The sequence below is a fragment of the Pleurocapsa sp. PCC 7327 genome (assembly GCF_000317025.1).
Lineage (GTDB): Bacteria > Cyanobacteriota > Cyanobacteriia > Cyanobacteriales > Microcystaceae > Hydrococcus.
Map to the genome: position 1 here is coordinate 1,024,215 of NC_019689.1, position 115,343 is coordinate 1,139,557.

General features: G+C 44.9%; 108 protein-coding genes and 5 pseudogenes (1 of these 113 only partly in view). 54 read left to right on the forward strand and 59 right to left on the reverse strand.

Annotation, left to right across the window (positions count from 1 at the left end; translation table 11 throughout):
- Positions 1-1,990: the 5' portion of a translocation/assembly module TamB gene (locus tag PLE7327_RS04565; RefSeq protein ID WP_015142691.1), read on the reverse strand. It extends 2,858 nt beyond the left edge of the window; only the first 1,990 of its 4,848 coding nucleotides appear in the window; it begins with the start codon at positions 1,988-1,990; the stop codon falls past the left edge of the window.
- A gap of 223 nt (positions 1,991-2,213) precedes the next feature.
- Positions 2,214-2,366, reverse strand: coding sequence for a hypothetical protein (locus PLE7327_RS24725; RefSeq protein ID WP_015142692.1), 153 nt, complete (start codon positions 2,364-2,366; stop codon positions 2,214-2,216).
- 379 nt (positions 2,367-2,745) lie between these two features.
- Here PLE7327_RS24725 and PLE7327_RS04570 point away from each other — a divergent pair, with 379 nt between their 5' ends.
- The gene (locus tag PLE7327_RS04570) at positions 2,746-3,948 is read left to right on the forward strand and encodes an HhoA/HhoB/HtrA family serine endopeptidase (RefSeq protein ID WP_015142693.1); all 1,203 of its coding nucleotides are present in this window, start codon (positions 2,746-2,748) and stop codon (positions 3,946-3,948) included.
- Positions 3,949-4,284: 336 nt separating this feature from the next.
- Here the strand turns inward: PLE7327_RS04570 and PLE7327_RS04575 are convergent, their stop codons facing one another.
- From PLE7327_RS04575 to PLE7327_RS24730, 6 genes are all read right to left on the reverse strand, one after another.
- Positions 4,285-4,584: a DUF5132 domain-containing protein gene (locus PLE7327_RS04575; RefSeq protein WP_015142694.1), complete on the reverse strand. Its 300-nt coding sequence runs from the start codon at positions 4,582-4,584 to the stop codon at positions 4,285-4,287.
- A 342-nt stretch (positions 4,585-4,926) separates the two neighbouring features.
- Complete coding sequence (locus tag PLE7327_RS04580) at positions 4,927-5,892, reverse strand: hypothetical protein (protein WP_015142695.1); 966 nt, start codon at positions 5,890-5,892, stop codon at positions 4,927-4,929.
- A gap of 436 nt (positions 5,893-6,328) precedes the next feature.
- Positions 6,329-6,721 carry a DUF4265 domain-containing protein gene (locus PLE7327_RS26355; protein ID WP_015142696.1) on the reverse strand — a complete coding sequence of 131 codons (393 nt, stop codon included), beginning with the start codon at positions 6,719-6,721 and terminating at the stop codon, positions 6,329-6,331.
- 150 nt (positions 6,722-6,871) lie between these two features.
- Positions 6,872-7,834 (reverse strand): fatty acid desaturase, encoded by a 963-nt coding sequence (locus PLE7327_RS04590; RefSeq protein ID WP_015142697.1) that lies wholly within the window; start codon positions 7,832-7,834, stop codon positions 6,872-6,874.
- A 135-nt stretch (positions 7,835-7,969) separates the two neighbouring features.
- Complete coding sequence (locus PLE7327_RS04595; RefSeq protein ID WP_015142698.1) at positions 7,970-8,545, reverse strand: hypothetical protein; 576 nt, start codon at positions 8,543-8,545, stop codon at positions 7,970-7,972.
- Positions 8,546-8,548: 3 nt separating this feature from the next.
- Complete coding sequence (locus PLE7327_RS24730; RefSeq protein ID WP_186005367.1) at positions 8,549-8,719, reverse strand: hypothetical protein; 171 nt, start codon at positions 8,717-8,719, stop codon at positions 8,549-8,551.
- Between the two features lie 427 nt (positions 8,720-9,146).
- On the opposite strand from PLE7327_RS24730, the gene PLE7327_RS04600 reads away from it, so the two are divergent.
- From PLE7327_RS04600 to PLE7327_RS04610, 3 genes are all read left to right on the forward strand, one after another.
- Positions 9,147-10,343 (forward strand): DNA double-strand break repair nuclease NurA, encoded by a 1,197-nt coding sequence (locus tag PLE7327_RS04600; RefSeq protein ID WP_015142699.1) that lies wholly within the window; start codon positions 9,147-9,149, stop codon positions 10,341-10,343.
- 107 nt (positions 10,344-10,450) lie between these two features.
- Positions 10,451-11,896, forward strand: a complete 1,446-nt coding sequence (gene gatA / locus PLE7327_RS04605; protein ID WP_015142700.1) for an Asp-tRNA(Asn)/Glu-tRNA(Gln) amidotransferase subunit GatA — start codon at positions 10,451-10,453, stop codon at positions 11,894-11,896.
- Between the two features lie 391 nt (positions 11,897-12,287).
- Positions 12,288-13,190, forward strand: coding sequence for an alpha/beta hydrolase (locus PLE7327_RS04610; protein WP_015142701.1), 903 nt, complete (start codon positions 12,288-12,290; stop codon positions 13,188-13,190).
- A gap of 202 nt (positions 13,191-13,392) precedes the next feature.
- Here the strand turns inward: PLE7327_RS04610 and PLE7327_RS04615 are convergent, their stop codons facing one another.
- The gene (locus tag PLE7327_RS04615) at positions 13,393-13,584 is read right to left on the reverse strand and encodes a hypothetical protein (protein ID WP_015142702.1); all 192 of its coding nucleotides are present in this window, start codon (positions 13,582-13,584) and stop codon (positions 13,393-13,395) included.
- A gap of 122 nt (positions 13,585-13,706) precedes the next feature.
- Here PLE7327_RS04615 and PLE7327_RS04620 point away from each other — a divergent pair, with 122 nt between their 5' ends.
- From PLE7327_RS04620 to PLE7327_RS04640, 5 genes are all read left to right on the forward strand, one after another.
- Complete coding sequence (locus PLE7327_RS04620; RefSeq protein WP_041391852.1) at positions 13,707-17,435, forward strand: HEAT repeat domain-containing protein; 3,729 nt, start codon at positions 13,707-13,709, stop codon at positions 17,433-17,435.
- Positions 17,436-17,465: 30 nt separating this feature from the next.
- Positions 17,466-18,068, forward strand: coding sequence for a DUF1517 domain-containing protein (locus PLE7327_RS04625; protein ID WP_015142704.1), 603 nt, complete (start codon positions 17,466-17,468; stop codon positions 18,066-18,068).
- 148 nt (positions 18,069-18,216) lie between these two features.
- Positions 18,217-19,065 carry a hypothetical protein gene (locus PLE7327_RS04630; protein ID WP_015142705.1) on the forward strand — a complete coding sequence of 283 codons (849 nt, stop codon included), beginning with the start codon at positions 18,217-18,219 and terminating at the stop codon, positions 19,063-19,065.
- Between the two features lie 575 nt (positions 19,066-19,640).
- The gene (locus tag PLE7327_RS22550) at positions 19,641-22,538 is read left to right on the forward strand and encodes a GAF domain-containing protein (RefSeq protein WP_015142706.1); all 2,898 of its coding nucleotides are present in this window, start codon (positions 19,641-19,643) and stop codon (positions 22,536-22,538) included.
- 12 nt (positions 22,539-22,550) lie between these two features.
- Positions 22,551-23,570 (forward strand): response regulator, encoded by a 1,020-nt coding sequence (locus tag PLE7327_RS04640; RefSeq protein ID WP_015142707.1) that lies wholly within the window; start codon positions 22,551-22,553, stop codon positions 23,568-23,570.
- Between the two features lie 162 nt (positions 23,571-23,732).
- Here PLE7327_RS04640 and PLE7327_RS04645 read toward each other — a convergent pair whose 3' ends face one another.
- The 3 genes and pseudogenes from PLE7327_RS04645 to PLE7327_RS04650 all read right to left on the reverse strand — a co-directional run bounded on the left by PLE7327_RS04645 (position 23,733) and on the right by PLE7327_RS04650 (position 26,649).
- The gene (locus PLE7327_RS04645; RefSeq protein ID WP_186005387.1) at positions 23,733-25,340 is read right to left on the reverse strand and encodes an NAD(P)H-quinone oxidoreductase subunit 4; all 1,608 of its coding nucleotides are present in this window, start codon (positions 25,338-25,340) and stop codon (positions 23,733-23,735) included.
- Between the two features lie 392 nt (positions 25,341-25,732).
- Positions 25,733-25,843: pseudogene (locus tag PLE7327_RS26360) on the reverse strand (AAA family ATPase); the annotation flags it as partial.
- A 29-nt stretch (positions 25,844-25,872) separates the two neighbouring features.
- A complete protein-coding gene (locus tag PLE7327_RS04650) occupies positions 25,873-26,649 on the reverse strand; it encodes a GDSL-type esterase/lipase family protein (protein WP_015142709.1) in 777 nt (258 codons plus the stop codon).
- 80 nt (positions 26,650-26,729) lie between these two features.
- On the opposite strand from PLE7327_RS04650, the gene PLE7327_RS04655 reads away from it, so the two are divergent.
- On the forward strand, positions 26,730-28,034 hold the full coding sequence (locus PLE7327_RS04655; RefSeq protein ID WP_015142710.1) for a cytosine deaminase: 1,305 nt from the start codon (positions 26,730-26,732) through the stop codon (positions 28,032-28,034).
- Here PLE7327_RS04655 and PLE7327_RS04660 read toward each other — a convergent pair.
- Together PLE7327_RS04660 and PLE7327_RS04665 are read right to left on the reverse strand one after the other, a co-directional pair.
- Positions 28,017-28,388, reverse strand: a complete 372-nt coding sequence (locus PLE7327_RS04660) for a phage holin family protein (RefSeq protein WP_015142711.1) — start codon at positions 28,386-28,388, stop codon at positions 28,017-28,019. The genes PLE7327_RS04655 and PLE7327_RS04660 overlap by 18 nt on opposite strands.
- Before the next feature lie 250 nt (positions 28,389-28,638).
- The gene (locus PLE7327_RS04665) at positions 28,639-29,178 is read right to left on the reverse strand and encodes a pentapeptide repeat-containing protein (protein WP_015142712.1); all 540 of its coding nucleotides are present in this window, start codon (positions 29,176-29,178) and stop codon (positions 28,639-28,641) included.
- A gap of 433 nt (positions 29,179-29,611) precedes the next feature.
- On the opposite strand from PLE7327_RS04665, the pseudogene ggt reads away from it, so the two are divergent.
- Positions 29,612-31,319: pseudogene (ggt, locus tag PLE7327_RS26365) on the forward strand (gamma-glutamyltransferase).
- A gap of 90 nt (positions 31,320-31,409) precedes the next feature.
- Here the strand turns inward: ggt and PLE7327_RS04675 are convergent.
- Positions 31,410-31,766 carry a type II toxin-antitoxin system PemK/MazF family toxin gene (locus PLE7327_RS04675; RefSeq protein ID WP_015142713.1) on the reverse strand — a complete coding sequence of 119 codons (357 nt, stop codon included), beginning with the start codon at positions 31,764-31,766 and terminating at the stop codon, positions 31,410-31,412.
- The gene (locus PLE7327_RS04680; protein WP_015142714.1) at positions 31,760-31,990 is read right to left on the reverse strand and encodes a DUF2281 domain-containing protein; all 231 of its coding nucleotides are present in this window, start codon (positions 31,988-31,990) and stop codon (positions 31,760-31,762) included. The genes PLE7327_RS04675 and PLE7327_RS04680 overlap by 7 nt, the downstream gene beginning before the upstream one ends.
- Before the next feature lie 226 nt (positions 31,991-32,216).
- Between PLE7327_RS04680 and PLE7327_RS04685 the strand changes: the two genes are divergently transcribed.
- The 5 genes from PLE7327_RS04685 (at position 32,217) to PLE7327_RS04705 (ending at position 37,848) form a co-directional block, all read left to right on the forward strand.
- Entirely contained in the window at positions 32,217-33,563 is a 1,347-nt protein-coding gene (locus PLE7327_RS04685; protein WP_015142715.1) for an FAD-binding oxidoreductase, read from the forward strand.
- Between the two features lie 49 nt (positions 33,564-33,612).
- Positions 33,613-34,320: a TVP38/TMEM64 family protein gene (locus tag PLE7327_RS04690; RefSeq protein WP_015142716.1), complete on the forward strand. Its 708-nt coding sequence runs from the start codon at positions 33,613-33,615 to the stop codon at positions 34,318-34,320.
- 41 nt (positions 34,321-34,361) lie between these two features.
- Entirely contained in the window at positions 34,362-36,323 is a 1,962-nt protein-coding gene (locus PLE7327_RS04695; protein WP_015142717.1) for a glycosyltransferase family 39 protein, read from the forward strand.
- Positions 36,324-36,358: 35 nt separating this feature from the next.
- Positions 36,359-37,171, forward strand: a complete 813-nt coding sequence (locus PLE7327_RS04700) for a creatininase family protein (RefSeq protein WP_015142718.1) — start codon at positions 36,359-36,361, stop codon at positions 37,169-37,171.
- 227 nt (positions 37,172-37,398) lie between these two features.
- Positions 37,399-37,848, forward strand: a complete 450-nt coding sequence (locus tag PLE7327_RS04705; RefSeq protein WP_254658164.1) for an HD domain-containing protein — start codon at positions 37,399-37,401, stop codon at positions 37,846-37,848.
- A 53-nt stretch (positions 37,849-37,901) separates the two neighbouring features.
- Here the strand turns inward: PLE7327_RS04705 and PLE7327_RS04710 are convergent, their stop codons facing one another.
- The 3 genes from PLE7327_RS04710 to PLE7327_RS04720 all read right to left on the reverse strand — a co-directional run bounded on the left by PLE7327_RS04710 (position 37,902) and on the right by PLE7327_RS04720 (position 39,601).
- Positions 37,902-38,420 (reverse strand): hypothetical protein, encoded by a 519-nt coding sequence (locus PLE7327_RS04710; protein WP_015142719.1) that lies wholly within the window; start codon positions 38,418-38,420, stop codon positions 37,902-37,904.
- Positions 38,421-38,535: 115 nt separating this feature from the next.
- Positions 38,536-39,285 carry an ABC transporter ATP-binding protein gene (locus PLE7327_RS04715; protein WP_015142720.1) on the reverse strand — a complete coding sequence of 250 codons (750 nt, stop codon included), beginning with the start codon at positions 39,283-39,285 and terminating at the stop codon, positions 38,536-38,538.
- A 91-nt stretch (positions 39,286-39,376) separates the two neighbouring features.
- Positions 39,377-39,601, reverse strand: a complete 225-nt coding sequence (locus PLE7327_RS04720; protein ID WP_015142721.1) for a ferredoxin family protein — start codon at positions 39,599-39,601, stop codon at positions 39,377-39,379.
- A 232-nt stretch (positions 39,602-39,833) separates the two neighbouring features.
- Between PLE7327_RS04720 and PLE7327_RS04725 the strand changes: the two genes are divergently transcribed.
- From PLE7327_RS04725 to PLE7327_RS04740, 4 genes are read left to right on the forward strand one after another with little or no spacing between them, the layout of a single operon-like run.
- Positions 39,834-40,403 (forward strand): DUF3611 family protein, encoded by a 570-nt coding sequence (locus PLE7327_RS04725; RefSeq protein ID WP_041392797.1) that lies wholly within the window; start codon positions 39,834-39,836, stop codon positions 40,401-40,403.
- Between the two features lie 32 nt (positions 40,404-40,435).
- Positions 40,436-40,759 (forward strand): DUF565 domain-containing protein, encoded by a 324-nt coding sequence (locus PLE7327_RS04730; RefSeq protein WP_015142723.1) that lies wholly within the window; start codon positions 40,436-40,438, stop codon positions 40,757-40,759.
- A 3-nt stretch (positions 40,760-40,762) separates the two neighbouring features.
- Positions 40,763-41,842 (forward strand): kinase, encoded by a 1,080-nt coding sequence (locus tag PLE7327_RS04735; protein WP_015142724.1) that lies wholly within the window; start codon positions 40,763-40,765, stop codon positions 41,840-41,842.
- Positions 41,839-42,303 (forward strand): hypothetical protein, encoded by a 465-nt coding sequence (locus PLE7327_RS04740; protein WP_015142725.1) that lies wholly within the window; start codon positions 41,839-41,841, stop codon positions 42,301-42,303. Before PLE7327_RS04735 ends, PLE7327_RS04740 begins: the two co-directional genes overlap by 4 nt.
- 54 nt (positions 42,304-42,357) lie before the next feature.
- On the opposite strand, the pseudogene PLE7327_RS26370 reads toward PLE7327_RS04740, so the two are convergent.
- Both PLE7327_RS26370 and PLE7327_RS04750 read right to left on the reverse strand, forming a co-directional pair.
- A pseudogene (locus tag PLE7327_RS26370) lies at positions 42,358-42,734 on the reverse strand (GxxExxY protein).
- Between the two features lie 55 nt (positions 42,735-42,789).
- On the reverse strand, positions 42,790-45,012 hold the full coding sequence (locus PLE7327_RS04750; RefSeq protein ID WP_015142726.1) for an FdhF/YdeP family oxidoreductase: 2,223 nt from the start codon (positions 45,010-45,012) through the stop codon (positions 42,790-42,792).
- Between the two features lie 319 nt (positions 45,013-45,331).
- Between PLE7327_RS04750 and PLE7327_RS04755 the strand changes: the two genes are divergently transcribed.
- Positions 45,332-45,889, forward strand: a complete 558-nt coding sequence (locus PLE7327_RS04755; protein WP_015142727.1) for a Rieske 2Fe-2S domain-containing protein — start codon at positions 45,332-45,334, stop codon at positions 45,887-45,889.
- Between the two features lie 66 nt (positions 45,890-45,955).
- On the opposite strand, the gene PLE7327_RS04760 is transcribed toward PLE7327_RS04755, so the two are convergent.
- Positions 45,956-46,561, reverse strand: a complete 606-nt coding sequence (locus PLE7327_RS04760) for a Uma2 family endonuclease (RefSeq protein ID WP_015142728.1) — start codon at positions 46,559-46,561, stop codon at positions 45,956-45,958.
- Positions 46,562-46,725: 164 nt separating this feature from the next.
- On the opposite strand from PLE7327_RS04760, the pseudogene PLE7327_RS25625 reads away from it, so the two are divergent.
- Together PLE7327_RS25625 and PLE7327_RS04770 are read left to right on the forward strand one after the other, a co-directional pair.
- A pseudogene (locus tag PLE7327_RS25625) lies at positions 46,726-47,063 on the forward strand (cytochrome P450); the annotation flags it as partial.
- A 266-nt stretch (positions 47,064-47,329) separates the two neighbouring features.
- A complete protein-coding gene (locus tag PLE7327_RS04770; protein WP_015142729.1) occupies positions 47,330-48,007 on the forward strand; it encodes an acetoacetate decarboxylase family protein in 678 nt (225 codons plus the stop codon).
- Between the two features lie 27 nt (positions 48,008-48,034).
- Here PLE7327_RS04770 and murG read toward each other — a convergent pair whose 3' ends face one another.
- Complete coding sequence (murG, locus tag PLE7327_RS04775) at positions 48,035-49,090, reverse strand: undecaprenyldiphospho-muramoylpentapeptide beta-N-acetylglucosaminyltransferase (RefSeq protein ID WP_015142730.1); 1,056 nt, start codon at positions 49,088-49,090, stop codon at positions 48,035-48,037.
- A gap of 85 nt (positions 49,091-49,175) precedes the next feature.
- On the opposite strand from murG, the gene PLE7327_RS04780 reads away from it, so the two are divergent.
- The gene (locus PLE7327_RS04780; RefSeq protein ID WP_015142731.1) at positions 49,176-49,982 is read left to right on the forward strand and encodes a hypothetical protein; all 807 of its coding nucleotides are present in this window, start codon (positions 49,176-49,178) and stop codon (positions 49,980-49,982) included.
- A 362-nt stretch (positions 49,983-50,344) separates the two neighbouring features.
- On the opposite strand, the gene PLE7327_RS04785 is transcribed toward PLE7327_RS04780, so the two are convergent.
- A complete protein-coding gene (locus tag PLE7327_RS04785; RefSeq protein ID WP_015142733.1) occupies positions 50,345-51,010 on the reverse strand; it encodes an EcsC family protein in 666 nt (221 codons plus the stop codon).
- Between the two features lie 377 nt (positions 51,011-51,387).
- On the opposite strand from PLE7327_RS04785, the gene PLE7327_RS04790 reads away from it, so the two are divergent.
- From PLE7327_RS04790 to metK, 3 genes are all read left to right on the forward strand, one after another.
- Positions 51,388-51,906: a DUF5132 domain-containing protein gene (locus tag PLE7327_RS04790; RefSeq protein ID WP_015142734.1), complete on the forward strand. Its 519-nt coding sequence runs from the start codon at positions 51,388-51,390 to the stop codon at positions 51,904-51,906.
- A gap of 100 nt (positions 51,907-52,006) precedes the next feature.
- Complete coding sequence (locus tag PLE7327_RS26225; protein WP_015142735.1) at positions 52,007-55,018, forward strand: HAD-IC family P-type ATPase; 3,012 nt, start codon at positions 52,007-52,009, stop codon at positions 55,016-55,018.
- Between the two features lie 34 nt (positions 55,019-55,052).
- Positions 55,053-56,237, forward strand: a complete 1,185-nt coding sequence (gene metK / locus PLE7327_RS04800) for a methionine adenosyltransferase (protein WP_015142736.1) — start codon at positions 55,053-55,055, stop codon at positions 56,235-56,237.
- Here metK and clpX read toward each other — a convergent pair.
- The 3 genes from clpX to tig all read right to left on the reverse strand — a co-directional run bounded on the left by clpX (position 56,234) and on the right by tig (position 59,974).
- Positions 56,234-57,571 (reverse strand): ATP-dependent protease ATP-binding subunit ClpX, encoded by a 1,338-nt coding sequence (gene clpX, locus PLE7327_RS04805; RefSeq protein WP_041391859.1) that lies wholly within the window; start codon positions 57,569-57,571, stop codon positions 56,234-56,236. The genes metK and clpX overlap by 4 nt on opposite strands.
- 2 nt (positions 57,572-57,573) lie before the next feature.
- On the reverse strand, positions 57,574-58,275 hold the full coding sequence (gene clpP, locus PLE7327_RS04810) for an ATP-dependent Clp endopeptidase proteolytic subunit ClpP (protein WP_041392799.1): 702 nt from the start codon (positions 58,273-58,275) through the stop codon (positions 57,574-57,576).
- Between the two features lie 313 nt (positions 58,276-58,588).
- Complete coding sequence (gene tig / locus PLE7327_RS04815) at positions 58,589-59,974, reverse strand: trigger factor (RefSeq protein ID WP_015142739.1); 1,386 nt, start codon at positions 59,972-59,974, stop codon at positions 58,589-58,591.
- Between the two features lie 443 nt (positions 59,975-60,417).
- Here tig and PLE7327_RS04820 point away from each other — a divergent pair, with 443 nt between their 5' ends.
- The 4 genes from PLE7327_RS04820 to PLE7327_RS04835 all read left to right on the forward strand — a co-directional run bounded on the left by PLE7327_RS04820 (position 60,418) and on the right by PLE7327_RS04835 (position 65,192).
- Complete coding sequence (locus PLE7327_RS04820; protein WP_041392801.1) at positions 60,418-61,461, forward strand: aspartate-semialdehyde dehydrogenase; 1,044 nt, start codon at positions 60,418-60,420, stop codon at positions 61,459-61,461.
- A 48-nt stretch (positions 61,462-61,509) separates the two neighbouring features.
- Positions 61,510-62,400, forward strand: a complete 891-nt coding sequence (dapA, locus tag PLE7327_RS04825) for a 4-hydroxy-tetrahydrodipicolinate synthase (RefSeq protein WP_015142741.1) — start codon at positions 61,510-61,512, stop codon at positions 62,398-62,400.
- A gap of 221 nt (positions 62,401-62,621) precedes the next feature.
- Entirely contained in the window at positions 62,622-64,409 is a 1,788-nt protein-coding gene (locus PLE7327_RS04830) for a ribonuclease J (protein ID WP_015142742.1), read from the forward strand.
- Positions 64,410-64,430: 21 nt separating this feature from the next.
- Positions 64,431-65,192 (forward strand): hypothetical protein, encoded by a 762-nt coding sequence (locus tag PLE7327_RS04835; RefSeq protein WP_015142743.1) that lies wholly within the window; start codon positions 64,431-64,433, stop codon positions 65,190-65,192.
- Between the two features lie 131 nt (positions 65,193-65,323).
- On the opposite strand, the gene PLE7327_RS04840 is transcribed toward PLE7327_RS04835, so the two are convergent.
- Positions 65,324-67,069 (reverse strand): caspase family protein, encoded by a 1,746-nt coding sequence (locus PLE7327_RS04840; RefSeq protein WP_015142744.1) that lies wholly within the window; start codon positions 67,067-67,069, stop codon positions 65,324-65,326.
- Positions 67,070-67,135: 66 nt separating this feature from the next.
- Here PLE7327_RS04840 and rpmF point away from each other — a divergent pair, with 66 nt between their 5' ends.
- The 3 genes from rpmF (at position 67,136) to rplI (ending at position 68,646) form a co-directional block, all read left to right on the forward strand.
- Positions 67,136-67,312, forward strand: a complete 177-nt coding sequence (gene rpmF / locus PLE7327_RS04845; protein WP_015142745.1) for a 50S ribosomal protein L32 — start codon at positions 67,136-67,138, stop codon at positions 67,310-67,312.
- A gap of 119 nt (positions 67,313-67,431) precedes the next feature.
- Positions 67,432-68,034, forward strand: coding sequence for a sulfite oxidase-like oxidoreductase (locus tag PLE7327_RS04850; RefSeq protein WP_015142746.1), 603 nt, complete (start codon positions 67,432-67,434; stop codon positions 68,032-68,034).
- 153 nt (positions 68,035-68,187) lie between these two features.
- Entirely contained in the window at positions 68,188-68,646 is a 459-nt protein-coding gene (gene rplI / locus PLE7327_RS04855; protein WP_015142747.1) for a 50S ribosomal protein L9, read from the forward strand.
- Positions 68,647-68,700: 54 nt separating this feature from the next.
- On the opposite strand, the gene PLE7327_RS04860 is transcribed toward rplI, so the two are convergent.
- The 3 genes from PLE7327_RS04860 to PLE7327_RS04870 form a co-directional block, all read right to left on the reverse strand.
- The gene (locus tag PLE7327_RS04860) at positions 68,701-69,561 is read right to left on the reverse strand and encodes a phosphoadenylyl-sulfate reductase (protein WP_015142748.1); all 861 of its coding nucleotides are present in this window, start codon (positions 69,559-69,561) and stop codon (positions 68,701-68,703) included.
- A 130-nt stretch (positions 69,562-69,691) separates the two neighbouring features.
- The gene (locus PLE7327_RS04865) at positions 69,692-71,380 is read right to left on the reverse strand and encodes an alpha/beta hydrolase (protein ID WP_015142749.1); all 1,689 of its coding nucleotides are present in this window, start codon (positions 71,378-71,380) and stop codon (positions 69,692-69,694) included.
- Positions 71,381-71,527: 147 nt separating this feature from the next.
- The gene (locus tag PLE7327_RS04870) at positions 71,528-72,010 is read right to left on the reverse strand and encodes a hypothetical protein (RefSeq protein WP_015142750.1); all 483 of its coding nucleotides are present in this window, start codon (positions 72,008-72,010) and stop codon (positions 71,528-71,530) included.
- A 185-nt stretch (positions 72,011-72,195) separates the two neighbouring features.
- Between PLE7327_RS04870 and hemF the strand changes: the two genes are divergently transcribed.
- Positions 72,196-73,230 (forward strand): oxygen-dependent coproporphyrinogen oxidase, encoded by a 1,035-nt coding sequence (hemF, locus tag PLE7327_RS04875; RefSeq protein ID WP_015142751.1) that lies wholly within the window; start codon positions 72,196-72,198, stop codon positions 73,228-73,230.
- Positions 73,231-73,442: 212 nt separating this feature from the next.
- Here hemF and PLE7327_RS04880 read toward each other — a convergent pair whose 3' ends face one another.
- The 7 genes from PLE7327_RS04880 to PLE7327_RS04910 all read right to left on the reverse strand — a co-directional run bounded on the left by PLE7327_RS04880 (position 73,443) and on the right by PLE7327_RS04910 (position 79,465).
- Positions 73,443-74,114 (reverse strand): MFS transporter, encoded by a 672-nt coding sequence (locus tag PLE7327_RS04880; RefSeq protein WP_015142752.1) that lies wholly within the window; start codon positions 74,112-74,114, stop codon positions 73,443-73,445.
- Between the two features lie 90 nt (positions 74,115-74,204).
- Positions 74,205-74,408, reverse strand: a complete 204-nt coding sequence (locus PLE7327_RS04885) for an SET domain-containing protein (protein WP_015142753.1) — start codon at positions 74,406-74,408, stop codon at positions 74,205-74,207.
- A gap of 191 nt (positions 74,409-74,599) precedes the next feature.
- Positions 74,600-75,214 carry an SET domain-containing protein gene (locus PLE7327_RS04890; protein WP_015142754.1) on the reverse strand — a complete coding sequence of 205 codons (615 nt, stop codon included), beginning with the start codon at positions 75,212-75,214 and terminating at the stop codon, positions 74,600-74,602.
- 30 nt (positions 75,215-75,244) lie between these two features.
- Positions 75,245-75,871, reverse strand: a complete 627-nt coding sequence (locus PLE7327_RS04895) for an SET domain-containing protein (protein ID WP_015142755.1) — start codon at positions 75,869-75,871, stop codon at positions 75,245-75,247.
- A gap of 40 nt (positions 75,872-75,911) precedes the next feature.
- Positions 75,912-76,565, reverse strand: a complete 654-nt coding sequence (locus PLE7327_RS04900; RefSeq protein ID WP_015142756.1) for an SET domain-containing protein — start codon at positions 76,563-76,565, stop codon at positions 75,912-75,914.
- Between the two features lie 476 nt (positions 76,566-77,041).
- The gene (locus tag PLE7327_RS04905; RefSeq protein WP_015142757.1) at positions 77,042-78,430 is read right to left on the reverse strand and encodes a UDP-glucose/GDP-mannose dehydrogenase family protein; all 1,389 of its coding nucleotides are present in this window, start codon (positions 78,428-78,430) and stop codon (positions 77,042-77,044) included.
- A gap of 108 nt (positions 78,431-78,538) precedes the next feature.
- Positions 78,539-79,465 (reverse strand): UDP-glucuronic acid decarboxylase family protein, encoded by a 927-nt coding sequence (locus PLE7327_RS04910; protein WP_015142758.1) that lies wholly within the window; start codon positions 79,463-79,465, stop codon positions 78,539-78,541.
- A 257-nt stretch (positions 79,466-79,722) separates the two neighbouring features.
- Between PLE7327_RS04910 and rnhA the strand changes: the two genes are divergently transcribed.
- Positions 79,723-80,214: a ribonuclease HI gene (gene rnhA / locus PLE7327_RS04915; RefSeq protein ID WP_015142759.1), complete on the forward strand. Its 492-nt coding sequence runs from the start codon at positions 79,723-79,725 to the stop codon at positions 80,212-80,214.
- A 28-nt stretch (positions 80,215-80,242) separates the two neighbouring features.
- Positions 80,243-80,683 carry a secondary thiamine-phosphate synthase enzyme YjbQ gene (locus tag PLE7327_RS04920; protein ID WP_041392804.1) on the forward strand — a complete coding sequence of 147 codons (441 nt, stop codon included), beginning with the start codon at positions 80,243-80,245 and terminating at the stop codon, positions 80,681-80,683.
- 12 nt (positions 80,684-80,695) lie between these two features.
- On the opposite strand, the gene PLE7327_RS04925 is transcribed toward PLE7327_RS04920, so the two are convergent.
- Positions 80,696-81,766, reverse strand: coding sequence for an aromatic ring-hydroxylating dioxygenase subunit alpha (locus PLE7327_RS04925; RefSeq protein ID WP_015142761.1), 1,071 nt, complete (start codon positions 81,764-81,766; stop codon positions 80,696-80,698).
- Positions 81,767-81,848: 82 nt separating this feature from the next.
- Here PLE7327_RS04925 and PLE7327_RS04930 point away from each other — a divergent pair, with 82 nt between their 5' ends.
- Together PLE7327_RS04930 and PLE7327_RS04935 are read left to right on the forward strand one after the other, a co-directional pair.
- Complete coding sequence (locus tag PLE7327_RS04930) at positions 81,849-82,307, forward strand: hypothetical protein (RefSeq protein ID WP_015142762.1); 459 nt, start codon at positions 81,849-81,851, stop codon at positions 82,305-82,307.
- A gap of 426 nt (positions 82,308-82,733) precedes the next feature.
- Positions 82,734-84,248, forward strand: coding sequence for a DEAD/DEAH box helicase (locus PLE7327_RS04935; protein ID WP_015142763.1), 1,515 nt, complete (start codon positions 82,734-82,736; stop codon positions 84,246-84,248).
- 68 nt (positions 84,249-84,316) lie between these two features.
- Here PLE7327_RS04935 and PLE7327_RS24735 read toward each other — a convergent pair whose 3' ends face one another.
- The 3 genes from PLE7327_RS24735 to PLE7327_RS04945 form a co-directional block, all read right to left on the reverse strand.
- Positions 84,317-84,454: a hypothetical protein gene (locus tag PLE7327_RS24735; protein WP_015142764.1), complete on the reverse strand. Its 138-nt coding sequence runs from the start codon at positions 84,452-84,454 to the stop codon at positions 84,317-84,319.
- Between the two features lie 204 nt (positions 84,455-84,658).
- Positions 84,659-85,684: an ABC transporter permease gene (locus PLE7327_RS04940; protein WP_015142765.1), complete on the reverse strand. Its 1,026-nt coding sequence runs from the start codon at positions 85,682-85,684 to the stop codon at positions 84,659-84,661.
- 79 nt (positions 85,685-85,763) lie between these two features.
- Positions 85,764-86,045, reverse strand: a complete 282-nt coding sequence (locus PLE7327_RS04945; RefSeq protein ID WP_015142766.1) for a hypothetical protein — start codon at positions 86,043-86,045, stop codon at positions 85,764-85,766.
- Positions 86,046-86,276: 231 nt separating this feature from the next.
- Between PLE7327_RS04945 and purC the strand changes: the two genes are divergently transcribed.
- The 5 genes from purC (at position 86,277) to PLE7327_RS04970 (ending at position 92,314) form a co-directional block, all read left to right on the forward strand.
- Positions 86,277-87,014 carry a phosphoribosylaminoimidazolesuccinocarboxamide synthase gene (gene purC, locus PLE7327_RS04950; protein WP_015142767.1) on the forward strand — a complete coding sequence of 246 codons (738 nt, stop codon included), beginning with the start codon at positions 86,277-86,279 and terminating at the stop codon, positions 87,012-87,014.
- 146 nt (positions 87,015-87,160) lie between these two features.
- Positions 87,161-89,533 carry a BamA/TamA family outer membrane protein gene (locus PLE7327_RS04955; protein ID WP_015142768.1) on the forward strand — a complete coding sequence of 791 codons (2,373 nt, stop codon included), beginning with the start codon at positions 87,161-87,163 and terminating at the stop codon, positions 89,531-89,533.
- A gap of 98 nt (positions 89,534-89,631) precedes the next feature.
- Positions 89,632-90,465, forward strand: a complete 834-nt coding sequence (lpxC, locus tag PLE7327_RS04960; protein WP_015142769.1) for a UDP-3-O-acyl-N-acetylglucosamine deacetylase — start codon at positions 89,632-89,634, stop codon at positions 90,463-90,465.
- An 80-nt stretch (positions 90,466-90,545) separates the two neighbouring features.
- Positions 90,546-91,040 carry a 3-hydroxyacyl-ACP dehydratase FabZ gene (fabZ, locus tag PLE7327_RS04965; protein ID WP_015142770.1) on the forward strand — a complete coding sequence of 165 codons (495 nt, stop codon included), beginning with the start codon at positions 90,546-90,548 and terminating at the stop codon, positions 91,038-91,040.
- Positions 91,041-91,618: 578 nt separating this feature from the next.
- Complete coding sequence (locus PLE7327_RS04970) at positions 91,619-92,314, forward strand: HAD family hydrolase (protein ID WP_015142771.1); 696 nt, start codon at positions 91,619-91,621, stop codon at positions 92,312-92,314.
- 4 nt (positions 92,315-92,318) lie between these two features.
- Here PLE7327_RS04970 and PLE7327_RS04975 read toward each other — a convergent pair whose 3' ends face one another.
- On the reverse strand, positions 92,319-92,945 hold the full coding sequence (locus PLE7327_RS04975) for a CPP1-like family protein (protein WP_015142772.1): 627 nt from the start codon (positions 92,943-92,945) through the stop codon (positions 92,319-92,321).
- Between the two features lie 354 nt (positions 92,946-93,299).
- On the opposite strand from PLE7327_RS04975, the gene PLE7327_RS04980 reads away from it, so the two are divergent.
- Positions 93,300-94,004, forward strand: a complete 705-nt coding sequence (locus PLE7327_RS04980) for a response regulator transcription factor (RefSeq protein WP_015142773.1) — start codon at positions 93,300-93,302, stop codon at positions 94,002-94,004.
- Between the two features lie 26 nt (positions 94,005-94,030).
- On the opposite strand, the gene PLE7327_RS04985 is transcribed toward PLE7327_RS04980, so the two are convergent.
- Both PLE7327_RS04985 and psbH read right to left on the reverse strand, forming a co-directional pair.
- Positions 94,031-94,303, reverse strand: coding sequence for a TatA/E family twin arginine-targeting protein translocase (locus PLE7327_RS04985; protein WP_015142774.1), 273 nt, complete (start codon positions 94,301-94,303; stop codon positions 94,031-94,033).
- A 125-nt stretch (positions 94,304-94,428) separates the two neighbouring features.
- A complete protein-coding gene (gene psbH, locus PLE7327_RS04990) occupies positions 94,429-94,632 on the reverse strand; it encodes a photosystem II reaction center phosphoprotein PsbH (protein WP_015142775.1) in 204 nt (67 codons plus the stop codon).
- Between the two features lie 83 nt (positions 94,633-94,715).
- Here psbH and psbN point away from each other — a divergent pair, with 83 nt between their 5' ends.
- The 5 genes from psbN (at position 94,716) to PLE7327_RS05015 (ending at position 99,188) form a co-directional block, all read left to right on the forward strand.
- On the forward strand, positions 94,716-94,847 hold the full coding sequence (psbN, locus tag PLE7327_RS04995) for a photosystem II reaction center protein PsbN (protein ID WP_071880636.1): 132 nt from the start codon (positions 94,716-94,718) through the stop codon (positions 94,845-94,847).
- 129 nt (positions 94,848-94,976) lie between these two features.
- Entirely contained in the window at positions 94,977-96,491 is a 1,515-nt protein-coding gene (locus PLE7327_RS05000) for an AAA family ATPase (protein ID WP_015142777.1), read from the forward strand.
- A 30-nt stretch (positions 96,492-96,521) separates the two neighbouring features.
- Positions 96,522-96,995, forward strand: a complete 474-nt coding sequence (locus PLE7327_RS05005; RefSeq protein ID WP_015142778.1) for an SH3 domain-containing protein — start codon at positions 96,522-96,524, stop codon at positions 96,993-96,995.
- 56 nt (positions 96,996-97,051) lie between these two features.
- On the forward strand, positions 97,052-97,858 hold the full coding sequence (locus tag PLE7327_RS05010) for an RNA-guided endonuclease TnpB family protein (RefSeq protein ID WP_217523331.1): 807 nt from the start codon (positions 97,052-97,054) through the stop codon (positions 97,856-97,858).
- Positions 97,859-97,907: 49 nt separating this feature from the next.
- Positions 97,908-99,188, forward strand: a complete 1,281-nt coding sequence (locus PLE7327_RS05015) for a glycosyltransferase family 2 protein (protein ID WP_015142780.1) — start codon at positions 97,908-97,910, stop codon at positions 99,186-99,188.
- Between the two features lie 306 nt (positions 99,189-99,494).
- On the opposite strand, the gene PLE7327_RS05020 is transcribed toward PLE7327_RS05015, so the two are convergent.
- The gene (locus PLE7327_RS05020) at positions 99,495-100,292 is read right to left on the reverse strand and encodes a WecB/TagA/CpsF family glycosyltransferase (RefSeq protein ID WP_015142781.1); all 798 of its coding nucleotides are present in this window, start codon (positions 100,290-100,292) and stop codon (positions 99,495-99,497) included.
- 526 nt (positions 100,293-100,818) lie between these two features.
- Here PLE7327_RS05020 and psb35 point away from each other — a divergent pair.
- Positions 100,819-101,028 (forward strand): photosystem II assembly protein Psb35, encoded by a 210-nt coding sequence (gene psb35, locus PLE7327_RS05025; RefSeq protein ID WP_015142782.1) that lies wholly within the window; start codon positions 100,819-100,821, stop codon positions 101,026-101,028.
- A gap of 94 nt (positions 101,029-101,122) precedes the next feature.
- On the opposite strand, the gene PLE7327_RS05030 is transcribed toward psb35, so the two are convergent.
- Positions 101,123-101,710, reverse strand: coding sequence for a phycobiliprotein lyase (locus tag PLE7327_RS05030; protein WP_015142783.1), 588 nt, complete (start codon positions 101,708-101,710; stop codon positions 101,123-101,125).
- A gap of 32 nt (positions 101,711-101,742) precedes the next feature.
- Between PLE7327_RS05030 and PLE7327_RS05035 the strand changes: the two are divergent.
- A pseudogene (locus PLE7327_RS05035) lies at positions 101,743-101,880 on the forward strand (sulfurtransferase); the annotation flags it as partial.
- 113 nt (positions 101,881-101,993) lie between these two features.
- Here PLE7327_RS05035 and psaK read toward each other — a convergent pair.
- From psaK to PLE7327_RS05085, 10 genes are all read right to left on the reverse strand, one after another.
- Positions 101,994-102,263 carry a photosystem I reaction center subunit PsaK gene (psaK, locus tag PLE7327_RS05040; protein ID WP_015142784.1) on the reverse strand — a complete coding sequence of 90 codons (270 nt, stop codon included), beginning with the start codon at positions 102,261-102,263 and terminating at the stop codon, positions 101,994-101,996.
- A gap of 184 nt (positions 102,264-102,447) precedes the next feature.
- Positions 102,448-106,134: a chromosome segregation protein SMC gene (gene smc, locus PLE7327_RS05045; protein ID WP_015142785.1), complete on the reverse strand. Its 3,687-nt coding sequence runs from the start codon at positions 106,132-106,134 to the stop codon at positions 102,448-102,450.
- A gap of 325 nt (positions 106,135-106,459) precedes the next feature.
- On the reverse strand, positions 106,460-108,112 hold the full coding sequence (groL, locus tag PLE7327_RS05050; RefSeq protein WP_015142786.1) for a chaperonin GroEL: 1,653 nt from the start codon (positions 108,110-108,112) through the stop codon (positions 106,460-106,462).
- A 147-nt stretch (positions 108,113-108,259) separates the two neighbouring features.
- The gene (gene fabG, locus PLE7327_RS05055; protein WP_015142787.1) at positions 108,260-109,054 is read right to left on the reverse strand and encodes a 3-oxoacyl-[acyl-carrier-protein] reductase; all 795 of its coding nucleotides are present in this window, start codon (positions 109,052-109,054) and stop codon (positions 108,260-108,262) included.
- Positions 109,055-109,080: 26 nt separating this feature from the next.
- Positions 109,081-109,953, reverse strand: coding sequence for a thermonuclease family protein (locus tag PLE7327_RS05060; RefSeq protein ID WP_015142788.1), 873 nt, complete (start codon positions 109,951-109,953; stop codon positions 109,081-109,083).
- A 39-nt stretch (positions 109,954-109,992) separates the two neighbouring features.
- Entirely contained in the window at positions 109,993-110,295 is a 303-nt protein-coding gene (locus PLE7327_RS05065; protein ID WP_015142789.1) for a hypothetical protein, read from the reverse strand.
- A 3-nt stretch (positions 110,296-110,298) separates the two neighbouring features.
- Positions 110,299-110,733 carry a hypothetical protein gene (locus PLE7327_RS05070; RefSeq protein ID WP_015142790.1) on the reverse strand — a complete coding sequence of 145 codons (435 nt, stop codon included), beginning with the start codon at positions 110,731-110,733 and terminating at the stop codon, positions 110,299-110,301.
- 56 nt (positions 110,734-110,789) lie between these two features.
- Positions 110,790-111,170: a hypothetical protein gene (locus PLE7327_RS05075; RefSeq protein ID WP_015142791.1), complete on the reverse strand. Its 381-nt coding sequence runs from the start codon at positions 111,168-111,170 to the stop codon at positions 110,790-110,792.
- Positions 111,171-111,195: 25 nt separating this feature from the next.
- Positions 111,196-111,513 (reverse strand): hypothetical protein, encoded by a 318-nt coding sequence (locus PLE7327_RS05080; protein ID WP_015142792.1) that lies wholly within the window; start codon positions 111,511-111,513, stop codon positions 111,196-111,198.
- A gap of 157 nt (positions 111,514-111,670) precedes the next feature.
- The gene (locus PLE7327_RS05085) at positions 111,671-112,006 is read right to left on the reverse strand and encodes a hypothetical protein (protein ID WP_015142793.1); all 336 of its coding nucleotides are present in this window, start codon (positions 112,004-112,006) and stop codon (positions 111,671-111,673) included.
- Positions 112,007-112,349: 343 nt separating this feature from the next.
- Here PLE7327_RS05085 and PLE7327_RS05090 point away from each other — a divergent pair, with 343 nt between their 5' ends.
- On the forward strand, positions 112,350-112,673 hold the full coding sequence (locus tag PLE7327_RS05090) for a phasin family protein (protein ID WP_015142794.1): 324 nt from the start codon (positions 112,350-112,352) through the stop codon (positions 112,671-112,673).
- A gap of 22 nt (positions 112,674-112,695) precedes the next feature.
- Positions 112,696-113,229, forward strand: a complete 534-nt coding sequence (locus PLE7327_RS05095; RefSeq protein ID WP_015142795.1) for an FKBP-type peptidyl-prolyl cis-trans isomerase — start codon at positions 112,696-112,698, stop codon at positions 113,227-113,229.
- Between the two features lie 57 nt (positions 113,230-113,286).
- On the opposite strand, the gene PLE7327_RS05100 is transcribed toward PLE7327_RS05095, so the two are convergent.
- Together PLE7327_RS05100 and ruvB are read right to left on the reverse strand one after the other, a co-directional pair.
- Positions 113,287-114,009: a DUF4079 family protein gene (locus tag PLE7327_RS05100; protein ID WP_015142796.1), complete on the reverse strand. Its 723-nt coding sequence runs from the start codon at positions 114,007-114,009 to the stop codon at positions 113,287-113,289.
- Positions 114,010-114,095: 86 nt separating this feature from the next.
- Positions 114,096-115,232 carry a Holliday junction branch migration DNA helicase RuvB gene (gene ruvB, locus PLE7327_RS05105; RefSeq protein ID WP_015142797.1) on the reverse strand — a complete coding sequence of 379 codons (1,137 nt, stop codon included), beginning with the start codon at positions 115,230-115,232 and terminating at the stop codon, positions 114,096-114,098.
- Between the last annotated feature and the right edge of the window lie 111 nt (positions 115,233-115,343).

A 115,343-nucleotide genomic window follows, 5' to 3' on the forward strand; every position in this document is an offset into this window, starting at 1 on the left:
CTGTATTTCCAGGAAGGTTCAATCCAAGGTCTGGCAGGTTGTAATCTTCTGCTCGTACCTTAAGATTGAATCCTACGATTTGAGGGACTTCAGCTTCCTCCAACCGAACGGCGACCGTTCCATTGGCATTAAATCCTGGCGCAGTTGCGTTTTGAACAATAATCCGCTGACCGTTCCACCTAACTTGTGCCGTTATGGGTCGCTCGATTATAGCTAATCCTTGGGAAAAGCCCACCCGTCCTTGCGCTCGAATGTCTGAGGGAGCGAATGAAGTTCCTTCTAAACGCAGATTAGCGCTAAATCGCCCCCGCAAATCCTGAGAAAACTGGTTGAGTGCTACGCCAGAAGCATTGACGACGGCTTGAAACTGACCCTCGACAATTTGACCGTTACCTGTCACTCTACCGCCTGCCACTTGGAAAATCGCATCCCGGATCAGAGTAGTTCCCTCATTAGTAATAACAACTTGCGCCGTGCCGGGATAGGTGGCTTCGGGCGCTCGCAATTGGGCTAGAGTTTGTATGTTGCCAGGAGTTCCCGCAACCTGTGCCGTTCCCGATACATTGCCGATAGTAAACGGGGGTGAGGTGCCATACGCCCGCGCGATCGCGTTTCCTGGAACATTCCTCGCTTGAAAATTCAAAACGAGTTCATTTTGACCTTCTAGGTTAAGCCGACCGCTGCCAGTTACCTGACCTCCTACGGTAGGAGTCCCTTGAATGCTAACAAAGATAAGCTGCTCCGGCACCAGGCGAAAGCGAGTGCGAATGTTACTAAATTCAACGCGATCGACGGTCGCGGTTTGGATCGTGCTAACGGTTCCGGTTAAAATCGGTCGTGCGATCCGCGAAGCGCTTCCGGAGGAAATCGCGCCTTGCAAACGAAGATCGGCTCTAACCGTTCCAGCCATAGGAAATGGCAGATCGACATCCAAAGTATCCAAAACGTTTTTGACGCTAACGGCTTGTACGTTACCTGAGAGGTTATAACCCTTGAGGGGATTGATGACCCCCTCAACTCGAACCGGAATTCTGCCATAGCGCGTAGAAACATTTTCTAGGACTATATTCTGACCTGCTTGGAATAGCAGTCTCCCTTGAGTATTGCTGAATGCTTGGGGAAGATTTTCAATTTGGACAGTGACGTTATTCAAGCTTACCCGACCCAGAATTATGGGGTCTTCTGGGTCGGGTTGTAATTGTACGATTAAGTTAGCGTCGGCACGACCCCCAAACGGGTCAACGGGCAAATCGACTAATCGCCTGACATCGCTTGCGAGAACATTTTGCCCTTGGATGGCGAGGTCGGTTTGTTCGATATCGGGGCGCGTTTCTCCAGTGATGGCGACTTTGCCTCCTCTGGTGGGTTGACCGCTAACTTCAAACTGAATGCGATTGCCTTGTTCGAGCAATCGAGCAATTCCATTGACTTGCGCGATCGCAACCGAACCTTGTGGTCTACCGGGTTCGGGAGTTGGTACTAACACTAGGTCGGCATTTTGAACCTGAATCGTCTGCAAGTCAATCTCAATGAGATCTTCCTCCCCTTCTTGGGTCTGAATTTCCGTCTCAACCCAGCGACCGTCTTTTGCCTGTTCGAGGTAAATTTCAGGCTCGATTAGCGTGACATTAAGCGGCAAGGTTCGGTTTAGAACGACCTGCCAGAGGTCAAACCTGACTTCTACTGCCTTGGTTACTAAGCGATCCGGATCGGTAGGAGTGGCAGGGATAGATGCACAGTTAAATCGCAGACTATTTAAAGAAACATGCTCAATTTCCCCGATTTCTACGGGTCTTCCGAGCAATTGCTTGAGATCTCTTTCTACTAGCGGTGCTAGTCTTTCGTGGATAAATATCCATGCCCACCAAGCGCCTCCCGCGATCGCCACTAGCAAAATTCCCCCGATCGCAAGACTGGTACGGCTTAAGAGAAGAAGCCACAAACGCCGATTAGAATTGGGTTCGGGTTGGTTATTAGAGGAGTGAGTCATCTCTCATCATCGATACCATTATTTTGGTATCCCCTTCGTTGCGCGATCGCTCTAGAGCGGCAAAATCAACCGATGTATCTCGAAAAGTTTGAGTTATAAAGACTTAAATAATTTTATCTATCTTAGACAATATTTAGGTTGGCTTGCAGCAGACAGAGATACTAATATCCGATTTAATTTAAGATTGGCTTTTTTTATGCATAAATTCTTGAAAATTTAGGCATCAAAATACTAAAACTTTGGTAATCTCTAAGACGATACTGTAGCGATCGTCTTCTTCATCTTCTCTTTCTGGAAATTCGCAGCCAGCTCCAATTGTTAGAGCTGCTGTAGATGCAGCCAGACAGATTAAGATTTTTACCAATTTTCGTTTCATAATTCTTATTTTTCATCCTTTAATCTCGATAGGTCGATCGGCTAGAAACACCAGTCAGCTCGCTATCATCAATCATTTTTTCTTCGCTCCCTCTATTTCTAGCGACTAACTTATATCATAAACTTCGATCTAGCCTCTATCTAAAGAATGGATTGAAAGTTTCTCAAAAGTAGAAAAAAGAAAATTCTTATGGGTAAAAATATCTTGTTTTTGAGCGATCGCCTATTTTTATGAAGATCTTTGTCGCATTTATTTTTATTAACTCTGGATGCATCGCAAGATTAAAAAAGATTTCTCAAGAGAGATAAAAAATTGGCTAAATAGTTATAATTATTTAAAGAAGAAGAAATTAATATATATTGGCGTTAACAAAAAGATTATGAACAAACCAATAACTTACCTGCTGCTACCTTTGCTTAGCATCGCAGTAGGAAGTTTGAGCGGTTGCACGATAGATTGGGGAAGAGAAAATCGTCCGGCGATCGCTCCCTCTCCAACAGTCGAGCAGCCAGAAAATCAAAGCGATCGATCCCTAACACCAACGGCTGACGATACCAACTTTGTGGTTGCAGTTGTCGAAAAAGTACAACCTGCGGTGGTTCAAATTAATACTTCCCGAACTGTCAGAACTCAAGTCCCGTCGCTGCCGGAAGAATTTAACGATCCCTTCTTCAGGCGATTTTTTGGAGACAGATTCCCCACGCAGACTCAAGAGAGAGTAGTGCGCGGTATTGGGTCTGGCTTTATCATTAATTCCCAGGGTCAGATTCTCACGAATGCTCATGTTGTTAGCGATGCCGATACAGTAACGGTAACGTTTTCCGACGGTCGCACGGTTGATGGCAAAGTGCTGGGAAAAGACCCCGTAACCGATATTGCCGTCGTGCAAATTCCTGGTGATAATCTGCCAGTAGTGGAATTAGCTAATTCCGATTCTGTACGACCGGGACAGTGGGCGATCGCGATCGGCAATCCTTTGGGTTTGCAAGAAACCGTCACAGTCGGCGTTGTCAGTGCAACAGAACGCTCTGCTAGCGCTCTAGGGATTTCCGACGGACGGATTGGCTTTATTCAAACCGATGCTGCTATTAATCCTGGAAACTCCGGCGGACCATTGCTCAATGCTCGCGGACAAGTCATTGGCATCAACACGGCGATTGTTGGCGGCGCACAAGGGATCGGCTTCGCTATTCCAATCAACACCGCTCAAAGAATAGCCCAAGAGATAATCTCGACGGGGAAAGCGGAACATCCTTATTTAGGAATAGAGATGTTACCCATAACACCCGAACTAAAACAACAAATCAACAGCGCGCCCAACAGCGATATCCGTATCGAGGCGGATAGAGGTCTTCTGATTGCCCGCGTCGTTCCTAATTCTCCAGCCGCTAGAGCTGGACTACGAGCAGGAGATGTCATCCAATCGGTCGGCAATCGTCCCGTGGCTAATGCTGACGAGCTTATACGGACTCTCGAGCAGAATGGCGTAGGTAACAACTTGCCAATTGAAGTATTGCGCAACGGGCAGACCGTGCAAGTAACAGTACGACCCGAACCGCTGCCACCGCTAGCCAAACCCTAGTTGACTGACAAAACTCAAATCGCCCTCACCCCAACCCCTCTCCCAGAGCGGGAGAGGGGCTTTCCACTTAAGACTTTGGACTAAAGTCCCTTCACCCCTTGTGGGAGAAGGGATTTAGGGATGAGGGGACAAAGATTTGTCAGTCAACCAGAGCCAAACCTCAATCCGCCAATCCATAGATGAATTTGATTAGTTACTCTAGGGAGAAACGACAGACGCAAATATTGCACCTTAAGCACTAAAACGCCCAGAAATCAATTTCTGGGTTAATAGCCAAAGTCCACCTAAGTGGACTTTAGCTATAAGCCAGGAACTTCAGTTCCTAGCGGACTGGAATTAACCAGCTTCCGAATGAGCTTTGACTGTTATCGTCTTTTGCTCGGCTGCTTCAGCAAGTTCGGCTTGACTTTCGGCAACGATGTCTTCAAAAGCTTCTCGTACTTCTGAGAAAACACCTTTGCTTTTTTCATAGGCAACAATTCCCCCTTTGATCGCTGTTTTAGCGATCGGTTTGCCTACCTTTGTCCAAGCAGGCCCGGCAATTGGGGCAAGAAGTAATACACCAGCACCAATAACGAGACCGGGAAGACCGAAGTCTTCTACGAGATCGCCGACATCGAGTTTCAAAAAAGCCATAATACACCTCCAATTGATTTCTTAGTGACGGTTAAACGCTGCGCGGAGACCATTCACTCCCGCGATCGCGCTCGATCTATCATTGTCGATCGAAGTTGCTGTCATTGGGTTGAGTCTTACGGTAGTGGCGATCGCTAATCCAGAAAGGTTGTGAACCGCGACAATTCCCGCATTTGGGTAGACGATTGGTTTGGCATAATGGGCAATGGCGATCGCCTCGACAAAACCCCGCCATCAACACCGTCGTAAGGATACGGACACGTCTGCATCAGCTAAGGCAGCGGAGTCGTTGAGTTCGTTGCTATTAAACCATCTCACCCCCTTTTTTATTTTCAAAACGATTTAAATAAACACTAAAGCTGGTTTGAGAGGCATATTTGCCATCGATTGCAGCATTAGCGCCAGCGCACTAAACTTAAACTGCGACCAAGGACTTGTCGTTTCTAACGTTGCTGCCTTGGGGGGTTCTGAGATTGATGCTGTTGATGCGATTGCTTCAGTTGCTTCTGGGGTCGGGATCGACTCAGGAGACTCATCAATCTTGCTATGCTCGAAGGAGCGATCGTCTGACTTTTCTTCTACCGACGCCGTAGGATTTTGCCGGCGAGCAAACCGAATCTGAGACAGGAATGCGGATGCATCGAAGGAGGTATCGGCACGGTAGTCGATGACTACCGTGGCAGTAGCGGGATTAACGCGCAGGCTTTTAATTCTCTTGTCTGCTGCGGCTATGCGATCGAGTTGAGCAACGTAGTTGCGATCCCAAGCGATGCGAGGAATGTGCAAGCGAATGCGTCCGGGAATCTGATGGATGATTTTGTAGGCGCTAGAGGACTTTTCCCGATCTTTGGCAGGCAATTGGAGATCGAAGCCTTCGATCGCCTCGCGAGTCAAGTTTGTGGCGATTAAATAGGTAGCAATTGCTTGCCAGCCATACATTCCCAATCTCCTCGTCGTCATCAGTCCGACGACAGGAGGAACGAGCGATCGCAATCCCGTAAAAGCTTGCGATAAAGCTTCATCGGGAAAGTTCTCTGACCCTGTTTGCGCTTGAGAAACACGAAAGGGTTGAAGGACTTCCTTGAGTTGTGATAATGATTGTTTGTTCGGTTCAAATGTAACGCTCAAACTTCCTATTTGTTCGTTCGCACTGACAGATCGAACTCCGTTTTGCTGTCGTAGATGTTGCGCTACATTATTTAATTCTGCTTTAGCCTTTGCGTCTACAGCACGGAGGCGGACACGGTTGGCAACAGCGTGCAGAACTTCAAACCCACCTTTTGAGCGGGATGTTTCTACATCTTCCATTGACTAATACCTCGGTGATGTACTGGGTTAACGTTTTATTAAACTTTACTTAACTCTAATTTGATCTTAGATGGTTTTGCTAGTAATTTGGTTGCTATTTACACAAAACTCAATCAAATTTTCTGGTTTCACTGTTCTCGATATCTAAGCACCTGTCAGCCATTCGAGAAGTTTTTGCATTAATTTGTCTTGTGATTCTGGACTAGCAGCCAAAAATAGCAATTTTCAGTTGAGTAAAGCATAGGTTCTGCCCCCATTATCCCTGTTAGATTCCCTTTCCGCCTTCCTTGGAAAGGAGGAAACCAAGCGTTGCTTCGCTGTTCATCTCACGGGGGACTTTAAAGGGTTTTCTCCCCAGAATGGGGGGCTAGGGAGGTGAAAACCTCTATAAATACGATCGCACTTTCGTATCAATGCTTTGTTAGAACTAGAAGTCCTATTCTACTACAGCTAATGGTATTTGTGCATCTTTGATGTAGTTCAGAACGGTTTGCGGATCGACATAAGATGGTATGTGAACAATCCAAAAAGATGCCATTGAGATTAAAGACAAACAACCTAGTTCTATTAGTTTCTTGCAGAATTGCTTCGCTAGTTCTCCTTGATAAAGGTTAGTATAACAAGTAGAGGACGCTATAGACATTAATCGAAGTACTTTATATCCCGATCTCTTAACTATTCGAGTGATGTAAAGTTCTCCGTTTTCGTTTGGTAGGGCTTCTACAATATCGTGCAAAGCAATTTCAAAAGGAGCGGGACAAGAGTTTAATAAATCCCCAAAAATGTCTACTATCTCGTATAAATTCTCGCCGCTCGAAATACCACTCAATTCTAGTTCGCAATCCTCATCTCTATTATTAACAAAAAGTGGAATTTTTACTTATAATACCATTTTTCAAAAAAAACCTTTTGACGAGTCACGGCTAAATTCAATCAAGCGGACAAAGATTTCTACTCGCAATCATACCGCCAGCGCAGCTTAAGGCGAGTAGCGATGGTAACGAACGGGAGCGAAAACCGATCTTGCCCATTGCCACCACCACTGGAAATAGGAGTAGGGGCTATCGTTGGTAAAATATTCTGGAGCAATTTGCTTAATCTTGGGAAGATGTACCCACGGCACCTCGGGAAAGGTATGGTGCTCGTCGTGGTATCCCGTGTTGAAAAATAGGATATTGCTCCAATGATAAGTGGAATAGGTCTTGCCTTGGTGGTAAATGTTGTGTTCGCTAATTGATTGTCCGCTAAATGTTATTCCCCAATACCCAACCATAATGGATACAGTCCAAAAGAAATACAGCGAAGCTTTCCACCCAATCAGCCCCCACGCTAAGGCATAGAGAATGAGAGTAGTTGCGATTAATAATACAGCGACAGATTTTGACTTCTTCGCTCCCTTGATTTGGCGATCGCTATCGGATGAAACCATGCTAGAAACGATGAGGTCGGTGAAAACTGAACCGCCGGGAAAGAGATGCAAGAAGGCTTCGACTGCTCGCCAAGAAACCCGATCGCTCAAGAAGTCAGCCCGTTTTTTATCCCACCACTCGTAATCTTTGATATAATCATTTAAATGCTTATGATGAGAAAAATTGTGCCTGGAAACGTATTTCAGTGAATAGCCGAAGGAAAGCGTTCCCAGTTCGATTAAGAGCAAAGTAATAACGGAACCAACCCTGCCTTTGAGGATGAGATTGTGGGCAGCTTCATGAATGAAGGTCGTCAGCGAATGTAGGATAAACTGCCCGACAAAAAAAGAGACAAAACCTACCATCCACCAAGATAAGTCGCTGACCAGCCACGCGACAAACCATTGAAGGGCGACGAGAATTGCGATCGCAGCGATCGACCAAGGATAGTTACCAAAATACTGTTTTATTTGAGGATGTTCTTCCAGAATTTTTTTGCGTCTTTCAACGTGCCAGCGAGCATCGGCGGTCATAACCCTTCTTTAATCGGTTTAATAGTAGACCATTGAATTTTATGGTCAAAAACAGTATCCATAGTACCATTAACAATAACTTTCGATAGACTTAATCGCCTAATGCGTCGCGATCGCATTTGATAGATTTAGCGCTCAACCGCAATTCAAGATCGCATGGCAATGCGATCCGAGCATATACTCTCTTTTTTCCCCGATAAGATGCTCTATTTCAATCTTAATTTTTTCTTTAATTTCTAAGCTTTTTAGCTCTTCACTGCCTAGTTCTTCATTCGCCATCTTAACTAAGAGATTCTCTATATCTTGCTCGTTAGCACAACAAGCCAGCATTTTATCAATTCGTTCTTTTTTATCAGCAAGATAGCTATCGATATTGTCATTAATCGTTTTGGCAATTTTTTCTAATTTTCTTTCATCAATTAAGGCAGAATTGTCAAATTCTACATCGAGAAAATAGTCTATTTCATTGAGCCAGAAATCTAGCCGCGTCTCTTTGTTAGCCTGAAGCAATAAACAATCGATAGTTGTGAAAACATCTTCTTCTTTCAAAAAGTTGGATAACAGAGACTGACAATAAGTCTTAGCATCCCTGGGAATTCCATTTTTGGAATCCTGCTTATCATTTTGAGGACAATCTGGCATGATTTCGCAAGTTTTTCGCAATTGAGCGAACCCTTCCTTAATGATTTTTCTTACTTCTACTCCGGTCATTGGCTAACCTTGCGCTCTCAAAATTCGTTTGAGTTGAGGTACATTTAAACCGTCAATCACTCTCATTCTTAACAGAGAATAAGCTGTTGTGCGTCCGGTTTTCTCTAAACTTTCTAAGGTGTTAGCAATTTTCCAAAGAAATGCTTCAATTTGGCGATCGCTGGGTCGATCCAATCGTTTTTTGGAACTAATTTTTGCTTGGTTAGAAGATAAATTTTTATAGTACTGAATCTACAAAAAACGCCAACCAAGCCAGCGCATTAGAGCCGAAGGATTGCTGATATAAATATCGGGATGAATATATTAATCTAGGATAGATCGGTACATCTGCAAACTTTATACTAGGGTTTTCAACATCTAGAACTTTTAATTTTTCAAGCCCGATTTTTTCATTTAATATCGCCCAGTCTTTAAGGATTTAGCAGTTTTTGGGTTAGGGGCTTATTTTGGCGGCTGGATCTCCTCGCCGTCAGAAATCAAATAGTCTATTCAAAACCAGCGCTAAACTGGGTTAAGAGTCGCGGATTGACTCTTTTTTTGCTGGCAACCGCTTGAGATTGTGTTAAGGTTATAGACTGAGCCTGTTATAGCAGTGCATCAAATGCTCGATCTCGCCAAACTTGCCGGACAAATTCCTGGAATTAGCCAACACTTTAAAAAAGAAGTCGCTGCAAGTCGCCAACGATTGGAACGCGCCCAGGCATTATTACTAGAAACGCAGACAAAACAAGAGGAATTAATCGAACTGCACCAAAAATGGCGCGATCGCTTGATTTTCTCCGTCGCCATCCCCGTCGAACCTTTTGACACTCGCATTACCATTACCCCTCCCCCCGACCGTTACAGCGTCTTTGCTACCGATGGTTCGCAAATAGCCCCCTCTCATCACGAAATCGCCTATTGCTATTTAATCAATGTCGGTCGGGTCATGCTGCACTACGGGCAAAACTTGCATCCGCTAATCGATAGCATCCCCGAAGTGTACTACAAACCAGAAGACCTTTACGTCTCCAAACAATGGGGAATTCGTACCGAGGAATGGATGGGATATCGGCGTGCGGTTTTAGAGACGCAAATGCTAGCAGAAATTGCTTGTCGCTGGGTAAAACCGCCGGGGGCGCATTCCGATCCCAACCTCGCTTTAGTTGACGGGTCTTTGATTTACTGGTTCTTAGACGGGCTGCCCTTGGAGGCGCGCGATCGCATTTTATTACCTATCCTGGAAGCATGGGAACAGTTGCGAGAAACGAAAATTCCCTTAATGGGCTATCTGAGTGCCTCTCGCAGTACCGAAGCCGTTAACTTTCTGCGCCTGCAAGCTTGTCCTCACGAGAGTCCTAACTGCCTCGCCAACTGTACCGATCTCGAAGAAGATCGCACGCCTTGTCAAATCATCGATCCCCTGCGGGATGCGACCCTGTGGGCATATATACTAGAACCCGGACAGCGAGGTCCCCTGTGGCGCAGTTCCTTGAGAATTCTGGATTTGTATGGCGACTCGCTGAAGGTGTATTTTTGCTATGTCAATGTCGGAACGGAAATTGCTCGCATTGAAGTTCCTGCCTGGGTTGCAGAAGACTCGGAACTGTTCGAGCGATCGCTGGGGATTATGCTAGCGCAGGTGAGCAAGGGATATGGCTATCCGATTTCCCTAGCAGAGGCACACAATCAGGCAGTGGTTAGAGGCGGCGATCGCGCCCGTTTTTTTGCTTTACTCGAACAACAGATGATTCGGGCGGGAATGAAGAATGTAGGAGTCTCTTATAAGGAAACTCGCAAGCGAGGCAGTATTGCGTGACATCCTTGATTAAGTTAAATTTTCTCGAAAACCTGCCGCTGTTTGCTACAGTGACATAGGCGTAGTCTTTTTCTACGATTTCCTATTGACGTTTCAACGATACGCTCATGGCATCCATCCGCGAATTACATCAACAATTAGTCAAAAAAGAACGCTCGGCAACAGAAATTACAACTGAAGTCCTAGAACGCATTGAAGTACTAGAACCCAAATTACACAGTTTTTTGAGAGTTACAGCCGAGCAAGCCCTAGAAACCGCCAAGAAAGTGGATGCTAAAATTGCGGCAGGAGAAGAAATCGGAATGCTCGAAGGAATTCCTGTCGGCATCAAAGACAACATATGTACCCAAGGAATTCCCACAACTTGCGCCTCGCGGATCTTAGAGAATTTTATTCCTCCCTATGAGTCTACTGTCACTCAAAAATTAAAAGATGCCGGGGCAGTTATGGTGGGAAAAACCAATCTCGATGAATTTGCTATGGGAGGTTCCACCGAAAACTCCGCCTATTATAGAACAGCCAACCCGTGGGATCTAGAGCGGGTTCCAGGGGGATCTTCCGGCGGTTCTGCCGCAGCCGTAGCCGCCGAAGAATGCGTCGTAGCCTTGGGTTCGGATACCGGAGGATCGATTCGTCAACCCGCTTCTCTGTGCGGGGTCGTAGGATTGAAACCCACTTACGGATTGGTTTCGCGCTTTGGGTTAGTTGCTTTTGCGTCTTCGTTGGATCAAATCGGTCCTTTTGCTAGAACCGTAGAAGATGCCGCAATTTTACTCGGCGCGATCGCGGGGTACGATCCCAAAGATTCTACTAGCCTCAAGGTAGAAATCCCTAACTATACTCAATTCCTCAAACCAGACTTGTCTGGCTTAAAAATCGGGGTGATTCAAGAAACTTTTGGAGAAGGATTGGATCCGACTGTTGCAGAGACGGTCAACAACGCAATAGAACAACTCAAAACACTAGGAGCGGAGATTGTTGAGGTTTCCTGTCCTCGATTCCGCTACGGCGTTTCTGCTTACTATATCATTGCTCCCTCAGAAGCTTCGGCAAATCTAGCGCGTTACGATGCGGTCAGATATGGCATTCGAGAAAATAGCGATACGCTGCTATCAATGTATACGAAAACCCGCGCTATTGGTTTTGGGAAAGAAGTTAAGCGACGGATTATGTTGGGAACTTATGCACTCTCTGCGGGATACTACGATGCCTATTATCTGAAAGCGCAAAAAGTTCGCACTCTGATTAAACAAGACTTTGAGACGGCTTTTGAACGAGTAGACGTGTTAATTTGCCCCACCTCGCCAACGACTGCTTTCAAAGCTGGAGAAAAAACAGAAGATCCCCTGAGCATGTATTTATTGGACTTGATGACCATTCCGGTGAATTTGGCAGGTTTGCCGGGAATAAGCGTGCCTTGTGGATTCGACGCACAGGGATTGCCGATTGGCATGCAGTTAATCGCTAATGTTCTGCGAGAAGATTTGCTCTTTCAAGTTGCCTATGCTTACGAGCAATCCACCGATTGGCACACCAGAAAAACACCACTTTAACGGTTATTAGCGATCGATTGTGGATAAAAAGATTGGGGATTAGCTATCATCATTCATGTGATGATGTGATGAAAGGATTTTAGATTTTGGCTGCCGTTCCGCTGAAAGTGCGAGGTACTCCGCCGTGAGACGGCGCACTTCGTCAATTCCAGCGGCGCGCGGCGACTGCCCCAGACGCAGATTTTGGATGAATTGTCTCTCTTGTTCTCCAGTCCCCGTCTCCCAGTCCCCCCGTTTTTTTACTGCGATCGCCTAACTTTGCCAAAAACACTACATTTTGTCGTTAAGATTACGTAAAGATAGGATCGGAAAAATGGAGGAACTCAAAGCTCGAAGCTTCTGACTCCTGAAAAGAGTAGACTGTTTTTAACCAATTTAGACGAAAGTGATTATGCAGTCGTGGCAAATTGTTCACTCTCCTTGGATGCAACTGTTATTAGGCGTTGTCAGTGTAGGTGCGATCGTCTACTTTCTCTTTTGCATTGCTTTGACGCTGTGGCAAAATCGACTCATTTTTTTCCCCTCAGCCATTATCAAAAACTCTCCTGGCGACTTTGGTTTAGCCTTTGAAGAGGTGTGGATGCCCGTGTTGACTTGGAAGGGAAAGGTAGAACGCCTTCATGGATGGTGGATACCTTCTCTCAACCCTAAAGCAGATGTTCTTCTGTATTTACATGGAAATGGAGGCAATATTAGCGCTAATCTCGGACATGCCCGACGCTTTCACCAATTAGGATTTTCCGTACTGCTGATTGACTATCGAGGATACGGTCGCAGCAAAGGTAAATTTCCTACAGAAGCAGAAGTGTATCGAGACGCTCAAGCGGCTTGGGATTATCTGGTACGGCAGCGGCAAATTAACCCTCGCGACATCTTTATCTACGGACATTCGTTAGGAGGAGCGATCGCGATCGATTTAGCCGTGCGACGACCTCAAGCAGCTGGTTTAATTGTAGAGAATACCTTTACTTCCATGGGCGAACAGCTTGCCCGTCAAGGAGTTTTTAAACTTTTTCCTGTCAAATGGCTCCTGAGTCAACGCTTTGACTCCCTGAGCAAACTAAAATTATTGCGGGTGCCGTTACTGCTGATTCACGGCGCGAGGGATCGCACCGTTCCTGCTCAAATGGGTCAAAACTTATATGAGGCTGCTAGCGTTCCCAAACAGCTTTTACTCGTTCCCCATGCGGGACACAATAATGTTGCTGCCGTCAGCGAAGAAGAATATCTTCGCGCCGTAAGCGAGTTTTATCAAGGAGTGCGTCGCACTCAGCTTCAGCTAGCCAAAGGCTGATTCTAATTCTACATCTAATATCTCCTCTTTGCTTAGTTCTCTTGAGAGGACTTTAGCTATTAGTCAGGAACTTCAGTTCCTGGCTAACTTTGGGGTGAGATAACATGATGACATGAAAAAGAAATCGCCCGACAAATGATAGCAGGGACACATATATTACGACATAAATAATGATATATCTATATACCTATAGATAGAGCTTTTACAAGTCGTCGGGCATGACCCATTTAGGAGGCTCCGTTAGTTTTTTCAAACGAGCCGCTTCTGCCATTTCCAGCATTTTGTCCAAAGAAGTCTCGTTAATAAACTTAGAGGCTTCTGCTGCGTATTCCTTGTTAGGACACCGGTCGCCCAAAATACATCCATTAATGCAATCCTTGGCACAATCAACCATTATTTCACCTTCGAGACCTACGATACAATTCCATTGTATTTGGGTACATTAAGATTGCAGGTCTTCTCGAATGCAGAGAAAACTGCCATGGCACTTATGCAATCGGTTTGAGAAAAGCTTACATGAAGTCTGAAAAGTGCTTATCAACAAAGGCAAAAGAATCTTTTTCTCGGAAAAAATCCGCAATCGACTGGCATAAAGTTTGCCGTGTTATGCTCGATCGCTCTCTCCCAACCAATCCTCTAACAACCCAACCCGACGGTTTAGAGCGCGCAGAAGAAGATAACCTTAACATATCACTGGAATTGGTCGAGCAGCGTCAACACCACGGTAGCCAAATTTTATCAGACCCAGAAGAACTCTCTTATCCTTCCCAGGAAGAACAAATCGCGAGAACTTTTCCACAAGAACAGTTTTTAACTCGGATTCTGCAACAGAGAAAAAGCCCTAGCCAAGGTTGCCGGATCGCAATCGTCGGCGAGTCCGGCACGGGAAAAACTTTCTTCCTGCAAAAAATCGCCAGTTGGGTATTGGAGAAAACAGAAGATGTTCCCATTTGGATTACTTCATCGCAGCTTGGGACGAATCTTTTCGATCAATATTTGCGACAAAAATGGCTGCCTCAAGCCGCCAATAGTCCGGATCTGCCACCGATAGAATGGCAAGAAGCCTTTGAGGAATTACTCGATAGCGGTCGGGTGTGGCTGTTAATTGATGGCGTAGACGAACGATTGCTTAGACTATTGACAGTCGCTCAACAAATTCGCAGCTGGACGGATAAGGTACGGATCGTTTTAACCTGCCGTACCCATATTTGGGAAGACAATAAAAATTTACTCTCTGCATTCGATACCTATCAAACCCTAGAGCTAACCTATCCAGAACAGGTGAGAGAATTTATTGTCAAATGGTTTAATCCCGACCATTTGGCTAACGATAAAAAAGTACAAGGCGAAGACTTAGGAGAAAAATTATTTCAAGTCCTGAATCGACCCGAAAAAGTACAGATTCGCCAAATCATTAAGAATCCTTTGCGTTTGGCTTTGTTGTGTCGCCTATGGCAGAGGCAACCGCAAGACTTGCCCGATACGCGATCGCAACTGTACCAGAAACTCATTCCAGAATTTTATCAGTGGAAAGCCGAAGCGACTCCAACTAATGCAGCTCAGCAGCAAGAGTTAAATGCCGCCTTGGGCAAGCTAGCCCTGCTGTCGATGCAACAAGCCAAATCCTTTCCTTACAACATTTCTCACCGCCTCGTTGCCGAAACTCTCGGAGAAGATACGCCATTGTTGCGGCTGGCAATTCGATTGGGGTGGCTGCAATCGGTAGGAGTTTTCACAGAAAATCCACAGGAGAAATACTATGCATTTTTCGATCCGACTTTTCAAGAATATTTTGCCGCCCGCACAATAGAAGATTGGCACTTCTTTTTAAAAGACAAACTAGAAAAAGAAAACCCCCTAGATTCTCCCCACGATGGCTATCGCATCTTCGATCCCCATTGGAAACCAACGATTTTATTGTGGCTGGGACGCGAAGATATCGCGAAACAGGCTAAAGAAGACTTTATTAAAGCCTTAATCGAGTTTGACGACGGCTGCGGTTGTGAAAACTTTTATGGCAAACGAGCCTATTTTCTAGCGACAGCAGGATTGTCAGAGTTTGGCAAATGCAGCCAAGCCGATAAAATTGTCGCGCAGCTCGTCGAGTGGGGATTTGCAGAACTCGATCGCCAGTCTCGGTTGCCAAGGGCACTAAATCATCCCTTCGCTGCCGCAGCTAGAGCCGCGCTAGCCGCAACCGACCCCAGAAAAGCGATCGCGCTGCTGGTAAAATTAATTGAAACGACAGACAACGAGCAAGTTCAAAACCTTGCCTTCAAAAGTTTAGAACAAATAGGCAAGGACAATGTAGAGGCGATCGCGGCGCTCCAACAAATTCTCGATACGACGAAATTAGTATTCATCCGCTGGCAAGCCGCAGAATGTTTGGGGAAAATAGAACCTGGCAATCAAAAAGCGATCGCAACTTTAGCCCAATTGCTCGACCCCAATACTCCCGAAGAGATTCAGCAAATTGCCTTCGATCGCTTAGAAAAAATTGGCGCAGGCAACCAAAAAGCGATCGCAACTTTAATTAACTTGCTCCGCACTGCCACCCCCAGCGCGACTCAACGGAGGGCATTTGAGTGTCTGGCTATCATCGGTCGCGGCAATCAAACGGCGATCGCGACGTTAGTCCAACTCATTCGCACCAACGAGGATGAAGGAGTACGCCGTCAGGCAGCAGAAACCCTAGAAAAAATCGATCCGGGCAACCCAACTGCGATCGCCGTTCTCGTTCAACTGTTGCAGTCGGCGCAACAAAGAGAGGTTCGCCAACAAGCCGTCTACAGCTTGGGAGAAATCGATCCGGGCAATCTTGAGGCAATTGCTGCCCTGGTACAACTGCTCGAAACCTCGGACGATGTTTACATGCGTTGGCTCGCCGTCAGCAGTCTCGGCAAAATCGCCATCGGCAATCAAGAGGCAATCGACGCGCTCGTCAAAATTATCAAATCGCCACAACAAGGCTTGTTGCATAAAGAAGCCATCGATAGTCTAGAAAAAATTCACCCCAACCATCCAGTAGCCTTCGCGGCTTTAGTGAGATTGATGCAGTATGCGGATGACGAATCCATCCGTCGAGAAGCCGCAGAAAGCTTGGGTAAAATCGATCCAGCTAATGCCGAAGCGATCGCCGCTCTGCAAGAGCTGCTCCGCACTAGCTACGACGAATTCACTTGCCGACAAGCCGCCTATAGCTTAGGAAAAATCGATCCGGGCAATCTTGAGGCAACTAAAGCGCTAGTTAAATTAATTCAATTGAGTCGAGATAAAGATGTCCGCAGTCTCGCCGCAGAAAGCCTAGGCGAAATTGGCAGCCACAATCCCGCCGCGATCGCAACGTTAATCCGCTTGATTCAGTCGGCGCGAGATAAAGATACCCTCAGACAAGCGGCTAAGAGTTTGGCAAAAGTGGGCGCGGGCAATCGAGAGGCGATTTCCGTTTTGCTGGGATTGCTTCAATCTAGCGATGACGAAACCATCCGCGCACATATCGCAGATAGCCTAATTCATCTGCTCCAAGACAGACAGATGATGCTCGTCGTCTCGACCCTCAGAGATGGCTTCCTCTACAAGAGTGCAACGCCCGATCTGCCTTCCTACAAAGTCATGTGGCATTGCGCCCAGCGATTGCCCTACCCTGAGTTCCATCAAGCCTGGTATTTTCGCCCCCTACCCGTCCAACCAGAAATTGACGAAGCACCAGAAACTCTAGCGCTAGACTTTGCAGGAGAGATTGCCTCAAGCGACAGGATGCCTCAAGCAGACAGCGCCAACGCGATCGACTTATTCTCTCGCTTGCAGCAAGCGATTGCTGATGACACCAACTTGGGTAAGCCCATTCATCTCGTTGGCATCGACAGCAGCCAATTTATCGATCCAGACAATCCGCTCGTGGATATCTACGATCGCATGCTGGCACAAAACTGTCCTAAGTTTGAGTATGGCGTACCGGACACGATGGCAAAACTGAGGCTTTACTGGAACATGCTCAGGCGCAATTATCCGGACAAGACATTTGTGCTGGTTTTTGACGAAAATCGAACTGAGTCGGAAAGGCAAGGATTTTCTCCGCTCTTTTTAGAGATGCTCAGCAAATTTGAAGGATCGATTTGCGTCGTCACCGACCAATCGGTTGCTAAGCTCCAACAATTCTCTCCCAACGATCCTCAGTTAGTTCGCGCGATCGCCGATTGGATAGCAGCACAAAGCCAAGACAGATGTGCTAATGAGATATCGTAGAAATAGTTGTCAATTTCGATCTGAAAATCAATGAGTGCTTGGCGCGATCGCCTCAATAAACTATCGGGGAAAACTCGCTATGTCGTCTGTCGAATCTTCATCCATCTAGCAGGCGACGAAGTCGCTCCTTTGCTGGGAGTTCTCAATAGCAAAGCAAGGGACGCGATCGAATCGGAGGGAGATTTAGAGGTTTTGGGAGAAGGACTGGTAGATATTTGTCAAACCCTTCTCCAAATGAATCTCTACTGGCGATCGGCTGCTAACGAAGGCGATGTCTTCTGGGACGAAGGAGAAGCTGGCGATTACGTCACCGAGTTATTTACCGATTCTGCTCAGCGGTATCTAAGCGAAACAGATTTCGAGGTAGCGTCGGAGGATGACGAACTCTTGTCCTTACCCGCCACTCGCAATTTAGTTGTTATGCTAACGATAGCCGCTGAAGGCGAAGTTCCCGCACTAGAGACTAACTTAGCAGACCGAGAGGCACTCGAAGAGGGTCTAAAAGCATTAATCGACCTTCACTATCAAAACAAATTGCGCGCCATCCAAGTTCATTTCTCTCCAGCACAGTTAGGAGACGAACTCACTGACGAGCAACTGTTGCTCAATTTTCCCGAACTCGTTCCTCTGTAACGGCGATTCGGTAGGGGCGGGTTTAGTTGTAAAAATAACCGCTTGTTACATAGCCACAACCCAAATCCGCCCCTACAGTTATTAATGACCAGTAAAAATCCTTGAATCTAACCCTGAAAAATTAGACCTTCAAAACAACCATTTATTTATGTCGCGTAAATTAGTAGCAATTCTTCTCTCTTTGACTTTGTGTTGGACGACTGTGGCGTGTGATTCGCCTACATCAACGCCAACTCAGTCAGCTCCAAACAATGTTAGTACCTCGGTTTCCAATCAAGTTGGTAGCGGAAAATATCCCGTTCAGCAAGCCACTTACGACGATGCGACTGGGGAATATACTTTGATGTTGCTCGGTGCCACTCCTCCCGTTTTTCGCACCAGCGACCTGCAAATGGCGCGTCTGAGTGATGAAGAGATCGCCAAGGGAGAAAAGACTTATGCCGAGATTAATGGCGATCGCGCAGTAATGCACCTGAGTGAAGATTTCAAAATCGAGTACGTTCACAACGTCACGCAAACTCAAACTAACCCGCAAACGGGTCAGCCAGAAACCGTTGTCATCCGTCGGGAATCGAACTTCTGGGCACCTTTTGCTGGCGCTCTAGCCGGTCAGGCTTTGGGCAGCTTATTGTTTACGCCTCAATACTACGTCCCCCCAGTCTATCAACCCGGCGTAGTTATTACGGGCTACGGCGGCTATGGTAGCAGCTACGATCGCGCCGTTCAGAGCTACCAAGCCAGATACAACGAGCCGCCAGCTGCCGTCAGAAATCGCCAAACGCTGCGAACAACTGGCAACCTAAGACGACCTTCTTCAAACAGAGCCACCACTCGCAGGCAGTCGCCTAACGTTGGTAGAGCAAGCGGTTCGGGTTACGGTTCGAGCGAGCTGCGTCCTTCCAATCGCTCTGGTTCGACTAGAAAGCGTAGCGGGAGTTTCGGTAGCAGTGCCGGAAGTCGCAGTAAAAGTTTTGGCACCAGCAGAAGACGGCGTTAATTCAACCATACTCTACTCTTTACTTTTTTAATTTGTAGGGGCGTTTTGCAAAATGCCCCTACGGTTATTTTTATCTATTTAAATTACATCTAGACAAAAGTCAAAAGCAATATAAAATTAAAATTTATCTTTTTTGTTATTGATATTTTATAATCACAATAGTTTGATTGAAGAGAGTTTTGAAAGTAGTTTAAACTAGATACTGCTCGATTAATTAACCATTCATATCTTGTTTTTTTGAAAACTTATTGATTTAAATCTGTCAACTATCTTTGGATTGATTCTTTTTTGTTTTAAGATAGATTTATGGTCTAAAAACGCGATCGCGTTTAATGAGTCGGTCGCTTGCCAAGATTGTTCTCAGCGATTTCCAGCCACTTATCTGACTGTCATTGGTTACGCTTGAATTATTGGGATCTTCAAATGCATTTTATAAAAATTTACAAAAAATCCAGTTAAAGTTAAACTAAAAAAACCTTTATCAAACAATTTTGTTTGTCGATCGCAACGCTCGCAAATGCTTCAAACAAACTTAAATAAGTCGAGCGATATCTATTTTTAGTGAGGGCTTGGTCGTGACCGGATCTTCCTCGTCTCAGCAGACAGATAAAACTATCGAAACTACCGAGATTCGTAGCCATTCTCCTGCGACAGCAGAACCAGAATCGAACGAGCAAGTCGATCGCAAAGAAGCAGCAGGCGACGAACGACAGCCAAAAGCAGAAAACCAAGTACCATCTTGCTCTAAACGGCGGGGATTGAGCTTGAGAATCAAAGCAACGACCACCGCGATCGCGATTAGCGTCCTGCCAGTGCTCGCCCTTGGGGGAATGACTTACTACGTAAGCGAGCGATCGAGCGAGCAGCAGGCGAACCAAGCCAAGCAATCGGGCAATCCAAGCGCAGCGGACATTATCTACCTGACCTTTCTCCTTAAAAGACAACTCCAGATGGGGATAGCGATTGGCACCGGGGCAGTTGCTTTACTGGCACTGGCGATCGCTCTGTGGCTGACCAATCGTTCTCTTCGTCCCGTGCTGGGTGCCGCCAAAACCGCAGCAGAGACGGCAAAATTATTGCGACGAGAGGCAGGAGAAACCGGAAGCGACTTAGAATTTAGCGGCGCAGATGAATTAATTGCTCTCAAAACCGATCTGAACTTACTAGCCGTCCAAATCCCAGATCTGTTAAAACAACAAAACGCTGAGGGCGATCGCACCCAACTGCTAACCGACATTGCCTTGCGGGTGCGCGAAGCGCAAGATTTGGACGAGCTGCTGACCATTGCAGTTAGAGAAGTGAGACAGGTATTAAAAAGCGATCGCGTCTTGTTCTTTCGCCTCGAACCGGATGGGAATGGCACGATTATTGCTGAATCAGTAATGCCTGGTTTCCCAAAAGCCAGAGGGGCAAAAATTTTCGACCCCTGTTTTAAAGAACGCCATATCGAGATGTACCGAAACGGTTGCGTTAGAGCTTTCGACAACATCTACAAAGCCAATTTAGGCGAGTGTTATATTCAGTTACTCGAACAATTTGCCGTCAAAGCCAGCTTGATAGCCCCCGTTCTTAAAGACGGTCAGCTTCTGGGGCTGCTGATTGCCCATCAATGCTCGGCTCCTCGCGCTTGGCAGCAGTCGGAAATTAACTTTTTCTCGCGCTTGGCAACGCAAATTGGATTTGCCCTCGATCGCCGCCTCCCTGCCGAGCAAAAAGCCGAAGCCGAAGCCGAAGAACGCTTTATGGAAATTACGCTTCGCATCCGCCAATCTCTCAAATCAGCAGATATTTTAACAACAACCGCACAGGAAATTCGCAAGGCACTACGAGCCGATCGCGTGTTGGTCTATCGCTTCGAGCCTAACTGGAGCGGAACCGTCGTCGCCGAATCGGTGCTTTCCGGTTTGCCCAAGGCATTGGGAGCAAATATTATCGACCCGTGCTTCAAAGATCGTCACGTCGAGCAGTATCGTAACGGTCGGGTTCGGGCGACTGATAATATCTACACCGCTAATCTCTCGGACTGCCATATCGAATTATTGGGGCGCTTTGGGGTTAGGGCGAACTTGGTGGCTCCCATCCTGCAAGGAAAGGAGCTAATCGGTTTGCTAATCGCCCATCAGTGTTTCGCGCCTCGAACTTGGAAGCGATCGGAAATTCAATTATTTACTAAACTAGCAACTCAAGTGGGATTTGCCCTCGACCAGGCGGCTGTTCTAGAAGAGATCGAACAAGCTCGTCAGGAGTTGGAGGGAGCGCTCCGACCTCGCGATCGCGCCATCGCCGCCGCTAGTTTTGGGCTTTGCATTGCCGATGCGACTCAACCGGACTACCCGATCGTCTATTGCAATCCCGCCTTTGAAAAAATGACGGGCTATTCTCACTCAGAAGCGATCGGGCGCAACTACCGATTTTTGCAGGGTGCCGATACAGAACCCGATGCTGTCGCGCAAATTCGCCGAGCACTGCACGAGCAGCGCGAATGTCATGTGGTTTTGAAGAATTATCGCAAAGATGGTTCTCCCTTTTGGAACGAGCTGACGATTTCTCCAGTGCAAAACGAGCAGGGAGAAGTCACTCATTTTATCGGCTTGCAAACCGATATCACCAGTCGGCGGCAGATTGCTTCGCAGGTACGAGCCGCCGCTCAAGCCGTAACGCAAACCACCCAAGACAACGAAACTACCATCAACACCCTCTCCTTAGAAGCAGCGCTTCAGGTAGAGAAGATAGCAGAGGCTTTCAATGCGATTCAGGCGATGGCGAGTTCTGTTCGAGAAGTTGCCTTCAAGGCGCGTCAAGCTAAACGGAAAATGGAAGATGCCGATCGCGCCGTTAGGGCTGAGGATGAGGCAATGCGACAGACTGAAGTTGGCATGACGGGAATCCGAGAAACGTTGTTGAAGATGGTTAGGAAGACCGAGTATCTGGACGAAGTGTCGCGCAAGATTACCCAAACGATGCTGTCCCTCAACGATTTTGTCTCTCAAATCAATGTCTTGGCAATGAACGTAGCAGTAGAAGTCGGACGCGCGGGAGACGATCGAGAAAGCCAAGAGCTGATGGCGGTAGCAGAAGCCGTGCGTTCCCTCACCGAACAGTCAGCAACGGCAACTTCAGAAATCGAAGACCTAATGACAGAAATTAAAACTGCTATTAACGAAATCTTTGCGGTTATGAAGCAAGAAGCCAAGCAATTGAACGACGAAACCAAATGGGTAGCCCAATCCCGACAGAAACTCACTCAACTGGTAGCAATAAACGCCCAGACGAGCGGTTTAGTGGAAGAGATCGCGCAAGCTGCCGCCGCCCATGCCGAAAACTTCACCTCCGTCAGCCAACTCGTCAGGGAAGCGGCGACGATTGCAGATCGGACTTCCGAGCAATCGGCGACCGTCGCTAACTCCTTTGCCTATCTGTTGAAAGTCGCTCGCGAAATGGGAACAACTGCCGCGCAATTGGATATCGAATAACGGTAAATTTAGATGGGAATGGTTGGGGAAGAAAGCAACGACAACGCATCGACTGTGCCTAAAACTTCAGAACTCAACGGTCAGCCGAAGGGTAGAGATGTTACAGATAATCTTTCTCAGGCTGCTGTGTCGAGTCGGCTTACGCTGACGACGAGAAAGCAATTTGTTTGTATGGCAGATTCGGTTATCTTGATCCTGCCCTTTGAAAATATTGCCGAGATCGCCATGCTGCAAGAAAATCGGATCCGCCGGATTGAAAAACAGCGCTGGTTAAAATGGCGAGAGAAGGCGATTCCCCTCTATCAACTCTCCGAACTGCTGGCTCGTGCTTATTTGTCTACCAGCACAAGTCCTGCCGCTAAGCGCCGACTTTCTTCAATCCTGGTATACGGTTGGGGCGATCGCACCCTGGCTGTGGAGTTGAAAATCGAACGGTTAATTGCAAAGCTAGAATTGACTATTCAGCCCTTTGAAACTGCGATCGCGCGTCCTCACTATCTTTATGGCTGCACGATCTCGAAAGCCGGCAAACCAATTCCCGTCATCGATGGCGCGGCTTTTCTCAATTCGGTTTTGGATGATGACGCTTTGGCCACGGCGGCTGCAACGCCTGCTCAAAGGACGATCTCCGAGAAAACGGCTCGCCCTCCTACCCTATTAGTCGTTGACGATTCCATAACGGTGAGGCTGGCGTTATATCTGACCCTCCAACAAGCCGGATACAAAGTTTTACAAGCTAGAGACGGCTGGCACGCGATCGAGCAATTGCAGCGACATACGAACATTCAATCGATCGTTTGCGATCTAGAAATGCCAAATATGAGCGGCTTTGAGTTTCTCATGTACTGTCGTCAATCGTCCGATTTGGCAAAAATTCCGGTGGTTATCCTCTCAATCCGCAACGACGAACAACATCAGAAAAGGGCTGCGTCCTTGGGGGCTAAAGCTTACTTGCTCAAAAAGCCCGATCTAGAAAAAGAACTTTTAGCGACTCTGCAAGCACTTGCAATGGCAAATCCAAGCGAAAGCTGACGCGTTAGAATTGCCCATCTCTTCCAAGAGTCCTCCACTCGCCAAGAAATTAATCTCTTGGAACCAATATAAAAAGTCCTCTTCAGAGGACTTTAGGTATGAGCTTAGAAATTAATTTCTAAGCAGAGTTTGCCGCAACATTAACTTTTACAAGCGAGCTATTCAACGCTGAATCGGAATTTCAGGAGATTTCAACCCGAACGAACTATTAGGATTGACAGCAGTTTGTTGTACCAGCGATGGAACTGACTGTCTCATTAAAGCGGTCAATTGGTTGGTCGTCGAATCGTAGATCTGAGTGACGATCTTTGGATAGAGACCGATGCCGATGACTGGCACCATCAGACAAGCGATGATAAACACCTCGCGAGGTTCGGCATCGATGAGGGCTTGATGCGAGACGAGTTCCTTATTTTCTGGTCCATAGAGCATTTCCCGCAGCATTGAGAGCAGGTAAATTGGTGTCAAAATCACTCCAACTGCCATTAATAAAACGATAATCGTCCTAAAAACGGGATTATAAGCATCACTGGTTGCAAAACCAATAAATACCATCAATTCCGCCACAAAACCGCTCATTCCTGGTAAAGCGAGCGATGCCAGAGAACAAGTCGTCCACATGGCGAAAACCTTCTTCATCTTTTGCCCTACGCCTCCCATTTCGTCCAGCATTAAGGTATGGGTGCGATCGTAGGTACAGCCGACCATGAAGAATAAACTCGCTCCGATCAATCCGTGGGAGATCATTTGCAGCATGGCACCGCTAACCCCGATCTCGGTAAAGGAAGCGATCCCGATTAAGACAAATCCCATATGGGAGATCGATGAGTAGGCGATTTTCCGCTTCAGGTTGCGCTGAGCAAAAGAGGTTAAAGCGGCATAGATGATATTGACTACGCCCAAAATTACCAAGACGGGCGCAAAAATTGCATGGGCATCGGGCAGCATTCCCGCATTCATCCGCAGTAGCGCGTATCCGCCCATTTTCAGGAGAATTCCTGCCAGTAACATGTGAGCGGGTGCCGTGGCTTCTCCGTGGGCATCTGGCAGCCAAGTATGGAGGGGAAAGATGGGAAGTTTGACTCCGTAGGCGATTAATAAGCCACCATAGAGCAATAATTGTAGATTGAGCGGGAAATCTTTGGCTGCGATCGCGCTCATGTCAAGGGTGACAGGATTGCCATAAAATGCCATCGTCAATCCCGCCACTAAAATAAAGAGCGAACCGCCTGCTGTGTAAAGAATAAACTTGGTTGCCGCATACTGACGGCGCTTTCCGCCCCAAATTGCCAGAATTAGGTAAACCGGGACTAACTCCAATTCCCAAACTAGGAAAAAGAGCAACATATCCTGAACGGCAAAGACGGCAATTTGTCCCCCATACATCGCCAGCATCAGGAAATAAAATAGCTTTGGCTTAAAGGTAACCGGCCAAGCTGCCATGATTGCCAGCGTCGTGACAAAGCCAGTCAGCAGGATTAGAGGCATGGACAAACCATCTGCCCCTAACGACCATTTCAAATCGATTTGGGGAACCCAAGCATAACTCTCAACTAATTGCAGTCCGGGAACGCTGAGATCGTAGCCCGTATAGAAGGCATAGACAATCAGGGCAAAGTCAATTAGCCCCACACTCAGGGCATACCACCGAACTGTTTTAGCAGTCTTTTCCTGTTCTGGCTTGTCTCCCTCATCGGGAAACAAGGGGATGAACAAGGCGGCGACAATTGGAAACAAAATAATGGTTGTTAACCAGGGAAAATTGGCAATATTCATTGCAATTTACTAAATATTAATCAATAGCTCGGTTTTCGGGACTTGACGATGGGAATAATTACTTGAATTATTTGCCTTCGCCATCATCCGCTAACCGCGATCGCGTGCGGGACTTGAAGCCAAGTCTCCGCTACCCCAAAAACAATTTAGCAGCATTTATTCGCTGACGCTGTTTTGACAATAATAAATTTACTATTGGCAGTGCGATCGCTCTCTCTAGTCTGAATTCTTCTACTATCTGGTAGAGTGCGATCTCTTTTTAGATGTACTGAACAACCACTATTTAGGTAGTGCGAGCATCTCGATCGCGGCAGGATACTCGCACTACAATTTATCGCTATCGCTAATTAGCTGGATTTGATATTAGGGTATGTCATCAAGCATAATTGGGTAAATCTTGACTTTAAACCCGGATTAGCCTGAATAAATCTCTGCATATCATCGCCATAGCCCGCTACAATTACTACTAAGCGATCGCGCTCGTCTTCCACTCTTTTACTTTCTCAATAAGGAAATGCTCGCGTCTCTACTCAGAATAAATATACTTTTCAATCAGTTTTTTCCAAAGTAAATATCCTTCTCCATTCAAGTGAACGCCGTCTAAAGTATATCGAGGCGACAATTGTTTTTTTTCGTCAAGGAAATGACTATATAAATCTACATACTGATAGGAAAATTTCTTGGCTAATATTTTCAGGCGATCGTTGAAAGCCTCAATTTCCTTATTGTCCAGTTTGATTTTATACCGATCTGGATTGACGGGTAATATACTTTGCACGAAAACTTGAGTTGTAGGCGTATTCTTTTTGATAGCATTTAAAATGATTCTATAATTATTAACTACCATAGGAATGGTTTTGCTTTCATTCCAAAAATCGTTGACTCCAATCATTAAAAATATTTTCTGAGGTTTTGTTTCTAATATTTCATTAATTCGCTCAATAATCCCATCTGTGGTTTCTCCATTAATGCCACGATTTTTGATATTGACATTCTTGAAAAGCTCTTGCCATTCTCCTTGGTCGGTTAAACTATCTCCCAATAAAAGAATTTCGCCTTCACTGTCGGGGAGAATTTTAAAAATACTGTGTCTCATTTGATAGTAGGTAGAACGATAAGTGTTTTGACGAGGATGTTCTTTAGCTCGATTGGAATTTTTTTGAGAAGGAGTTTCAAGAAATGGAAGCTTTCTTACTAGATAAGAAATTCCACCCCTTCTAATTGTAAAAGTAATGTCTAAAGCAATAAAAAGAATATTTAGTCCTATAGAAATCCAAAGTAAAGTCTTATTTTTTGGTAGCATTAGCAAGTTATAGTCATCAGAAAATTTTCATTTATACTATCAGAGGAGATTTCTGTAAATTAATCAGTTAGTTTTGCCTGATGATTCCAAGTAGCGATCGCTATTGGCTCAAAAATGCCCACGTACCCGTTGCCTTAATTGAAAATAGCAACTTTTCCGCGCAGACGAGAGAAGGTCTGTGCTTAGTCGATCTAGAAATTGCCGAAGGGAAAATCTCACAAATTATCCCAGCTTCTGGTAACAATCCCGAAGTAGCTTTTGTAGACTTACGCAAGGGGATTGTTTTCCCTGGTTTTGTCGATATGCATACCCATCTAGATAAAGGTCATATTTGGGAACGTTCTCCCAATTTAGACGGCACCTTTGATAATGCCTTAGCGACTGCCATTGCCGATTCGCAACAATATTGGAGAGAAGAAGATGTCTATCGCCGCATGGAATTTGGGATTAAATGCAGTTATGCTCGCGGTACGACGGCAATCCGAACTCATATCGATTCTTTTGGCGAACAAGCAGATATTAGTTTTGGAGTCTTTAAAAGTTTACAAAAAGAATGGGCAGATCGGGTAATTTTACAAGCAGTTTCTCTCGTTTCTCTCGACTATTATCAAACGCCCGAAGGGGTTGCTTTAGCAGATAAAGTTGCTGAAGTTGGTGGAATTTTGGGAGGCGTTGCTTATATGAATCCCGACTTAGATAGCCAACTCGATGCTGTTTTTTCTCTTGCCAAGGAAAGAGGTTTAAATCTCGATTTTCATGCGGATGAAAATGGCGATATCGATTCAATTTGCCTGCAAAAGATAGGGGCGGCTGCTTTGCGAAATGAGTTTGCCGGACAAATTATTTGCGGTCATTGTTGTAGTTTAGCCGTTCAGCCACAAGAAGTTGTCGCTCAAACAATTTCTGCAATCAAAGCGGCAAATGTTGGCGTTGTTAGCTTACCGATGTGTAATTTATATCTTCAAGATCGCCAAGCCTTACGCACTCCTTTTTGGCGAGGCGTTACTGATGTTCATGAATTGAAACAACAGGGAATTCCGGTTGCTTTTGCTAGCGATAATTGTCGCGATCCATTCTATGGATTTGGCGACCATGATGGATTAGAAGTCTTTACTCAAGCTGTTAGAATTGCCCATCTCGATACGCCCTATGGCGATTATTGGTGTTGCAGCGTCACTAAAACGCCAGCAGATTTAATGGGACTCCCAAATTTGGGAAGAATTGGCATAGGATTGCCAGCCGATTTAATCTTATTTAAAGCCAGATATTTTAGCGAATTGTTATCGCGTTCCCAAAGCGATCGCATTGTTTTGCGTCGGGGAAAGTCAATTGATACAACTTTGCCCGACTATGCAGAATTAGACGATTTAGTTTTTAACGCCTAATCCTGCTATAGCGAGTACCTGATAACTTAAAGAATTCACCAAACCCAGTAAAAAAGCTCCCAGCAAAGCACTCCAAAATCCATAACGCAATCTAAAACCGCTAACGAGAGCTGCTGCCAAACCGAAAACGATCGCATTAATGACGAATAAAAACAGCCCCAAAGTGATAACAATAAAGGGAAAGCCCAATACGATCAGAATGGGATGAACGATTGCGTTCAAAATCCCGAAAACAGCAGCCGCAATAAGAGCTTTGCCAAAGCTATCGATCTCCACTCCGATGGGTAACTTAGAAACGATCAATAAACTAATGGCAGTAACGAGCCAAGCAATCAGAATGCTAGGAAGATTCATTAGATATTACTCCCGAATCAGACTACATTACCTATTAAACCGGAATTAACATGAAATCTCCCTTTCGTACAAGATAATCTTTATTTTTTCTTCTGAAATTGTTATCCCCCAGACCGAACAAATCCAGGGAATAGAAATAGCAAATTGCGATCGCACCTGAATTTTATCCCGGTGCGATAAAGGTTAGCAACAAATAGCTTGGTAGGGGCAAGGCGGCAGCCTGCCTCTAGCGTAGCTATAAGCGCGAAAGTTAGCGGCGGTTACCCGACCAAGTGATCCAATGAGGAGACATCCCCGTCAAATGGCACTCTTCTGATTCGCAATCGATTGCCCAAAGCTCTGCTCCAACGGTATCGGCAACGCTCAGATCGGTTCCTGCCAGTTTAGCATTGCTCAAATTAGCACCGCTTAAATCAGCGCCATTGACATTAACATCCGTCAAGTTAGCACCGCTTAAATTTGCGTTGTGCAGGTTAGCACATCGCAAATCGGCTCCACAGAGATTTGCTCCCCTCAGATCTGCGCCAGACAAATCTGCACCGATGAGATTAACCTCGATTAAGTTAGCACCAACCAAGTTAGCACCGCTCAAGTCAGCATCAGTCAGGTTGGCTTGATTCAAACAAGCCCCGCTCAGATCGGCTAAACTTAAGTCGGCATGGCTAAGATCGGCTCTCATGAAATTGATCCGAGATAGATTGGCACCTTTTAAGCTGGCTTGATGCAAGCTAATCTCAACAAAATCTAGTTCATTGGCTTCATATCGGATGAGTAATTCGTGAGTATTCATATTCTGTCCTCCTTACGAAGGCATTGAGTCAACTGAAGGTTGAAGGATGCATTTTTTCTCTAGCAACCTCTAGCTCAAATCTCCATCAAACGAGGCTGCGAGAGTGTTATCCCTAATGAGCAAACTATTCGCTAAAACGAGACTATGGCATTAATCTAGGTAGATTACGGTAGGTTTTGCGAAAGTTTTATTGATTTCTAATTGAGTTCTTGCGAGAGAATTTTAGATTAGAATTGCGGTTCGCCCTTAAGTTGTGCGTGCATAGGATATAGCACCCCCTTCGGAAATCGGGCGTTATCGATACTTTAATCGTACTGCAAAATTCTGAAAATTTTGTAACAAAGTATTGATTTTCCTAGCACTATATTTACAAACATCTTTTTAATAGCGAATTAACAGGTAATTTACTTAAAAACCCGCGATCGCAGCTAAAATGAAAACTCTCAATCCCCCGTCGCTCAAACATTCAAGTAAAAGATTTTTGGCGCTGATAATCTCTTTAAAAATCGTAACAGGCAATGCCGTCGCTCAAGACTTTCCCATCCATAGTTCTGACGATATTTTTCATCCCGTAATTGCTAAAAATGGGATGGTTGCTACTCAGGAAGACTTAGCAACTCAAGCGGGATTAGAGGTATTAAAAGAAGGAGGAAATGCCGTCGATGCTGCGGTAACAATTGGCTTTACCCTAGCCGTTACTCTACCCCATGCGGGTAATTTAGGAGGCGGTGGTTTTATGTTAGTTCATATGCGTAAAGACAACAAAACAATTGCGATCGACTATCGAGAAAAAGCGCCTTTAGCAGCGACGCGAGATATGTTTCTCGATGAAAATGGAGAAGTCAATAACCAAAAAACGAGATTTAGTCATTTAGCCGTTGGCGTTCCCGGTACGGTTGCGGGTTTAATTTTGGCACTAGAAAAGTATGGAACAATTTCCTTAGAAAGAACCTTACAACCAGCGATCGAACTAGCAGAAAATGGCTTTCCCGTTGATGAAGATTTGCGGGTTTCTCTAAGGTTTGCCAAGAAACAAATGCAAGCCTCACCTGCTAGCAGAGAAATTTTCTACAAACAAGATGGTAGTTTATATGAAGTCGGAGACATTCTCGTCCAAAAAGATTTAGCAGAGAGTTTAAAACAAATTGCCGAAAAAGGTAAAGATGCTTTTTATCGAGGGGAAATTGCCGATTGCATTGTGGATGAAATGGAAGCCAATAATGGCTTAATTACCAAAGAAGATTTAGCCAAATATAAACCAGTCATTCGTCAACCCATTCGAGGTAATTATCGCGGCTATCAAATCTATTCCATGCCGCCTCCGAGTTCTGGCGGCGTTCATCTTGTCGAGATGCTCAATATCTTACGAAAGATTTCCGCTTCGTTCTCTCGGTCATAATACCGCTCAAACGATTCATTTAATGACAGAGACGATGAAATTAGCCTATGCGGATCGCTTTAAATATATGGGCGATACAGATTTTGTTGAAGTCCCTATCAAGCGTTTAATTTCTAAAGATTATGCCGATGAATTACGCGATAAAATTAACCGCGATCGCGCTACGCCAAGCCGAGAAATTTTACCGGGAAACGGCAATTTTATAGAAGAAAGTACCGAGACTACCCATTATTCTGTCGTCGATAAAGATGGCAATGCCGTTTCTAATACTTATACTTTAAACTTTAGCTTTGGGACGGGGATAACTGTGCCGGGAACGGGAATTTTATTAAACAATCAAATGGATGATTTTACTGCTAAACCAGGCGTTGCCAATGCGTTTAGATTAATTGGTGGAGAAGCAAACGCGATCGCACCCGAAAAAAGAATGCTCAGTTCCATGACACCAACCATTGTCATGAAAGATGGAAAACCCTTTTTAGTCACGGGAAGTCCCGGCGGCAGTCGAATTATTACGACGGTTTTACAAATTATTATCAACGCGATCGACCATCGGATGAATATTGCTGAAGCAACCAATGCCGTTCGAGTCCATCATCAGTGGTTTCCCGACGAATTACAAGTGGAACGAGATTTAAATGGCGATACGATTCGATTGTTAACGCAGAAGGGGCATAATGTGGTTTTAGGGCGTGCGGCAGGCAGTACTCAAAGCATCATGTCTGTCGATGGCATCTTGTAGGGTGCTTCAGATCCCCGCAAACCAGGGGCTTTGACTTTAGGTTATTAAAGTTTCGCGATCGGGGATTTCCCACTTACCAGTCCACACTCATTAATCACCTTGAAATAAACCCATGATGATACTTAATGCTTTCCCTAACTTTGTCGTATAAACCTCATCCAGATGACCAATAACTTTGAGAATTCTGGATTTATCAACAACTCGAATTTGTTCGCACAGAATTACCGAGTCTTGGCTTAATCCTCCAACACCAGCAGGAACAAAGACGTGGGAAGGCAAGAGGGTATGTCGAATTTTAGAGGTAAAAGGTGCAATAATTGTGTGAGGGCTAACAGCATTGGCGCGATCGATTTGAACGACTACTGCAGGTCGTATTCCCGCTTGTTCGGTACCTTTGACTGGGTTGAGATCGCACAAAACTACATCTCCCCGCGAAATAGTTACCACTGAATCTCTCCACGAGCTAGGCGTTCTTCATAGTCTTCTAAGTTAGATAAGTAGTCAGAGAAGTCTGACTCAGCCATTTCTAGAGACTCAGCAAACTGCATCCACAATTGCCATTTTTCACTATTCTGTTTCATTAGTAAGAAATCTATAAAATCATTGACCTCACTAACAAGAGATTCTGGTAGCTGGTTAATCTTGGTTATCGTTTCTTCGCGTTTAGACATTAGTTTTGCCCTTTTTTAATTTAATTGATTATCTGAAGCGATCGCTTTCTAAAAGCCTAGATTAAATTTAGAAAGATCGAGTCTATACCACTTCTGTGCCTTTCCCGTGCCGCTTAGCGCTTGAGCCATCCTTCTGGGGTCATAATAATTGCATCTATCCCTTGTTAGATTCTAAATAATTTATAAACTAATGAAATAACTCTGCACCTCTGCGCGAGAAAAAATTATGACCTCGACGACAACGATTTGGGATACCATAGCCGCCGAACTCAACGGCATAGAAATTATTACCGACCCCACTCAACTGACGAAACTCTCCCTCGACTACTACCACTTCAGCCCCATTTTAGAAGCACAACTCAAAGATAAGCGAGGCAATCTCGTTGTCCGTCCTGCCACGGAAGCAGACGTCATGCAAGTGGCGAAAACTTGTGTCAAACATAAAGTCCCTCTCACCGTCAGAGGTGCGGGAACGGGAAATTATGGACAATGCATACCCCTCGAAGGCGGCGTAATTCTTGACACGACCAAAATGAATCAAATTCGCTGGATTAAACCGGGACTCGCTTGCGTCGAACCTGGGGTGAAAATGGCAGCTTTTGACAAACAAGCAAGAGAAATCGGCTGGGAATTGCGGATGGCACCGTCTACCTACCGTACAGCCACCATTGGCGGGTTTATCGGCGGCGGTAGCGTCGGGATGGGTTCGATTACCTACGGACAATTGCGCGATCGCGGCAATCTTCGCGCCCTTCGCGTCGTCACTCTCGAAGACGAACCCCGCGCGATCGAATTGCGAGGCGATGAGGTTCAGAAGGTCAACCACGCCTACGGGACTAATGGCATTATGACAGAATTAGAAATTCCCCTGGCCCCTGCCTATCCCTGGGCAGAAATTATCGTCGCCTTCGATGAGTTTATGACGGCAGCGCGATTCGGACAAGTCCTTAGCGATAGCGATGGCATCGTCAAAAAAATGGTCAGCATTCATGCATGGCCCATTCCTTCATACTTTGCCGCCCTGCAAAGCTATCTTCCCCAAGGCAAGCACTGTGCCCTTTTGATGGTATCGGAAACCGATCTAGAACCTTTCCAAGAATTAGTCCGCGAGTACGGCGGCGAGATAACTTACAACAAAACCGCCCAAGAAGCCAGTAAAGGAACCAGCATACTCGAATTTACTTGGAATCATACCACGCTTCACGCCCGCAGCGTCGATCCTACCCTCACCTATTTACAAACCTTTTACTTTACGCTCGATCGCGTCGAACACATGTATCATCACTTCGGCGATGAACTGGCGATTCATTTAGAATTCCTTCGCGTAGGCGGAAAAGCCATTCCAGGAGGGTTACAACTGGTTCGCTTCACTACTGAAGAACGCCTCAACGAAATTATCCGCTATCACGAGGAACAAGGAGCAGGCATTGCCAATCCTCACACCTACATCCTCGAAGACGGCGGCAGAAAAACCATCGATCCCGAACAATTAGCCTTCAAAAAACTAGTCGATCCCTACGGATTGATGAATCCAGGTAAAATGCGAGCATGGTCGCAAACGACTAATGACTAATGACCAATCACTAATGACTAGCGAGCAGGACGCTCGCACCACATAACTAATGACGAAAAGCAGCATTATTATCCTTACCGTTATTTGTATCCTAGTGACAGGGATAGGAATTTATTGGCTGGGAGGAATTGACCAAGAACAATTGCAAGCATGGCTTAAAAAAATGGGGATCTGGGCACCCATTGTCTATGTCCTTCTCTATACGCTGGGAACGCTTTTTATCCTGCCATCTACTCCACTCAATCTCAGTGGCGGCGCGCTTTTCGGCGTTTGGTGGGGAACGCTATGGACGACAGTTGCGGCAATCATTGCCGCAGTGGTTTCTTTTGCCTTTACGCGAACGGTAGGGCGAGAATACATTGCCCAGAAACTAGCGGGACGATGGGAAGCGATCGATGCAGAAATGCGTCAAGGCGGATTGTTTTATATGTTTGCCGTTCGCCTGTTGCCGCTGATTCCCTATGGAATTGTTAATTTTGCTGCCGGGTTGACCTCCATTCGCTTTCGGGACTACTTAATCGGGACAATGCTAGGAACAGTTCCCGGCATTTTACCCTTCGTCATGATGGGATCTGGTTTGCAGGAACTGACTAGCGGCAACGTCTTTCCTCTCATGTGCGCTTTGGCATTAACGGGAATGTTAGTGGGAGTGGCGACTTGGTATCGTCGCCGCCGTCAGTCGCCTCAGAAAGCTTTAGAAGAAGTAGAGAAAAAGCGTTTGTTAGAGGGCGATCGCGATATTGAAAAGTATGATTAAGACATCGAGTTAACAATCGAAATCACCAAAATGTAATTGGTATGTTTGCCGTTTTGCCTATCATTGCATTAATAGTTTTCTGGCTCATTTTTTGGAATCGCGATCCCGATTGGCGCAGTGCCCTCTTATCAGCAGCAGTTGTCTGGGGAATCTTAATAACAGCTTTTACTGAAATTTTGAGTTTAGTTAAGTTTCTAACATTTGGCACTGTATTAGCCGCTTGGGGATTAACCATTGTTATTTCAGGTTTTATCTATTATCGACTCATCAGAGAAGGAAAACGAGAGTTTAAGGGGCTGAAAATTTTTCAACTCACTCCAGTTCCTGCCATTTTGCTAGGCAGCATTGTTTTTATCGTAGCTGTAGTTGGGTTAATTTCTATCGTTTCGCCGCCTAATAATTGGGATTCCATGACCTATCATATGCCCAGGGTAGTTCATTGGATACAAAATCACAGCGTTGCTCACTACCCAACTTACGATTCCGCTCAATTAGTTCATCCACCCTTTGCAGAATTTGCCATCATGCATTTGCAGATTCTCAGTGATGGAGATAGATTGGCTAACCTAGTCCAATGGTTGGCTATGGCAGGCAGTATTATCGGAGTATCTTTAATTGCAAAACAGTTGGATGCGGATAGATACGGTCAAATTTTGGCAGCAGTTTTTTGTACTACAATTCCGATGGGAATTCTTCAAGCTTCTAGTACGCAAAATGATTATGTAGTGGCTTTTTGGTTAGTTTGTTTAGCTCATTATGTTCTCTCGACCTTACCTTATAAAAAGCCTCCTACTTTCTTAGTTTTTGCGATCGGAGCTTGCTTGGGGTTAGCTATTTTAACTAAGAGTTCGGGTTATATCTTTGCCTTTCCTTTTATGGTTTGGCTTTTTTGTTGGTATGTCAACCGCTTGCGTTGGAGATTGTGGCAACCTTTTTGCATCGTAACTGGTACTTTTCTTCTACTAAATCTCGGTCACTATTTACGCAATGTAGATTTATATGGAAGCCCGATCGCAACGGTAGATTATACAGATGACTACAAAATCGAAGTTTATAGTTTGCAAACTTGGATTTCCAATATTATTAGAAATCTTTCCCTTCATGTCGATATTGTCAGGTATCTACATCTTCAGAGTTTTATTACACCAATTACAGGAAAAGTTGAAAAGATAATCAGTATTATTCATGGCTTTTTGGGAGTCGATATAAACGATCCCAGAACAACTTTTCCAGCAAATTCCTACCGCGTTCCTGGCTTGTCTTTTGATGAGAATGTAGCTGGTAATCCCCTTCACTTTTTTCTTTTATTAACTTCTCTTATCGGGTTTTGGTTGAAAGGAGAGCTAAGAAAAAACAAAAAAGTTATTAGCTATTTATTAACCCTAATAGGCGGTTTTTTACTGCTGTGTTTTATGCTAAAGATCCAGCCTTATCACAGCCGCCATCATCTAACCCTTTTTGTTTTATTTTCGGCGTTTGTCGGTCTAGTCTTTTCTAAGATAGCCAATCGCTATATTGTCACAGCTTTAGCTGTTATTTTAATCGTTACTTCCCTTCCTTTTGTGTTTGAAAACAAATTTCGTCCCATTGCAGCAGAAAAAAATATTTTCAATACTCCTAGAAGCGAACTTTATTTTACCAATCGACCTTACATAGCGGCTTCGTATTTAGGAGCGATCGATTTTCTGAAAACTACAAATTGTACTAACATCGGTTTTTCTTTAGGAGGAGAAGCAATCCCGTCTCATTTAGATTGGGAATATCCTTTTTGGGCGCTTTTACAAGAAAATAAAGAACAAAACCTTCGTTTTCAACACATTTTGCATCCCGACAATACCTCTAGCAGATTTCTGCAAGAATCTCCTTATAAAGACTTCACTGCCTGTGCCATTATTGCAACTAGAAGCAGTAAGCAAGAACCTGTTAAACAAGTAGTTGTGAATGGAACTGCTTATATAACTAAATGGTCGAGCGAACCCACTAGCATATTAATGAAACAATAATTAATATCAATAGTAATCCAAAATCCAAAATAAAAATGATGCATGGTTTTATTCCGCAAAAACGTTATTTTCCCTATCTCACTTGGACTGAAATTCAGTTAATGTCAGATAAAGAAAATGTTGTCATGATTCAACCTGTCGGCGCGATCGAACAACACGGACCTCATTTACCAATTGTTGTGGATTCAGCAATTGGAATGGGAGTTTTAGGAAAAGCTTTAGAAAAGCTAGAAGATTGTATTCCTGCCTATAGTTTGCCTTGTCTTTATTACGGAAAATCTAACGAACATTGGCATTTTCCCGGAACGATTACGCTTAGCGCTCAAACCTTATTATTAGTCTTAATAGAAATAGCCGATAGCCTCTATAGGTCAGGATTTCGCAAACTGGTATTGATGAATTCCCACGGCGGACAACCGCAGGTCATGGAAATAGCTGCTAGGGATATTCATCAAAAATATGGGGATTTTTTGGTATTTCCTTTATTTACTTGGCGAGTTCCGAATATTGCCCATGAATTATTGACAGAAAAAGAACTCGAATATGGCATTCACGCTGGCGATGCAGAAACCAGTATCCTGCTCTCTCTTTTGCCAGAACAAGTAAAAATGGAAAAGGCAATAACAGAATATCCCCGCGATTTACCGGAAGATAGTTTATTAAGTATGGAAGGACAACTTCCTTTTGCTTGGTTGACGAGTGAATTGACTCAAAGTGGAGTTATGGGAGATGCTACGGCGGCAACAAAAGAAAAAGGCGATCGCTTGCTAGAATCTGTTGCCGATGGTTGGGTACGAGTCATAAAAGATATCTACAAATTTCGTCAGCCAAACGCTAATAAAATATGACATCGCATTCAGAATTACCGACAAAATTAACAGGGCTATTTCATTCTCGAAAGCCAGAGAATAAATTCTCTGTCTAATATCTTAAGTCCTCCTATAAGACAGACTTAAATTTTGAGCCAAGAAAATCATTTCTTGGTTAACTGCAATCAGAATGAAATAACCCTGCAAAACTAACCAGTCGTTTTGAAGAAGCTTTAATTTACGCCACGCAACCCCACGCTGGTCAAATCAGAAAAGCAAGCGGCGTACCCTATATCAGTCATCTTTTAAGCGTCGCTGCTTTGGTATTAGAAGATGGCGGCAATAAAGACGAAGCGATCGCAGCCCTTCTACACGATGCCATAGAAAACCAAGGCAGCGATAAGATCCGTCAAGAAATTTATCAAAAATTTGGCGAAAGTGTTGCCAGTATTGTCGAGGCAGGTACCGAATCGGATACGATTCCCAAACCGCCTTGGAAAGAACGAAAATTAGCTGCGTTCGCGCGGTTGCGAGATGCTTCGCCTCAAGTGCGTCGAGTTGTTTTAGCAGATAAACTGCACAATGCGCGATCGATTTTAGTCGATTGGCATCGCCATGGAGAAGAGATTTGGAATCGATTTCAAGGAGGTAAAGAGGGAACGCTTTGGTTTTATCGGGCTATAATTGAAAGCGAGCGATCGCTACAGAGGATTTAACGTTCTCACCGAAGAACTCGATCGCATCGTCAAGCAACTTGAAATCCTCTAATTTATCCGGGCAAGTTCTCCAGCAGTTTACCCAAACTCGCACGACTCAGCGTCAATTTGACTTCTATTTGCTGTCGGGAATCTCGCAGCAAAAGCACGCAATTATCGCCCACTGACGTGCCTGCAATCAGCGGATCTTTTAACTCAATCGTCTGATAAATAATATCAGGCTTGCCGACGCGAATGACCAATTGGGGTTGCGATAGGGGGTAGATATAAAGCTTCTGGCGTGCCGTGTCGAGTTCTAGCTTTTTAGCCGTGATATTGCGCGTTCCCTCAGAGCCAGGTTTGTACCAGTATAAAGTTATGCCGCGAATTTCGGGGAGTTGCAAGGCAAATTTTTCGTCAAATCGCTGTGAATCCCAGTCGATCTCATCGGGATTGCCGCTTTCGGGGATTAATCGCTGCTGCCAAGCAACTTCTTTGGCATTAAGAGCTGCCCACCATTGTTTGATGGCGGTGAAGTTATTGGCATTATCGGGTTGGCTACTATCTTGTTGCCAGACAATCTTAGTTGGCATAACCAATAAGGGGCATTGCAAACTTTTCTCTTTCTAGCATAGACAGAATTTGACCGCTTTTGAGATTTTTCGAGCTGCGATCGGACAATTGCTACGAGCGTGTCATAGGATAAAATTAGCTTTGCGATCGCGAGTCGTTGGTCTTAGCATAATAAGCTGCGCCGAGGTACAGTTCGCCAACTTTTGGATCGTTTAGTAAATCTGCGCCTGAACCTTCAAAGCGATCGCGTCCGCTTTCTAGGACGTATCCTCTATCTGCCATCAGCAGGGCTTTCTTGGCATTTTGTTCGACCAAAACAATGGCTTTTCCTGCCCGATCGATCGCCTTAATTTGCTCGAAAACGCTATTGACTAACATCGGCGACAAGGCAGCAGAAGGTTCGTCTAATACTAACAAATCTGGATCGAGCATTAATGCTCGTCCCATCGCTAGCATTTGGCGTTCGCCTCCAGATAGAGTTCCCGCACGCTGGTTTCGCCGTTCTGCTAGCTTGGGAAACATCGTATAGATCGTATCTTTTTGCGATCGCAACGATCCCTTACTAATATAAGCTCCCATCTCTAAATTTTCTTCTACCGATAGAGTGGGAAAGACATTGGCAATTTGCGGGACATAACACATCCCCCGACGGACAATTTGGTCGGATCTCAGACCGACAATATTTTCGCCTTTAAAAATAATTTTGCCTTGATTGGGAGTTAGTAGCCCGAAAATGGTTTTTGCTAAAGTAGATTTACCCGCACCGTTCGGACCGATTACCGCTACTAATTCTCCAGGTGCAATGCGAAAATTAATTCCTTGCAGGATGTTTAAATCTTGAACGTACCCTGCATAAACATTTTCAACTTCTAATAAATTAGTCATTGGTTGTTGGTTATTAGTTCTTGGTTATCGATCGTCGGTTATTGGTGATTCAACTCTTACCCAACAACGAACAACGGATAACAACTCTCTATTATGGTGTTTTTTGTAAATCGGGTCGTTCTTCTGGAACGATTGCACCCTCAACCGGACAGACTTGCAAGCAAATGCCGCAATCGATGCAAGTGGCAAAGTCAATCCAGTACCAATCGGTCCCTTTAGCATTTTTACCGGGTCCGGGATGAATACAAGCAACGGGACAAGCATCTACGCAGTCGGCAACGCCTTCGCAGATTTCCGTGACGATAGTGTGTGGCACAGTGTTTCCTCTCCTCAAGCTTCGCGATGACTCACTTGTTTATAGCCTAGCAAGATTGACGGACTTTAACAGATTTAGCACGAGCAACATAGGATGAAATTAGAACGATCTTTAAGCAATACTTCAGATTGGTTGCCATGTTATGGCAAGTCAACCTCAAAGATACGACAATAAAGAAAGAATAGCCAATATCGGCTCGATAGATTCGTTGCTTTTCCAATGCGAAATTCCTATGAGAAAAGACTCTGAAATTACTGCTATCCCCCCAGAAGCACAGCGAGTTTCATCAAATTTAAGATGGTCAGGCTGGATTTGCTTTTGGGTTCAGATCGTTTTAGGGGTTATATCCACACTCGCCTTGCTTTTAGCAGTTCCTTCTTTGTTGGGCAATGACGAAAGAAGTCAAGGAACGGGAGTTGGCGTTTTTTTTGCTATCTGCGGATTAATTACCTTGGGAGTATGCATTTACTATTCTTTCCGCTACACGAACATCGCCAAATTGCTCAACAATCCCAATCCAGCAATACGTCCCAAAAAAGCAGACACGATCAAGGTAATTAGAATCGGACTAACTACTAATATACTGGGATTGTTATTTTCTATTATGGGAACTCAAGCAGTTGTCGGCAGCGTCTTAGTCAAGTCTTTACAACAAAGTCCGGGGTTGGGAGTTGGAGGAGCATCTGCTCGATTCGTTCTCCCCGTCGATATGTTTAGCATTCAAGCCAATACTACTGCTATTACTGCTTACTTTGTGGGAATTGTAACCTCTTTATGGTTACTCAACCGCATCACCAGATGAATCGGGAGTTTTGAGAATAGTTACTGTCGATTATGCAACGCACTCGTCTCAACACGCTTGCTGACGTAGCACTCACAAGGATCGATCGCTTCTTTAGCAATCCCTGGCGGCGCATTTCGCTAATTCTAATTGGCGTGCTATTTGGCTTTTTTGCCGGGTCGGCACTTTCTACGACTGCCGGACAAGCGGCTGAGTGGGATATCATAGCAGCCGGATTCGTACTTCTGTTTGTAGAATTTGTCAGTCGAATTTTTTATAGACGCGAGCGGCGATCGCTATTTTTAGAAGTCTTAAATTTCTTCAAAATTGGCATGATTTATAGTCTATTTTTAGAAGCTTTCAAACTCGGATCTTAGTCGATGCATACAGCTATAATTCCCATTTTACAAGGTTGGACTAGCGGCAATCGATCCACTTCAGAAGAACTGCAACAATTACTTGTCCAGGAACTCGTTGATTCTCAACGAGCAAGAGCATTTGACATTACTCAAGAGAATGGTTTAAGAAAGATTGAGGCGCGATCGCGTCTCTTTTTGGTAGTTTATGACGAGGTAGTGCAATTGTGTCAGAAATTTGGTTTGACGCGATCGCATGCTATCCTATCAATGCTATGGCAGTTGTGGCTTCCTTTGGCGATGCAACTTGCCGAAGCGAAAAACCGGCTAAAACGTCCTCTCGTCCAAGGAATTTTAGGCGGACAGGGAATGGGAAAAACAACTCTAGCTGAAGTCAGTTGCATAATTCTTCGCCATCTCGGTTACGCGACTATCAGCATATCCATCGACGACCTCTATAAAACCTATGCCGAACGCCAAAAACTACAACAACAAGATCCCAGACTAATTTGGCGAGGCCCGCCAGGAACTCATGATGTCGAATTAGGCATACAGCTTCTAGACCGAATTCGTCATTGCCATACTCCTATTTTAGTCCCTCGTTTCGATAAATCAGCACGCAATGGTGCGGGAGATAGAACGGAACCGGAAGCGATCGATCGAGTCGATATCGTTTTATTTGAAGGCTGGTTTGTCGGTGCGCGTCCTGTCGATGAGATCGCCTTTGAGAACCCGCCACCGCCGATTCTAACGCCAGAAGACAAACAATTTGCACGAGATACCAACGAACGCTTGAAAGACTATCTACCCCTGTGGGAACGATTGGATCGCTTAATCGTCCTCTATCCCGTCGATTATCGCTTGAGCAAACAATGGCGACGGGAAGCAGAACAGAAAATGATGGCTTCTGGAAAATCGGGAATGAGTGATGAGGAAATCGATCGCTTTGTCGAATATTTCTGGCGATCGCTTCATCCAGAATTATTCATTACTCCATTAACTAAAAATCCAGATCTAGTCGATTTGGTAATTGAAATTGATGCAGAACATTGCCCAAGCAAAGTCTATAAACCAGACAATCAATTCACTTTTTTCACACAATGAATAAATTATTAATTATATTTTCTTTACCAACTACAGTAACTTTATTAACGCTATCTACAATAACTTATAGTCAAACAGAAAACCATTTAAAACCCATTCATAACAATTTACCACCAGAAGACTCTTCTCGACCAGAACAACAAAGCTTCATAGTTGGTTTATGGCGAGGCTATCGAAAGGAAAAAAATTTTACCATGTACTATGGATATGAATTTCGCTCTAATGGAACCTATTTTGCCAGACATAGAGTTTATCAAAATCAAGAAACCATTCAAGACGAAATTTGGCAAGGTCAATGGGAATTAAACGACGATCTACTTTATTTAAAAGGAACCAGTAAGACCAACAAGAGAAGAACAGTTAGAGTTCGTTTTCGGTTAGCTAATGATAATCAACTTTATTATGATGGGGGGACTTTAGCTAAACCTTACATTCCCCTAAAACTTGGAAGACAAAATTAAAAATCTGAATGTTACCATTTTTTCTCGCGCACAGACGCAAAGGTGCAAAAGAATTTAAAGATTGTTGACAATGCGAGTGATGCAGTTTTTAATGAGTTCTATTTTGAAATTGATGAGTAAGCCGAGACATTTGTTGGTAAGGCGAATATAGGTAAGAAGTTGTTTTTTATGAATGGGTGCAATTGCTTCCACAGATTTGAGTTCGACAATTACCATATTTTCTACAATAAAATCAGCCGAAACCCTTCCTCCAAGTGAACCCCTTCATAAACAATCGGAATAGGTTTCTGTCTCTCAAACCTTAACCCTCGCTTCCTCAACTCATAAACTATCGCCGCCTCATATACAGACTCCAACAACCCCGGTCCCAACCGCATATGAATCTTATAAGCTGCATCCACAATCTCCTTAGCAATCTCATTCTCTCTCACCGAACCTCCTTTGCGTTCCTTTCTTTGCGCCTTTGTGCTTTTGCGTGAGATTTTATTACACCTTCTCTAACCTAACCAGAGCATTATAATCCGGCACCCCTTCCTGAGATCTTTTACTTTTATCTAGCAACACATTCCCTTCTGGCCAATGGACTTGTAAATTACCTGGTTTAACTGGTGCCGTATAAACGCATCCTTTATACTCCCCTAAATCATTTTTCAACACCACGACATCTCCATTTTTTAACCCGAATTTCTCTGCATCAACCGAACTCATTAACACCGCTTCTCGTACTGCACCAGTAATTCGATCCTTGTGTTCTTGCACCATGCTATTAAATTGCTTGCCTCGGCGAGTTGTGACTAAAAAATAGCCTTCTGGTAACTCATTTTTAGGAGGATATAAGGGGGCAAAATTTGCTTTCCCATCTGGTGTCGGAAACTTCCATCCGAAGCATAAGTGAGAACCGCCATATTGAAATTGATCGCCGGCTTCTAGAAGATGTTGAATCCCTGCATATTGAGGAATAACTAAAGCAATTTCTTGGCGCATAGCAGCAGGATTCTCAAAAAATAATTTATCGGCTAATTCTGGACGAACTCTTCTTGCTAACTCCATAAACACTTCCCATTCCGGACGTGCTTCTCCGATTCTCCGTCCGGGGATTTCTGGACTAAAAATTACTCGTCTTTCGGTGCTGGTTTCTGTTACGCCGCCTGGGATTTCATAACGAGTTGTTGCAGGGAGCAAAATAACAGTCTCTGTGGGTTCTAAAAGCATTTGTTTAGAACAAACAATATCCATATGAACTCGCAGAGGGATGTTTAATAAAGCCGATTCGACATAATTAGGATCTGGTAAAACGTCTAAAAAATTACCGCCAACTAAGAATAAAACATCTAACTTACTTTCTGCCGCTGCATTTATCATATCTGAGGCGATTAATCCTTTGGTCTGAGGGACTTCAAACCCCCAAAGTTTGCTCATTTCTTTGGCAGTTTCCGGAGAAATTTTTCTTCCTCCTGGAAAGACGGTGGAATAACATCCCATTTCTGCACCGCCTTGGACTCCAGAATGTCCGCGAATTGGCATTAAACCGCAGCCTTCTCGTCCGACAAAACCTTTTGTTAGAGCTAAATTAATAATGGCTTTGACATTCTCTTCGCCGCATTCGTGTTGGGTAATTCCCATACTCCACACAAAGATGGCTTTATTTGCTTCGCCAACCATTTTGGCAAAGGCATACATTTCTTCGCGAGACGCCCCAGAAAGTGACTCTAATTCCTCCCAAGATTGAGTGTCTAAAGTTGCTTTTAATTCCTCAAAATGGTTAGTGTAATTATCAATAAATTGACTGTCGAGCCAATTGTTGATCATCATATGTTTGATGGTACCATTGAGGAATGGTATGTCTCCGCCCACGTTCACTAGAAAGAAATCTTCGGCGAATTTGGTGCCAAATAACGCACTTTCAGGAATAGAAGGCACCCAGTAACGTTCCATTCCGGGTTCGCGGTAGGTGTTGATAACGACGATGCGAGTACCTGCTTTTTTTGCCCAGTGCAGATATTTCACCGTGACGGGTTGGTTGTTGGCAACGTTGGAACCGATAAAGACTAATAAATCAGTGCCTATCCAGTCTTTGTAAGAGCAAGTTGTCGCTGCTACTCCCAGAGTTGCTTTCAATGCACCAGTGCTGGGAGAATGGCAAATTCTGGCAGCATTATCAACATTGTTGCTACCCATTGCCCTAACTGCCTTCTGGATGGCGTAGTAAGTCTCGTTAACCGTACCTCGGCTAGTAACATAATAGGCAGTGCGTTCGGGTGTTGTGGCGCGAATGCGACTGGCAATAATCTCTAATGCTTTATCCCAGCTAATGCGACGAAAACCTTTATCCCCTTTATCTCGCCTCATCGGATAGGGAAGTCGTCCCATATCTCGCAATTCGGCACCGCTTTTTGTGTACAATTGTTCGCAATTTTCGAGAATTGTATGGTCAAAAGCTGGCATAGTATTGAGGCGCAACAGGCGCAACCTGACATTGCAGACATGGATGCCATCGACTGTCCAGTCTTTCATGCCCGTGGTGCCTAAAGAGCAACCATCGCAAACACCTTTATTGAGAATCTCCCAGGCATAGGGCAATTCATCAAAGTTGACTAAGACTGCCCGAATGACTTCCCAATAGTTGTTAGGGTATTGTTCGCCGATTCCAAATGGTTTCCAGCTTGCCCAAATGGAAGGATTCCAAGCTTTTTTGGGTTTGCGTAACATGATGAGTTGCTCCTGTAAAAAAGAGAGATTATTTTATCTCACGCAAAGACGCAAAGATGAGCCAAAGACAACGGTACGATTGCCGTATACTAATACTCTATTTTGTAACTGTAGACGGATGGCTCTTGCTAAAACAACTCTTTCTAAATCTTTACCTTGCCGTTGACCAAGAATTTTTACACCTCTTTCGCAGGCTCATTTTGGCAAAATTAAGATAAAGCAAACCATAGAAAATTCTGAAAATTTTATAAAGATACTTTCTGTTGACTCGACGCGGACTTCTATTAGTTACAAACTTAAGTAATGACTGAAAAATCCAATGAAAAACTCTACCTTTCCAAAAAATCGACGACAATTTCTCATATACATGGTGGCAGGTACAGCTGGAACTGTAGCACTTGGATGGCTTTTTCCTAATCTTGCGGAAAGTCAAGAAACAGAGTTAGAAACTCTGTGCTCTTTATTCCCTTATAATTCTCGGTGTAAAAACTATCTGCCTGGTGTTAGAGCTATTGACAGCAAAGGAAACCCAATCGATCCGCCATCGCTTTTAGCTAAGGCAGTGCCAGGAATTCCCGTAGAAGTAGAAGGTTTATCAAAACCTACTTATCTCATAATTACTGAAAAACACCAAATTGCTCCCTATGGGATTCGTCCTGTTTGTACCCACTTAGGCTGCACGGTGGACTGGAAGTCAGAACGAAATCGTTTTGTTTGTCCTTGTCATGGTTCTGAGTACGATGCGATGGGACGAGTGGAAAAGGGTCCGGCAAAACGTCCTTTACCGTTGGTAACGGTGGTGGTTAAGCAAAATCAAATTCGTTTAGTAGACCGACAACCAGGAGTCGATCCTCGTGGGTCTCGTTCCTCAAACTAGCGTTAAGATCGACTGAGTTTTTGATTGAAGAAGTTGTAAAAGTTTTAAAGTTAAAGCGACGCATTTTTAATCGCTTGCTTCCCTATTCGACCTCTCATCTACTTCAAATTTTATTTTGTTATAAATATCTCTCAAAGAAATTTGTAACTCTACTGAACTTAGAGAAATCCTCTCATCTTCTTCATCATATTCATACAACGTCCACTGTTTTTTAGCAGTCTTAGAATACTGTTCTATATAGATCCGATTTTGGTCGATTAAAATATATTCTTGAAACGTAGCGATCGTTCGATAAGCATCAAATTTTTCTCCCTTATCATAGCTTTGGGTGGATTTTGAAAGTACTTCTATAATGACCGAGGGATTAGTAATTGTATCTGTGCGATTGTTGAAATATTCTGGTTCGCCCGTTACTACCATTACATCAGGATAGGTAAAGATGCGTTTCTGAGGTATCCACAGGCGTACATCACCCATAAAAACTCGATAATCGAGCCTTTTAAAGGCAAAGTTTAACTCAGTACTGAAGTTGAGAGCTATCTGATTATGATTTATCGATCCGCCCGCCACAGGAATTATTTGACCGTCGATATACTCACTTTTATACTCTGCTGCTTCTTCTAGAGTCAAATATTCTTCTACAGAGAAGTATTTTTGTTGCGTAGCTTGCATGGTTTAAAAAAAGAAAGTTGAGTAGTTGTATACATGTAAGGCATACAGTAACAGTATACGTATACCTCAACAGTGTAACGCGATCGCAACGATGACAATTCCTCCCCTTTAAAGAAAAATTAATAAAATATAAAGCGAGTAAGGTTCGGATCTAGAAAATTCTTATGCAAAATGCACTGGAGAAAAAGCCATCTCTGCCTTTACCGCCTGGTAGTTTTGGATTGCCGCTCATAGGAGAGACGATAAGTTTTTTGCGCGATCGCAATTTTGCAGACAAGCGACAAAAAAGTATGGGTCAGTTTTCAAGACCAATATTTTTGGTCGTCCCACTATTTATATCTGTGGTGCGGAAGCGAATCGCTTTATCTTTTCTAAAGAGAATAAATATTTTGTTGCTACTTGGCCCAAAAGTACGAAAATTCTTCTAGGTTCTAATTCTCTTGCCACGAATACGGGAAGCTTTCACACCTCGCGTCGTAAGTTGATGTACCAAGTATTCCAAAAACTCACGATTTGGGTTTCTGTTTCTTTCCCTTACGGGTTTTTCGCAACTGCCCTAATTACTCACTCGTCGCTCACCCCGTCGCCTGTTGTTGCGAAGCCAACAATTCGGCTCAGGGGTGAATCTCCTCGCTCGTCCCCATTCCTCTCACCGCCTCTCCTTCGTTGTGGCGGGAGTCTCCTGGGGGTGTTAGATGACATTCTATACTTTTGGGACAACCTGTAAGGCATGCTTTCCTCCTACTGATAACTAAAAACTGATAGCTGATGACCGTTAAATATCCTCCTGTTCCCTGGTATCTTCAAGGACGCGCTATCCAAATCTTGAACTTAGTTAATATTGAAAATTCGCGTCCTTTTGTGCCTCCAGAATTAGAAATTGTCTCCCTCTTCCCTGGAAAAACATTAGGAGGCACATACATCTCTACTTACGAATCCGGTTCGATCCTAGAATACAATGAATTAATTGTTGTTGCAGCTTTAGTACGCTATCAAGGAAAAATCGGCGCGTGGATTTCTCATATTTACGTCGATAATGAGGACTCCGTTGCTGGGGGTCGAGAAATTTGGGGACTGCCCAAAGAAATGGCAGAATTTACATGGGAAAAAGATAGCGTCAGCGTTCGTCAACAAGAGCGACAATTGTGCCGAGTTCGCTACAAAAAAGAATGGTTTAGTTTTGCGACTTGGTGGCAACAACCTTTTAGTGGCAATGTGTTTGGTGGCTTGGAGTCGGAATTACTTTTATTCAAAAGTGAATTGAAATCGCAACTTGGAATAGTAAGCGGCAATCTGGAAATTCCTCAAGAAAGTTCTTTTGCTCGATTAAATTTAGGTCAACCTTGGTTGATACTCAATTGCCAAAATTTAGAGTTAGTTGCAGGCATACCCAAAGTTGTAGGAACCAAATTTTTTCAAGAAAATCCTAGGGGAGTTTCATTCTGACTCGATTTCGCTAAGAAATTTATTTCATTATCGCTTTTCTCCAACGGTTTGACGCACTAAATTAGCTAGTCGTTCTGCACTATCGAGTAATGTCAGATTTGCTATTTTTTCTGACATTTGTTGCAGTTTTTCAGGCGATTTTAACAAGTCTAAAACCTGCTTTTCCAAAAGCTCGGCAGTTAATTCCCCTTGACGGTACATAAATGCCGCCCCTGCATCGGCAAATACCTTAGCATTATAGGCTTGATGGTCCTCTGCCGCGTAGGGATAGGGAATTAAAATTGCAGGCGTTTTTGTAACGGCTAATTCCGTTAGCGTTCCTGCACCCGCACGGCTAATTGCCAAATTAGCTCTCTGTAACAACCCAGCCATATTTTGATAGAAAGGCAAAGAAAAATAGCGGGGATGTTTGAGGATTTCTGCTTCTGGATCTTTCTCTCCCGTCAAATGGACGATAACGGCTCCCTCTTGTAACCAAGCTGGGACGCACCGACGCACCATTTGATTGACTGCAACGGCTCCTTGAGAACCGCCGACGACAACGATTAAAGGGGCATCGTCAGGAATGGGTAAATCCAAAGGTTGTGGCGCGAGAAACTGAGAGCGGACAGGCGTACTAACCCAGCAAGTTTGGGCACCGGGAAGATATTGAGACGATCCTTCAAAACCAAGCGCGACAGTGCTGCACCAATGACTGAACCAACGGGTCACCTTGCCGGGGAGAAAATTGGATTCGTGGAGAATGACGGGGATTCCTTGCAAGCGAGCAGCTACTATGGCAGGAGCGGCGATATAGCCTCCCGTTGTAAAGATAAGCTCGATTTGGTGCTTTTTAATTAGCTGTCGTACCTGCACAATAGAAGAGACAAGACGCAGCCCTACCTGAAGCGTCTTGATGCCCAAGCGGGTTTGAAACCCTTCGACAGGAATGGTATGTAGAGTATAGTCAGAGGGGACTAGAGTTTTTTCGAGACGGTTAGGAACGCCCAACCACTCAATCTTGTATTCTTTAAGTTGCTCTGCCACCGCTAGGGCAGGAAATAGATGTCCGCCAGTACCGCTTGCTGCAATTAATAATCGCATTGGTGTTTGAGTCACAACTGTTATTGGTGAAAGTTTAAGACTTACAATAAATAAGAGTTACTAACAATTATTCAACCTATCACTGATGCGCAATTGTAAAATGTTCGGTTTTCCCTTTTGTTCCAAACAGTCTCGCTGGTCGATTTCTTTTCTGCTGGGTCTTGGCTTGACGATTGGCAGCGGAATGGCTGGTTGGGCAGAAAGTCGGGAAACTGCGCCACCTGAGTTGAAAATGTCGATGGCACAGATAGAAGCTGCTGCCAATCAGAAAGATCTCAAACAGGTGATGGAATTTTACAGTCCTGATTTCAAGAACTCGGATGGGTTGAATTATACCTCTCTACAACAATCTCTCGATCGCTTTTGGAAACGCTTCAACAACGTACAATACAAGACAGAACTCCAGTCTTGGGAAAATACCAAGGAAGGGTTAATGGCACAAACGCTTACCACGGTTACGGGAACTAGCGAGCAGAAAGGAAGAACGATTCAACTTCAGTCAACTATCCAATCTCGTCAGTATTTTCGCGACCAAAAGCTCGTTCGTCAGGAAATCTTGACAGAAAAAACGGAAGTTACTTCTGGCACCACTCCCCCCAAAGTCACAATTGTTTTGCCAGAAACCTTAAAAGTCGGTCAGGAATTTGAATTTGATGCAATCGTACAAGAACCATTGGAAAATGACTTGTTGGCAGGAACGGCAATAGACGAGCCAGTCGATAGCAAGCGCTATCTTACTCCAGGTGCAGTTGAGTTAGAATTGCTGTCGGCTGGCGGACTTTTTAAGCGAGCTAAAGCTCCCGACCAAGCAGGCCATCGCTGGCTTTCCGCTATTTTGGTGCGCAGCGATGGCATGACGATGGTAACGCAAAGAATCAAGGTAGAATCATAAGATTTGGCGACAAGCGATCGCAACTAAACGTTAGAATTTACCAGTTACACTCCCGAATGACTTATGACTGCTAACGATCTATTGACCCTAGTGCTACTCTTAAGTCCCGGAATTTTACTATCTATCCTGGTAATGCTTGCTTTTGCAAAAGGAGGCTAGTAGTTGGTCGATTTTCAATTGATGGGGAAAGAGGGAGAGTGGGGAGGGTGGGGAGACAAGGGGACAGGGGGGACTCCGAGACAAGGGAACGGGGAGACAATTAACGAATAACCACTAACCACTAACAAATGACCAATGACTAATGACAAAGGACAACTATCCATCCCCATCAACTTGACACAGCGCTAGTTAAGGTTAATTAACTATAAATTTTCAAAATAGTCGATTGCCACCTTGCCTACGGCTTGAGTGGTCATCCAGTCAAGACCGCCGCCAATTACGGCTCCGAATGCCGGAGCAGCAATAACGCCAAGAGACTTTTGCAGCACTTTTTTGGCGATCTTTTTCCCAATTACCTGGGACAAGGCTTCAGCCAGTGCTTTCGTAGCAAATTTAGAGCCTTCTTTTACTGCTCTTTGAATCGCTGTTTTTTTCAGATGGTCGAAGGCACTAAGGGTGTGTTCGCTGACTACAATTGCAGCCTCCTGTCTAAGAAATTGTTTCAACTCCTCGATCGAGCCACTAGAAACTAACAGTAAGATGGCAGTTTTGAGATCGGTATTTTGCGGAGTATAGCCATAAACCTGGGCAATAGAGCGAATCATAAAACCCTGAATTTTCCAAGCTTTAATGATATCGATCGGAATCATTATAGGTAGGCTAATTGCGCTTCCCAATCCGGTTAAAGCTCCGAATAATCCATTAGTAATGGATTGTTCGTCAACGATCTTTTGGGCAAGATCTCGCTGACTCAGTGAAGAATGCACCGAACGAATTTTTTCTACATACTGTGTTGATTCTTGAAGATCGACAGCCAAGATCCAATCAACAATATTTTCAAACGATTGCTCGAAATTTGTAACGTGCATTATCGATTTCCTTTAGCCTAAATCCGATCCATATCAAACACTTTATTTGTATGCGGTTAAATTAATTATTGTTATGCTTGAGTCGATCGATGTTAACTTTTCTAGAAAGTAAAGGAGTTATCTCGATCTTAGGTTGGTCGGCAAACCAATGAGGTTAATTCAAGGTTAAGTTTCAAGCAGCGAATTTTTCTTAAAACTATTTTAATAGTTCTTTATTCTAGAGCGCGATCGCCAAACTAGAAAATTAACCAGTCTCCACAAAATCTTCCTTTTCTTGCTATAAATAAATTTGTATCTACGACTTAAGAGCGATCTAAGCTAATATCCAATCTAATTATGCTTTTATATAGTCGTCTGCTTGCACAGGAGATTTTTCAATGGCATCTAGGTTTGACTGGGAAGAATTGAGAGTTCCCGAAATTATCGATGGGATGACCGCACTCTTGGTTGCGCCTGTCATTCTTACTGTTGCATCGGCTGTAAAACAGCCTGGAGTCCAATCGGCTATTAAAGAAGGAATCACCCTGGCTGAAAGATGCAAAGAAGCTTTGGCAGAAACAACAGAGACGATTGAAAATTTAGCAGCAGAAGTCAATAGCGAATTAATTGCTCAAAAACAGGCGCAATCTAACTCTCAAAGTTATGTCCCAAGCAAACAATTCGATATCGGTGGAGAATTAATGCATGCGCTCTCTGAAGCAAATTTAGAGATGAGACGATTGACCAATGGTTTGGTAGATTGGCGTTTGATAGTACCGTTGGGATTGGGTTCGCTTGCCATCCGACAATTACTCATTAAGGGATTGCAACTTGACGAAATTCCCTGGTATACGTTGGCTTGGTATGCGTTCGATTCCTTTGCCAAACTCAATGATAGTAGCGAATCGAGTTCGTGACGTATTCTATTCCAACACAAATTTAAATGTCTAAATTGGTGTCGGAACGGGGACGTATTAATTAACTGTCGGACATCTTTTGTCAGGGGCTAAAAATTCTGTGATTAAAGCTATTCATACGACTAAAGGGAGAGCCAGATATAAGATTCGAGAGCTTTACCGTTCAAAATCTCTCAAAAACTATCTTGAAGAAATACTAGGACGTAAGCCAGAAATTAAGTATGTTTCAGCCAATCCTTTAACCAGTAATGTTCTTGTTATTTTTAATGAAGACAATAGTAGCGATCGCATTGCTTCTCTTCTCGAAGAAATTGTTTTAGATTACCAAAAGCACGGCGAAAAAGTTCGGGCAAAATCTTTCTCTAAAACCCCAAATGATGCTGTTGCCAATGCCCAAGTGCAAAGCACAAAAGACTGGCATCTGATGGAAGTCAATACTGTCCTGGATGTCTTGAATGCTTCAAAAACAGCGGGATTATCTAGCGAGTTGGCAGCAGAAAACCTGAATAAATATGGTCCGAATCTCCTATCTGAAGCAGAAACCCGATCTCAATTGAGTATTTTAATAGACCAATTCAAATCTTTACCCGTTGCTTTACTGGGAGTGGCTGCTGGGGTCTCCATTTTCACTGGTGGGCTGGTCGATGCGCTAGTAATATTGGGCGTTATTGGTCTCAATGCCGCGATCGGTTATACAACAGAAAGCCAGTCAGAAAAAATTATTAATTCTCTCGCCAGTCGCGAGCAAACCTCGACTTGGGTTATAAGAGACGGCAAGCAGATAGAAATCCCCACACAAGAGGTTGTTTTAGGAGATATTTTAGTTCTAAAAAGCGGCAACTATGTCGCAGCAGATGGGCGATTAATCGAGGCAGAGAACTTGAGCGTCGATGAGTCTGCCCTTACTGGCGAGAGCATCCCCGTTACTAAAACAACGGCATCCCTGACAGATGAAGATGTTTATGTTTCCCTAGCCGATCGCACCAACATGGTTTATAAAGGAACGTTGGTCACTGGCGGTCAAGGGATCGCTGTGGTAGTGGCGACGGGGAAATCGACGGAAATGGGCAAAATCCAACAAATGGTTGGCGAGGCAAATGCGATGGAAACCCCTTTGTCGAGACAACTAGACGAGGTTGGATCTCAACTCGTCGCGATTGGGATGGTCATTTGTGGCGGTGTCTTTGGCATTGGCGTGCTGCGGGGATACGGTTTGGTGCAAATGCTCCAATCGTCCATCTCCCTGGCGGTTGCTGCGGTTCCCGAAGGATTGCCCACTATCGCCACGACAACCCTTGCCCTGGGCATCCAAGATATGAGGAAGCATAACGTCCTCGTCCGCAGTCTCAGCGCGGTAGAAGCTTTGGGTTCGGTACAGACTATCTGCATGGATAAAACCGGAACCATCACCGAAAACCGAATGTCAGTGGTCGAGATACACACAGGCAGCCGCTACATTAAGGTGTCTGATGGCGAATTTATCGCAGGGGAGGAGAAGATTAATCCCTATGCCGGCGAGGAACTGCTCAAGCTGATTCACGTATCGGTTCTGTGCAACGAAAGCGAAGTCAGCCAACAGCAAGATGGCGAGTATGCGGTCAAGGGTTCGGCAACCGAGAATGCCCTGATTTATATGGCGATTAGTGCTGGTACGAACGTTATCGAACTTCGGCAAAAGTATCCGCTGCTGCAAACCAACCCGCGATCGGAAAATCGCAATATTATGAGTACGGTTCATAGCGATCGCGATAATCATAAGTTGGTTGCGGTCAAGGGCAGTCCGGCAGAGGTGGTACGGATCTGCAAATATTGGCTGAAAAACGGTCGCGCGGTACCCTTAGAAGAAGAAGACAGGCAGGCGATCGAACTCGAAAACGATCGCATGGCAGGAAAAGCGCTGAGGGTGCTTGGGGTCGCTTATCGCCAGATCGATGAGGTCGATAATGGGAATGGGAATAACTACGAGTCAGACTTGACATGGCTGGGTCTTGTCGGTATGGCAGATCCCGTGAGAAAGGGAGTTAAAGAATTAATCGATGATTTCCATAAAGCGGGCATCGATCCGGTAATGATTACCGGGGATCAAAGCCCAACCGCCTACGCGATCGCAAAGGAGTTAGGGTTAACTAGAAGAGAGCAACTAGAAATCCTCGATTCAACTAACCTCAACAATCTCACTCCAGAGGCACTGACAGCACTTGCCGATAAAGTCGATGTCTTTGCCCGCATCAGTCCAAGTAATAAATTGCAAATCGTCCAAGCTTTGCAGGCAGCCGGAAAAGTGGTTGCTATGACCGGAGATGGCATTAACGACGCGCCCGCGCTCAAAGCCGCTCAAGTCGGCGTGGCAATGGGTAAAGGCGGTACCGACGCTGCGCGAGAGGTGGCAGACATTATCCTAGAAGATGACAGGCTCGAAACGATGATTATTGCCATCAGTCGAGGACGGACGATCTATAACAATATCAGAAAAGCGGTGCATTTTCTGCTAGCAACAAACCTGAGCGAAATCATGGTAATGACGACCGCAACCGCAGTCGGTCTGGGCGAACCTTTGAATGCGATTCAACTCCTTTGGCTCAATTTAGTTAGTGACATCTTCCCGGGTCTTGCCCTTGCCCTAGAACCGCCAGAGCCAGATATTTTAAGTCAGCCGCCCCGCAGCCCTGACGAACCGATTATCAAGGAATCCGACTTCGGGAGAATTGCCTTTGAGTCGGCAACGCTGACGGTAGGGACTTTATCGGCTTATGGGTATGGCATCCTCAGATATGGGATCGGTTCGCAGGCAAGTACGATGGCGTTTATGAGTCTGACGGCAGGGCAACTGCTGCATACTATTAGCTGCCGCTCCCAAGAACACAGTATTTTTAGTCGAGAAAAATTGCCAAATAATCCCTACTTAAATGCTGCCATAGCAGGCTCTTTTGCCATACAGCTCCTCGCGATCGCGATTCCCCCGCTCAGAAGCCTTTTGAAAATTACGCCCATCGATCTTGTCGATGGTGCCGTCATTAGCGGTAGTGCTGCGTTGCCCCTGCTAGTCAATGAAAGCACGAAGCGCGATCGCAAGATAGCAAGCGATAAAGATCGTGGGCAGGAGATTGAATAGCGATCCAAACTTACGTCGATTGAGGTGAAAAACGATGAAAAAAGACTTTATGTTCACATCTGAGTCCGTCACCGAAGGACATCCCGATAAACTTTGCGACCAGATTAGCGATGCTATCGTCGACCGTTTTCTCCAGCAAGATCCCTATGCCAGGATCGTTACAGAATGTGCTGTAGCGACGGGCATTGTTTTCATAGCCGCCAGATTTGAACCCAATGCCAATGTGGATTTTCCCAACGTTGCCAGACAAGTTATCGACCAGGTTGGCTACGCGCAAAAGGATTTTAATGCTAAGACCTGTAGCATTCTAACCAGCCTTACCGAATTTAAGCGAGAGCAAGACCGATTTTTTGACGAAAAAAATCTCTCTGACGAAGAAATAGAGCGAATTCCCGTCAAAAACCAAGCGACGGTATTTGGTTTTGCTTGCAATCAAACTCCCGTGTTGATGCCGTTGCCGATTTGGTTAGCTCACAAACTGGCAAGACAACTCAGCGAGGTGAGAAAGCAAAATCTACTCTCCTATCTCACCCCTGACGGCAAAACCCAAGTTGGCGTGGAATATAGAAATCGCAGACCTTATAGAATTCACAGCATTACAGTCATTGCCAGCCAAAATAAAAAATCAAAACCCGATTTCGAGCAACTCCAGGACGATATTCGCGAGACGGTCATTAAACCCATCTTTGAAGATGAAGATATCAGACCAGATCCACAAACCAGAATATTTGTCAACCCCGATGGACCGTTTGTTAAAGGAGGACCTGCCGTTCATTCGGGGCTAACGGGAAGAAAAAACGCGATCGATACCTATGGCGAGTACGCACAGCATAGCGGTTCGGCTTTGAGCGGCAAAGACCCAGTTAGAATCGATCGAGTGGGAGCCTATGCTGCTCGTTATGCTGCGAAAAATGTCGTGGCAGCAGGACTTGCCGATGAATGTGAGGTACAGCTTAGTTATTCTATCGGACTTGCAAGACCTGTCAGCATTCAGGTGGAAACGTTTGGCACCGGAAAAGTTTCCGAGGAAGAGATTGCCATCCTGCTTGAGAAGCATTTTGATTTCCGTCTGGCAGGAATCATTAAGCAGTTCGATTTGAGATACTTGCCCTCGCTCCATAAAGGCACGTTCTATAGAAAATTAGCAGTCTACGGTCATGTAGGCAGGATGGATATCGAACTGCCCTGGGAGAAAACAGATAAGGCGGCTGTTTTTTAAGCCGATTCCGGCGTTGGCAGAGAAGAAGGATGCATCAGTAGCTCTGCGGTAGAGCGCTTCTCCACCATCTCCCGCGTAATCAAACAGCGTTGAACATCCTTGCGGGATGGCAGTTCGTACATTACGTCCAGCATCAGTTCTTCGACGATTCCCCGCAAAGCTCTAGCGCCAGTTTTGCGACGATAAGCTTCCTGTGCGATCGCCCTCACCGCATCATGTCTAAATTCTAGTTGCACGTTGTCCATCTTCAAGAGTTTTTGATATTGCTTGACGAGGGCGTTGCGAGGTTGAGTCAAAATGGCGACTAACGTTTCTTCATCGAGCGGATCGAGGGATGCCATGACCGGAATGCGACCGACAAATTCGGGGATCATGCCATACTTAACTAGGTCGTCCGGTTCGAGCTGTTTGAGTAAATCTGCCGTTCGTTTCTCTTTAGAAGTCCCTTCTCCCGGACGCACAAAGCCCATCGACTTTTTGCCAAGTCGCTGTTCGACCATTTTGTCGAGTCCGACAAAAGCACCGCCGCAGATGAAGAGAATGTTACTGGTATCGATTTGGATGCAGTCTTGATAGGGATGTTTTCGTCCTCCCTGGGGCGGTACGTTGGCGACCGTTCCCTCCAGCATTTTCAGGAGTGCTTGCTGTACGCCTTCTCCAGATACGTCGCGAGTGATTGAGGGATTTTCGCTTTTGCGGGCAATTTTATCGATTTCGTCGATGTAGATAATTCCCCGTTGCGCTTCTTCTACATCTAAATCTGCTACCTGTAGCAGACGCAGTAGAATATTTTCTACATCTTCTCCCACGTATCCCGCTTCGGTGAGGGTAGTGGCATCTGCAACCGCAAAGGGAACGTCGAGAATTTTCGCCAGCGTTTGCGCGAGTAAAGTTTTGCCCGAACCCGTCGGTCCGATGAGCAGGATATTCGATTTTTGTAGCTCTACGGGGTCGTCTATAATGCCGCTTTTTCTGGCTTGAGAGACGCTGAGACGCTTGTAATGGTTGTAAACGGCGACCGAGAGAATTTTTTTGGCGTCGTCTTGTCCGATAACGTATTCGTCTAGGTATTTTTTGATTTCTCTCGGTTTGGGAATGCGATCGAAGTTGAGACGATCTCGATTGGCGCGTCGTTTGGCAGGATTCTCCTCCGACCGAGGCACGGACGAGGAAACCGAATTGGAAGCGTCCACCAGTTCCTCGTCTAAAATTTCGTTACATAACTCAACGCATTCGTCGCAGATGTAGACTCCCGGTCCGGCAATGAGTTTGCGTACCTGTTCCTGGGATTTTCCGCAGAACGAACATTTTAAATGGGAGTCGTATTTAGACATATTCATTTTAGTGATGTAACGGGAATGGTTGGATCGGAAAGGGTCGGGCGAGAGATAACGCGATCGATCAGACCGTATTCTTGGGCTTCTTGAGCGGACATGTAGAAATCGCGTTCGGTATCGGTAGCAATTTTCTCGTATGGCTGACCTGTGTGGATAGCAAGAAGTTCGTTTAGCCTTTGTTTCATGTAGAGAATTTCTCTAGCCTGAATTTCGATTTCTACGGCTTGTCCTTGGGCGCCGCCGATAGGCTGATGGATCATCAACCTCGCACTGGGCAAAGCCATGCGCTTTCCTTTGGCACCGCCCGATAGCAAAAACGCGCCCATACTAGCAGCTAATCCGAAACAAATGGTAACGACATCCGGGCGAACTTGCTGCATGGCATCGTAGATGGCAAAGCCTGCGTACACCGATCCTCCAGGGGAGTTGATGTATAGCTGGATGTCTTTTTCTGGATCTTCGGCATCTAAATATAACAACTGTGCCACGATCGAATCGGCAACCTTGTCGTCAATTGGGGTTCCCAGAAAAACAATCCGCTCTCTGAGCAGTCGCGAGTAGATATCAAAGGCTCTCTCTCCCAATCCAGACTGTTCCACGACCATGGGAATAACGTTCTCAATGTCGTTGGGACTTTGAGAGTAGATATCCCAAGAACAATAGCTGGTGATTGAAGATTGGTGCGATCGCGATTGAACCATAAACTTAGGAGCTAAGCTCGAAGCAAAAATTTGTATCTTAACTAAAGGTGATTGACTTAGTGCCTCTGGTTTTTTAGATAAGAAGACCGAACTAACCAATTTACCTTCTGACAACATTATGCCTTAAGCGATCGCGAATTGGGTATAACCGGAAAGGATGAAGGAGATAGGAAGGATGTACGAACCCAACACGTCGCGGAGGCGCGCAGGCGGGAAGGAATTCTCCTGCGTCCGCTCTTGAAGCGCCGTTCTCTACTCCTAACCGATCCATCTTTTATATCCTTCATTTCAATTCCTTTTTTTATTCTTCTTTTTATTCTTCCTCTGTCTGGGTTGAGGCTGCTTCAGTTCCCTCTTCTTCGGATTTTGCTGCTTCTTCAAGCGTTCCTTTGGGAACTAATTCTACTGTTGTTTTTTCTTCAAGCCAATCGAGGGTTTTTTCGACGAGCAAGTCTTCTTGTACCATGTCTCGCAAACGCTCTAGATCGATCTCGCGATCGCTAAATTTTTCTCTGAGTTCTTTAATCTTGGCTTCTACTGCTTCTGCTTCCGATTCGATCGATTCGACTTTGGCAATTTCTTTAAGGATTAGGGTTTGTTTGAGGCGCTCTATAGCTTCAGGACGAGAATTTTCCCGCATCCGAGGAATGCTCTGTGCATTGAATAGCTGCTTGATATCAACGCCAAGCTGCTGCATCTGCATTGCCGTCTGAGTCAGAATCGCGTTAACTTCTTCCTGAATCATCGTATCCGGCAGATCGACCGTGCAGTTTTTGAGCAATTCTGCTATGATTGCCGAACGGATGCTGTTTTTCGTTTCTTGTTTGGCTTTTTCTCGATATTGTTTCTCCAGAGATTCCCTTAGCTGTGCCATCGTCTCGAATTCGCTTACCTCTTGGGCAAAGTCATCGTCTAACTCTGGCAGTTCTTTTGCTTTGAGTTCTTTGAGGGTAATGCTAAAGATGACGGCTTTTCCGGCTAAATCTTCTCGCGGATAATCTTCTGGGAAAGTTACGGAAATTTCCTTAGTTTCCTCCGGCTTCATGCCGACAATTCCTTCGACCATTCCCTCGATGAAGCGTCCTTGCTCCATTTCGACTTTTAAATCCGTTCCTTGAACGCCTGGAATGGGTTCGCCTGCTTCTCCTGACTCTGTAACTGTGCGTCCTTGATAGTCAACAATTGCTACGTCTCCCATTTGTGCCCCACGTTCTTCGACGGGAACTAGAGTCGCTTGCTGGATGCGGCGTTGTTCTAGCCAATCCTCGATTTCTTTGGGATCGTAAACGCTCTCTTCTGCTTTCACTGTCAGACCTTGATACTGTCCCAGTTCTACTGTTGGCGGTACGTCAACGGAGGCAGAGAAAGTCAATGGTTCTCCAGGTTCGTATTTTTGAATTAATTCGTCAAAATTTGAGCGTAATTTGTAATTTCCTAGCGATTCAATCGATTCTTGCTTTATTGCTTCTTCTAAGGCTTTTTGAACAATCTCTTCTAAGGCTGCTGCCTTGATTTGCTTCGAGCCGATTCTTTGCAGCAGCACTTGACGAGGAACTTTTCCCTTGCGAAACCCAGGAATGTTCGAAGAGCGAGCAAGGTTTTGTATCACTTTTTCGTAGGTATTTTTCGAGGTTTCAGCCGAAATTTCGATTTCCAAGCCAATTTGACTGTCAGGAAGTTTTTCCTGGGTTACTTTCATCGACGTTCCTAAATTTAGACAACTACAATAACTGTTTCGGAATTGACGAGCGGCGATCGCGTTAACGAATTAAATAAACAAACACCGCTCGTGATATCCTAGTGAGGCAACTATCCATCAAACAAGGCAGGAAAGTCGCATTGGCGTTTAGCCTTGCCTGATGGATTTCTTGTGTCGCTCTATTCACCTATTTGATAATAGTACACTCAAAGATATCTCATTGTGGCTAGATTAAAGTTTTCTAGATTGTTAAGATAGCGAAGATCGGTTGGCAAGAACAGAGAAACTTTGAGGCAAAATGAAAACAGCTATCTCAAGCGACCCCGACTTAAAAAAAATTAATTAAATTTTTTTAAGAAAGACCCTCTCTAGAGATTGAAGAAAATTAAAGCATTAAAATCCGACTACAAGAGATGCGATCGCTAACAAGTGGAGAAAAAAATTTGTCACACAGAGTCAATGTCGCCATTCTTGGCGCAACGGGAGCAGTTGGTACAGAATTACTCGAACTTTTAGAAAGTCGTCAGTTCCCAGTTGCCAACCTAAAACTTCTTGCTTCGCCTCGTTCGGCGGGAACAACTCTACCGTTTAGGGGAGAGAATCTTCCCGTCGAGGCAGTAAGCGAGGATTCCTTCCAAGGCGTAGATATCGTATTAGCCTCTGCGGGCGCTTCCACCTCCAAAGCTTGGGCAAAAACGATTGTTGAATCAGGGGCAGTAATTATTGATAACTCCAGCGCTTTTCGCATGGATTCCCAGGTGCCTTTAATCGTTCCAGAAATTAACCCAGAAGCTGCCGCCCAGCATCAAGGCATCATTGCCAATCCCAACTGTACGACAATCTTAATGGGAATGGCAATATTTCCCCTCCACCAAGTCCAGCCAATCAAACGTATCGTAGTATCTACCTACCAATCGGCTAGCGGTGCGGGTGCGAGAGCGATGGAAGAGTTAAAAGCCCAAGCGAAAGCGATTCTAGAAAACCAGACTCCCTCGACGCAAGCTTTTCCTTATCCTTTAGCATTTAATTTATTTCCTCACAATTCTCCCCTCAACGAAGAAGGTTATTGCGAGGAAGAGATGAAAATGATTCGAGAAACTCGCAAGATTTTCAACGTACCTCAGTTGCTAATTACGGCAACTTGCGTTCGGGTTCCCGTACTCCGCGCCCACTCAGAAGCGGTTAATCTAGAATTTAGTCGTCCATTTGCGCCACAGCAAGCCAGAGAAATTCTCGCTTCGGCACCGGGAGTAAAACTGGTAGAAGAGTGGCAGGCAAATTACTTTCCGATGCCGATTGATGCAACGGGCAAAGATGAAGTGTTCGTGGGTCGAATTCGTCAAGATTTATCTCATCCTTGTGGGTTAGAATTGTGGCTCTGCGGCGATCAAATTCGCAAGGGAGCAGCCTTAAATGCGGTGCAGATTGCCGAATTATTGATCGAAAAAAATCTTCTCAAATCATCGACTTCAGCAGTTTCTGTTTAGCCAGAAAGTTTATTGACTACTATTAATCAACCCAAAATTCAAAATCGAATGAACGATCGCAACTTTGGACGAGTAATCACCGCGATGGTGACTCCTTTTGACGAACGGGGCAATGTCAATTATGAAGTCGCCGAAAGATTAGCCGATTATTTAGCGACTCATGGCAGTGATGGATTGGTCGTCTGCGGGACGACTGGCGAATCGCCAACACTGACATGGGAGGAAGAATATCAACTCTTTCAAGTAGTCAAAAAAGCCGTTGGCGACAGGGCAAAAATCATTGCCGGAACGGGATCGAACTCGACCAAGGAAGCAATTGAAGCTACTAAAAAAGCAGCCGAATTGGGTTTGGACGGTTCCTTGCAGGTCGTGCCATACTATAATAAACCTCCCCAAGAAGGATTATACGAGCATTTCCGGGCGATCGCGCGGGCTTGCCCCGACCTACCTTTGATGCTCTACAATATTCCGAGTCGCACGGGACAAAATCTTTTGCCAGAGACAATTGCTAAATTGGCAGAGATAGAGAATATTGTCGCTGTCAAAGAAGCAAGCGGGAATCTAGAGCAAGCCTGTCAGATTCATCGCCTGACCCCTCCCTCATTTGCTATTTACTCAGGCGATGATTTTCTTACCCTTCCCCTACTCACCGTAGGAGGAGTCGGCGTAGTCAGCGTGGCGAGCCATTTGGTAGGCGAGCAACTGCAAAAGATGATACAAGCCTTTGAAACGGGCAATGCAACGCTTGCAAAAGAGATTAACATCAAGCTCTTTCCTTTATTTAAAGTGCTTTTTTGTACGACTAATCCCATTCCTGTCAAAGCCGCGTTAAACTTAAAAGGCTGGCAAGTTGGAGGGCTACGACTGCCTCTTTGCGAAATATCACCTAATTTAAAACAAAATTTAGAAGGCGTTTTACAAAGTTTGTCTCTAATCTAATCATGTTTTCTCAGATTCTGCTCTCAAGTTCTCTGGAAAAACAATTAAATATAAAGCAATTTTTTAAGTAAAAGTAGAAGATATTTTTATAAAAGTGATTGGATTCTTTTAGATTCTGATATTTATAATTTATCTGGGTTTGTCAAACAATATTTAATAAGTCTTATTGACAAAAAATTCCTATTCTTCAACTCAATATTGGCACACTATTAAGGAGGAAAATGAATCAAAACGGAAATCAACCCAATCTAAAAATTATCCCCCTCGGAGGACTGCACGAAATTGGAAAAAATACCTGCATATTTGAGTATGACGATGAAATTCTGCTATTAGACGCAGGAATCGCCTTTCCGACAGAGGATATGCACGGGGTCAATATCGTTCTGCCCGACATGACCTACCTGAGAGAAAATCGCCACAAAATTAAAGGGATGATTGTCACTCATGGGCATGAAGATCACATTGGTGGAATTGCCTATCACCTCAAGCAATTTGACATTCCAATTATCTATGGTCCTCGCCTAGCCATGGCTTTATTGCAGGACAAATTAGAAGAGGCAGGGGTAGCCAATCGCACGACGCTGAAAACCGTTCGACCTCGCGAAATAGTCAGAGTCGGACGCTCGTTCGTTGTAGAATTTATCCGCAATACGCACTCGATCGCCGATAGCTTTAGCGTCGCCATTCATACGCCTATCGGAGTCATCATTCACACAGGGGATTTCAAGATCGACCATACCCCCGTCGATGGCGAGTTTTTCGACCTGCAAAAATTAGCCGAACACGGAGAAAAAGGCGTATTATGCCTCCTAAGCGATTCGACAAACGCCGAAGTCCCCGGAAATACCCCCTCGGAGCAATCGGTCTATCCCAATCTCGATCGCGTCTTCGCCCAAGCGTCCGGACGGTTAATGATTACGACCTTTGCTTCTTCGGTTCATCGCATCAACATCATTCTCCAACTGGCGCAGAAACACAATCGCAAAGTGGCAGTAGTGGGGCGATCGATGCTTAACGTGATTGCCCATGCTCGCAATTTGGGCTACATTAAATGTCCCGACGATATCTTTGAACCCCTAAAAGCAGTTCGCAATTTGCCCGACGAGAAAGTCTTGATTCTGACAACGGGATCTCAAGGAGAACCTTTAGCAGCAATGACGCGCATCTCCAAAGGGGAACATCCTCAAATCAAAATCCGTCAGGGAGACACGGTAGTCTTTTCTGCCAATCCGATCCCAGGCAATACGATTGCGGTAGTTAATACGATCGACCGCTTGATGATGCTGGGAGCCAATGTCATTTACGGACGCGACAAAGGCATTCACGTATCGGGTCACGGCGCTCAAGAAGAACAAAAACTGATGCTGGCGCTGACGAAACCCAAGTTCTTTATGCCAGTCCACGGAGAGCATCGCATGCTGGTCAAACACGCCCAGATGGCTCAAAGCATGGGCATTCCGCCAGAAAATACAGTCATTGTCAGGAACGGGGATATAGTCGAGTTAGGAGCCAATCGCATTGCCATTGTCGGTCAAGTGCCTTCCGGACTGCAACTGGTTGATAGCGCTGGCGTGGTTCACGACAATATCATGCAAGAGCGGCAGCAGTTGGCAGAAGATGGCGTGGTGACAGTAGCTGCTGCCGTCGATTGGGACGGCAAACTCATGGCACAGCCAGAAGTTCATCTCCGGGGGGTGGTCACAACCGTCGAGCGATCGCTCCTACAACAACTCATCGCCAAGACGATCGAGCGAATTTTAAGCGAGCGTTGGAACGAATTATTCAGCCAAAACGCCAACGGAGAAGCAATCGAGGTCGATTGGACGGCTTTTCGAGAAGAAATTGAGAATAACCTGCAACGACTCGTCCGACGAGAACTGCAAAGCAGCCCGTTAGTAGTATTCCTACTACAAACACCAGATCCTACGCCAACGAGAACTTATCGACGACGGCGATCGACCGCATCTGTAGTTTCGCCAGAGCAATCTCTATCTCCAATTAATAATTGAGCCGATTGTTTCTAGAACATTATGATATCTCCATCACAACCCAATTTCGACGGTCACTCCTCAACTCAGATCCGAGAAATTCAGGAACTCGCCCTGACTATTTCTGCCAAAAACCTCAACCCCGCCATGTTAAGCGAGGATTTTCTCAAATTTAGCGGCATCGTTCCCAACGACTGGGAATTAGGAAAACAGCCGATTTTGTCTCCAAACTTCTCTCAAGTCAGCTTTCAAAATGGCATTAGCGTTGTTTCTCAAACCCGGACTGTTAGTTTTGCACAGACTATTGACACGCGAGGGGCACAAGAGCCTAGAGTGCCTCAAATCGCCCGTAAATATATCGATAAACTGCCCCACGCTGAATACCAAACCCTTAGCATCAGCACGAAAAGCATCGTCCCTTTTTCCGGCGGTCAAGATGCAGCTAGAAAATATATTACCGGGACGCTTCTGGCTGCCGGCCCTTGGCTAGACTTGGGTCAAGCTCCCGTACAAGCAGGAATTAACTTGTCGTACCAGTTAGAGGGCTGTCAATTTAGCCTGGGCGTTAATGAAGCTAGAGTACACATAGGCGAGCAAGTTGCAATTCCCGCGATCTTGTTTGCTGGCAGCTTTAATTACGCGATCGCTAGCGAACTCGAACGACTCAAGCAATTAACCCAATGCATTGACAAATGGCGATCGGATTGGGAGATGTTTAACGAAATCATTCGTCAATGGTTTTTTAAACAAGGCAAACAGAAATTCGGACAAATGGAGCAAGAAAGCTTATTTCCTGGTAATTAAAGGGAATTGGGGATTGTTCATTTGTCCCTTGTCATTAGTCATTGGTCATTGGTCTTTTGTTAGTGGTTAGTGGTTAGTTGTTAGTAGTTAATTGTCTCCCAGTCTCAAAAGTCTCCCCGTTCCCCCGTCTCCTACTTCTTAATCTTCCATCTTGCCTTACTCTTTTGCTTCCACCGAGCGATCGCCTTTTGGGCATCTTGATATAAATGGGTGTCTGAAGGGATAAATTGGGCTGTTTCGATCGCCTGCCTCAGATTGCCTTCGGCAGCATGGGAAATAGCCAGGAAGTAAATCTTTTGGCTCCAGTTATTCATAAACTGACGAGCTTCCATATAGCCCGGTTGTTCGGGTGGAATTTGGCGCAGGAGGGCGATCGCTCGGCTATAAGTGGCGGCTTGGGAAGGATTAATTAGTTTTCTGGCTGTCTCGATTGCGGCTTTGGTGGCTTGTTGTTGCTTTTGTAAGGTTTCCCAGAGCCGAATTTTCTGTCGAGCCGTTTGAGAAAGACTTGCGCGATCGCGGGGAACCAGTTCTGCCGCCGCGATCGCCCTTTGAAAATCTCCCGTTCGCGCCCGTCCTTCGGCAATGTCGAGTATAATTTGACTCCAGCGATCGATGTCAGCTCGCGCCTGTTGATAAAAAGGCTCGCCCGGTTTTAATTGGCGAACCGAGCCAATGGCTCGATTAAAATCTGAGGCTTGGTTAGCTTTCAGGAAAATTGTGGCACGATTTAAGATTTCTTGCTCGCTTTTAGATCCTGCTTGGATAGGAGTCTCGGTTTCTAAAATCTCTACTGCTCGCTCGGATATAGAGGTTGGCTGTCTCATTTGGAGCAGTTGAAAAACGACGACGATCGTCAGCAGCGACGGAAGTAGGCTAGATGCCAATCCCAAGAAAAACCATTTAAATTGGCTTATTTTACTAATAATTGGCAATAAATCTATTTTTATGTTGATATTTGCTCGTTTGTCGTCGCTGGGAAGATTGATGTTTAATGGAGAATAAAAGGCAGGGCGATCGGGCAGTTTTGGGAGGGCGATCGCAGCGACTTTAGTGGTTATCGGCGAGTCGGCAGTCGCCCTCTTAAGTGATATAGGCTGTGAGAAAAGAGTCCTACTAGAGGAAAAAGTCGTCATCCGCATGCGATCGCGCTCCTCGATCGGTTTTGCTTTTTCCAGGAGAGGATAATGGCTAGCTTCTGGGCTAGGACTGATAACAACAGGAGTTTGAGTAGGTTGCCAGAGATCGAGGCTAAATTCTGGCAGGCGATCGCGTAGATATTGCTCTAACTTTGCTAAGGTAATATTTTGGCGATAGTGACGGAGTGCTTCTACAAGGGCAGTGGCCAACATTCCCCGACCCAAACTCGCCGATTTATCGCCATGGGAAGATACAATCAGAGAGATTTTCATTTGTTTTGCCAAAGCGATCGCCTGTTGCCCCACCATCGCGTCTCCCATTCCCCTGAGATCGAGTACGACTAAAATTCTAGCTGTCCCTTGTTGAATGAGAGATTCAAACAGCGATCGCATGGCGATTCCTGTCCCCGGAATATCCTTGAGATTGCCATCGATAGGCATAAGGTAATCTTCTCCTTGGTAACTTATTCCATAGCCACTGAAAAAGAACCAGAGAGGGGAAGATGAGGGAGAGTTTCTAATTTCTAACCAACTGATTAGATTCTCTCGATTGGGATAGGTAGAGCGATCGAGAAACCGAGGAGATGCGTCTGTTAATAGCAGGGCTTGTCGAACTGAAATTTTTGCCTCTTCGACCAAACATTGATAGAGGATTCGCGCGCTAGCTTCAGCAGAATTTAGGGGGGGAAAAAAATGATAGCGATCGATACCGATAGCGATACATTGATAATTTTCCATCTGACAAATCGACTCCTCAACGCCTAAAATAAGAAAGCTGTCGATTGAAAAATATAAGTAGTAACTATGGCTGTTCCTAAGAAGAAAACCTCAAAATCCAAACGCGACCAGCGCAGAGCACACTGGAGACGACAAGCCGCCCTACAGGCTCAAAAAGCCCTTTCTCTAGGCAAATCGGTTCTCACCGGACGTTCCAGTTTTGTTTATCCTCAAGATGAAGATGAGGAAGAGGAGAACGAGTAAGCATAGTTAGGAGTTCAAGGTTCGGAGTGATTATTTTTCAATTCCGAATCCCGAACTCCAGTACTTGATTTTCATGACCCCAAAGAAGTTTCGTTGTTCCATCAACCGCTTTGCAAGGTATGTTAGGGAATTTTTTTAAAAAACCAGAAGCAGCAGATGCAGATAGCGATCGCGTTCCACCCGGTCAATATTTGACCAATGGCTTTCCCGTTCTTACCTATGGAGATACGCCTCACATTAGTACCAATGAGTGGCAATTTCGCGTCTTTGGCTCAGCTGAACCCAAAACCTTTACTTGGTCTGATTTTATGAGCTTACCCCAACACGAATTTACTAAAGATTTTCACTGCGTCACTCGTTGGTCAAAGTTGGACGTGCAATGGACAGGGATCAAAGTTACTGACTTCATGAAACTCGTAGAACTCGATCCCAAAGCCACTCATGTCATGCAGCATTGCTACGGGGGATATACGACTAACCTACCCCTAGAAGATTTTTTGCGCCAAGAAAATTTCTTCGCTCACAAATTGTTCGGAGAACCCCTACCCGCCGACCACGGAGGTCCTATGCGCCTGGTCGTTCCCCATCTCTATGCTTGGAAAAGTGCCAAGTGGATTAACGGATTGGAGTTTCTCGACCATGACGAATTAGGATTTTGGGAACGCAACGGATATCACCGACGGGGAGATCCCTGGAAGGAAGAACGGTACGGAGGCATTTGAGCTGTCGGGCCTCTCGAATGCTCATTGAGGTGACATGTCGCTTCTAGGAGACGAGAAGCCAGCGTGCTTTGCCTTAAGCCAACCGAAAATAGTATAATTAGAAGTCCTGGGTTATTTTAAATATTTCTAAAATCTAGCTCATTAGGAGAGACGATGGCAAAACGAGTGCAAATCGTGTTGAATCAAAATGTCAGCAAGCTCGGTAAAACCGGAGATTTAGTAGAAGTTGCCCCTGGCTATGCTCGTAACTACTTGCTGCCAAGAGGCATAGGCGTTATTGCCACCCAAAGCATTCTCAAACAAGTCGAGCAAAGAAAAGAGAAAGAAAGACAGCGCCTGATTGCAGAAAAACAAGAGGCAGAAGCTCGCAAAACGGCCTTACAGACTATTGGACGCTTTGTTATCAAAAAGCAAGTAGGTGAAAAAGAGGCAATTTTTGGGACGGTAACCGCCCAAGAAGTAGCAGATGCAATTAAAGAAAATACGGGTCAAGAAGTAGACCGTCGCGGCATTACCCTGCCAGAGATCGGCAAAACTGGCTTCTACAAAGCTACCGTCAAACTTCACCCCGAAGTGACTGCCGAGATCGAAATTCAAGTAGCTCCTTTATAAACAATTATCAGTTATCAGCGATCGGTAAGCCAGCAACTGGTCGCCGATCGCCGATTAAAGTGTACTCGAATCAAGACTTTTGGCTTCTCCTGGCGTGAGAGGCAAGTGCAAGCCGCATTCTTGTTTGAGACCATTAAAACGGGTATCTCGTTCGTTGGTATCGTCAGCCGTTAACGGACGGCTGGAATGCCAATCGCCTACCGAGACATACCCCAGATCGAAGAAGGGGTGATAGGGAAGATTGTAGGCGGTCAGGTATTCGTATATATCTTTAGCACTCCAATAAAGAATCGGCAGAATCTTATACCGCTCTCCTTGCATGCCTACCCGTTGTAAAGTCTTGCGATGGTCGGTTTGTTCGCTTCTCAAACCAGCCAACCAAGCAGTTGCCTTCAGTTCTCTCAAAGCGCGTTGCATCGGTTCGACTTTGCGGATTTGGTCGTAGCGGTTGAGCGACTCGACATCATTTTGCGCCCAGAGTCTGCCGTAGAGCGCTTCCATGCGAGCGGGACTGATGGGAGATTGATAAACTTTCAGGTTTAGCTTTAAGCGTTCGGTTAATTGTTCGGCAAATTGATAGGTTTCGGCTGGTAAATAACCCGTATCTACCCAGATAATCGGAATATCGGGCACGATTTGAGTCACCAGATGAAGCATGACGGCAGCTTGAATGCCAAAGCTAGTACTCATTACCAAACCATTTCCAAAGGTATCTGCCGCCCACTCAATAACTTGCTCGGCTGTAGCGTCGGCGAGCTGCCGATTGATGGCTTCTAAATCTAGATTGGGCTTTTCCTTTGGCGATGGCTCCGAGCTTTGGTTGTTTGGTTCGCTACCTTGAAGCGTACTGGGAACCCAAGTCATTCCAGCTTTAGCCGGTTGTGGGTGGGAGTCAATCGGGTTCAAATGTGGCATGCTTGCTATTTTTTCCCCTTATTGTAGACTGTGGTGGCGCAATCTTAAATTTTGTAGCTTTTGGTTCGTTTTTGCAAGTCTGAGGATTCTGACTCTATCTTTATATTGTAGTGCGATGGATGAAGAACCCCTAATTGTTTAGATTGAATTTAGCCAATGCTCGTACGATCTCAGTGGCTGATGCAGAATCTACTAGATAAAGCTTGAAAGTATTTTCGCGACTCAAGTAGGCTGCATAGGAAGATTGGAGATAAGGGCTATAGTTAGCGTCATCGGCGACGTAGACCTCGAAGAAGGCTAGACCCATCGCGTCGGCATAGTTATCGATGAGGATGGGATCGGGGAAAGTTAGATTGGGCAAAGAATTAAGCAGTTGGCTAGCGCCAGCATCCAATTGAGAAAAATCGACGTGTGCCTGTCCTTCTGCTACAGCAAGATATTTGTTGGGCGCACTCAGCCAAGGAAAAGAACGAATCTGCTCGAAAACGGCTGGCGTAGCGGGATCGTAACTGCCTGCCACGACCAAAACCGGAATTTGAATTTGACTTAACCCTTGGGGTCCGAAGATGCTGCTGTTGACTGGGTTGACGGCAATGACTGCTTTAACTCGCGGATCTTTGAAATTATAGTTTCTTCTCGGTAATGCTAGGGCGCGGCACTGAAGTAGCAGGGATAAATTAGGATCCCAGTCGGGAGCATCGCAGGATTTTTTTAAATTGTCAAAATCAATTTGGGCGCCCGCCACGGCCAACGCCGTATAACCGCCAAAGGAATGCCCCAAGACTCCTACCTCTTCTAAATTTAGCCTTCTTGCAAATTCGGTGCGATCGCGCTTCTGGAGTTCATCGATGATAAAACTAATATCGAGCGGGCGATCGATAAATTCATCGAGACTAAAAATGTCTCGATAATAGCCCGCCAAGGTTTCCTGAAATCGGGTAAAGTCGCTGCCAGGGTGCTGGGGCAGAGCAACGAAATAGCCATGGGACGCTAAATGTTCGGCGCGGGCGCTAAAGTCTTTGGGTCTGGAGCCTAATCCATGGGACATAATAACGACAGGAGTTTTTTCGGGTCGCCATCGTTGAGGTTTGTAGAGATAGACGGTTAACGTGCGATCGCGGTTTTCATCTCTAAGCGTCAGAACTTGTTTTTCGACCCCATAGGAACCGCGAACTCTCAGGTCGGGCAAAGCGGCAAAGTTTACGGGCTGCTCTTTTCTGGCTTTTCCGTCCGACAACTGGCTGACTTCTTCGACCAGCGCTGCCGTCACCTCGACTGCCCGTTGCACTTTTTCGGCAACCGCGAAAATCTCATCGGTGTCGAGTTGTATGTCGGTCGGAAACTTGCGCAGAAAGTTAAGAAGCGTCAGCCCTTCAGAATCGCTTGCCGCTTGAAAAAGTGCCCCTCGCAGGGGGTATTTCCCATTGCGCCCGCCTGGCGTTCTAATCAACTGACCGATGCCCTCAAGAATATCTTCTCCGATTGAAGTCTTGAAAAAGCGATACAATTGGACGGGATTGAGTTCGGAGCGTTGTAGCAGAGCTTCGCGAAATTGCTGGCGTTGTTCGGGGTTAACGTCTCCCAAATAAAAGGCTAATTCTTGATTAATCGTGCCATCCCTGGCAAATTGTTCGAGGGAATCAACCCGAATCGACAATCTGAGCGGTCCGTAGTTAAAATGAATACGCTCGGCTGCCTCTAGGGGAATCGCGATCGCACAAATCGCCCCTAAAAGTAGGGAACCTATCCAAGGTAACGGAGAAAATAACCTGCCTGGCTTGGCGCTATGCTTCGATCGATAGCTTGAGGGATTTTTCACGCAGTTAGCTTCAGATTGGGTAAGTTGCTACTCGAAAAAGTATAGATAACGATTGAGCGATCGCGATGCATCTCAAGACCCAATCTTATCGATGCGATCCTCGCGCTGCCCCAGTTCGGTTCGATCGCTGAGTTTAATCTCGATGGCTTATCCCGCCAACCGTTGTTCTGCGGCTTGAGCTAATTCTGAAGCGACGCGATCCGAATAGGGTTTAATCCACAACCACACCAACGGAGATAGCCAACCTTTTAGGGTAACCGAATAGGAGATATAGGTTCCGCACAGTGTCGATTCTATCTGGTAAGTAATTTTTTGTTCCATGCCTGGAATGGCTAAAACGCGAAGGCTCAATAACTCTCCCGGACGAACGTTTTCGACAAATAGCCTGATGGGAATCGGCGTTAGACGAGTCACCACCTGATAGATTAAACCGGGTTTGGCGATCGAGCCATTGGGCGCATTAGTGCTCGAAAAAAGCGGATGCCAGGAAACGTCGGCAATATTAATTAATTTTTGCCACAAAACGTCGATTGGAGCCGTACTGACAACGCGGTAGGTCTTAAATAAAGAAAACTTACAGAATAGTCTTCCTTTAGCAGCAACGAGTTTGAAAGAAAAGTTAAGAATCACGTTAAGCCTCCCGCAATTATGCCTGGGCAAATTATTTATTTTAGAAGATTTAGAAGATCGAGATAGCAGTAAGTATGCTTTTATTAAGATAGTTTAGTAATGTCTAGTTTAACTATCACACAAGCCGTAAATTTATTAAGAGCGACCAGGCGATCGCTGAGAATAGATAACCGATAACAGATATTATGACCGCGATAACAACAGACGCAACAACCTCTCCTGACGCTTCAATTCCTCCGGCTGATGCGAAAACAAGAGTCAGCCAATTTATGAAAGCACTACAAGATGAGATCTGCAATGCCCTCGAAAACCTCGATGGCGCGAGCCAATTTCGCGAAGATAGTTGGGAAAGAGAAGAAGGAGGCGGCGGGCGATCGAGAGTTCTCCGAGAAGGCGGCGTATTCGAGCAAGCGGGAGTAAATTTCTCTGAGGTTTGGGGAAAGCAACTACCGCCTTCTATCTTAAAACAACGACCCGAAGCCGCAGGACATGGATTTTATGCTACGGGAACCTCTATGGTTCTGCATCCTCGCAATCCTTACGTTCCTACCGTACACCTCAATTATCGCTACTTTGAGGCGGGTCCGGTTTGGTGGTTTGGCGGAGGGGCAGATTTAACGCCCTATTACCCTTTTGCTGAAGATGCAGCCCATTTTCACCGCACGCTCAAGCAAGCTTGCGATAAACACCATCCCGAATATTATCCCGTGTTTAAGCGCTGGTGCGATGAATATTTCTACCTCAATCATCGCCAAGAAATGCGAGGGATTGGCGGAATTTTTTTCGATTATCAAGACGGTCGAGATCCCCTCTATCGGGGCCCTCACCCAGAGAAAGCTGCCGCAATTTACAGCGCTCAATTGCCTTCCCAACAACCCTGCACTTGGGAGCAATTGTTTGCCTTTGTAAGCGATTGCGGACGGGCATTTCTGCCCGCCTACGTGCCGATTGTAGAGAAACGGCGAGGAATGGAATATGGCGATCGCGAACGTCAATTTCAACTCTATCGTCGCGGACGCTATGTAGAATTTAACCTCGTTTACGACCGAGGCACGATTTTTGGGTTGCAAACGAATGGACGCACGGAATCAATTTTGATGTCTCTACCGCCGCTAGTGCGTTGGGAATACTGTTACCAACCCGAACCGAATACACTGGAAGCCGAGTTATACGAAATATTCCTTAAACCCCAAGACTGGGCGAATTGGCAGTCGTCTTAGGAATCCCTTGATGTTGCAGAGCTGATTGACTGACAAATCTTTGTCCCCCTCATCCCTAAATCCCTTCTCCCACAAGGGGTGAAGGGACTTCAGGCCAAAGTCTTAGGTTGAAAGCTTCTCTCCCTCTCCCAGAGAGGGGTTGGGGTGAGGGCGATTTGAGTTTTGTCAGTCAACCAGGTTGCAGAGACGTTCCCTGGAACGTTTCTATCAGTTTATTGGCGCACGTCGGCGGACTTGGTTCCTGACGTCAGCAGGCGTTTCCGTCCTTCCATATCGCTTTGCTCCGAGGAGTTAGATAGATAGATTTTTGGCGATCGCTCGTATAGAATTTGAGCGACGTAGACGGTGGCGATCGTTTGAACGATTCCCATGACGATAAACAAAGAATTAAACGAAAAGGAACTGACAATTAGTCCGCCTAACAATACGCCAATTCCTGTTACGATCTCCGATTGTCCGTCGGCAAGCGCCCAAACGCATCCAGAAGATTTTTTCTTACGTCCATGATTTTCATAACGTTCGTACTTTGCATATAAAGCATTCCAGGTTGGAGTAGACAAAGCCGATGCAACTCCTACACCAATTTGTACGACTAATAATTCACTTTGAGAGGAGACCAATAGGTAAGCAAAAGTAAAAATTGCATTTAAGGCATAGCCTATAGTCATCAGTTTTTCTTTACTAATAACTTTGTCGGCAATCTTACCAACAAAAACAGTAAAGATACCGGAGGCAATGAGATAAGCTGCCCAAACCCCAGAGATCTCAAGAATATCGCCGCCAACTTTTTTAGCAAATACGGCAAAAAGTGGGGCAAACATTCCTTCCCCCAGATACCAAATATTGCTACTGTAGAGCAAAATTTTGAGTTGTCTGTTTAACATGAAACTCTCTTCAACTCTTTAAAACGCTTGGAACGGTTGTAATAACAAGTTAATACCGAGTCTGTGGCGGCTTTTTCCTCTGCAATAGCATTAACTTTCGCCATCGCGCCAGCTATATTTTCGGATTTTTTCCTGGTGCAATGGATCGAGGGAATTTATATAAAATTCATTGAGTTTTCGCTCGAGTTCGTCTAAGACCCAAATAATCGTTCCTTTAGGGATAAATTGGGTGGCAAAAACACCATTACCTATTTTCTCACTGACAAAACCTAGTCGGGTATGAGGATGCATCATAAAGTTAATCAAAGCTAAATAATTTATCCGATTGATTGAGATAAGGCATCAAGATATTACGATGATTTCATGGATCGTACTTGACTTTTGTCAGACCAAAATTCTCTGTTTTCGTTGCTAGATTTAGCCTAGTAACGAAGGTTAGAGATAGCGCTAAAAACATAACTTTAACTACCTTAAAGAAGGCGGTTCTAATTTAAACTGAGGTTAAGCTTTTTATATCTATCGTAGTAAGTAACCAATACCGAATCTAAGGATTCTCTTCCCTCTGCAACAGCATTAACTTTGTCAATATATTTTTTATCGATTAGATGCTTTAAAGGCTGTTCTACCTTATTAAAATAAGGCATGGCTTCTAGAACTAGCCGATCCCACTCTTGGTGATAGTGTAATAAATCGTCTGGCGTAACCTTAGTTCTCAAAACGCCCTCTTCTGGGGGAAAATCAAATGACTTATCTAGATTCAGACAGCCATAGTCATCTCTTAATTCTTCTCCAGGATGTATGTCCCTGACAGCAATTTCAAAATCATAGGCAGTGGCAATGCAATTTGCGTTAAAACTGTGATTGACAAAGCGACCGATATCCCAACATAGTATGTACTTACCTTCACTATCGCGAAAGGTGTATTTTCGGACTTGTTTTTGTCGCAATGGATCGAGAGATTTTACATAAGCTTCGTCGAGTTTATAATCGAGATCGTCTAAGACCCAAACAATCGTTCCTTTAGGGATAAATTGAGTGGCAAATACGCCGTAGCCTATTTCTTCATTAACAAAACCCAAGCAGGTATGAGGGTGCATCATAATTAGAGATTCTCAACATTAATAAGTTAGTCAGTTTGTAGCGCGCGAAAATTTTTTAGAGTTTTTCTGATAACACTCAATGAGAGAATCCATTGGTTCTTTTCCTTCTGCTATGGCATTTAGCTTATCGAGATATTTTTGTTTTACTAAAGATTTTAGAGGTTGTTCTACCCGATTGAAATACCGAAATGCTTCTTCTGCCTGTCGCTCTAAATCTTGGTAACAATCAAAAATATCATCTGCCTTAACTTTTCCAATCGTACCATCTTTTGAAGAGTAATCAAATGAATAATTAACATCAAACCATCGATAGTCATCTGTTAGTTCCTCGCCCGGATAAATATCTTTTGAAGCTAGAGTAAATTCATAGGGAGTAGGAACGCAATTAGCCTCAGAACTGTGATTCATAAATTGACCGGCATCCCAACAGATGATATATCTATCTTGACTATCTATAAAAGCAGTATCTCGGAAAGAATAGGCTATTACTCGTTCTTTGAGAATTTCTTCTAGGGAGTCAATATAGGATTTCTCTAACTTAAGATCGAGATCGTCTAAAATCCAAGTAATCGTTCCCTTGGGAATCAATTGAGTGGCAAATAAGCCATAGCCTATTTCTTCGTTAACGAAACCTAATTGAGTATGAGGATGTATCATAATATTTTTCAGTCCACTAATCAAGTCAATGTGAAATCTTTCAACTATTTCGAGTATTCGATCGAGTTGATAAAGTCTTAAAAATTTCTTTTCTAGAGTTTTCGTAATAACATCTTAGGAGTGAATCCATTGGTTCTTTTCCTTCTGCTATGGCTTCAATTTTATCTAAGTATTTCTTCTTTAATAGAGATCTTAAAGGTTGTTCTACTTTATTAATACAACGCATTGCTTCTTCGGCTTGACTTTCTAAGATCTTGTAACAATCGAAAAGATCGTCAGCTTTAACTCGTCTGGCTGTACCGTCTTCTAATAGATAATCAAATGCATGGTCGATATTATACCAGCGGTAGTCATCTGTTAATTCTTCTCCCGCATAGATATCTCGCGAAGCTATGGAAAATTCATAGGGAGTAGGAAGACAGGTTGGTTGAGAACTGTGGTTGACAAATTGACCGATATCCCAACAGAGTAGATATTTTCCTTTACTATCTAGATAAATAGTATCGCGAAAACCATATATTCTGACTCGTTCTTGAAGTAATAGATCGAGGGAATTAATTTGTGCTTCGTCTAATTTAGGATCTAGTTCATCTAACACCCAAATGATAGTTCCTTTAGGAATAAAATTTGTGACAAATACACCATATCCTATGGTTTCGTTAACAAAACCCAGTCGTGTATGAGGATGCATCATAAACTTTAAAAATAGTTTTTACTGACAAAAATTTTGGTTGATAATTCTAAACACTCGCTCTTGAACCCAGAAGACATTTGAAAAGTCCATTCTGTCATTCTGAGTGCAGTAGAACATAACGAAGAATCTCTGTTTGGAGTTGGTATGCTAAATAGATTTTCGAGTTAGTAGAATACAGGATTTTTTCCCTTTTTCCTTTTTCTTTTCTCCCAATCGACCAATTTTATTTCTCATCTAACTGAAAAGCGTTATAAGATGTTTTGCTTCGCGATCGCAAAGCTCAACATGACATTTTATTTATACTTTTAAGACAACCTGTAAAAGAAGAACTTGTGCCTCGTATAACGACCTTACTATAAAGCTCGCCCAAACAAGTTTAAAAATCCTGATAATTAATATATATAGTCATAAAAAAGCAAAATAAGCAGTTAAAGAAGCTTATTTTGCCTTTCGATCGATTGATGCTCGTTTACGCTTTAACGACCGATGCCAACGTAGCGGAAACCGGCTTTTTCTAAAGCTTCCCGGTCGAGGAAATTACGACCGTCAATCATCACTGGATTGGTCATCAGCTTTGCCATTTTTTCGTAGTCGAGTTTGAGAAATTCTCGCCAATCGGTAACTAATACCAAAGCATCGCAACCATCGGCGAGCATTTCAGGATTGGTTTCAATAATGACCCCAGATAATCCATGACTCAAACCCGATTGAGAAACGATCGGGTCGTAAGCCTTTACTCTAGCACCGAGACGATTGAGTTGTTCGATGAGAATTAGTGCGGGGGCATCTCGCATGTCGTCGGTATCTGGCTTAAAGGTTAGACCCAACAAACCGACAGTTTTGCCCTTGAGGATTTTCAGTTCCTGCTGGAGTTTTTCGATCGCGATCGAACGCTGACGCTTGTTAACATTGACCGCCGATTTGAGTAATTCGGCTTCGTAGCCGTAGTCTTCAGCCGTATGAATCAATGCCGAGACATCTTTGGGAAAACAAGATCCGCCCCAGCCGATGCCAGCTTGTAAGAATTTATCTCCGATGCGGGAGTCTAAGCCAATTCCTTTGGCGACTTGCGTGACATCGGCACCGACGCGATCGCAAATATTGGCTACTTCATTAATAAAACTAATCTTAGTTGCCAAGAAGGCATTAGCGGCATATTTAATCATTTCCGCAGAACTCAAGTCCGTCACCACCACGGGAACGGGAGGCAAGGACTGGTCTTGGGCGAATTTGCGTTCTACCAGGGGAGCATAAAGTTCCTGCATCATCGCGATCGCTTTTTGGCTGTTGCTTCCTAATACGATGCGATCGGGATTGAAGGTATCATAAACGGCAGACCCCTCCCGCAAAAATTCGGGATTGCTGACGACATCGAAGTTAGCCATCATCTCTTTAGTCGGTTCGCTGCTTCCGCCTGCGGTCACTAAAGATTTTAGGCGTTCGGCTACGCCATCGAGGACGATCATTCTTACCCAGTCTCCGGAACCAATGGGAACGGTGGACTTATTAACGATGACCTTATAAGTGCTACTATCGAGATGGGCGCCGATCCCGCGAGCAACCGCTTCCACATAGCGCGTATCGCTTTCGCCAGTCGGTAATGCCGGCGTGCCAACGGCAATAAACAAAATCTCTCCGTGTTTTACTCCAGCCGCGAGATCGGAGGTAAACTCCAAACGTCCCGATTGGGCAGAAGACTGCATCAGTTCCGACAATCCCGGTTCGTAAATAGGCGATTGTCCCGATTTCATCAATTTGACTTTTTCTTCGTTGTTATCAACGCAGATGACGTGGTGTCCGATGTGAGCGAGGCAAACCCCTGTAACTAAGCCAACATATCCAGTGCCGATCACACAAACGCGCATACAGTTCGATCCTTTTTGTGATTTTTGACGTTTTACTTGTGACTTTTATACGCAAAATATCGCGTCTCTACCATACGGGCGAATAGATCTGCACCCGTACTTCTGACTTTAAGAAAGACGTTCCCGAAAATCTTCGATCGTCAGTTTTAAGCCCTCTCTTAGGGAAATAGTCGGTTCCCAATCTAGGTATGTTTTAGCACGGGTAATATCCGGCTGTCGCTGTTTGGGGTCGTCTTGCGGCAAGGGTTTGAATACTAATTCTGCATCGGGATTAATCATATTTTGAATGACCTGAGCTAATTCTAGAATGGTATATTCTCCGGGGTTGCCCAAGTTAACGGGACCGATATAATCGCTGTTCATCAGGCGGATAAACCCTTCTACTAAGTCAGAGACATAGCAAAAACTGCGAGTTTGAGAACCATCGCCATAAACGGTTAAAGGTTCGCCTCGCAAGGCTTGAACGATGAAATTACTGACGACGCGACCGTCATTTTCTAGCATCCGAGGACCGTAGGTGTTGAAGATGCGCGCTACTCGAATATCTACTTTGTTTTGTCGGTGGTAGTCGAAGGCTAGGGTTTCAGCCACGCGCTTGCCTTCATCGTAGCAAGACCGGATCCCCGTGCAGTTGACATTGCCGCGATAGTCTTCGGGTTGGGGATGCACTTCTGGGTCGCCATATACTTCTGAAGTAGAAGCTAGGAAAAATCTCGCTTTGATCCGCTTGGCTAACCCCAGCATATTTAACGTTCCGATGACATTGGTTTTGATGGTTTTGACGGGGTTATATTGATAGTGAACTGGAGATGCGGGACAAGCGAGGTGGTAGATTTGGTCTACCTCTAGGCGAATGGGTTCGGTAATATCATGACGAATTAGTTCAAAATAGGGATGATCTAACCACTTAAGGACATTGCGTTTATGTCCTGTATAAAAGTTATCGAGGCAGAGAACTTCATGCCCCGCTTCCATTAAGCGATCGATGAGATGGGAACCTATAAAACCGGCACCACCCGTAACTAAAATTCTCATGCAACTGACCGTTCAAAATATAAAGTTAATCTTAAACTAAATCTTGTCCTGGATTTTTGCCATGCTTTCGCCAGCGGCGATCGCATTTATGTAATTTTCCTTACAATCTCATAATTATCTAATGTCATTATTTTTTTCTTACAATAAATCGTCAATATCATTCAGTCAACTTCACTAAATCTTTAAAGGTTTCATGAATTTCCCTCTAGAAATTTCCTCAATTTTTCAATTCTTTCCCCTATCAAGCCGAGTTGTAGATGAGCGAGTCCCTTAAAGAAGTTACGATATATACTGATGGAGCCTGTCTGGGCAATCCTGGCGCGGGCGGTTATGGCGTTGTTCTTATCTACGGACAACATAGAAAAGAACTATCGGGCGGGTTTCGCTTAACCACCAATAACCGCATGGAAATTCTGGCTGCTATTGTGGGATTGATGGCGCTCAAAACTAAATGTGCCGTTACCTTGTATACCGATTCTCAATATCTGGTTAATGCCATAACCAAGGGCTGGGCGCGGCAATGGCAGCAAAATGGCTGGAAGCGCAACAAAAAGGAAAAGGCGAAAAATTCCGATTTGTGGGAGCAATTGTTGAATTTATGCGCGCAACATGAAGTTAAATTTATTTGGGTAAAAGGTCACGCAGGCGATGCAGAGAATGAATATTGCGATCGCTTAGCTGTCAGCGCGGCACTACAAAAAGATTTACCGCCAGATACAGCATATGAAAATTGCAGGAAATCCAAATGATAATTTATAAAGACACTTTAATATGCCCATGCAAATTGTTAATGAAATTCTCGATCTAGAAACCGATAGCAGGATTGGAATTTATAACGTTACTCCTCTTATTGAAAAAATTCTGCTCGAAACCTCGATTAAAAGCGGGCAGGTTTTAATCTTTTCTCGACATACAACAACGGCAATAACGATTAATGAATATGAAGAAAGACTGCTAGAAGACCTCAAAAGTTACTTGAGAAAATTAGCGCCTCAATCAGAAAAATATCTCCACAATGACCTTCATTTGCGCTCAAATATTCCGCTCGACGAGCCAATGAACGCTCACTCTCACCTGATGGCGATGACGCTAAGTACTAGCGAAGTCATTCCCATTGTCGATGGCAAATTGGGCTTGGGAACTTGGCAATCGGTGTTATTTTGCGAACTGGACGGCCCTCGCAAGAGAACCTTATTAATTCAAGTCTGCGGGCAGTAAATCTTACATTCATCATTCATAATTTCCCATCGCTGCTTGTTGACGAATTAATTTTTGTACGCTTGCGATCGCGGGATTTAATTCGTAAGTCCGACGGCGAGGATCGTTAAGATACGCCTGCTGTTCTTGTTCTATCATCTCTACATCCTGACGAACCAAACCGTCTAATAATTTTTGCGCCGAAGCAAACAAACTATCTTTAACAAAACGACGAAACCAGATAGGTAATTTATGCAAGCGCCAAAAGGCATTGAGAGAAGTAAAATGAATTAAATAAGCGCGAGTATTAGTTTCATTAACCGGACAAAATAAACAATAAATTTTAAAATCTTTTCCTAACGTAGATACCCAATGGGGATACACATAACTCACATCTAAAGGTTCGGGATGGAGACGACGTAAAGCAGGGAAAAATAATTGCGAAATCGACCAAATTTTATCGATTTTATAATAACTTTGGGCTTCATAATAAGCATTTACTCGTTTGTTATCTATATTTAAATCTTTTAAAACTGCTGATGCCCAGGCTTGATAGTCATCGTGTAGATGCCCGTGATACATATCCATTAGGTTTTCTATTAAAAAAGAATAGTGTCCCTTACACTCAATAATGGATACGGTAGCAATGTAATTAAGATGATTCCATTCGGGAACTCCCATCGGTTGTATGGAGTTCCGATCTAATTTGTCTAAATCTCCAGGAAATAGCCAAATAAATCCATCTAATTCTCGTACTGGATAGCGACGAATTTTGCAATTAGGTAACTTTTGATTTGAGGCAAGATAGGGAACAGCAACGCAATTTCCCTCCCAATTAAAGCGCCATCCATGATAAGCACATTCGAGTTCATTGCCAATCACTTTCCCGTGACTGAGTTTAACCTGTCGATGGGGACAGCGATCTTCTAGTGCATGAACTTTTCCAGTCTTATCTCGATAGAGAACAATTGCTTGATGCCATAGCGTCACGCCGATGGGTTCATCTCTGACTTCGGTACTACGTGCGACGACATACCAATGATTTGGGTTAATTCCACAGGTGCGAACGTCAACAAACTGGTTTGTTTGGGGAGAAACTTGCATTGTTGTGAAGTGCGATCGCTCTCTTGTCTGAGTTGATTTTGATATAGAATATCGCAAAACTCAAAAAATTCGTGCAGCAATAATGCAGAGTCAGTGGATAATAATTGATGGAATAATTAAGCAGGGACACCAAGTAGCCTCTGGCATGGCTGAGAACAGTCCTTATCCGGGAAGCACAATAGAAATGCAGACACCTTTTTTCCAAAAACTGGGACTGGATTTGACCCCATTCTTTCCAGCTACATTAAATGTATCAATTAGTCCTTATACTTTCACTGTCAAACAGCCAGAATATACGTTCCAAAAGGTTGAGTGGACTTCCAAACATCCTCCCGAAGATTTCTTGTTTTCTCGCTGTCGAGTTGTCTATAATAACACTCGATATGATGCCTTAATTTACTATCCCAATCCAGAAACCAAAACTACTCACTTTCAAGACAATTCTACTCTTGAAATTCTGGCTCCATTAATTTCTAATCTTCAATATGGAGATAGCCTTCAAGTTGAAATTAATTCATTGGAGATAGTAGTTAGTTGTTAGTCTCTTAGTAGAGACTGTTTGTAAAATACATCCTTCTACAACAGAAACATTAAATTTGACTACGATTTTGCTCGCGCGAGCAAGATGCTCGCACTACAATTTTTCATAAATAATTCAGCGTCTCTTGCACAAGTATTTTTTGACCTCACGCCAAGACGCAAAGGGCGCCAAGAAGTTTTTTAAGACAAAGATTTTTACAAAAATTCTATCTAGGATAGTTTTCTTCATCATATCAAAGTCAGCTTTTGTATTATTCCCAGTCATAAAGCTTCGCTAACACCTCAAAGGGAGATAGAGTAGAGCAAGTTTTGTTTTAGATAGCTAGTAGTAGTAAACTAAGAGCTGATACCATTCTCTCTGCACCTTTGCAAGAGATAATATTACTGTTTGAAAACAGTATCAAAATTAAATTCTCCCCGTCTCCCTATGACTCGTATTCCCAAACTAAAATACGATCGGGGCACTTTGATACTACATCCACCGCCAAAAGGAAAAGAGTGGATCGACTTTGCTACTTGGGACGATCGCGTTGAAAAATTTCGCATTCCTGCCATTAATTATCGTCTCCTAGTAGAAACGCTACAGGCGACGGGAATAGATTTTATCGACGAAGCAAAGGAATTTATTCCCCTCGAACTGACTCCCAGCTTTGAGAGAGAACCTTATCCCCATCAAGAAGAAGCATTGCAAGCTTGGAAACAAGCAGGCAGAAAAGGCGTTGTCGTTTTGCCTACGGCAGCGGGAAAGACATATTTGGCACAACTTGCCATGCAAGCGACTCCTCGCACGACTCTCATTCTCGTGCCTACGTTAGATTTAATGCATCAATGGTATGCCCAGATGGAAGCGGCATTTCCCGATGTGGAAGTGGGGTTGTTGGGAGGAGGAGCGCGCGATCGCACTCCGATTCTTATTGCAACTTACAACAGTGCGGCGATTCATTCGGAAGCTTTGGGCGATCGATATGCACTCTTGATTTTTGACGAATGCCATCATTTACCAACAGACTTCTTTCGTAAAATTGCTGAGGATGCGATCGCGCCCTATCGTTTGGGACTTACTGCAACTCCAGATCGAACCGACGGTACTCATCGGGAGTTGGATGCTCTTATTGGTCCGGTCGTCTATCGCAAAACCCCTGAAGAACTTTCTGGAGGGGCGCTAGCAGAACATAAAATCGTCCAAATTAAGGTTAAATTATCGCAAAAAGAGCGCGAAAGATACGAGAAAGCAATAAAAATTCGCAACGATTTTTTGCGTCAGTCGAACATTTCTTTAGGGAGTTTAAATGGTTGGCAACTCTTCGTCCAAGCAAGTGCGCGATCGAATGCGGGACGGCGTGCCATGCTTGCCCACCGAGAAGCGAAAGAAATCGCTGCTGGAACTGATGCAAAATTGCGGGTTCTCATCGAGTTAATTTGCGAACATTATCCAGAATCCATTCTCATTTTTACCAACGATAATGCAACTGTCTACCGCATCTCGCAAGAGTTTTTGATTCCTGCCATAACTTACCAAACACCAGTCAAAGAACGACACGAGATTCTAACTCGCTTTCGAGAAGGAGACTACAAAACCCTGGTGACTTCTCACGTTCTTAACGAAGGGGTTGACGTACCCGATGCTCGCATTGCCATTATTCTATCGGGGACGGGTTCGACGCGGGAATACGTACAGCGACTCGGTAGGGTGTTGAGAAAAGGAAGCGATCGCAATAAATTAGCAGTACTATACGAAGTTATAACAGAAGATACCAGCGACGAAAGAACTTCACAACGCAGGCGAAGGACAGAAGATAATCCGAATCAACATCGACAATTATCGCTCGTTTACTCTCAATCTGCCAATAACGCAGATCCTCTAAAAACTCTGAAAGCAGCAGAGTCATCCGTTCAGTGGAAACCAAAAAATTCAAAAGACAATCTGACCCTCGATTTCTAAAATTCGATCCGATCTTTATCAACAAGCATAAAGATGCAGTGTTAAGTATTAAAAACTGGCGATCGCTGTTAAATCCACCCAAGAAAATTAGCGATCGCCAAACCAATAATAACTCCCGTGGCGCCGCTTAAGGTCGTAGGAATAAAGTACCAGTCAGATTTGTTGAGTTTGGATTGATAAGATACATTGCTTCGAGTTAGTTGCATAGTTTCTTTTCTCCTACAATCTAGAAATTATATTTAGGCTTGCTATAGCCCTAAGATATAAAACTAGAGCGTTTGCTCGCATCGAATAAATGTCATATTCACACCCTTACATTTGTCATGATTAATAAGGGCAACCAGATGTCAGGCGATGAAAATAACTTCATACCGTTTTACACCGTTTTACAAGCAAGTAGATGGGGGATCTCAATAACGAATGCGAGGATCGATATAAGCATTGATTAAATCGATTAAAATGCTGGCAAAGACCACAATTGCCCCAAAAAAGACCATAATTCCCTGAACAGTTGGATAATCGCGCAAGGAAATGGCTTCATATAGCCGATTTCCCAAACCGGGCCACGAAAACGTTACTTCTGTTAAAACCGCACCGCCTAACAAGGATGCAAATGTCAGTCCTAAAACTGTAATAACCGGAATCAGGGCATTTTTTAAGGCGTGAGCGAGAAGAATTTGTCGTTCGGGAATGCCTCTAGCTCTGGCAGCTTCTACATAATCTGCCTGCAACGTTTGTTTTAAGTTCACCCGCACGATTCGTTCAAAAATCCCGCTCAAAAGAACTCCTAGCGTCAGACTAGGCATAGCCAAATAATGTAAAGCGGTAAAAAATTGAGCGAAATTCCCTGTTAGCAGACTATCAATCGTATATATTCCCGTGATTGCTGCGGGTGGGGTTTCGCTCAGCGGAAAACGAGTTCCGAGGGGAAACCAACCAAGCTGGACAGAAAAAATCAATTGCCCGAGCATACCAACCCAGAAAATGGGTAAGGCATAGGTAACGATTCCAAATAGTCTTCCACCGACATCTATCGCGCTTCCAGGACGAGAGGCAGAAAAAATTCCAATGCCAATACCAACGACTAGAGCGACGACTATACTATAAAACGCCAATTCTAGCGTAGCCGGAAAATGCTCTCGAATGACCTCCCAAACAGCAATTCCCTTGCTGGTAATCGAGTTTCCTAAATCCAAACGCAGCAAATCCCATAGATAATTTAAATACTGAAGCCAAAGGGGCTGGTTTAGCCCTAATTCTTCTCTTAACTTTAACTTAGCGGCTTCGGGAGCGCGATTGCCCAGAATCGCGTCTGCCGTGTCTCCCGGTGTCGCCCGCATCAGCAAAAAGACGATTGTAATAATCGTCCATAACATGAGTGGAGCTAGCAGTAAGCGAGCTAGAATGTAATACTGTAGGGCTTTAGAACGAGACATCTATTGAGTTACCAGTTGTCAGTTATCAGTTTATAGCCTATTGCCGATAACTGGGTCGCTGGTTACTAAGTCGCGATCGCTATTCGTTTTTATTTTCCTTATCATCGCTACCGCCAGCAAAAGGATTTTCCCCAATCCCTAGTTGCTTTTTGCTTTGTCTGAGTTCTTTCCAAAGCGCCTTAATTTGCTCGTAAGCTTCTTCGGGAGCGATCTTGCCGCCAGTTTCTAAATTACAGATATAGCTGACTCGTTGGGCAAATTCTTGTAAATTGGCGTTGAAGACCAGATTTTCTGGCTTAACTTTACCCCGATAGGGACTACGAGGATAGAGGAAGTCTTCTTTGTCTCTGTTAGCTGCCATTGCTATCTCCCTGAGTGAATTATCCATATTTTATGGAGATCGAACGCTATTCGTGTTTAAGTTGACTTAGTCTTTTATTAACTCATTATTAACCTAAGCTTAATTTAAATTTAACAGAAGAACTCGAACTATGCTATAGCGCCAGTTTACATAGCAGTGAAAGTTTTACAATTGTCGTAGTCTCAGCGCGATCGCTATATCGATTCTTTAGTATTAAAAATGGAAGGCTCTATGGTAGAAAAACTTTATGAAGGAAAAGCAAAGATTCTGTACCCTACAGAAGACGAAGAAATCCTCCTGACCTATTTTAAAGATGATGCAACTGCGTTTAACGCTCAAAAACGAGGACAAATTCAGGGAAAAGGCGAAATCAACTGTACGATTTCGGCGGCTTTATTTGAATGGTTAGAATCTCTGGGAATTCCTACTCACTATATCGATCGCCCCGAACGCGATCGCATGCGCGTCAAAGCCGTCAAAATTCTTCCCATAGAAGTTGTCGTCAGAAATATCGCGGCTGGCAGTCTTTGCAAACAGACAGGTTTGCCTGAGGGAAAAATCTTACCATATCCTCTAGTAGAATTTTATCTAAAAAATGATGCCCTTGGAGATCCCCTGCTCACCCGCGATCGCCTGGCCATTTTAGAGCTAGCCACACCGCAACAGCTAGAGCAAATAGAAGCAACGGCACTCAAAATCAATCAACATTTGAGCGAGTTTTTCGATCGCTGCGGAATTACTCTAGTAGACTTCAAACTAGAATTTGGGCTAGATTCTGGGGGGCAGTTGCTCTTAGCCGATGAAATCAGTCCCGATACTTGTCGTTTGTGGGATAAAGCCGAAACCGACCCCAAAGCAAGAGTCATGGATAAAGACCGATTTCGTCGAGATTTGGGAGACATAGAATCTGCTTATCAGCGAGTCCAGCAACGGGTTTTAGAACAAATTGCCCAGTTGCGCAACCAATGAGAGAGCGATCGGAACATTGCAGGCTGGATACAGTCTCTATCTTCGGTTACTAATCTTCTCTGTGCTATGTTAGTAACTTGTTGCCAGTCGTTTGGTCAATATTAAACAGTAGACCAAAATTGACAATACTTACTTTTTGGTGGTATGTGGACGTGCTCGACGAAATCATAAATGTGAAGCTGTCTCCTCTTGTTTTTTCTCTAGTTATTGCGACAGCAGTGCTCAACTTAGCTAGTTCGGCTAGGGGAGAAACCACCGACCCAATTCTCTCCTTGGCAGAAACCGCTTGGTTCAAGGAAAAAGCCAACCCTTCCGACAGACAAAAGAGCGAGCTTCAGACTGCTTTTGTGCAAGAGCTGCAAAATCGTCTTTTTCTAGAAACGACGATAGTTGCGCAAGTAGATGAGCCGTCAATCTTAGCCGATGCGATCGCGCCTTCAACTCTTCGTGCTTCCGACTCCAAGTCTCAGGAGGTTTTCATGCCTGTAGGTTCTCCGGCTCCAGCGAAACCTACCTCGCGATCGCACGAAACGCTGACTTCACAAACACCACCCTTTGAAACGCCAGAAGAAAATCCTACTCTGCAAATCCCCGATTCCAAATCGCAGGAGGCTCCCGCTCCTCAAGTCCCCGCGCCCGAAACTCCCCCAACTCCAGCTCCAGAAATCCCAGCACCTGAAGATGGAGCAGAATCTCCTGAAGCAGCACCTGCCGAAGAAGCGCGAGTGCTCGTCTCAGAAGTACTCGTTAGCGGTGCTCCTCCGGAATTGACCGATCTGGTCTACAACACCATTCGCACTCGTCCGGGACGAATTGCCACCCGCTCTCAACTACAAGAAGACATCAATGCTATCTACGCTACGGGTTTCTTTGCCAACGTCAGAGTCACCCCAGAAGATACTCCCCTAGGCGTTCGCGTCACTTTTGCCGTCGATCCCAATCCAGTGCTACAGCGCGTAGAAATCCAAACCGTCCCTCCCACAGAAAAACCCCGCGTTTTGCCCGACCAAGTGATAGAGGAGACATTTAAGGAACAGTATGGTAGGATTCTCAATTTGCGCGACTTGCAACAGGGGATTAAAAAAATCAATGAGTGGTATTCCCAAAATGGTTACGATTTGGCACAGGTAATCGAATCTCCTAAAGTTTCCGAAGATGGAACCGTTACCTTGGTAATTGCAGAAGGGGTTATCGAAGATATCCAGGTCAGATTTTTCGACGAAGAAGACGAGCCAAAAGAAGGAGACACGCGACCGTTTATCGTCACGCGAGAACTAGAGTTAAAGCCGGGAGATGTCTTCAACCGCAATATAGCGCAAAGGGATCTTCAGCGCGTCTTTGGGTTGGGGATCTTTGAGGATGCAAGGCTGTCATTTTCCCCCGGAAAAGACCCGCGTCAAGTCATTGTTAATGTCGATGTGGTCGAAGGCAATACTGCCTCACTGGCGGCAGGTGCAGGGATTAGCTCCAATAGCGGTTTATTTGGAACGGTGAGCTATCAAGAGCAGAATCTAGGCGGCAATAACCAAACCTTGGGAGCAGAATTGCAGATCGGGGAACGAGAATTCCTGTTTGACGTGAGCTTTACCGATCCCTGGATTGGCGGCGATCCTTACCGCACTTCTTATACGGTTAATGCCTTCCGCCGTCGGTCGATTTCCTTGGTATTTGACGGGGACGATACGCGCTTGACCACGGAGAATGGGGACGATAGTCCCCGCGTCGTTCGTACCGGAGGCGGCATCACCTTTGTGCGTCCGATCGCTGAAAATCCCTATACGAAACCGGATTGGCGACTCTCGGCTGGATTTACTTACCAGCGCGTTCAGATCGAGAACGGAGACGGCGATATCGCGCCCAGATCCTCGCGCGATGACGGATTGCGAGACTTAGCCTTTAGTCCTAGCGGTAAAGATGACTTGTTTGTCTTCAGTTTTGGTGCGACTCAGGATTACCGCAATAATACCTTACAACCAACTAGCGGTTCCTTGCTGCGTTTGGGCTTGGAGCAAAGCGTCCCTATCGGCTCCGGTAATATTCTCTTGAGTCGTCTCAGAGCGAGTTACAGTTACTATATTCCGGTTAACTATATTGACTTTGGCTTTGCTGAAGATTCAGAAAAGCTACCCCAGACGATTGCGTTTAACGTTCAGGCAGGAACTGTCCTCGGAGATTTACCGCCCTATGAAGCTTTTGTTATCGGTGGTAGTAACTCGGTACGCGGTTATGGGGAAGGAGAAGTTGGCGTTGGTCGCAGCTATTTTCAGGCAACTGCTGAATATCGTTTTCCAATTCTTGATTTTATCGGGGCTGCTGTCTTTCTCGACTACGGCACGACGTTGGGTTCTAGCGGTGGCGTTCCCGGCGCTCCTGGCGACGTTCGGAACTTACCGGGCAGCGGTTTGGGCTACGGTCTTGGCGTTCGGGTTCAATCCCCCGTCGGTCCAATTCGGATAGACTATGGATGGAACGACCAAGGAGAATCTCAGCTTCATTTTGGCATTGGAGAAAGGTTTTAAATAGTTATTAGTAGGGGCGGGTTTAATTGTAAAAATGAGCGTTTTGTTACATAGCCACAGACCAAACTCGTCCGTACAGTTATCAGCGACTAAATTCAATGGAAACGACAATCGAGCGATCGTTTGAAATTTCAGGCATAGGACTGCATTCTGGGACAACGACTTGCGTGCGAGTGTTGCCAGCTAAGGCAGGGGAGGGGCGCTATTTTGTTCGAGTCGATTTGCTCGAATGTCCCTCGATTCCAGCACGGGTGGAAGCAGTTCGTCAGACCGCGTTGTCTACAGAACTCGCAACCGCAGCAGGTGCAGTCGGCACGGTGGAGCATCTTCTCGCGGCATTGGCTGGCAGTGGCGTAGATAATGCCAGGATTGAAATTGATGGGGCAGAAGTGCCGCTGCTAGATGGTTCGGCAAAGGTTTGGACGGACGCGATCGCCCAAGTCGGTATTATTCCCCTATCTCAGACGCGACGGGTTGCATCTCTACATGCTCCCATCTGGATACAAGAAGGAGATAGCTTCGTCGCCGCCTTACCCGCCCCAGAAATTCGCTTTACCTACGGAATCGATTTTCCCTACCAGGCAATTGGCAATCAATGGCACAGTTGGAGTCCCGTTTCAGAAAGCTTCGTCGAAGCGATCGCTCCCGCACGAACTTTCGGTTTTGCCGACCAAATCGAGCAACTGCGACAAGCTGGGTTGATTAAAGGAGGAAGTTTAGAGAATGCCCTCGTCTGCGATCGCTGTGGTTGGCTAAATCCACCCTTGAGGTTTGCAAATGAGCCAGTTCGTCATAAACTTTTAGACTTAGTAGGGGATTTAAGTTTACTAGGAACGATTCCTGTCGCTCATTTCCTTGCCTACAAAGCCAGCCATAAGTTACACGTTCAACTGGCAAAAGCTCTTTGCACGTTAGCGCTTAGTAGTTCATAGTTAGTAGCCTAAAGCTACCAACTACTGACTACCAACTACCAACTACTAACTACCAACTACTAACTGATATCTAATTACCCATGTCTTCCACTATTGATGCCAATACTGTCGATCGCCAACAACAGCAAACCTCGCCTGAAAAAACGACTTTTACTGTAGAAGAAATTCAAGCGCTCCTGCCCCATCGCTATCCCTTTGCGCTAGTCGATCGCATTATCAATTACGTTCCTGGAAAACGTGCAGTCGGCATCAAAAATTTCACCATCAACGAACCTTTTTTTCCCGGACACATTCCCGGTCGTCCGATCGTGCCGGGAGTGCTGCTAGCAGAATCTATGGCACAAGTCGGCGGCATTGTGTTAACCCTTCTTCCGGGCATGAAAGGGAAATTTTTTGCCTATGCGGGGATTGATAAGATGCGTTTTCGCCGTCCGGTCATTCCTGGCGATCGCTTGGTCATGGAAGTGGAACTGCTCTCGTTTAAGCTCAATCGAATTGCCAAAATGCACGGGAAGGCAACGGTTGACGACCAATTAGCGGTAGAGGGAGAGATGTTATTTTCTCTGTTTGAGTGAAAAATCGAGTTTAACTGAGAGCTTGCACCAGTCTCAATAGTCCACCCCTCGATGTTCTATCGCTGCCTCATATTTAGAGTCGTCTTTAGACGAGTGCATAAGTGTTTGAGTCGATTTTAATCGACTTAGTGTATGAGACGGGGAATTAATTCCCTGGCGATTGTTGAGACTGGTATAAGAGCTGAGTTTTAATGGATTTGGTATATGATATTAAACCTGTTTGTATCGGAATCATACTTAGTGCGAGCAAGATGCTCGCGCTTTTCGGGACTAGATGCGAGCGGGACACTCGCACTACTATGTATATACAATTCCAACGTTAACGGAATTGATATGAGACGCTTAATTTATACCCCGGCGGTTGATGCAACTGCTGCAAGCTCTTAGGTTTAATAAATTTCTCTAATTCGGAACTCCGAACTTAACTTTAGGGGAGGGTTTAGTAGGGGTAGGTGTGGAAACCCGTCCCTACTAAAATTTGTGTATCTTTTCGGGATGGAAACTGCTGTCATAGTTGCAGTGTATCTGCTAAGCTAATTTTGATATAAAACTTAACAATATATTTTTTACGGCGCTTAATGCTAAGACTGATTACTGACTTCGACGGTCCTATTATGGACGTTTCAGAACGCTACTATCGCGTTTACCAGTTTTGCTTAGAACAAACAAAACGTCCCGAACAACCCGTTCGCGAACTATCCAAATCGAAATTTTGGGAGCTGAAACGGGCAAAAGTTCCAGAACGACGGATTGGCATTCTTTCGGGTCTAGACGAAGCTCAAGCACGAGAATTTGCTCGCTTGCGCCGTCAAACCGTTCATACGCTTCCCTATTTAGTCTATGATCGCCCCATTCCCAGTGCTGTAGAAACCTTAGAAAGACTACAAAAGCAAGGAATCGATCTGGTCGTCATGACCATGCGTCGAGTGCGAGAATTGGAAGCGGCGTTCGAGCAGTACGATCTCAGAAAATTTTTTCCCTCAGATCGCTGCTATTGTTTAAGCGACGATTATGTCAAAACGGCAGATGTAGAAGACAAACCCTTATTAATGGAGAAAGCTCTCCGAGAATTACCTCTTGCTGTCGATACCTGGATGATAGGAGATACCGAAGCTGACATCATTGCCGCTAAAACCCATAATATCAAAGTAGTTGGCGTATTGTCTGGAATTCGCGATCGCGAGCGATTAGAGGAATATCAACCCGACTATATCGCTAAGAACCTCGGTGAAGCCGTCGATCTAGTAATGTCTGCTATCCATGCCATTTCCTAGAACCTCAACGCAGAAAACTACTAATCAGCCAGAACAAGCCAAACGTCACGAGGCAAGCCAACTGTTCGACACTTAACGTAAATGAGCTATTGGGCAATCCTAGTAAAGTTGCCAAGCCACTTCCCAATCCAATTCCCAAGAGCAAACCCAGCACGGTGAACAATACAGCGCGTCCCAAACGTTGCTCTTTCCGATTGAGCAGATAGATATTGGCACAAACTCCTATCGCCATTAGCAAAGGAAGCACCGATTCGCTGTTATTTTGGGAAAAGACCGTTAGAATCGACAAAATTAGGAAAACCGCGATCGACCAGAGAAGCTCTGACTGAGATGGGGTATCGATCGAGCGCTGCAACCAACTAGGAGATTTAGGCACCGAAACCGAGGAAGATGGAGGAGATACCTCAGCTAGCTTTTCAGGAAAGCGGATTCTATCTGGTACCTTGATTCTTCCTTCTTGGCGCATTCTCAGACGATCCATGATAATGGCATCATAAGCTGCCTCAATGCTTTCAAGAACTTGACTGTCGTCTCGATACTGTTCGATCGAGCGCTGCTTCGCTGCTTGGATCTCCTCAAAGGAGGCATTTTCAGTGACTCCTAGCCTTTCATAGGGATTTTGCTCGCTCATCTAAAACCTCCTTTGATATTGCCATGATGTTAAGTAACCGTGTGGGAAAGGGTAAACTAATTTTGAGAGCGGAAAGCTAAAGCGGATTGAGCGAACGGAATGAACCTTCGAGAAGTCTTGCTTCTTCAAAAAGATGCATTACTTTTAGATTACATTTTCCCTCGATTTTCATTCCATCGAGCTTCTGCTTTTTTACGCTCCTAAAGTCACAAAAGGATATCAATATCCTTCCTCAAGCTATAGTTTAGCTTGAGAAACGAACACTAGATAAGGTAAGTATCTAGTTAAAAAAATCCCTCTTTACCTGACATCCTAGCAATTTAGCTTCTAATTTTTACCAGGAAAACAAGTGCCATGGCTTCTGCCAAGATTCTAGTTGTAGACGACGACTCAGCAATTCGTAACTTGATCGTTCGCTTCCTGAGCCAGAAAACTTATCAGGTACAGGCAGCGGCGGATGGAAAGTCCGCTATTGATCTATTCAACAAGTTTAACCCCGACCTGGTAATTTTGGATGTCAATTTACCCGATGCGCTGGGGTATAATCTGTGCGAGCAAATGCAGCGTAACACCAATGTCTTCATTCTCATGCTCACCAGTCGTACCGACGTCGAAGATAAAAAAGAGGGATTCTTAAAAGGAGCAGATGACTATATTACTAAACCCTTCGATCTGCAAGAACTAGAATTTCGAGTTAGAGCTATTTTAAAGCGTCGGCGAGTGATTATTCCCGAAGAAAAGGATTCGCTCGTCTTCGGGAATTTAACCATCGATCCAGAACGCCGAGAAGTGATGGTCAACGACCATCTTGTCACTTTAACTTCCTTAGAATTCGATTTGTTATACTGTCTAGCCAGTCAGCCCGGTCGAGTTTGGAGTCGTGCAGAACTCATTCATCGCGTTTGGGAGTATGACTATGTTGGCGATCAAAGAGTCGTCGATGTCCATATCGGTCAAATTCGCAAAAAGATAGAAACCGATACTTCGCATCCAGCTTTGATTCAAACGGTTAGAGGAGTCGGATATAAATTTGAAGCAACCTCCGTCAAGCATGGGTGAAGACTAAAAAGAATTTGTTCCATCCTTCACACTTGGGACTTTTGAGTATCGGTTTCTTCAGTCATAACAGGCTGTGATGGCTTGCCTTCCTCTAACTGAGCTTTCATTTTGACGGATTCTTCTAACTGTTGCGCTTCTCGCTTAAACTCATTCTCGAACTCTTTAGATGCTTCTTGAAAGCTACGAATAGCTTTTCCCACGCTTCGACCGATTTCTGGCAACTTCTTAGGACCGAATATCAATAGGGCGATAACCATAATTAATATCATTTCCGGAAGCCCAATTCCGAAGAAATTCATAGCAGTTCTCCTAGTTGGTTTTCTATTTGCATCGTACTGAAAAAAAACCCGGATAAACCGGGAAAGATTTGTCTTTCTCTATCTGTTGCGAACTGCTAAGTGCTGACCGCCTGGACAATCGCCATCTATTGACCGAGGCTTCTCCAGTCAACAGAGAACCCTTCAAGCAGCAGCGAAGAGTTGTAGATTTGCAGAATGATTAATAAAAAGACAAGGAATAAGAGCATGAAAACGCCCATGAGCGGCGTAGTTCCCCAACCAGGAACAACTTTACCGTACTCGGAATTTAAAGGTCTTAGAATGTCTCCCAAGCGAGTGCGTTGTGCCATAAGTCACCAAGATCGTATATCAATGATAATTTGTAATGTTCTGTAATATTATAAAAGAATCAGCTTCACAATTAATTAAACCTATGGATTCTGCAACAGTTCTTATCATCACGATTGGTGCAGTTGTAGTAGCTATCACCGGTGTAGCCATCTATACTGCCTTTGGTCCGCCGTCTGCTCAGTTGGACGATCCATTTGAGGATCATGAGGATTAACGATTAATCAATAGCGAATCAAGAACTCTTCGGAAACTTTGATGTGGAGGAGGTAGTTTACAATACCCAGTAAACCGCGACCAGCTTATAGAGAAGATCGGTAACTGATAATTGATAACCGAATAAAAAATGAGCTTTAGTCAAGAGTTTGAATTACTGCTGAGAGCTTGCTATCCGCTGATTTACATTCCTACGCCAGAAGAAGAACGAGTCGAAGCCGCGATCGCAGCTTGTGCTAAGCGCCTTGGCAATCGTGTCGTCTATAGCTGGGATTTTGTCGATGGCTATCAAGACAACCCGAATAACGAAGGAGTCGGACGACGCAATCCCCTACAAGCCTTAGAATTTGCCGAACAATTGCCCTCAAATGCCGGAGCAATTTTTATTTTACGGGATTTTCATCGTTTTTTAGAAGATATCTCCATCTCTCGCAAACTTCGCAATTTAGCTAGAAAATTAAAATCTCAGCCCAAAAATATTATCATCGTCTCTCCACAGCTGGAGATTCCCGCAGAGTTAACCGAAGTTCTTACCGTCGTCGATTTTCCCCTGCCTACCGCAGCTGAAATCCGAGAAGAAACCCTACGTCTTCTCACTTCCATCGGACAGCCTCTCTCCGATAAACTGCTAGACGAGCTAGTTCGTTCTGCCCAAGGCTTATCTCTTGAGCGAATTCGCCGCGTCCTGACTCGATGCATTGCCAGTCATGGGAGCATTGAAGCAGAAGACGTAGAACTGATCCTAGAAGAGAAGCGGCAATCGATCCGACAAACGCAAATTTTAGATTTCTATCCAGCCACCGAGCAAATCTCTGACATTGGCGGTTTGGATAACTTGAAAGATTGGCTGCTGCGACGAGGTGGGGCATTTAGCGACAGAGCAAGAAGCTATGGCTTGCCTCATCCGAGGGGACTACTATTGGTAGGCATTCAAGGCACTGGCAAATCGCTGACAGCTAAAGCCATCTCGCACCACTGGCACCTGCCCTTACTCCGCTTGGATGTGGGTCGTCTTTTTGGCGGACTGGTGGGAGAATCGGAATCTCGCACTAGGCAGATGATTGGTCTTGCAGAAGCTCTTGCCCCTTGCGTTCTCTGGATTGACGAAATTGATAAAGCCTTTGCTGGCGTTGATGGAAGAGGCGATGGCGGTACGACGAGTCGCGTTTTTGGTACATTTATCAACTGGTTAGCCGACAAGAAATCGCCCGTCTTCGTAGTGGCTACTGCCAATAATATTCAAGCTTTGCCTCCAGAAATGCTCCGCAAAGGACGCTTTGATGAAATCTTTTTTGTCGGTTTGCCCTCGCAAGAGGAACGAGAAGCCATTTTTACCGTCCATTTATCTCGGTTGCGCCCCCACAATCTCAAAAATTACGATATCAAACGGCTTGCCTATGAAACGCCAGATTTCTCTGGCGCAGAAATCGAGCAAACGCTAATTGAAGCCATGCACATCGGTTTCAGTCAAAATCGGGACTTTACCACCGATGACATTCTAGAAGCTGCCAGCCAGATTATTCCCTTGGCGCGGACAGCACAAGAACAAATCCAGTTCCTTCAAAACTGGGCAGATGCTGGCAAGGCTCGTCTTGCTTCTAGAGCTAGTCGTTTGAGCCATCGCATCCAGGGGCAACTCAATTAAAAAGCCAAAACTAGACGGGAGTTAGCGATCGTGAGACATATAGCAAATATTTTCCAATTTCTGATCGGTTTCTTTCTAGGCATTCTCATCCTGGCAGGAGGAACGACTGCGGCTGCCTACGTTTTCTTCACTAAAATGAGCGCTAATCCTCCCAAACCTATCTTTGCTGAAGAGAAGCATGAAAACACTGCCGCAACTCAACCCCAACAACCCACCGTTGCAGAAAGCTCCTCTCCAGACTCTTCCGACGATCGACAAGTCCAAGAAGGCCAGCAAGACGAGTTACCTCCTGGTGCTTACAAAGCGCGAGTTACTTGGTCTGAAGGATTGAGCTTGCGATCGGAACCCGGTCGCGAAGCAGAACGGGTTGGCGGAGTCGGTTATAATGCCGAACTGATCGTTCTTCAAGACAGCATCGATAAGCAATGGCAAAAAGTCCGCCTTTCCGATGGCACTCAAGAAGGTTGGGTCAAAGCTGGTAACGTGGAGAAAATAGCCGATTAAAGGACACTGTTGAAATCGCGCGCGTCGCTTGCCGCTTGCCGTTGATTGGAATTGGCATGGGCGATCGCCTTGGCTTGTCTTACCTTTTCTATACGTCTACACAGTTGACGGATTGTGTAGAAAACAATAAGATAGGGAAATTTCAGGGTCGAAACGTTATGTTGACTTGGAATTATCAGTTCAAGCTAAAACCAAATAAAAAGCAAGTTATAGAGATAGAAAATTACCTCGCCGCTTGTCGCAAAGCTTGGAATTATGCTTTAGCTGAGCGTAAAGATTGGAGCAATTCGCGCAAGAATAACATAGATAGATGTTCCTTAGAAAAAGAATACATGATTTCTGCTGATGCTCCTTATCCAAGTTATAAATCACGAGCAGCAGCTTTAGCAGAAGCCCGAAAAGTTTGTCCCGATTTAAAGGACATAAATGCTCAAGTTCTTCAACAAGTGTTACGTCAATTAGACCGAGCATTTGTTGAGATGAAGTCTTTAAATAAGGGATTTCCAAGGTTTAAGAATAAATCTCGAATGAAATCTTTTGTTTTCCCTCAATTTAAAACTAACCCGATTCTTGGTAGTTATATTAAACTACCTAAGATTGGTTCAGCAAGAATGAGGTTATCAAGACCAATACCAGCTATGTTTATTCTTAAGCAAGCCAGAGTTATTAGAAAAGCTTCAGGATATTTCATTAATCTGTGTTTTCAATCAGATGTTAAAGTTCTTGACTCGTCCCCTCATGGAAATTCATTAGGAATTGATATTGGACTGGATTATTTTGCTGCTACTTCTAACAATGAACTGATTAAACGTGATAGATTGAATAAATTCATGAAATACGCAACTGAGAAAAGATTATTGTAGTCTCAAACAACAAGATATCTTTACTATGACAATCCAATCGCCCTAAATTATGCTCCTGTCGGTTGAAATCATTCTACTAGCAATAGCGCTCGGACTTTTGATTCCTTGTACTTTTCTAGGACTTGAATGCTTGGCAGCCTTGTTAAGCGAGCGCGCGCAACGCAGCACGCTTAAAACCGATCTCGCCGACCTTGGCAATAGCGCTGCCCCTGATGTTAAAACAGCCGTATTAGTTCCCGCTCACAACGAAGCCGCAAGCATAGAGAAGACTTTAGAAACTCTCTTGCCTCAAGTTGCCGCCCCAGAAAGCATCGTTGTCATCGCCGACAACTGCACTGACGATACGGCGGCGATCGCTCGACAATACGGCGTAACGGTAATTGAAAGACAAGATTCGCAGCGATGGGGGAAAGGCTATGCCCTCGATTATGGCTTGCAGCACCTCGAAGCCAATCCTCCAGAGGTAGTTATCTTAGTCGATGCAGACTGTAGTGTTGCTCAAGGGACGATCGATCGAATTGCTCGGCTTGCTAAATTCTCCGACAGACCCATACAAGCGACCTACTTAATGGAGCAACCTGCTAATCCTGGCTCGAAGGAGATTATTTCCACCTTAGCAGTCACGGTCAAAAATCTCGTTCGTCCCTACGGGTTACTAAAATTGGGATTTCCCTGTTTGCTGACTGGATCGGGCATGGCATTTCCTTGGCAAGTGATTCGCCTAGTGTCTTTAGCCAATAGCAAGGCAACAGATGACATACAGCTAGGCATCGATTTAGCTCTAGCTGGTCATCCTCCCCTGTATTGTCCTCAAGGGCAAGTGATGGGACGCTTGATGGGACAAGCATCTGCCAAGCGTCAGCGTTCTCGTTGGGAACACGTGCACTTAGAGACCTTATTAACTCAAACGCCGCGTCTGATTCGAGCTGCGATCGCTCAGAGGCGTTACGAATTGCTGGCGCTGACCTTGGAATTATGCATTCCGCCCTTATCTCTGTTGGTCGTGCTGTGGTTGGCAGCGACTGGCAGTGCATTGCTGACAACTTTTCTCGGCGCGTCATGGCTTCCTTTACTCATTTTAGGAGCAGCAGGACTGATAATTGCTGCCTCAATTCTTGGCGCTTGGGCTAAGTTTAGTCGAGCAGAGATACCAGCAACTGCCCTTCTGGCAATGCCATTTTATTTACTTTGGAAAATTCCCCTCTATTTCGCCTTTCTAATTCGCCCTCAAACAATGTGGCGGAAAACGGAACGCGATCCCGAACCAGACAAAGCTCAAACCGACGAGCGAGCGATCGTCGATACTGGAAGTCACTATTCAAAATCCTAAGCACTAGTCGGTTTCAACGATGTCCGTCCAGTCCTCTCGGCTGGCTCTAACGACCACTATTTTGTTGTTAACGTCCCTCGACAGTCGCATCCACATTCTGTCGTGTTTTTCACAAAAAACTCTTCGAGCCAAGAATCGCGAAGGTAATATCTCGGACTTCCTAGATGCCATAATTGCTGCCGACACAAGGGACATTCCAACTTATAAGTCAGCCTCTTTATCCGTCTTTGATTAGGCATTATTAATCTTTAATTTCTGGTTAAGAGCGGGAAAAATCCTCAATTTTTCACCGCCTTTGCCCATAGTTTATTTAAAATTACTAAACTTCTTGCGGGGGGAGGTAAAGGATAGGCTAGGAATAATAGGTTTAGCCATGAATTTTTGCTTAATAATTAATGCAAAAAAGGGAATGCCTTCGAGCAGATACCTTTTCCACAAGCGTTTGGGTTCGCAGATCAATCGATAGAACCACTCCAATCCTACTTCGCTCATCCATTTGGGCGATCGCGGCTTGTAACCGGCTTCAAAGTCAATCGTTGCCCCAATCGCCAGAAAAATTTTAATGGTTTTTAGTTGCTCTCTATACTTAGTAATCCACTTTTCCTGTTTGGGAGCGCCTAAACCAACGGCAACAACAGTTGCTCCCGATTTTCTAATCAATTCCAGAATTTTCTGGCACTCTTCTTCATTTTTCTCAAAACCGATTGAAGGCGAATAATAACCAACAATAATTTCTCGTCCGACTTTTTGATTAATTTTCTCTTTAGCTTGTTTGGCGATTCCTTCTCGAGCACCTAGCAAGAAGATCTTAATCTCTGGGTTGTGCTTATTGTATTCATAGAAAGCTGGAAAAAAATCGGAGCCAGAAATTTTTTCGCGAATGGGTTGACCCAAAAAGATGGATGCGTATTGAATAATCTTACTATCGCAGACTCGAAAATCTGCCTTTTGATAGGCAACGCGCAGTTCGGGGTCTTTGCGCAGCTTCATCAAGTGATCGACGTTGGGAGTAACAACAACGCCACCAGAGCGATTGAGTTTTTCTAAAAGCTCCAACTTCGATAAGTTATGAATGGATGTGTTAAGGATATTGACAGCTTTCATCTACTCTCCACAATTTGTTTGTTCAACCCAAACTTATCTAAAAATTCTCAATTAATCGTCTGTCAGAAGTCAGTGAATTGCCTCCTATTATAATTTCTTTTTTCGCTTTGTTAAGTTTTTTTACAAGTTTAGAATTTAGGATTCTATTGCGATTTCATCTTTCAATATGTATAAGTTAATCGCTCGGATTTTGTATATCTTTTGTTTAGTTTGCTGACATAGAAATCATACGATCGCGGAGTGGACTTGACTTAGAGTAACGGCATTTATGGGAGCCGTTGCTGTCTTGGTGGATGTTTTGATAAATACAAACAGTAATGTTAGGAAAATTCCGCTACATCCTACCATACTTGTGCAAGCGACAACAATTTCGCGATCGCTGCTACCTATGACCTAAAAGGCAATCGAGATTTTCAGGTTGTCCTCTCAATCTTTACTAAGCCCCAATTCCAGAACGGTTAGAAGATAATAAAATTCTGAGTACAATTTTTGCTAATCTATTGTAAAGTTAGATTAAAAGAAGAGAATGATGTCCGTATTCATGCAAGCTGCTGCGGCTAGCGGCAAATTTCCCGTTTATTTTGTCGCCGTTTACGTTATTGGTTTTATTGCTGCTGTTACTATCGGTTCGATTGCGTGGTACAATTCCAAGCGACCCGTGGGTTGGGAAGATGCGAAAAAACCCGATTACTTGCCAGAAATAAAAACGAACAAAGAGACAGATACTGATAAATAAAATTTATAGGACTGACAGTCAGAAATCAGAAGTCAACCAGCCAACTTCTGACAACTGATGACTGGTAACTGTCACAATGTATGACTCGTTTGAGTTAACTGGTGGCTCTGAGGCGATTGGCATCGAGCATTTTTTCTAACATGGACTGGGAAACGCAACGGCGTTCGGAACAATACGCCATCTGATTAACGCCATTCATCATCTTGACCGTCATGACGCGCACGCGAAAATCATCATTGACAAACCAGCATCGTTCCTGTCCCTGGTTTCTTTCGTATTCGGTGTTAATCGTCAAAACGCCATGCTCGTCAAAGTGATAAATGCCAACGACGGGAATTCCTTCCACATAGCCTCGGTTGCGCAAAAATTTTCCGTAGCGATTGTTTTCGGGATCGGGAAGATCGACTAAAATTGCCGCATAATCTGGATTGGGTTCGCGTTCGTCGATATTGCTCTGCCACGAAAAACTTGCGCCGCCAGCGATTAAGGCGGGATCGACATTTTGTTGCTTGCAGATAGCAATCGCTCTGGGATCGTCTTTTTCGAGAACCTCGACAATTAAGTTCGATTCCCCCGACTCATCTTCCACTGAATCAAAGTGATGAACCGTTCGCTGGGAGAACCAAACTCCCTCGCTTTTGCGAAAAAAATCCATCATGTTCGTGGGGTGTTTGAGCTGCATGGATTGATTAACCTCGGTTTTGGTACAGTGAAATGATTGATGTTCGTTCGGAACACGAATTTGCAGAAGATTGCATTCCTGATTCTATTAATTTACCCGTTCTCAATAACCAAGAACGAGCAAAAGTTGGAACGATTTATAAGCAAGATTCTTCCTTTGAAGATCGCAAAAGGCGATTGAAGATTAATAATTAGGAATTGGTCATTAAAGAGTTCTCGATTACCAATCACCTTCTCACTAATCCCCAACCGCCACTCAAACTAGATAAGCTATGCTAACTCTTCTATAGCACGCCTGCGTTTGCTAGTCCTAGGATTACCCCAACTCCCAAAATATGACCAAAGCTAGTAGTTCCTAGTAAAGCTCCTAAACCCATTCCACCGAACATTGCTGGAGAAGGTAACTGAGGTCCTACGTTTTGATTTTTAATGGTGAATTTGCCAAAAGCGATCGCTAATATATTACAAACGATCATGATAATGGCAACTTTCGGACTCCATTCTACAGTCTGAGGAACCGTAGATGCAGCAGCAAGCAATAAAGTAGAATACATCAAATGATTTCTCCTGTGTTAATCTTTAAAAGTCTTGATGTTATATATCTTTTACCAGGATCGGAAATCAATTTTGAATCGGTGTTGCAATACTTAGTAATTTTATAAAGTTTTGTAAAAGTTATCGAAAAACGATCGCGCGATCGAGGCGATTCAAATTTTTATAGATACTCTCTGAGATTAATTATAATTTAATTCCCAAAACCTGAGTATAAGCTCCTCTCGCTTGCGTCACGCCAATAGTACGCTCTGAAGATTCAATCATCGGACGACGCAAACTAACAACAATAAACTGTGCTTGTTGCGCTTGATGTCGAATCATTTTCGATAATTTTTCTACATTCGCTCCATCTAAAAACATATCCACTTCATCAAAGGCATAAAATGGTGAGGGACGATATCTTTGGAGTGAAAAAATGAAGCTGAGAGCAGTTAAAGATTTCTCTCCCCCTGACATGGAACTCAATCTTTGTACGGGTTTTCCTTTGGGATGAGCAACGAGGTTTAATCCGCCATTAAAGGGATTTTCTGGGTCATCTAATTGTAAATAACCATCTCCATCAGAGAGCGTAGCAAAAATATTTTTGAAGTTTTCATTGACGGCATCGAAGGCTTCTTTAAAGGAACGATATCGCAAAGTTGTAAAGTTTTCTATCCGTAATAATAATTCCGTTCTTTCTGCTTCCAAAGTGGATAATTTCTCTGATAATTCCTGCAATCTTTCCTGAGTTCGTTTGTGTTCTTCTAGCGCCAGCATATTAACAGGTTCCATTGCTTCGAGGCGCTTTTGGGCATTACGAATTTCTTGTTGGAGTTGTTCTAGTATCTGAGTGATTGTTTTCTTATCTTCGCCTTCTGCTAAATTTTCTAGAAGGGGAACTTCGGGTAAGGGATCGGGCAGTTCTGCTTGTTGTGTTTGAATTTGTACTTGTAAGCTTTCAAGAAAGGCTTGTCTTTCTTGTTGGGTTTCCTGAAGTTTTTGTAATTTCCAAGAGAGATTCTGTTGTCGATCTTGCAATTCTCTTAAAGCAGTTTCAGCGCGATCGCGTTCTATTTTAGTCTCTCCCAATCGCTCTGATAGTTGTTGTAATAACTCTTCAGTTTCAGCAATTTTTGCCTCAATTGCTACAATCTCATTTTCAACTTCCGATTTCCGACTTCCGACTTCTGACTTCTGTTGTTGATACTCTTCTATCCGATGGTAAGATTCAGTAATTTTTTCTTCTATCCGTTGATATTTATTGTGAAAGTCTTTTAATTCACTTTCTGCATGGCGTAATGCTTGTTCTCTTTCTTGTACTCGAACTTCTTGGATTTTAATCGAATTCTGGATTTGTTGCCATTCGCTGTGAGTCTGCGACTGTTCTAATTCGTCTAAACGACGCTGTTGCTGTTGTAATTCTGCTTCCAGAACGGAGATTTCTGCCGATAAAATTTGTATACCATGGTAGACATTTTCAAGTTCCTGACGATTTTGCAGCACTTGCAGCGTTAATTCTTCTCGCTGGGCAGTTAAACGCTGAATGTCTTTGTGCAACTGTTCTAGCCGTAGCTGCTGTTCTTTGGCTTTTTGTCGCGCTTCTGTTAATTCTTGTGTCAATTGCTTGAGGTGCGACGTGTTTTGCCAAGAAAGTTGTTCGGTGCGGGATAAAAGCTGTTCGATTTCTGCTAAACGTTGTCTGAGGACTTGGACTTCTTCTGACTCTCCACTGGTGGGCGTGCCAAAATGAATGGAAGATCGAGTTGGTTTGCTTCCTCCGGTCATTGCGCCGCTGGATTCGAGAAGATCTCCTTCCAGGGTGACTATACGATGTTTTCCTAAGTGAGGACGCGCGTCATTGAGGGTTTCAAAGACAACGGTACTTCCAAAAATATAGAGAAAAATATTGCGATAGCGAGAGTCGCACTCAACTAAATTGACGGCTAAGTCAATAAAGCCTCTGGCATACCGCATGGCTACAGTTTCATTAAAACGAGGGGGCTGAATTTTATTGAGAGGGAGAAAGGTGGCGCGTCCTGCCCGTTTTTGTTTGAGTAATTCGATTCCCGCTGCCGCTACGCTGTCATCCTCAACCACAACATACCCTAACCGTCCGCCTGCTGCAATTTCTAATGCCAATTGATAGCGGGGATCGACTTGTCCGAGTTGGGCAACTAAACCGCAAACTCCAGCTAGGTCGGATTGTAAAATTATCTGAGTGGCATAGGTGCCTTGGATTTCTTGCTGGGCTTGTTTGGTTGCTTCTAATTTATCGAGTTGGCGTTGTTTTTCTCGTTGTTCTTTTAGCAAGCGGGTTTGGGTATCTTGCTGGATGCTGCGTTCTTGTTCGGCGGCGGCTAATTGTTGGGCTAGGGTTTGAATCTGTTGTTGTGAGTCGGTAACTTGAGTAGATAGGTTAGCAACATCTGCCTGTTTAGTAAATAGTTCCTGTTCGGTGACTTGCAGGCGCTGGCTTTGTTCTTCTAGGGTTTTTTGTAGTCGATCGCAGCGTTCGCTTAGTTTGGCGTGTTCGGTGCGTTGGGGATTAAGTGTTTCTTGGATGGTACTGATTTTGCGGCTGAGGGAGGTTTGTTCCTGCACCCACGCTTCAGAAGCCTCTGCGATCGCGTTTGCCCGTTCTCGGCTTTTTTGCAAGGTTTCTCTGGCTTGGTTGTGTTGTTCGATCGCACAGGGAATGGTTTCTTCCTCTAGTTGGGTTTTTTCTTGGGTGAGGTGAGCTAAGGTTTGCCGATATTGTTCGATTTCGCTGCTGGTGCGATCGATGTTGGCTTGCGTCTGTTGCGCCTGCGTTTCTAATTCCTGCTGTCGCTGTTGGAGTTGATGGCGTTTGGCTTTTTGCGTTGCCAGTTGGGAGGCGACGGAGAGTTGTTCGTCTTCTCCCAATGCTTTGACTTGGCTATTGAGGCGATCGAGTTCGCTTGCGGCTTGACTAATTTCGGTCGCCAATGCGTTAAGTTGTTCGCTAAGTTGGACTTTCTCCGTTTCTCCTGCGACAAGTTGCGCTTGTAATTGCCGTTCTTGTTCTTGTAGCGATCGCCAGATTAAAACCGTCTCCCACTGTTGTTTTTCCTGAATTGTCGCTTTTAATTTCTTGTATTTTTCTGCTTTGGTGCGATCGGCTGTTAAACGTTCGAGCGATCGCAACAATTCTTCTTCAATCAATCGATAGCGTTCTTCTCGTTCTCGAACCGATTCTAGGGTTTCTTTGGTTTTCTCGATTTTGCGATCGAATTCAGCAACTCCCGCCAGTTCGTCAATAATTTCTCGCCTCTCGCGCGAGTTCATGGTAATGATGCGGGTAACGTCTCCTTGCAGGACGACGTTGTAACCTTCGGGATAAATGCGCAGGCGATTCAGTTGTTCGTGAAGTTCGCTAACGCTACAGGGTTCGCCATTGATATAAAAGGTAGAAGCATAAGTTCCTCCCTTGGCGACTCGCAAGCGTCTGGTAACGATCCATTCATTATTCGTAAGTGGTTGGTGGTTGTTGGTTAGTAGGTATCCGTTGTGATTTTCTCGTGCTTCTTGTACGGACGCGCGACCGTTTGTTTCTACTCTTGAATTCTGTAGGGGCGTTTCGCGATCCCTCTCTACATCTAAGAGATCCGATACATCGAAGGTAACGGAGACGCTAGTTTCAGCCGTGTTGCGATTGTTGCTGTGGTTGTGATTGACTAGATCGGGGAGGCGTTCCGCACGCATTCCTTTTGATGTAGCCAAACCCAAACAAAATAGTAGCGCGTCTAGGATATTCGATTTACCGGAACCGTTGGGACCGGAAATAACAGTGAATCCAGGCAGTAAAGGAACCGAGGTCGTCCCGCCAAAAGATTTAAAGTGGGACAGTTCCACGCGCTTGATATGAACCATGCAGTCTGGCGTGCTATGTGCTGAGAGGAGTGGATACGTTTTGTATCAGTTTAACAATAGGAGACAGTTTAAGATGCTTAAAAGTTCCAAAATATGGCGATCGCTAATAATTGTTTACCTATTGACTATTATTCTAGGGCAATAAGACAAATCTATAGTTATTTCATCATTTTTACTGTTTCTAGTGCCATTCTTCTTTTGCTTCCCTACCGCTTTCAGATAATTTTTCTAGAAGAAATAGCGTCAAGCCAGTTAATTTTAAAAGTAAAGGTGAGCATATTACATACTCACCTTACCTGTTTGACAAAGGCAACTGGCCTCAATCTTACATCATGCCCATGCCACCCATGCCGCCCATACCACCCATGCCACCCATATCGGGCATAGCAGGCGCGGCTTTTTCAGGTTTTTCGACCACAAGCGCTTCGGTGGTTAGAACCATTCCGGCAATAGAAGCTGCATTCTGCACGGCAGAACGCACTACCTTAGCCGGATCGACGATCCCAGCCGCGATCATGTCTTCAAACTTCCCCGTGAGGGCGTTGTAACCGATGTTGAACTCGGTTTCCCGGACTCGTTCGACAATCACCGAACCTTCTGCCCCAGCGTTATCGGCAAGTTGGCGCACGGGGGCTTCTAAGGCTTTGGCGACGATATCGGCAGCAACTTTTTCTTCGTCGTCAGTGAGATTGTTTTTAAACTCAGCAACTTTTTTCGCTAAATGAATTAGCGTCGTGCCGCCGCCAGGGACGATTCCTTCTGCAACCGCAGCTTTGGTTGCATTGAGCGCATCTTCGATCCGCAGTTTTCTGTCTTTGAGTTCGGTTTCGGTAGCAGCCCCGACTTTAATGACGGCAACGCCCCCTGCTAGCTTAGCAATTCGTTCTTGCAGTTTTTCTCTATCGTATTCGGAGTCGGTTGCTTCTAGTTCTTTACGGAGTTGGGCAATCCGTTTTTGCACGTCTGCCTTATGTTCTCCACCGGCGACGATGGTGGTGTTATCCTTCTCGATCGTGACTTTGATGGCTTTGCCTAGCATATCTATAGAGACGGTATCCAGGCTTAATCCGATTTCCTCGGAAATGAGACGACCGCCCGTTAGAATAGCAATATCTTGTAGCATGGCTTTGCGACGATCGCCAAAACTGGGAGCTTTGATCGCAGCAACATTAAGAACTCCTCTCGCTTTATTGACGACTAGCGTAGCTAGGGCTTCTCCTTCTACGTCTTCGGCAATGATGAGCAAGGGTTTTCCAGCGCGGGCAATGTTTTCTAGGATCGGCACCAAGTCTGCGATCGCACTAATCTTTTTGTCGGTGATGAGAATGAGGGGATTTTCAAATTCTACAATTTGCCGCTCTTGATCGGTGATAAAGTAAGGAGAAATATAGCCGCGATCGATCTGCATCCCTTCGACGACTTCTAATTCTGTGGTCAGAGATTTCGATTCTTCAACGGTAATCACCCCATCTTTGGTGACTTTATCCATCGCCTCGGCAATCATTTGACCGATCGCTTCGTCGCTTCCTGCCGAAACGGTGGCCACCTGCGCGATCGCCGCTCCTTCTACTGGCTTAGCAACGGCTTCGATTTCTTTAACTAGATAGTGAATCGTTTTGTCTATTCCCCGTCTTAGAGCAACGGGATTCGCTCCTGAGGTGACATTCTTCAATCCTTCTCGGATCATTGCTTGCGCAATCACTGTAGCAGTAGTCGTGCCATCGCCAGCAACATCTTTGGTTTTTGAGGCAACTTCCTGAATGAGTTTGGCTCCCGTATTTTCTAAGGGATTTTCCAGTTCGATTTCTTTGGCGACTGTAATTCCGTCATTAACGATCTGGGGTGCGCCAAATTTCTTCTCCAGCAACACATTGCGCCCTTTTGGTCCTAAGGTAATGCGTACCGCGTCGGCGAGGGCATTGATTCCCGCCTCTAGCGCTCGTCTCGACTCATCTTTAAATGAAACTATTTTTGCCATAGTTATTTTGGATTGGTGTTGTGACTCCTTTAGCAACTTTAGCACTCTTAAGCAAAGAGTGCTAAGTAGCGATCGCCGATTGCGTCACTCGGAATAACTTTGAAGACAAGCAAGGAAAATAATTTCCTTGCTAATAGCAGATTATTATTACGCCATTACCATGCCGCCATCGACGTTGAAAACCTGTCCGGTGATATAAGCAGCGGCGGGATCGGCAGCCAGAAAGCACACCATGCCAGCAATTTCCTCCGGTTTGCCGTAGCGACCGAGAGGAATGAGCTTGAGAATTTCTTCTGTATTGGAAAGATGGCTCGTCATGTCGGTTTCGATAAAACCGGGCGCAACGGCATTGACGGTAACGCCGCGACTGGCAAGTTCTTTGGCAACCGTCTTCGTAAAACCGATGACTCCAGCCTTTGCCGCACTATAATTTGCCTGTCCGGGATTGCCCATTTGTCCGGCAACGGAGGAAATATTGATAATCCGTCCGCTGCGCTGTTTGATCATGGTTTTACTAACGGCTTTGGTACAGAGAAAAACTCCGGTTAAATTGAGGTCGATAACGGCTTGCCAGTCTTCCGGTTTCATGCGCAAAAGCAAGGTATCGCGGGCGATTCCGGCGTTGTTGACCAAAATATCGATGCGACCGAATTTGTTTAGAGTTTGTTCGATTAGATTATCTACTTCTTGGGCTTTTGAGACATCGGCTTGCAGCGCGATCGCTTCTCCACCCGCCTGGGCGATCGCTTGCACCACTTCTTCGGCTGCCGTACTAGAACTGGCGTAGTTGACGACGACTTTAGCTCCTTGGGCTGCTAGTGCCAAGGCAACTGCCCGACCGATTCCCCGCGATGCTCCCGTGACAAGGGCAACGCGATCTTGTAACTGTTTTCCTGCTATCACTTCATCCCTCCAATGATGTCTTGCCAATGAGATCATCATACGGGGAGATGCGCGATCGGTTCTTGCTACTTTTCTAAGAAGGTTAAATCTAGTATGTCCGGTTGAAAAACAACACGATTGTTATTTTGCCGGATTAAATCGCTGAGTTTTAGCTCTACGTTGCCGAGGAGGACGCGATCGTTTTCAGAGCGAGAGTTACTCTCATTAGCAAGCAGCCAATCTTTGAGATTGCCCCGAAACCCTCTCTCTACAGCCTTCAGATAATCGGTGCAGCGACGAAATAATTTAGGCAGAATGAGTTGTCCGTCTGGAGGGCTTAAATCTTCTTGACTTTCTAAAATAAATTCGCGAGTTCGATCTTCTTTCCAAACGCCTCGATTTTCTTGTCGGGCTTCTGTTGTCACCTTTTGTAAAAATTCCCGATGGGAAAGCGGCATGGAGGTATAAACCGTGTAGTAAGCCACGCCTTCTTGGAGCAATTGAAAGTTGAGGGTTTTCTGAAGATAATTTTTAGTTACCCTTACCCATTCTCCATTGGAAAGGCTTTTGGCTTCATCGGCTGACACCAGATAGGAAATGGGACGACCGTTTGCTTCTACAGCTTGGGAGAGGATCGCGCCAGCAACGGTATCGGGCTTAGCAGAACTGACTGTATCGCCGGAATAGGCAACATCCCTAAAACCCAGGAGTTTGAGCAAGCGATCGCGGGCTTCTTCTCCTTGCGGTTGAGCGTCTTTGCCATAATGCACTTCTGGTGTATCTAGACCTTCCAAGCGAAGCTGTACGGTGCGATCGCGAGAGGGATTGATACGGTAGGAACGTTGAAGATTTTCGTAAAGCCCTGGTTCGTCTGCGAGAAAGCGAACGGAATCCCCGTCGGGTTTCTTGCCAAGAATAACGAAACTTCCTTTGATAACTTGATAGTAAGGCGATACCATACCAATCCTTCAATTAACTAGAGCATTTTAAATACTCTACTATAAGCGATCGCCCTTACCCGAATTGCGTTCTACTCCGTTGCCATTACCTCTATTCTCAAATTCTCTTGCTTGGGCGCGTTCGTCCTTCTTGTTATCGGAACGGTTGAGGGAACCTCTGCCGGGATGATTAATGATGGTTTGATTGATAATTTGAGTAACTTGATTGTTATCGCCAGAGATATTCGCGTCTTGAGCGCCGTTTTGAATTGCTGTTGTATCGGAGCGCACGGGAAACTGAGTTAAGCCGATAAAAGTGACGCTAACGAGACCGAGACGACCGATTTTCTGGAATTGCTTCATCCTTTATTTAACCTCAATAATCAATCTTTGGTTGAGATAACCGCTACCGCCTATTTGTTGGAGACTCTGAGTATTGGGTCCGATCAATTCAACTTGCACTGAGTTGCCTGCGGGACGGTATCTGCCCGAAATCTCGATCGCGTGTTTGCCACGAGTCAGAAGGCGCGAAAGATTAATTTTTGTGTTGTTATTCAGTCGTTGAATGACTTTCCCATTTAGTTTGATCTGTCCGGTAAGTTGAGTGCCCGTTGTTGAGGTACTTACTCGGAGAAAATGGGGGTGTCTTAGCTGCTCTGCTGCAAGAGTAATCGTTGTCTGTTGCATTTGTTGCTGAATTTGAGCCGTATTAGCAAGAGAAAAAGACTGGATATTCACCGGAGGAGCAGCAGCTAAGACAGTAGTATAAGAGATGGCAAGCAATAAAGTTTTTAAGTTCATAAACCGAATCCCCCATTCAGTTTGACTCGATTCGTGCCGCGCAGTTATTGGTTTGGTTAGTCTCGCCAATTTTCGGCAGGATTGTATACATCAATGCCGGGATTGCTTCTGATTTGAACGGCTCCACCGTTCCCGCCAGAGTTGCCATCGCTTCCCCGCTGGCGATGGCGAACGGTTCGATGTTGTTCTACCGGGCCGTTACCGCCAACATTGCCTTGTACGCCTGTGGTTACGCTTGCATTTCCCCGACAAGAGGGATCGCTTTCCATATCAACATCGTTACTGCGGTTGGTTGGCTCCTTAGAACCGCTAATGTTGTACTGCACAGAAACGTCCGCTTGAACGCATTTAGCGGTTGCCCAATTGGAGAGGAAATCTCCCATCGAAAACAGACCAGAAACAGCTAAGAAACTTAGGGTTAATGCCTTGAGTCGCATTAGTAGTAACCTCCCCTATGAAAAATTAGCGACAGTAGGTAGTCCGAGATTGCGTAACGGTTCTACCAGAACGGTTAACTTGTGTCGTCTCTTGACGCACTACATTGCCTCCTTTTGAGCAACCAACGTTGCTCTGGCGGCGGAAATAGCGATCCCACCAATAATGGGAACGATTGCGGGGATAGGTTCTCCAACGCGGTCTGTTGTAGATATACGCATCCCCATCTCGTTCGGTGGTAATTCTCACATTTCCTGCTCGGACATCGATTTCACTAGCACTAGCGATCGCGGGAAAGCCTATCGTGATAATTGCTAACAAAATGGTCAGTTGCTTTAAAAACATTGGTTGACTCCCAACTCAACGAAAAAAGGGAGAGGGATTTTTATCCAAGCTGCTACTTACGATACGTGACACCCTGCTCCCTCAAGTTACAATGGAGTTAGCTACAGATTGAAAAAGTGATGGAGATCTCAACCCTGTCTAGACGCAGGGTTGTTTACTAATAATCGCAGCCCCAATCGCAAGAGCGGTGACGAGATCCCCTGTCCTTGCGGACATTTTCCTGACGAACTCGTTGTTCGGACGAGTTGCCAACACCGTACTGATCGGTAAATTGGTCGCTGGACTGGACATCGCCAGTGCTGCCATTTCTGTAACCGCTTCTCTCGCCTCGGTTCTTTTGAATGGTCGTCTGTCCAGAGTAGTTACCGACACCCGTCTGGGTGGTGGTTTGCCGACTATCTTGGATGACGGCGCTGTCTCCGTCAGCATGAGCGGGTAGGGAAACCATTCCAAGAGCAGTCAGAGTTAGTAAACTAAAGATTAGCTTTTTCATGGTTGACTATTTATCTCCCGATTCGTTGCATCAGTTCGCTCGCTCGGCGCAAAATCGTTTTAAATTGGATGAGGATGTTTTGCTGTCGTGCCGAGTTCTTGAGCGTTCATATCTTAAGATTAATTCTCCGATTTTGGGATGTCAGTCCCAGTTAAAGTAGAACTTGAAGATGCATTGGCACTTAAGTAATTTCTCGTAAGTAGAAAAGAGTAGAAATAAGTAGAGTAGTATTATTCGCGGCTATTGCTACTCGCCCTCAAAGATCGAGTCCGATTGTCCCATGCGGCTATGCTGGAATTAGAGCGCTATAACTAAAAATCATTTAGGAGGTCAATTATAAAATATGGATGGTAGCGACTGGCTCAAACAATTATTGATGGTTGGCATAGGAACGACTTCTCTGGTTGCAGAAAAAGTGCGAGAAGTCAGCGAACAGTGGGTCAAAGATGGCAAAATCGATCCCGATCGCGCTAAGGGATTTGTTGACGATTTGATGAATCAGCTCAAATCCGAACAGGGCAACTTTGAAAAAAACCTGGAACGCCAACTGCGCAATATGTTGCAGGATTTAGGCGTGCCGCGTCAGACAGAAATCGATGAATTACGCGGACGAATCGATAGACTAGAACGTCAAGTGCGCGATCTAGAAAACAAGCAATGGCGCTAACAAGTCGAGCAGGAGTATTTTCATGAAAGAAATTTTAATTAGTTTTGGAGTTATCGTTTTCTTCGGGTTGCTGCTGATCGTTACTTCGGTATTCAATAGCGGTGGCAAACAAGAGGCGATCGCATCCGAACTCAACAAACCCCAATCCGCCGACGAGCGAGCGATCGCCCAGAACAGTAACTTAGAAAAGGGAACTATCGCCATGAATTTAGAAAATGCCGTTACTACTCCTTCTGGACTTAAGTATATCGATCTCCAAGAAGGAGATGGGGCAACGCCAACCAAAGGACAGACTGTAACTGTCCACTATACCGGAACCCTAGAGAACGGCAAGAAGTTTGACAGTTCTCGCGATCGCGATCGACCCTTTTCCTTCAAAATTGGTGTCGGACAGGTCATTCAAGGATGGGATGAAGGGGTAGGCAGCATGAAAGTTGGCGGTCGTCGCACCCTAATTATTCCCTCAGAATTGGGATACGGTTCTCGCGGTGCTGGCGGTGTCATCCCCCCAAACGCGACCTTAATTTTTGAGGTGGAATTGTTAGGCGTTCGCTAATCTTTTATCAATGTTAAAGGGAGAATTCTCCTTGAAATTCTCCCCTCTACTCTCAAGCTAGGGACAAGTTTTATTGGTAAAGTCGCACTTGTAGAGATGAGTTTCTTGCCAGCTCAAGGGAATTTCTAGCAAATCTCGCGTCCCCGTCATGCCTTGCCCGATAAACAGGAGTAAGGCAAAGCAATTTAAAATAATATGGGCGTAGCGCCAGCGATTTGAACGATCTTGGTAAATTTCTTGCACGATCGCCAGGGAAAAAATCATCAGTAGGGTGACGGTGATGCCGTAATAGAAATGGGAATACTGCCACTCGTAATCCCGCCGGAAAATCCAGCCAAAACCCTCTCGACGTAGGATAATATCCTGAAAGCCGATGACTAAAACGCCGAGGCTACTAAGAAATGCAAAGATAGCTCGCCAGAGTCTGGTCTGCGCTCTGTATAAAAAGACGAGAGAAGCGATCGTTGCCGCAAACATCAGAATTAGGAAAACCATTTCTCCTGGTTGCTTAGTAAAAGCTTGATTTTCAATCGCTTTGTCAAATGTCGGGTAAGCCAGTCCCAACAAACATACCCCAACAACAGCACTCGTCAACCATTTTCCTAGTTTTACATGTTCTTTACCGACAACGGAAGGAATTTTGCTTTTTCCCTCCCCGACAGACTGTAGCCGTCGCTGACGAGTCTGCCAAGCAAAATTGACAACCATCCCGATAATGGGAAAGACAAACGCTATCGCGATCGCGGGATGGATTAAAGCAGCATAATCGGTGAGGTTCATAGCGCTACTAGAACTCAGTAAAAGTAGGTTTACTTAAATAATGCACGTAATGCACGTCGATCGCGATATAGATATAGATTTCTTGACTAACTCCCCTCAAATATCGATAGCTGCTCGTCTCTCGAACGACTCGCCTCCATCATTCCCAAATGTTGATAAGCAGCTTCTGTAGCAATGCGACCTCTAGGCGTTCGGTTGATATAGCCAATTTGTAGCAAATAGGGTTCGTAAACTTCTTCGATGGTTTTGGCGTCTTCTCCCGTAGCGGCAGCGACTGCCTCCAATCCTACCGGACCGCCACGAAACTGTTCGATAATTGTCCCTAAAACCAGCCGATCCGTCCAATCGAGGCCTCGCGAGTCTACATTTAAAACATCGAGTGCTTCTGAGACTAATTCTCGCTCGATCGCATTCATTCCTTTCACTTGAGCGTAGTCTCGCACTCGTCTGAGCAAGCGGTTGGCAATGCGGGGCGTTCCCCTGGCACGGCGGGCAATTTCTTGCGCGCCGTCTTCGGCAATAGAAACCTTGAGAATCTGAGCCGTTCTTAATACAATTGCAGTTAGCTCGTCGAGTTCGTAGAAGCGCAACCGTTGGATCAAGCCAAAGCGATCGCGCAAAGGAGAAGTGAGCGCTCCCACCTTGGTCGTCGCGCCGACGAGCGTAAACGGAGGCAGGGGAATGCTGCGAATTTTGGCGCTATGACCTTTACCAATCGTAATATCCAAGCGGTAATCTTCCATCGCCGGATAAAGTAATTCTTCTGTCACGCGGTTTAGGCGATGGATTTCATCGATAAACAGGATGTCTCCGGGTTTGAGATTAATTAACAGTCCGCTAATATCCCTCGGACGTTCTAGTGCGGGTGCAGCTGTAATTTTACAGTTGACTCCCATTTCTGCGGCTAAGATTAGGGACATGGTAGTTTTTCCCAGTCCGGGAGGTCCGTACAGCAGCAGGTGATCGAGTGCTTCTCCTCGGCTTTTAGCTGCTTGAATGGCGATCGCTAACACTTCTTTTAAATCTTTTTGTCCGATATAGTCATCGAGGCGACGCGGACGCACGTTCTCTTCGCTGCCCTCGGTTTCATCGCGGGTAGCAGTGGCGAGTAGGAGTTGTTTGTCGTCGGAAGACTGGGAACGGGATTGGCGAGCGCCTTTCGCCGGACGCTTAGCTGGCGGGCGATCGCTCTGTTGGTGGTTGGAGGAACGTTTGATTGCCATTAGCGCTATTTGCAATTGCTTTTATCTAGTGTATCGGTACATCAGATCTATTTTTTAATAAAGAGTCTTTGAATTGCCAACAAAACCAAAAGGCTTTCTTGATATAATCAG

Bases quoted from the DNA above. Each gene is read 5' to 3' on its own strand.
- PLE7327_RS24725 (WP_015142692.1), bottom strand. From the start codon at position 2,366: ATGAAACGAAAATTGGTAAAAATCTTAATCTGTCTGGCTGCATCTACA.
- PLE7327_RS04570 (WP_015142693.1), top strand. From the start codon at position 2,746: ATGAACAAACCAATAACTTACCTGCTGCTACCTTTGCTTAGCATCGCA.
- PLE7327_RS04575 (WP_015142694.1), bottom strand. From the start codon at position 4,584: ATGGCTTTTTTGAAACTCGATGTCGGCGATCTCGTAGAAGACTTCGGT.
- PLE7327_RS04580 (WP_015142695.1), bottom strand. From the start codon at position 5,892: ATGGAAGATGTAGAAACATCCCGCTCAAAAGGTGGGTTTGAAGTTCTG.
- PLE7327_RS04590 (WP_015142697.1), bottom strand. From the start codon at position 7,834: ATGACCGCCGATGCTCGCTGGCACGTTGAAAGACGCAAAAAAATTCTG.
- PLE7327_RS04595 (WP_015142698.1), bottom strand. From the start codon at position 8,545: ATGACCGGAGTAGAAGTAAGAAAAATCATTAAGGAAGGGTTCGCTCAA.
- PLE7327_RS04600 (WP_015142699.1), top strand. From the start codon at position 9,147: ATGCTCGATCTCGCCAAACTTGCCGGACAAATTCCTGGAATTAGCCAA.
- gatA (WP_015142700.1), top strand. From the start codon at position 10,451: ATGGCATCCATCCGCGAATTACATCAACAATTAGTCAAAAAAGAACGC.
- PLE7327_RS04610 (WP_015142701.1), top strand. From the start codon at position 12,288: ATGCAGTCGTGGCAAATTGTTCACTCTCCTTGGATGCAACTGTTATTA.
- PLE7327_RS04615 (WP_015142702.1), bottom strand. From the start codon at position 13,584: ATGGTTGATTGTGCCAAGGATTGCATTAATGGATGTATTTTGGGCGAC.
- PLE7327_RS04620 (WP_041391852.1), top strand. From the start codon at position 13,707: ATGAAGTCTGAAAAGTGCTTATCAACAAAGGCAAAAGAATCTTTTTCT.
- PLE7327_RS04625 (WP_015142704.1), top strand. From the start codon at position 17,466: ATGAGTGCTTGGCGCGATCGCCTCAATAAACTATCGGGGAAAACTCGC.
- PLE7327_RS04630 (WP_015142705.1), top strand. From the start codon at position 18,217: ATGTCGCGTAAATTAGTAGCAATTCTTCTCTCTTTGACTTTGTGTTGG.
- PLE7327_RS04640 (WP_015142707.1), top strand. From the start codon at position 22,551: ATGGGAATGGTTGGGGAAGAAAGCAACGACAACGCATCGACTGTGCCT.
- PLE7327_RS04650 (WP_015142709.1), bottom strand. From the start codon at position 26,649: ATGCTACCAAAAAATAAGACTTTACTTTGGATTTCTATAGGACTAAAT.
- PLE7327_RS04655 (WP_015142710.1), top strand. From the start codon at position 26,730: ATGATTCCAAGTAGCGATCGCTATTGGCTCAAAAATGCCCACGTACCC.
- PLE7327_RS04660 (WP_015142711.1), bottom strand. From the start codon at position 28,388: ATGAATCTTCCTAGCATTCTGATTGCTTGGCTCGTTACTGCCATTAGT.
- PLE7327_RS04665 (WP_015142712.1), bottom strand. From the start codon at position 29,178: ATGAATACTCACGAATTACTCATCCGATATGAAGCCAATGAACTAGAT.
- PLE7327_RS04680 (WP_015142714.1), bottom strand. From the start codon at position 31,990: ATGTCTAAACGCGAAGAAACGATAACCAAGATTAACCAGCTACCAGAA.
- PLE7327_RS04685 (WP_015142715.1), top strand. From the start codon at position 32,217: ATGACCTCGACGACAACGATTTGGGATACCATAGCCGCCGAACTCAAC.
- PLE7327_RS04690 (WP_015142716.1), top strand. From the start codon at position 33,613: ATGACGAAAAGCAGCATTATTATCCTTACCGTTATTTGTATCCTAGTG.
- PLE7327_RS04695 (WP_015142717.1), top strand. From the start codon at position 34,362: ATGTTTGCCGTTTTGCCTATCATTGCATTAATAGTTTTCTGGCTCATT.
- PLE7327_RS04700 (WP_015142718.1), top strand. From the start codon at position 36,359: ATGATGCATGGTTTTATTCCGCAAAAACGTTATTTTCCCTATCTCACT.
- PLE7327_RS04710 (WP_015142719.1), bottom strand. From the start codon at position 38,420: ATGCCAACTAAGATTGTCTGGCAACAAGATAGTAGCCAACCCGATAAT.
- PLE7327_RS04715 (WP_015142720.1), bottom strand. From the start codon at position 39,285: ATGACTAATTTATTAGAAGTTGAAAATGTTTATGCAGGGTACGTTCAA.
- PLE7327_RS04725 (WP_041392797.1), top strand. From the start codon at position 39,834: ATGAGAAAAGACTCTGAAATTACTGCTATCCCCCCAGAAGCACAGCGA.
- PLE7327_RS04730 (WP_015142723.1), top strand. From the start codon at position 40,436: ATGCAACGCACTCGTCTCAACACGCTTGCTGACGTAGCACTCACAAGG.
- PLE7327_RS04735 (WP_015142724.1), top strand. From the start codon at position 40,763: ATGCATACAGCTATAATTCCCATTTTACAAGGTTGGACTAGCGGCAAT.
- PLE7327_RS04740 (WP_015142725.1), top strand. From the start codon at position 41,839: ATGAATAAATTATTAATTATATTTTCTTTACCAACTACAGTAACTTTA.
- PLE7327_RS04750 (WP_015142726.1), bottom strand. From the start codon at position 45,012: ATGTTACGCAAACCCAAAAAAGCTTGGAATCCTTCCATTTGGGCAAGC.
- PLE7327_RS04755 (WP_015142727.1), top strand. From the start codon at position 45,332: ATGAAAAACTCTACCTTTCCAAAAAATCGACGACAATTTCTCATATAC.
- PLE7327_RS04760 (WP_015142728.1), bottom strand. From the start codon at position 46,561: ATGCAAGCTACGCAACAAAAATACTTCTCTGTAGAAGAATATTTGACT.
- PLE7327_RS04770 (WP_015142729.1), top strand. From the start codon at position 47,330: ATGACCGTTAAATATCCTCCTGTTCCCTGGTATCTTCAAGGACGCGCT.
- murG (WP_015142730.1), bottom strand. From the start codon at position 49,090: ATGCGATTATTAATTGCAGCAAGCGGTACTGGCGGACATCTATTTCCT.
- PLE7327_RS04780 (WP_015142731.1), top strand. From the start codon at position 49,176: ATGCGCAATTGTAAAATGTTCGGTTTTCCCTTTTGTTCCAAACAGTCT.
- PLE7327_RS04785 (WP_015142733.1), bottom strand. From the start codon at position 51,010: ATGCACGTTACAAATTTCGAGCAATCGTTTGAAAATATTGTTGATTGG.
- PLE7327_RS04790 (WP_015142734.1), top strand. From the start codon at position 51,388: ATGGCATCTAGGTTTGACTGGGAAGAATTGAGAGTTCCCGAAATTATC.
- metK (WP_015142736.1), top strand. From the start codon at position 55,053: ATGAAAAAAGACTTTATGTTCACATCTGAGTCCGTCACCGAAGGACAT.
- clpX (WP_041391859.1), bottom strand. From the start codon at position 57,571: ATGTCTAAATACGACTCCCATTTAAAATGTTCGTTCTGCGGAAAATCC.
- clpP (WP_041392799.1), bottom strand. From the start codon at position 58,275: ATGGTTCAATCGCGATCGCACCAATCTTCAATCACCAGCTATTGTTCT.
- tig (WP_015142739.1), bottom strand. From the start codon at position 59,974: ATGAAAGTAACCCAGGAAAAACTTCCTGACAGTCAAATTGGCTTGGAA.
- dapA (WP_015142741.1), top strand. From the start codon at position 61,510: ATGAACGATCGCAACTTTGGACGAGTAATCACCGCGATGGTGACTCCT.
- PLE7327_RS04830 (WP_015142742.1), top strand. From the start codon at position 62,622: ATGAATCAAAACGGAAATCAACCCAATCTAAAAATTATCCCCCTCGGA.
- PLE7327_RS04835 (WP_015142743.1), top strand. From the start codon at position 64,431: ATGATATCTCCATCACAACCCAATTTCGACGGTCACTCCTCAACTCAG.
- PLE7327_RS04840 (WP_015142744.1), bottom strand. From the start codon at position 67,069: ATGGAAAATTATCAATGTATCGCTATCGGTATCGATCGCTATCATTTT.
- rpmF (WP_015142745.1), top strand. From the start codon at position 67,136: ATGGCTGTTCCTAAGAAGAAAACCTCAAAATCCAAACGCGACCAGCGC.
- PLE7327_RS04850 (WP_015142746.1), top strand. From the start codon at position 67,432: ATGTTAGGGAATTTTTTTAAAAAACCAGAAGCAGCAGATGCAGATAGC.
- rplI (WP_015142747.1), top strand. From the start codon at position 68,188: ATGGCAAAACGAGTGCAAATCGTGTTGAATCAAAATGTCAGCAAGCTC.
- PLE7327_RS04860 (WP_015142748.1), bottom strand. From the start codon at position 69,561: ATGCCACATTTGAACCCGATTGACTCCCACCCACAACCGGCTAAAGCT.
- hemF (WP_015142751.1), top strand. From the start codon at position 72,196: ATGACCGCGATAACAACAGACGCAACAACCTCTCCTGACGCTTCAATT.
- PLE7327_RS04880 (WP_015142752.1), bottom strand. From the start codon at position 74,114: ATGTTAAACAGACAACTCAAAATTTTGCTCTACAGTAGCAATATTTGG.
- PLE7327_RS04885 (WP_015142753.1), bottom strand. From the start codon at position 74,408: ATGATGCATCCTCATACCCGACTAGGTTTTGTCAGTGAGAAAATAGGT.
- PLE7327_RS04890 (WP_015142754.1), bottom strand. From the start codon at position 75,214: ATGATGCACCCTCATACCTGCTTGGGTTTTGTTAATGAAGAAATAGGC.
- PLE7327_RS04895 (WP_015142755.1), bottom strand. From the start codon at position 75,871: ATGATACATCCTCATACTCAATTAGGTTTCGTTAACGAAGAAATAGGC.
- PLE7327_RS04900 (WP_015142756.1), bottom strand. From the start codon at position 76,565: ATGATGCATCCTCATACACGACTGGGTTTTGTTAACGAAACCATAGGA.
- PLE7327_RS04905 (WP_015142757.1), bottom strand. From the start codon at position 78,430: ATGCGCGTTTGTGTGATCGGCACTGGATATGTTGGCTTAGTTACAGGG.
- PLE7327_RS04910 (WP_015142758.1), bottom strand. From the start codon at position 79,465: ATGAGAATTTTAGTTACGGGTGGTGCCGGTTTTATAGGTTCCCATCTC.
- rnhA (WP_015142759.1), top strand. From the start codon at position 79,723: ATGAGCGAGTCCCTTAAAGAAGTTACGATATATACTGATGGAGCCTGT.
- PLE7327_RS04920 (WP_041392804.1), top strand. From the start codon at position 80,243: ATGCAAATTGTTAATGAAATTCTCGATCTAGAAACCGATAGCAGGATT.
- PLE7327_RS04925 (WP_015142761.1), bottom strand. From the start codon at position 81,766: ATGCAAGTTTCTCCCCAAACAAACCAGTTTGTTGACGTTCGCACCTGT.
- PLE7327_RS04930 (WP_015142762.1), top strand. From the start codon at position 81,849: ATGCAGAGTCAGTGGATAATAATTGATGGAATAATTAAGCAGGGACAC.
- PLE7327_RS04935 (WP_015142763.1), top strand. From the start codon at position 82,734: ATGACTCGTATTCCCAAACTAAAATACGATCGGGGCACTTTGATACTA.
- PLE7327_RS24735 (WP_015142764.1), bottom strand. From the start codon at position 84,454: ATGCAACTAACTCGAAGCAATGTATCTTATCAATCCAAACTCAACAAA.
- PLE7327_RS04940 (WP_015142765.1), bottom strand. From the start codon at position 85,684: ATGTCTCGTTCTAAAGCCCTACAGTATTACATTCTAGCTCGCTTACTG.
- PLE7327_RS04945 (WP_015142766.1), bottom strand. From the start codon at position 86,045: ATGGCAGCTAACAGAGACAAAGAAGACTTCCTCTATCCTCGTAGTCCC.
- purC (WP_015142767.1), top strand. From the start codon at position 86,277: ATGGTAGAAAAACTTTATGAAGGAAAAGCAAAGATTCTGTACCCTACA.
- lpxC (WP_015142769.1), top strand. From the start codon at position 89,632: ATGGAAACGACAATCGAGCGATCGTTTGAAATTTCAGGCATAGGACTG.
- fabZ (WP_015142770.1), top strand. From the start codon at position 90,546: ATGTCTTCCACTATTGATGCCAATACTGTCGATCGCCAACAACAGCAA.
- PLE7327_RS04970 (WP_015142771.1), top strand. From the start codon at position 91,619: ATGCTAAGACTGATTACTGACTTCGACGGTCCTATTATGGACGTTTCA.
- PLE7327_RS04975 (WP_015142772.1), bottom strand. From the start codon at position 92,945: ATGAGCGAGCAAAATCCCTATGAAAGGCTAGGAGTCACTGAAAATGCC.
- PLE7327_RS04980 (WP_015142773.1), top strand. From the start codon at position 93,300: ATGGCTTCTGCCAAGATTCTAGTTGTAGACGACGACTCAGCAATTCGT.
- PLE7327_RS04985 (WP_015142774.1), bottom strand. From the start codon at position 94,303: ATGAATTTCTTCGGAATTGGGCTTCCGGAAATGATATTAATTATGGTT.
- psbH (WP_015142775.1), bottom strand. From the start codon at position 94,632: ATGGCACAACGCACTCGCTTGGGAGACATTCTAAGACCTTTAAATTCC.
- psbN (WP_071880636.1), top strand. From the start codon at position 94,716: ATGGATTCTGCAACAGTTCTTATCATCACGATTGGTGCAGTTGTAGTA.
- PLE7327_RS05000 (WP_015142777.1), top strand. From the start codon at position 94,977: ATGAGCTTTAGTCAAGAGTTTGAATTACTGCTGAGAGCTTGCTATCCG.
- PLE7327_RS05010 (WP_217523331.1), top strand. From the start codon at position 97,052: ATGGGCGATCGCCTTGGCTTGTCTTACCTTTTCTATACGTCTACACAG.
- PLE7327_RS05015 (WP_015142780.1), top strand. From the start codon at position 97,908: ATGCTCCTGTCGGTTGAAATCATTCTACTAGCAATAGCGCTCGGACTT.
- PLE7327_RS05020 (WP_015142781.1), bottom strand. From the start codon at position 100,292: ATGAAAGCTGTCAATATCCTTAACACATCCATTCATAACTTATCGAAG.
- psb35 (WP_015142782.1), top strand. From the start codon at position 100,819: ATGATGTCCGTATTCATGCAAGCTGCTGCGGCTAGCGGCAAATTTCCC.
- PLE7327_RS05030 (WP_015142783.1), bottom strand. From the start codon at position 101,710: ATGCAGCTCAAACACCCCACGAACATGATGGATTTTTTTCGCAAAAGC.
- psaK (WP_015142784.1), bottom strand. From the start codon at position 102,263: ATGTATTCTACTTTATTGCTTGCTGCTGCATCTACGGTTCCTCAGACT.
- smc (WP_015142785.1), bottom strand. From the start codon at position 106,134: ATGGTTCATATCAAGCGCGTGGAACTGTCCCACTTTAAATCTTTTGGC.
- groL (WP_015142786.1), bottom strand. From the start codon at position 108,112: ATGGCAAAAATAGTTTCATTTAAAGATGAGTCGAGACGAGCGCTAGAG.
- fabG (WP_015142787.1), bottom strand. From the start codon at position 109,054: ATGATGATCTCATTGGCAAGACATCATTGGAGGGATGAAGTGATAGCA.
- PLE7327_RS05060 (WP_015142788.1), bottom strand. From the start codon at position 109,953: ATGGTATCGCCTTACTATCAAGTTATCAAAGGAAGTTTCGTTATTCTT.
- PLE7327_RS05065 (WP_015142789.1), bottom strand. From the start codon at position 110,295: ATGAAGCAATTCCAGAAAATCGGTCGTCTCGGTCTCGTTAGCGTCACT.
- PLE7327_RS05070 (WP_015142790.1), bottom strand. From the start codon at position 110,733: ATGAACTTAAAAACTTTATTGCTTGCCATCTCTTATACTACTGTCTTA.
- PLE7327_RS05075 (WP_015142791.1), bottom strand. From the start codon at position 111,170: ATGCGACTCAAGGCATTAACCCTAAGTTTCTTAGCTGTTTCTGGTCTG.
- PLE7327_RS05080 (WP_015142792.1), bottom strand. From the start codon at position 111,513: ATGTTTTTAAAGCAACTGACCATTTTGTTAGCAATTATCACGATAGGC.
- PLE7327_RS05085 (WP_015142793.1), bottom strand. From the start codon at position 112,006: ATGAAAAAGCTAATCTTTAGTTTACTAACTCTGACTGCTCTTGGAATG.
- PLE7327_RS05090 (WP_015142794.1), top strand. From the start codon at position 112,350: ATGGATGGTAGCGACTGGCTCAAACAATTATTGATGGTTGGCATAGGA.
- PLE7327_RS05095 (WP_015142795.1), top strand. From the start codon at position 112,696: ATGAAAGAAATTTTAATTAGTTTTGGAGTTATCGTTTTCTTCGGGTTG.
- PLE7327_RS05100 (WP_015142796.1), bottom strand. From the start codon at position 114,009: ATGAACCTCACCGATTATGCTGCTTTAATCCATCCCGCGATCGCGATA.
- ruvB (WP_015142797.1), bottom strand. From the start codon at position 115,232: ATGGCAATCAAACGTTCCTCCAACCACCAACAGAGCGATCGCCCGCCA.